Source organism: Sinorhizobium mexicanum, from assembly GCF_013488225.1.
GTDB classification, from domain to species: Bacteria; Pseudomonadota; Alphaproteobacteria; order Rhizobiales; family Rhizobiaceae; genus Sinorhizobium; species Sinorhizobium mexicanum.
Map to the genome: position 1 here is coordinate 1,220,724 of NZ_CP041238.1, position 111,794 is coordinate 1,332,517.

Here is a 111,794-nt window from a genome sequence, read left to right on the forward strand (position 1 = left end):
GCGTCCTGCCTCACGATGCTTGGGATTAAACGCTGGAAGTCATCGGACCTCAGGGCAATTGTCGCCCTGTTCTCAAGTCCGATACGATGTCCGCGGGCTCGCCCAAGCGGGATTTGTAGACCTGGTAGTTCTCCATTACCCGCTGGACATAGTTGCGCGTCTCCTCAAAGGGGATGCGTTCGATCCAGTCCACGACGTCATCGATCGGCTTGCCGCGTGGGTCGCCATAACGCTCGAGCCATTCCGGCACGCGGCCCGGGCCGGCATTGTAAGCGATGAATGTCAGTATGTAGGAACCGCCGAAGCTGCTGATCTGCTCGCCGAGATAGTGCGCCCCGAGAGTCGCATTGTAGCCTGCATCGGTCGTCAGCCGGTCCTTGGAATAGGCAAGGCCGAAGCGGCTTGCGACGCCTTTGGCAGTACCTGGCAGAAGTTGCAGCAGGCCGCGGGCATTGGCGGCGGAAACGGCGGCCGGGTTGAAGGCACTCTCTTGCCGGGCAATCGCATAGGCCAGCGCCATGCCGGCGCCCGTGATATCGGCGCTGGACGGGATGACGCCGATCGGAAAGGCAAGCGCGGCGACATCGATGCCTCGGGCGAAAGCGATTTTGCCAATTTGCAGCGAAAGCTGATGATCGCCCGTCTTTTCCGCGCGTGCCGTAAGCATCGCGAGCTCGCCGGGGCTGATCAATTCTTCCGCCAGCGACCGATAAAGGCTGTCCGCGCGCCAACCGTGGCCCGCGGCGTCCAGCCGGGCGATGGCCCTGATGGCTTCGCGGTGTTCGAATCGTGTTCGATCCTCCTGCGTCGGCGAGGGGTAGCTTACGTCAAGCGTCGGGCGGCCGAGCCTGGCTGCGGCAAGCTGCCCATAGAACGTGCCCGGGTAGCGCGCCGCATTGCCAAAATATTCGCTCGAATCGCCGGGGCCACCTGCCGCGGCGGCGCGTCCCAGCCAGTACCAGGCGCGTGAGGCGGAGATCGGCCGGCTCGACGCCGAAAGGATCTTCCGGAAATGTCCTGCCGCAGTTGCCGGATCTTCCAGGCCTCGCAGCGCGTACCAGCCGGCATGGAACTCCGCGTCGACAATGTCGGTCGCTTCGGTCGCCGCGTGGTTGGCGGCGATGCGGTAGGCACCACGGAAATCCCCTGCGTCGAGCAGCCCGCGGCTGACGATGCGCTGCTCCGTCCACCATTCGCCCGGGTTCACCAGGGCTTCGCGGTCCTTGGGCATTTTAGCGAGAAGCTTGGCGGCCTCCTGGTATTTCTCCTGCTTGCGCAGATGCTCGATGCGGACAAACAGAAAGGCGGGGCTTTCGCGCCATGACGAATCGACTGTCTCGATCAGCGACGCGGCGTTGCCCGTGCCACGGATAACGGCAGCCCAAGCCCGATAAAGCGACTGCGCCTTGCCGAGATCGCTGAAGCGTCCTGCCTGCTCGACGCGGCTGCGGTAGAGAAGCATCTCCATACGGCGCTCATGGTCGGCGGTCGTCAGGAGACTGGAAAATTCAGCGAGGATCTTCGTTTCGGTGTCCTTATCGAGCGCGTCTTTCAACCAGATGCCGCGCAGATGGCGCGCCGCCGCTGCCTTTTGTCCTTCAGCCGCGAGCGCCCTGGCGAGGATGATGGCGCCCTCCGCCGTTTCGGGCTCGGTCGCGCCGAAGGCCGCGATCACATCGAACGCGGGCGGATTTTCGCGATAGAGCGCCCTTTCCGAGTGCGCCCGCAGCGATTTCAAGCCTGGCCAGCCTCGAAGCTCCCGCTGTGCCTCGGCGATTTCGTAGGATGGAATGCCCTTCTGCCCAGAAACGGCGATGGCCCAGGTGAGAATGTGGCGCTCCAGCGTTCCGGAGGACATCCCGTCACGAACGGCAATTGCTTTGGCGGGTTGGCGATCAGAAAGCGCGTCGAGGCCCGTTTTCAAGGCTGCGTCAATCGGCGTGACGGCCGCGGGCATTGCGCTGGTGAGGTCCTTGGTCGCGACACGTCCCGCTTTGCCGGCTGAGCCCGGCTTGTTCGTCGGTACCGGTGCCCGCGCCTCGCTCGCCGCAACCGAGGCAGACAGCATCACGGCGCCGACCATGGCGGCGACGGGCAGAAGGAGTGGTCTGCGCATCAAGAGCCCCGTGTGTCCCCGTTCATTGTCCGCCGGATCGCCTGCCGAAAAGTTAGCGGCATTTGTCGATGGCCGCAAATCATGGGTACGGTATTTTCACGAGGGCCTGTTCCAGCATCGCTTCGAGCTGGCCGAACCGCCTCTCGCGCTATCGCTTGGGTAAAAACCGACGTGAAATGCGTCTTCACGACGCTTGCCGCAACCACGTCACATGATTATGGTGCGGCAGTTTTTTAACCGTCGATTGCGGCCAAAGCGTGGGAGTTTCCTGCTCCTTGCGGCCGTCAGGAGTTGTGCATGTTCAAGGGTTCCATTCCCGCACTCGTAACACCGTTCACCGCCACCGGCTCGGTGGACGCGGATAGTTTCGTCGCGCATGTGGAATGGCAGATAAAAGAGGGCAGCCACGGGCTGGTGCCGGTGGGCACCACCGGGGAATCGCCGACCTTGTCCCACGACGAACACAAGAAGGTCGTCGAACTCTGCGTCGAAGCGGCAGGCGGACGCGTGCCCGTCATTGCCGGTGCCGGCTCAAACAATACGACCGAAGCGATCGAGCTTGCACAGCATGCCGAGAAGGCGGGCGCTGACGCTCTTCTGGTCGTGACGCCCTATTACAACAAGCCCACGCAGAAGGGTCTCTTCGCTCACTATGGAGCAATCGCCGAAAGCGTGAAGCTCCCGATCGTAATCTACAATATTCCCGGTCGTTCGGTTGTCGACATGAGCGTCGAGACGATGGCTGCGCTGGCAAGGGCCTATCCGACGATCATCGGCGTCAAGGATGCGACCGGCAGGATCGAGCGTGTCTCCGAGCAGCGTATGGCCTGCGGCAAGGAGTTCGTACAACTCTCCGGCGAGGACGCGACGGCGCTTGGTTTCAACGCGCATGGTGGTGTCGGCTGCATTTCCGTTACCGCGAATGTAGCGCCGCGCCTCTGTGCGGAATTCCAGGCGGCGACACTTGCCGGTGAATACGCCAAGGCGCTCGAGTACCAGGACAAGCTGATGCCGCTCCACAAGGCTATATTTATGGAGCCCGGCGTCTGCGGCGCAAAATACGCACTGCATCGCCTGGGGCGGATGAGCCGTGCCGTTCGTTCGCCGCTCTTGGCGACGCTTGAGCCGGGTACCGAAGCGGCGATCGATGCCGCGCTTCGGCATGCGGGATTGATGAACTGATGGCCCCCAAAGGCAGCCAGCGCACGGTCAAGAAAGTCGTGGCGGAGAACCGCAAGGCCCGCTTCAACTACGAGATCGTCGATACTTACGAAGCCGGTCTTGTCCTGACCGGCACGGAGGTCAAGTCGCTGCGCGAAGGAAAGGCCAACATCTCCGAATCCTACGCGACCGACGAAGGCGGTGAGATCTGGCTGATCAACTCCTATCTGCCGGAGTATTTGCAGGCCAACCGCTTCAACCACGAAACGCGCCGGCGTCGCAAGTTGCTGCTGTCGAAGCGGGAAGTGAACCGACTGCAGGGCGCAGTCAACCGCGACGGCATGTCGTTGATCCCATTGCGGATTTATTTCAACGACCGCGGGCGGGCGAAGCTGGAACTTGCGCTCGGCAAGGGCAAGAAACTGCACGACAAGCGCGAGACCTCCAAGGAACGCGATTGGAACCGGCAGAAGAACCGGCTACTCAAGGAGCGCGGCTGATCTGGCCGGTGAGGGGGCGCTCGCGCTGCCCCGCATGAAGTCCTGATCTTAAAGTTCGACGTCGTCCGCCACTGGCTCGACCGCACGCGGTGTGCGTTCAGAGGGTTCCCGGCCGATTTCGCTTCTGAGCGTAACGAGGTCTATGAAGTGATCCGCCTGGCGACGCAGATCGTCGGCGATCATCGGCGGCTGGGTCGACATGGTCGAGACCACCGAGACCTTGCGGCCCTTGCGTTGTAGCGCTTCGACGAGCGTGGTGAAGTCGCCGTCGCCCGAGAAGATGACGAGGTGGTCGACTGTCTCGGATTGCTCCATGGCGTCGATCGCCAGCTCGATATCCATGTTGCCCTTGATCTTGCGTCGTCCGAGCGAGTCGGTGAATTCCTTGGCCGGCTTGGTGATGACCTTATAGCCATTGTAGTCCAGCCAGTCGATCAACGGACGGATCGACGAATACTCCTGATCTTCGATAAGCGCGGTGTAATAGTAGGCCCTGAGCAGATATCCGCGCTTTTGGAATGCTTTCAGCAGCTTGCGATAGTCGATGTCGAAACCGAGACTTTTCGATGCGGCGTAGAGATTGGCGCCGTCTATGAAAAGTGCGATTTTCTCGCGGGGATCGAACATCGTAATTTCCTTTTCCATGCCCGGCGCATTTTCGACCTCCCGCAGGGAGGGTGCGCAGAAAATAGGTGGATTACATTAATAATTGCTGATATTGCAAATAATGTAGGTTATACCACGCATTAATCCAAGCAGCGCACGGCGCATATAGCTAGTTTTAGCAGTTGCTGCAGTTCGTCCACACTTCAATTTCCGATTGCTGCTGCACTTTCGACCATTGCATTGTGCAAGGCAATCACCATGTGTGGCCCATACTTGCGGCACATAAGACGCTATATTCTACCATGTGTCAGTGGTTGATGTGAGCACCGAATGCAGGAAAAACTTGAACTTATGCTGTTTTGATTGTATCCGGGCGGCTAATTCCAGAAATCGGAGCCGATGAGGCTGTCAAGTGACGGCTGTTCCGGTTTCGTGTCGTTTAATCCGTGCAGCGGCAACACCGCCGCGCCTTGATTTGCAAAGGACAGGCTATGGCCCGCGTCACCGTCGAAGACTGCATTGACAAAGTCGACAACCGTTTCGAACTCGTTTTGCTCGCCAGCCACCGCGCACGCCTGATTTCGCAGGGTGCTTCCATCACCGTTGACCGTGACAACGACAAGAACCCCGTCGTCGCGTTGCGCGAGATCGCCGACGAGACCCTTTCGCCCGGCGATCTGAAGGAAGACCTCATCCACTCGCTGCAGAAGCATGTCGAGGTGGACGAGCCCGAGCCCGATCCGGCTTCGCTGACCCAGCCGGAAGCAGCTGCCGCCTTCGCGGACGCGGCGGAAGAGGAAGATCAGCCGGAAGCGCTGACCTTCGACCGCATGTCCGAAGAGGAGCTGCTTGCGGGCATCGAAGGCCTTGTGCCCCCGGAAAAGAGCGACGACTACTAAGATCCGTTCCGGGACGTTTGTTCCAACGTGTTTTCAAAGCAGTGCGCCACTCCTATGATTGGCGCACTTTTTTATTTGCCTTTTCCCACGGAGCCGCCAGCGGATGATGCGCCAATACGAGCTCGTTGAGCGCGTGCAGAAATACAAGCCCGACGTCAACGAAGCCCTGCTGAACAAGGCTTACGTCTATGCCATGCAGAAACACGGCCAGCAGAAACGGGCAAGCGGCGATCCCTACATCTCCCACCCCCTCGAAGTGGCCGCCATCCTCACGGAAATGCACCTGGACGAGTCCACGATCGCGGTTGCGCTGCTGCACGATACGATCGAGGACACGACCGCGACGCGGCAGGAGATCGACGATCTCTTCGGCGAGGACATCGGTGCGCTGGTCGAGGGGCTGACGAAGATCAAGAAGCTCGATCTCGTCACCAAGAAGGCCAAGCAGGCGGAAAACCTTCGCAAGCTCTTGCTTGCCATCTCGGACGACGTCCGCGTTCTGCTCGTCAAGCTTGCCGACCGCCTGCACAACATGCGCACGCTTGACCATATGTCGCCGGAGAAGCGCGCACGCATCTCCGAAGAGACGATGGACATCTACGCGCCGCTGGCCGGACGCATGGGCATGCAGGACATGCGCGAGGAGCTCGAGAACCTCGCTTTCCGCCATATCAATCCGGAGGCCTACGAAACCGTCACCAGGCGGCTGCAGGAACTGTCCGAGCGCAACGAGGGCCTTATCAAGAAGATCGAGGAGGAGCTGAGCGAACTGCTGCAGGCCGAGGGCCTGAAGGAGGCGCTCGTCAAGGGACGCCAGAAGAAGCCCTATTCGGTCTTTCGCAAGATGCAGTCGAAATCGCTTTCCTTCGAGCAACTGTCGGATGTCTGGGGCTTCCGCATCATCGTAAATGATATCCCTTCGTGCTACCGGGCGCTCGGCATCGTGCACACACGCTGGCGCGTCGTTCCGGGTCGCTTCAAGGACTATATTTCGACGCCGAAGCAGAACGACTACCAATCGCTGCACACGACGATCATCGGCCCGTCGCGCCAGCGCATCGAGCTGCAGATCCGCACGAAACGCATGCATGATATCGCCGAATACGGCATCGCGGCGCACGCGCTCTACAAGGATCGCGACGCCGTGGCGACGGATGCGCCGCGATCACCGACGTCGAACGCCTATTCCTGGCTTCGCCGCACGATCGAATCGTTGGCTGAAGGCGACAATCCCGAGGAGTTCCTGGAGCACACGAAACTCGAACTGTTCCAGGATCAGGTCTTCTGTTTCACCCCCAAGGGGCAGCTGATCGCACTGCCGCGCGGCGCTACGCCGATCGACTTCGCCTACGCCGTGCATACGAATATCGGTGATACCTGCGTCGGCGCCAAGATCAACGGCCGCATCATGCCCCTGGTCACACGCCTCAACAACGGTGACGAAGTCGAGATCATCCGCTCCGGTATTCAGGTGCCGCCGCCCGCCTGGGAGGAAATCGTGGTCACCGGCAAGGCGCGCGCTGCGATTCGTCGCGCGACGCGAGCGGCCGTCCGCAAGCAATATGCTGGTCTCGGCTACCGCATCCTGGAGCGAACCTTCGAACGCGCAAGCAAGAATTTTTCGCGCGAGGCGCTGAAGCCGGCCTTGCACAGGCTCGGGCAGAAAGAAGTCGAGGACGCGATCGCCGCGGTCGGACGGGGCGAGCTGTCCTCGCTCGACGTCCTGCGTGCGGTTTTCCCTGATCATCAGGACGAGCGCGTCACGGTCAAGCCCAGTGCAGATGACGGCTGGTTCAATATGCGCAGCGCCGCCGGAATGGTCTTCAAGCTTCCCGGCCGCTCGAAAGAGGCGGTCGCAGAGCAACAGGCCGAAGGGCCGGAAGCATTGCCGATCCGTGGCCTTTCCGGCAATGCCGAGGTGCATTTCAGCCCGGCCGGCGCCGTTCCTGGCGACCGCATCGTCGGCATCATGGACAGCGACAAGGGGATTACCATCTATCCGATCCAGTCGCCGATCCTGCAAAAGTTCGATGACGAACCGGAGCGCTGGATCGATGTGCGCTGGGATCTCGACGAGGCGAACAACAGCCGGTTCATAGCCAGGATCGCGGTCAGTGCGCTGAACGAACCCGGCACTCTGGCGGAGATCGCCCAAGCGATCGCGACGACCGACGTCAACATCCGTTCGCTCTCCATGGGACGTGTTGCGGCGGATTTCAGTGAATTGCAATTCGACCTGGAAGTCTGGGATCTGCGTCAGTTGAACCATCTGATCACCCAGCTCAAGGAGTTGCCGAGCATTTCCATGGTCAAGCGGCTGTTCGAATAGCCACGTGTAGGAGACGTCCACCAGCCGTCGCCATTTTTCAACTGCGATGCTTGGCGGTTCGTGTCATTGAGTCGCGCCCTGATCAGGCCGACTCGATGCCGCATTCGGAGCGATATGTTTTCTGTGCATCTGCCCACGGAATGGGCAGGGAGGGGGCGAAAGATCGCTTGTCATGCGTCGCCTGCATGGCTGCCGCCTCATCCTGGCGCTGGTGGGACGATGGTCGCCAAACTATCTTCTGCTCGGGAGGTAAACGAAGAGGTTTGCCATGTTCAAGCAGTTGAAGAAAATCACCCGTGCCCTGCACATCCCGACCGTTCAAGAGCGTGAGGCCGCCTATCTGAACGGTTCCGTCGATCGTATCGATCTGGAATACCGCCAGCGTCAGATCGATCGTGGCCTGTTCCGCAACAGCTTCTGATTTGGTGTCGAGCCTTTAGGGTGGCTCCGCGACGAGTTATGCGTCAAGCGAATAGCTCTGTTGCCGATCTCTGCGGTGCCGTCGGTGACTTGCCTGTGGCGGACATGACGCCTATCTTGCGGCCCACAACGGGGCGGAGGCGCTTTAGTCGCACCCGCGGGCCGCTTCGAGACGCGATCATGACGGCATAATGTTATTCAGGCGCAGAAAACCGGTTACGATTTCCGAAAGGCTTCGCGCGTTGTTGTGGCCGCGCAAGGGCCCCTCGCGCGGGCTGCGCTACGTTGCCCTGCGCATTCTGCGTCTGTCGTCGTCTCCGCACTCGATCGCGGTCGGGGTTGCGGCCGGCGCTGCATCGTCGTTTACGCCGTTCTTCGGCCTTCACATCGTCCTTGCCGTCGCCCTTGCGTCGATTTTCTCCGGCAATCTGGTTGCAGCCGCCATCACCACGGCCCTCGCCAATCCGGTCACAATTCCTGTCATCCTGACGGCATCTTACGAGATCGGCATGGCGCTGACCGGGCCGCAAGATGGCACCGCTGTCAGCGGCACTGAGATCGGCGATATGGTCGAACGCCTGGAACTCACGGAACTCTGGGGGCCGGTATTCAAGCCGATGCTCGTCGGGTCACTTCCACTCGCCATCGTCGGAGCGCTTGTCTTCTACCCGCTCGCGTACCAGGCAGCCCGCCTTTTCCAACGGCGCCGCCGGCGCGCGCGTTCCCAACAGGTCGAACAATCATCATGATCATCGGCATCGGCAGCGACCTCATCGATATTCGCCGGATAGAAAACTCGCTCGAGCGCTTCGGCGAGCGCTTCGTCAATCGGTGCTTCACGGACATCGAGATCGCAAAATCGGACGGCCGCAAGAACCGCGCAGCGTCCTATGCCAAGCGCTTCGCCGCCAAGGAGGCCTGTTCGAAAGCATTGGGCACCGGCTTGGCTCAAGGGGTTTTCTGGAAAGACATGGGCGTCGTCAACATGCCCGGCGGAAAGCCGACGATGCAACTGACCGGCGGCGCGGCCGAGCGGCTCCAGAAAATCTTACCCGCCGGCCATCGTGCCGCCATCCACCTGACGATCACGGACGACTTCCCGCTCGCACAAGCCTTCGTGATTATCGAGGCACTGCCCGTTGCCCCGGTGGAGGGAACGGTTTAGAGCATTCTGCTGAAAAGACGGAGCGGCGGTCGCTTGAAGCGCGCGGTTGCGGCAACATATAGGATCGAATTGCGTGGCGACGCGCAGCACGGAGCCTGAAGCACAAATATCGGGCATCCGACGCAGGATGAAGGAAGACAGCAGCGTGGCAGAAAAGACAGAAACGAAGCAGAGCGGTCTCTGGGAGAATGTCAAGGTCATCATCCAGGCGCTGCTTTTGGCGGTCGTCATCCGAACAGTCTTCTTCCAGCCCTTTACGATCCCCTCGGGTTCGATGATTCCCACCCTGCTTGTCGGTGATTACATTTTCGTGAACAAGTTCGCCTACGGCTATTCGAAGTACTCGCTGCCCTTCTCGCCTGATCTTTTCAGCGGGCGAATTTTCGCAAGCGAGCCGAAACGCGGCGATATCGTGGTCTTCCGCTTTCCGCCGAATCCCGACATCGACTACATCAAGCGTCTCGTCGGCCTTCCAGGTGACCGGATCCAGGTGAGAAACAGCATTCTCTACGTCAACGACAAGCCTGTGGATCGTGTTCCGGCCGGCGCATTCCGCGCCGACGACCAGTACGATACCGGTGGCGATGTGCCGGTCTATCGCGAGACGATGGACAACGGCGTGTCCTATGACACGCTCGACCAGTTTCCGGATTCGCGCGGCGACAACACGCGTGAGTTCATCGTCCCCGAAGGCCACTATTTCATGATGGGCGACAACCGCGACAATTCCGCCGACAGCCGCTTCGACGTCGGCTTCGTACCGGCGGAGAACCTGGTGGGCCGGGCCAGCCTGATCTTCTTCTCTCTCGGCAACGACACGTCGTTCCGCGAGGTCTGGAAGTGGCCGGCAAATCTGCGTTACGATCGACTGTTCAAGGTCGTCGAATGATGAAGGCCAGATCGCTGAGCGCGGAGGATCGGGCAAGACTCGAGGCCGTGATCGGTTATCAGTTCTCCGAGAAGGAACGCCTGGACCGGGCGCTGACGCATTCCAGTGCCCGCAACGCCAAGGGCAGCAACTATCAGCGTCTCGAATTCCTGGGGGACCGGGTCCTCGGTCTGTGCGTCGCCGAACTGCTGTTCCAGACCTTTCGCGACGCCAATGAGGGTGAACTCTCCGTCCGACTGAACCAACTCGTCAGCGCCGAAAGCTGCGCGAAAGTCGCCGACGATCTGTCGCTGCACGAGTTCATTCGCACCGGTTCGGACGTGAAGAAGATCACCGGCAAGCACATGATGAATGTGCGCGCCGATGTGGTAGAGTCGCTGATCGCGGCAATCTACCTCGATGGCGGTCTGGAGGCGGCGCGCCGCTTCGTGCTGCTCCACTGGACGGCGCGGGCGGCCAGTGCAGACGGAGCCCGTCGCGACGCGAAGACTGAATTGCAAGAATGGGCGCACGCCAAATTCGGTGTTGCGCCGAAATACAGGACGGATGATCGCTCCGGCCCCGATCACGACCCGCGCTTCACGGTGACGGTCGAGGTTGCGGGTCTGCAACCGGAGACGGGAACCGATCGCTCCAAGCGCGGCGCCGAACAGGTTGCAGCGACACGATTGCTGGAGCGTGAAGGGGTTTGGCAGCAGAAATCTGCCGGAATTTGACGGAAGCTATGACAAATATGGAACATGATACGGCCGCCGCCGGCGCGCCGACCCGCTCGGGTTTCGTGGCGCTGATCGGCGCCACCAATGCCGGTAAATCGACGCTCGTCAATCGCCTCGTCGGTGCGAAGGTATCAATCGTCAGTCACAAGGTGCAGACGACGCGCGCCATCGTGCGCGGCATCGCGATCCATGACAACGCGCAGATTGTCTTTATGGATACGCCCGGTATCTTCAAGCCGCGGCGCCGGCTCGACCGCGCCATGGTGACGACCGCCTGGGGCGGTGCCAAGGATGCCGATCTGATCATGCTGCTGATCGACAGCGAGCGCGGGCTGAAGGGGGACGCCGAGGCGATCCTCGAAGGCCTGAAGGAAGTCCATCAGCCGAAGATCCTGGTGCTCAACAAGATCGATCAGGTTCGCCCGGAGGATTTGCTGAAGCTTGCCGCTGCGGCGAACGAGATGGTCAAGTTCGAGCGCACCTTCATGATCTCTGCGCTTTCCGGCTCCGGTTGCGACGACGTCATGGATTATCTTGCGAAGGCGCTGCCGGAGGGACCCTGGTACTACCCGGAGGATCAAATCTCGGATCTGCCGATGCGCCAGCTTGCTGCCGAGATCACCCGCGAGAAACTGTTCCTCCGCCTGCATCAGGAGCTCCCCTATGCCTCCCACGTCGAAACGGAGAAATGGGAGGAGCGCAAGGACGGGTCCGTGCGCATCGAGCAGGTGATCTATGTCGAGCGCGAGAGCCAGAAGAAGATCGCGCTCGGCAAGGGCGGGGAGGCGATCAAGGCGATCTCGACCGCCGCGCGCAAGGAGATCTCGGAGATCCTCGAGCAACCCGTGCACCTTTTTCTGTTCGTAAAAGTGCGCGAGAACTGGGGCGACGATCCGGAGCGCTTCCGCGAAATGGGGCTCGAATTCCCACGGTGACTGCCGATTACAGCGCCGCGCGTCTGATCTGACGCGCAAAGGACGCTGTAGCGCTTTGAGTTGCTGCGCCTATTCGCGGTTGGCTTGGTGGTTTGTTGCCGCCATCCGTTTACCGAGGAGCGGGGCGATCGTCTCGGCCCGGTTGGTCCAGACGTAGCCCGCGAAATTCTTGGGCACGAGCGTCAAGTCGTCGGCACTGTCGATGCCAGAGGTAAAATCTCCGCCGTAGCGTCCGAGAAGGATGACTTCGCTTCCGACACCTCTCATGCGCTCGGCAAAACGATCGGGCCAGCCCCAAAGGAACGGCGCGTAGTTGGCAGGCACGACGACAAGTGTGTCGCGGCATGCGTCCGGTACGATGCCGGTCCAGCCGTAGGCGGCATAGCGGCCGAGGCAGGCAAGCGTGGACTGCCTGTCATAGCCGCGCAACCCAGGAACCAGCCGTAGGGTTTCCTGCGTCGGCGCACTGCCGCCATAGACGCCGAATACGGATTTCCGCCATTCGGGATGCGCGCGCAAAAGGACCGCCAGCGTCGCGCCTTCCGCCCGCCGGTCGCTCTTGAAATTGATGAGGAAACGACCGTGGGGAAGGGCGGTGAAGACTTCCGTCAGCGTCGGCATCTGACCTTGCGCGTGGCCGCGGAAGGGAAAGGTCTTGCCGCCGTCGGCCGTGTAGCCGTAGCCGATGTCGAGCGTCTTCAGCTTCGACATCGGCGTTTGTTCGGTCACGCCTGTCCCATCCGTGCGGCAGTCGAGCGTCCAGTCGTGAAACACAGCAAATTCACGGTCCGGCGTTAGGTGAACATCGAGTTCCACGACCTCGGCGCCGCTGTCCATCGCCGCCTGCATGGAGGCGATCGTGTTTTCGAGATAGGCGTGGCGTGGCGGCTCGATCCGCTGGGCCGTGCACGTATCGTTTTCAATTCCGTCCGGTTCGAACACCTGATGAACGCCGCGATGTGCAAGGATTTTTACCGTGCCAGAAGGCGGCGTTGCCAGCATGGATGTATTTAGGAACCAGAGGGCGGCAGCAATGGCAAACACCGCAACGATGAGCTTTTTCATCGTGACTTCTCCTCTGGCGCCCGCTTCACCCGGCAATGTGGCCTGAGGATGATGCGAACGCAGGCGCATGGATTGCGAACGATCTGTCACCTCCGCGCGCATTGACCGGAAATCAACCCTGTGGAACCTAAGCCATCGGTGCCGGTTTAGGCAACGCCCCTACAGCGCCGCGCGTCTTGTGAGACGCGCAAAGGACGCTGTAGCACTTTGAATTGCTGCATGTTTTCATCCTTAAATCGGCTACGATTTAAGAAAACATGCAGCAGGAGGACTCTCATGCCACAGCTCGTCGATGGAAAATGGGTCAAGGGTGACGTCGCCGCGAGCGAGATGAAGGACGGTGCCTTCCATCGTGAACCGACTCGGTTCCACAGTTGGCTCACGCCCGACGGCCGGTCCGGTCCCGATGGGCAACCGGCATTGGCGGCTGAAAAAGGGCGCTACCGGCTCTTTGTCTCCTACGTGTGCCCCTGGGCTTCACGCACGATCGCCATGCGCAACCTCAAGGGCCTTGAAACCATTGTCGGTTTGACGATCGCCGAACCCGTCCTGGGTGAAGATGGTTGGACCTATGATCAGCCTGTCAATGCGGGCGAGCGTGTCGGGGAGATAAGATATCATCATCAGCTCTACACGGCGAGCGATCCGCACTACACCGGGAAGGTCTCGGTGCCGGTGCTGTGGGACATGAAAGAAGGCCGCATCGTCAACAACGAATCGGCCGATATTGTTCGCATCCTCAATTCGGCATTCGACGATCTGACCGGTAATCGCCTGGATTTCTATCCCGCCGCCCTGCGTACGGAGATCGATCGTTGGAACGAGCCGATCTATGCCCGTGTCAACAATGGCGTCTACCGCGCCGGTTTCGCCAAGACGCAGGCAGCCTATGACGAGGCGGTCTTCGGCCTGTTCGACATGCTCGATGAACTCGAGCGGCATCTCGCTCAGAATCGATATCTTGCCGGCGCGTATCTCACGGAGGCGGATATCCGCCTTTTCGTCACCTTGATCCGCTTCGACGCCGCCTATCACGGCGTCTTCAAGTGCAATATCCGCCGGATCGAGGACTATCCGGCGCTTTCGAACTATCTGCGCGAAATCTATCAGTGGCAGGGTATCCGCGAGTCTGTGCGCATAGACCAGATCAAGCGAGGCTACTACGGCATCCGCCATGTCAATCCGAGTGGAATCGTTCCGGCCGGACCTTTGCTCGATTTCGACCGGCCGCATGATCGCAATCGCCTTCGCGGTCTCGGCGTGTTCGGAAGTTAGAGCGGATGGGATGCCGAGGGCAGTCTGCACCCCACGCTCTCCCCGATAAGATAATCCGCTTTTCTGCGAATTTACTAAGGAAGCAGATCTTTGAGGGGCCACAAAGAACCCCATTGATAAACCGTGGAACGCCGCTAAGTTAATGGAAGTTCTGATGGATAGGAGCCCGGTGGGCTAGCCTGACGAAATTCCCGGTGCGCGGCGACCCTGCGGTGCCTGCCTGCCGGAACCCGTGGGCTGTAGCCAAGTCCGTTCTCGCTTTTCAGGATGCGCCCGGCGCCGTTTCTTGAAGCACGTGCCTGCGCGCATATCCTCCGAAAGCCGATCGAACCGCCCGAGCGTCTCCTGTGCGGAAGGACGATGTGTCCGTGTAGGTCTGATGCTGAGGTAGGATATGAATTCGGCATTGTTGAACATGCTCCGCCGTCTTGTCCAAAAGGGCAAACTGACGGTGGTTTTCTCATCGGGCGAAGAGGTGGTTCTCGGGGATGGTACGGGGAAGCCCGCGACGATACGCATCACCGATGCTGAGGCTGAAAAAGCCATCGCGCGGGACCCCGGCCTCAAGTTCGGTGAAATGTATATGGACGGTCGCGTCCTCGTCGAGGAAGGCGATATTTTCGACGTGCTGTCCATTGCCAAGAGCAATGACCTCGAAAACGCCGCGAACTTCCGAAATTCGATCGTGGCGTTGCTGCATGTGCTGCGTCAGCAACTCAAGAGCCGGCTCCCCGTTAACCGCAATCGCCACAATGTCGCGCACCACTACGATCTCGACGGGAAGCTCTTCAATCTCTTCCTCGATGAGGATTGGCAATATTCCTGCGCCTATTTCCATCCGCCCGGAATTTCGCTCGATGAGGCCCAGCGCGCCAAGAAGCGGCACATCGCGGCGAAGCTCTTGCTCGAGCCCGGCCAGAAGGTGCTCGAAGTCGGTTCCGGCTGGGGCGGCATGGCGATGTATCTCGCCGAATCGTCCGGCGTCGAAGTTACCGGCATCACGCTGAGCGAGGAGCAACTGAAGGTTTCGCGTGAGCGCGCGACGCGACGCGGACTGGCCGACCGCGTGCGCTTCGAGCTGCAGGACTACCGTACGATGGAGGGGCGCCAGTTCGACCGCATCGTTTCCGTCGGTATGTTCGAGCATGTAGGCATCGGCAACTACGGTAACTTTTTCCGCAAGATGAAAGAGCTGCTGAAACCCGAAGGGGTAATGCTGCTTCACTCCATCGGCCAGATCTACAAGCCCTGGGCCACCAATCCCTGGATCGAGAAATACATCTTCCCTGGCGGCTACATCCCGGCTCTCTCTGAAGTGCTGCCGTCCGTCGAGAGCACCCGCTTGCTCGTCAAGGACATCGAAGTCCTGCCGATGCACTACGCCTGGACACTAAGGGCCTGGCGTGAGCGCTTCGTGGCGCGACGGGAGGAGGCGATCCGGCTCTACGACGAACGCTTCTTCCGGATGTGGGAGTTCTATCTCGCGGCCTCGGAAACCGCCTTTCTCTACGACAAGCACTTCGTCTTCCAGCTGCAACTTTCGCCATCGCTGGCATCGGTGCCGGTCTCGCGGGACTATATCGCTCAAAAGGAACGCGAACTGCTCGAATTCGAGAGAACCCGCCGGCGATTGGAACTGGTCGCCGTCTAAAGCCGGCAGGGGCGGCGCCCCCGCCGCCCCTTCTCCTCCAGGCTGGGAGAAGGGGGAGCAGCGCGTCTCCGGTGAACGAAGCGGCAGGCCTTCTCTGCCATCTTCTGTGGAGTTCGGCTAAGAGAGCTTCGGGCTTCACTTGGCCTTGATGGTCTGCGCCAGTATGGTCCGCTTGGAAACAGGAACGGAACGCAGAATGACCGCAAAGCCCATCGCCGCCATCATCGCAAGCGAGATCAAGGCAACCCCCGCCCAAGTTGCCGCTGCCGTCGACCTGCTCGACGCGGGAGCGACGGTGCCTTTCATCGCCCGCTATCGCAAGGAGGTCACCGGCGGCCTCGACGACACGCAGTTGCGCGTGCTCTCGGAGCGGCTCACCTATCTGCGTGAACTCGAGGCGCGCCGGAATTCCATCATCGAGTCTATCCGCGGGCAGGACAAGCTCACCGACGAGCTGGCGCGCAAGATTGCCGGTGCGGTCACCAAGGCAGAGCTCGAAGACATCTATCTGCCCTACAAACCGAAGCGGCGAACCAAAGCCGAGATTGCCCGGGAGCGGGGGCTTGGACCACTGGCGGAGGCGATCCTGGCCGATCGGTCGGTTGCGCCGTCTGACCGCGCCGGAGCGTTTTTGACGGCCGATGTAACGGACATCAAGGCGGCGCTCGACGGCGCACGCGACATTATCGCCGAAGGCATGACTGAAAATGCCGACCTTCTGGGGCGTCTGCGCAATTACATGAAGGATGCGGCCTTCCTGCGCGCCCGGGTGGTCGACGGCAAGCAGGAAGCGGGTGCGAAATTCTCTGACTATTTCGATCATTCCGAACGCTGGGCGACGGCACCCGGCCATCGGGCGCTTGCGATGCTGCGCGGCTGGAACGAGGAGATCCTCTCGGTCGATATCGTCGTCGACCAGGACGACACGTCGCCGATGAAACCGGTCGAGCGCATGATTGCCGCTGCCTACAATGTCGGCGCGCAACTGCCTGGCGACAAGTGGCTCGCGGACGTGATCGGCTGGACCTGGCGCGTCAAGCTTTCCATGTCGCTCTCGCTTGACTTGATGCGTGAGTTGCGCGAGCGGGCGGAAGAGGAAGCAATCCGAGTCTTCGCGCGCAATCTCAAGGACCTGCTGCTCGCCGCGCCCGCCGGGTCGCGCGCGACGATGGGGCTTGATCCGGGCATCCGCACCGGGGTCAAGGTCGCGGTTGTCGACGGCACCGGCAAGTTGCTCGACACGACGACGGTCTATCCTTTTCCGCCGAAGAACGACATTCGCGGCACCCAGGCGGAACTCGCGTCGCTTATCCGCAAGCACAAGGTCGAACTGATTGCCATCGGCAACGGCACCGGCAGCCGCGAGACCGAGAAGCTTGTGGCCGACATGCTCGCGCAGCTCCCGGCCCCGACACCCACAAAGGTCATCGTCTCCGAGGCAGGGGCATCGGTCTATTCCGCGTCCGAGACGGCGGCGGCCGAATTTCCTACGCTCGACGTCTCGCTTCGCGGTGCCGTCTCGATTGCCCGGCGATTGCAGGATCCGCTCGCCGAGCTCGTCAAGATCGAGCCGAAATCGATTGGCGTTGGGCAATACCAGCATGATGTCGATCAGTCGAAGCTCAGCCGCTCGCTGGACGCGGTCGTCGAAGATGCGGTGAACGCCGTCGGCGTCGATCTCAACACCGCCTCGGCATCGTTGCTGGCGCGCGTCTCGGGACTCGGCAAATCCTCTGCAGAAGCGATCGTCGCGCATCGTGACACGACAGGACCCTTTTCCAGCCGTCAGCAACTTTTGAAGGTATCACGTCTCGGTGCGCGGACCTTCGAGCAATGCGCCGGCTTTCTGCGGATACCAAACGGAGCGGAGCCCCTCGACGCGTCCTCGGTGCACCCGGAGGCCTACGGGATCGCGAAAAAGATTGTCGCCGCTTGCGGTCGCGACGTCCGGTCGCTGATGGGCGACAGTGCTGCTTTGAAGAAACTCGATCCACGTGCCTTTGTCGACGAGCGTTTCGGCCTGCCGACGGTCAAGGATATTCTTGCCGAGCTGGAAAAGCCGGGCCGCGATCCGCGCCCGAGCTTCAAGACGGCGACCTTTACCGAGGGCGTCGATGACATCAAGGATCTGAAAGTCGGGATGCAACTCGAGGGTACCGTGACGAATGTCGCTGCCTTCGGAGCATTCGTCGACATCGGCGTGCATCAGGATGGCCTCGTCCATGTGTCGCAACTGGCCGATCGCTTCGTCAAGGACCCGCATGAGGTCGTGAAGGCGGGCGATGTCGTGCAGGTGCGTGTCACCGAAGTCGATGTTGCGCGTAAGCGTATCGGTCTTACGATGCGCAAGGACGGCGGCGCGGAAAGGGGCCGTGAGGCGAGGGGACCGGCATCGAATAGTGGCGGCACCCGCAACGCAGCCGAGCGTCAGCCGCGATCGGAGGCGGCCGCTCAAGGCGCGCTTGGCGCCGCATTGATGGCGGCGATGAAACAAAAGTGATCGGCAAGGTGGAACGGCCGGTGCCAACCATCGTTTCTCCACCATCGACTGTTGGCATGGCGGCTTTTCAGGTGAACGATCTATATATTAGTTAACTGAGATCTAGCCTGCTTTCCGCCATACTCCTCTCGTGGCGACACCGGTCTCGGGTCGCGAGCAGGTGTCGACCATAGAATGCCGGCCACGGCGGAACAGGTCAGCGGAAATCCTCTTCCGCCGGGAGCTCCCGGCGAAAGGAGGTGCCTGATGGCAGGCAATGTGATCCGCGGCCTCACGAGAGCCATCATATTGGCTGCAGCAGTGACGGCACATCCTCATCCGGCGGACTCGCAGGCAATCGCGAATTGCGCCGAGCGGTCCCAGGTGATCGAATTCCTTGCGCAGAAATATGACGAGAAGCCTGCGGCGATCGGGTTGATCAACCCGCAGGCTGTCATGGAGGTCTTTGCGGCCGACAACGGCAGCTGGACCCTGATCGTCACGGACGTTTCGGGCCGAAGCTGCGTCATTCTCGCCGGAAAGAGCTGGGATCCGATGCCGCAGGTAGGTCCGAAGGCGTAAACCCGGAAAGCTGGCCCCGACAGGCCTGCGCAGCGGCGTTACGCGACGGCATGTTGTACGCCGTCACATGAAAAGCGTTACAGCGCCGCCCGTCTGATCAGACGCGCGGCGCTGTAACGCTTTGAATTCGTAGAGGTTTTTAATCCTTAAATCGGCTACGCTTAAGGAAACATGCAGTAGCTTCTATTTCCGGAAGTTACCCTAGCGCATCGGCCCGAAAATCGGAATCGATTTTCGGAAAGCACGATGCGTAGATTCAAAGACTTACAGCGTCCTTTGTGCGTCCTGAAGGACGCACGGCGCTGTAGCGATCAATCCGGCCTGCCAATGCTGGCATAGCCGAAACCGTGCCGTGCCACTTCGTCCTTGCGGTAGATGTTGCGCAGGTCGACGAGCAGCGGCGTCTTCATCACGGTCTTGAGCCGTGCAAAATCGAGCGCGCGGAATTCATTCCACTCTGTAACGATGACCAGTGCGTCGGCATCCGCTGCCGCATCGTAGGGATCGGTTGCATAATCCATGCCGTCGATGACCTTGCGGGCATTCTCGACCCCCTCGGGATCGTAGCCGACGACCTTGGCGCCGGCATCCTGCAGGGTCTGCACGATCGCGATCGCCGGGCTGTCGCGCATGTCGTCCGTATTCGGCTTGAAAGTGAGGCCGAGGACGGCGACCTTGCGCCCGCGCAAATCACCACCTGCGGCAGCGATCACCTTGCGGCCCATCGCACGCTTGCGGTTGTCGTTGATCGCCACGGTCGTCTCGACCAGACGAACCGGACTGTCGTGATCCTGCGCGGTCTTGACGAGTGCCAGCGTATCCTTCGGGAAGCAGGAGCCGCCATAACCCGGCCCGGCATGCAGGAACTTCGAGCCGATGCGGCCGTCGAGGCCAATGCCGCGCGCGACATCCTGGACATCGGCGCCGACCTTTTCGCAGAGATCGGCCATTTCGTTGATGAAGGTGATCTTCATCGCCAGGAAGGCGTTGCCGGCATACTTGATCAGTTCGGAGGTGCGGCGCGTCGTAAAGACGAGCGGCGCCTGGTTGAGGTAGAGCGGGCGATAGACCTCGGTCATCACGTCGCGTGCCCGCTGGTCATTGCCGTTGAGGCCGAGGACAATGCGATCCGGCCGCTTGAAATCCTCGATCGCTGCACCCTCGCGCAGAAACTCCGGATTGGAGACCACGGCGACATCGGCTTCGGGATTGGTTTCGCGGATGATGCGCTCGACCTCGTCACCCGTTCCGACAGGAACCGTCGACTTCGTCACGACAACCGTAAAGCCGGTGAGGTTGGTCGCGATCTCTCGAGCGGCGGCATAGACATAGGAAAGATCGGCATGCCCGTCGCCGCGCCGCGACGGCGTGCCGACGGCGATGAAGATCACATCGCTTTCTGCGACGGAGGACTTGAGGTCGGTCGTAAAGCTCAGGCGTCCCGACGCGACATTGCTGGCGACAAGATGGTCGAGGCCCGGTTCGAAGATCGGGATCTGCCCCTGCTTGAGCGCCTCGATCTTGCCCTCATCCTTGTCAAGGCAGATCACGTCGTGGCCAAAATCCGCAAAACAGACGCCCGAAACAAGGCCGACATAGCCGGCGCCGATCATCGTGATTTTCATCGGTTCTTCCTTTGTTTGGTGGTTTTTTCTTGGGGATGTCGGTTAGATAAGTGCGTGTATCAAAGGCGAAATAGACCTATTTGCGACCATTTTAAGCCCGATCTGAGGTTTTGCGGCAACCTTGTGGGCAATACGGGTCACGCGATCTGGCCGGTCTTACGATAATATTGCTCGTACCATTCCGCAAAGCGCGCGACACCCTCCTCGACCGAAATCGAGGGCTTGAAATCGGTCAGCGCTTCGAGCAGATCCGGCGAAGCGTAGGTGCGCGGAACGTCCCCCTGTTGCATCGGAAGCATGTTGCGGATGGCGGGCCGCCCGACTGCCTTTTCGATCGTTTCGACGAAGGTCATCAATTCGACAGGCTGGCCGCCGCCGATATTGACGACGCGAAACGGCGCCTGATGGGAGAGCGTGTCCTTCGCCTTTGCCGCTGGGACGCGATTTTCTTCCGCCGGCGCAACATGCGAAAGCCTGAGGATGCCTTCGACGAGATCATCGATATAGGTGAAGTCCCGGCTCATCCGGCCTTCGCCATAGACGTCGATCGGCCGATCATTGTGAATCGCATCCACGAACTTGAACAGTGCCATGTCGGGACGTCCCCACGGACCGTAGACCGTGAAGAAGCGGAACGCTGTCGTCGGCACCTTGTAGAGGTGGGCGTAGCTATGCGCCATCAACTCCATCGATTTCTTCGTTGCCGCGTAGAGCGTCAGCGGCTCGTCCGCGCGGTCCATCTCGGAGAAAGGGATTTTCTCGTTGGCGCCATAGATCGAGGACGTCGAGGCGAGCATCAGATGTTTGGGGCCAAGCGCGCGCGCAAGTTCCAGTACGTTCCAGGTGCCGACGAGGTTCGAGTCGACATAGGCCTTGGGATTTTCGAGGCTGTAGCGAACGCCCGCCTGCGCTGCGAGATGAATGATCACCTCGGGCTCGGCAAGCTCAGCAGCCTGGTTGAGCGCGGCCCTATCCTCGAGCATCGCCGTCACCGCCTTGAAGCCATTGGAGCGCTTCAGGATCGCGTGGCGACGCTCCTTGAGGGTTACGTCGTAATAGGGCGTCATGCCATCGAAGCCGACCACGAAATGACCCTCGTCGATCAGCCGTTTGGCGACGTGAAAGCCGATGAAGCCTGCTGTGCCGGTAATGAGGTAGCGCACGACGGTATCCCCAAATTGCATAGTCGGACAGTTCATACGAAGAAAGCGGAGCGATGGAAAGTCGAATCCGTCACTTGGGCGGGCTTTCGAGTCTCTGATGCAAGGCCGTCAGGACAGACATGGCGTGATCCGCATACTGGCTGATCCAGCGATCGTGAATGGCTTGAATTGGTAGCGCATTCAAATGGTTCCACCGCTCTCGCCCCTCGCGGTGGGCAAGAATCAGGTTTGCATCCTCCAGGACCCTCAGGTGTTGCATCACGGTGCAGCGGTCGATCTGCGAGAATTGTTCGCAGAGCATGCCGGTCGTCTGGGGCGCGGCCTTCAGGGCGTCCAGCATCTGCCGCCGCAAGCCATTGGCCAGCGCCTTGAAAACGGCGTCGTCGTTCGAATCGATTGACATGTTATATTTTTATAACATATTATCGTGTGACACAATGGCAAGGAGGAAGACATGACCTTGGAATTTCGTGTGAATGGCCGGATCGCCCGTCCTGTCGATCAGGTGTTCGACGCTGTCGTCAATCCGGATCAGCTCAGCCGTTACTTCGTGACGCTTGGCGGTGTCAGCGCACCGCTGGTCGCCGGTACGACCGTGACCTGGTGGGGCGAGGTGCCGGTGCAGGTGGAAACCGTCGAGCCGAATGAGAGAATCGTATTCGGCTGGGACGCCAAGGTGGCCGAGGGCGAAGCTCCCTATCGGACAAAGGTGGAGATGCGTTTCAAGTCTCTCGATGACGGCGCAACGATGGTCACCATTGCTGAAACCGGTTGGCGTGAAAACGAGCAGGGGCAGAAAAGCTCCTACATGAACTGCGAAGGTTGGTCGCAGATGCTCGCCTGCATGAAGGCCTGGCTCGAATATGGCATCAACTTGCGCGAGGGTTACTACGTCAGCGAACTCTCGGGCAAGCCGGCGCTTGAGCCGCAAGCGTAGGAGTTCGTGCGATGTCGACAGAGATCAAGGGCGGGCTCAATATCGCCATGAAGGTTCCAAGCCATCAATACGAGGCCGTGATTGCCTTCTACCGCGACGTTGTCGGGCTTCCGCCTTTCGACGAGAAGACGCCTGCCAAAGGATTCGTCCTTGGACCAAACCGCCTCTGGATAGATGAGACGCCAAACTACAGCCAGGCGGAAATCTGGCTGGAGCTTTTCACCGATGACCATAAGAAGGCGCTCGACCATCTTGCGGCGAACGGAGCCGTGCGCTGCGATGCGATCGAGGATCTCGGCGAAGGCTTTCGCGGCGGCTGGATCATGAACCCAGCGAATATCGTGCACATGGTACGCGAGCCCGACGCCTGGTAGACGTCTGCAGGCAACAGTTTCAAAGTGCTACAGCGTCCTCTGCACGTCTTAAGACGCGTGACGCTGCAATGCGCGGGCATCACATCGAAAGCGGCTGCCCTGCATTGGTGATGGCCGACATTGGCGCTCCGAGCGGCCCGTCCATAGGCGGTTCGGACTGTAGTACGACGACGCGCGTATCCGTCGGCACGCGGCTGTAAAGATCGATGATGTCCGGATTGAAAAGCCGGATGCAGCCGCTCGAAACGGCCTTGCCTATTGACCAAGCCTCGGTGGTGCCGTGGATCCGAAACAGCGTGTCGCGGTTGCCCTGGAAAAGATAGAGCGCGCGCGGACCGAGCGGGTTGCGAATTCCTGGCTCCATGCCGCCGGCGAGCGGCCCATAGCGTTCCGGCTCACGTGCGACCATGTCCGACGTCGGCGTCCAACGCGGCCACTCGGCCTTGCGTCCAACACGCGCCTCGCCCTGAAATTCCAGCCCCGCCTTGCCGACGCCGATCCCATAGCGCAATGCCATGCCACCGTCCTGCACGAGATAGAGGAAGCGATTGTGGGTGTCGACAACGATCGTGCCCGGCGGTTCCGAGGTGGGATAGGCCACCTGCTGGCGCAGAAAGCGAGGCTCGACCTTGCTGATGTCGATAGCAGCAAGCGGGAACCTTTCTTCCGGTTGTGGGCCATACATTGCGAGGTAATAGGAATCCGGTCCTTTCGGCTTGGCATTTTGGCCGCTTGTCGCGCAACCAGCGAGAACGGACGAAACGAGGAGAAAGGCGAAGAGCCGCGCCGCGCTACCGGCGCTGTTCCGGGACACACACATAGTCGATCCTGCTGACTGCAAATTCTTGGACTCGGGAGGCGTTCCAACGACCCGCCCGGCTTGAGCGTCAAAAGTGTCCGAGAAGAGGCAAGAGAAGGGCGGAAGTGTGGCCCCCAACCGGTGTCGCGAAAAAGTGACAGTGGCGGAGAGATCCGTTCTCGTCGGCTCGTCCCAGGCCAAGCATCTGTGCTTGATCCGCTTTCAGAGCCGGGTGTATGCCTGTTTCATGCAATGGAGCGATCAAGCCATCATACTCGGCATCCGGCGGCATGGCGAAAGCTCTGTCATCGCGGAAGTCATGACCGGCACGCATGGACGGCATCTCGGGCTCGTGCGCTCCGGGCGGTCGCGCACAATGCAGCCGGTGCTGCAACCCGGCAACTCCGTCGAGGTGACCTGGCGGGCGAGGCTCGACGAGCATCTCGGCGAGTTTCGCGTGGAGCCACTTCAACTGCGCGCCGCAAGGCTGATGGAAGCGGCGACCTCGGTCTATGGCATCCAGGCCCTCGGCGCGCTGTTGCGGCTACTCCCGGAGCGTGATCCACATCCGCATCTCTATGAGGCACTTGCCGTCATCGTCGACCATCTCCAGGACCCGGCGGACGCCGGGGAACTGTTCGTGCGCTTCGAACTCGCTGTCTTGAACGACCTCGGTTTCGGCCTGGATCTGTCGGAATGTGCCGCGACCGGCGCGCGCCAGGAACTCGTCTATGTCTCCCCCAAATCCGGCCGCGCCGTCAGCCGGGAGGCGGGCGCGCGCTACGCCGAACGCATGCTTGCCCTTCCGGGTTTCCTGTCTCCGGGTGGGCGCCAGGCGGCCGACCACGACAGCCTCGCCGCCGCGTTCCGCCTGACCGCCTATTTTCTCAACCGCCATGTCTATGAGCCGCGCGGCCTCGACGCCTCTTCCGTGCGTGACGCGTTTGTCCACGCGGCGCTGAAGGCATTGAAATCTTCTCCACCGTCTGCCGCCTGATCGACGCCTATTGACAACCTGCGACGACAAAGCTGGACGCCGCGTGTGCGACGCGGCGTCCGTTGTAGGTCAGCCGATGCGGCCGCCACCGCGCTTGGTGATGGCCACCACGGCCGGACGCACCGGCATGTCGTCCTTGAAGTCGGGCCAGCGTGTCGCCGGCGTTTCGTAGGTGGCAAGACCGGCGTCACCCGGGTGCTGCACGGCGAGGAAAAATGTGTCGGATGTCGGATTGAAGCAAGGTCCGCACATTTCTGCGCCGACGGGAACCCGGAAGAACAGCTTGGAGGTTCCGCGTGCTCCGCCTTCGGTGTCGATCGCCCAGACGCCATCGGTGCGGCCGGTTTCCTTTTCGTTGTTGCCGTCCGTCGAAACCCAGAGCCTGCCGTCCGCGTCGATCGTGCAGTTGTCCGGCATGCCGAACCAGCCGTTCTTGGTCGTCGCCGTCGAGAACGACGCACCGACTTCGGCAACGCTCGGATCGCCGCATTTCAAAAGCACGTCCCAACGGCTGGTGAGCGAAGCGAAGTCGCCATCCGTTTCGGTGATTTCGATGATGTGACCGAAGGCGTTCTTGGCGCGGGGATTGGCGCTGTTGATCTCCTCTGCCGTGCGCTTGGTGTTGTTGGTCAGCATCACGTAGACCTTGCCGGTCTTCGGGTTCGGCTGCACGTCCTCCGGGCGGTCCATCTTGGTAGCGCCGAGCGCATCCGACGCAAGCCGCGTGTCGATCAGCACGTCGGCCTGCGACGCGAAACCGTTCTCGGCGGTCAACGGTCCCTCGCCATGAACGAGCGGCATCCAGGTGACGGTGCCGTCTTCGTCGAATTTCGCCACATAGAGCGTGCCTTCGTCGAAGAGGTCCATGTTGGCAGCCCGGTCGTTCGGGTTGTAGGTACCCTTGGTCACGAATTTGTAGACGTAATCGTAGCGCTCGTCGTCGCCGGTATAGAGCACGACGCGCCCGTCCTTGTTGACGATGGATTCGCAGCCTTCGTGCTTGAACCGGCCAAGCGCCGTGCGCTTCTTCGGGACGGAGGTCGGGTCGAGGGCATCCACTTCGACGATCCAGCCGAAGCGATTGGCCTCGGTCGGCTCCTTCGACACATCGAAGCGATCGTAGAATTTCGACCACTCGTACTGTCCGCCCGGTGCTCCAAGACGCTTCAGCTGCTTAAATTCCGGATGGTCATCGGCGAGTTCGCCGCCGAAATAGCCGTTGAAGTTTTCTTCGGCCATCATGTAGGTGCCCCAGGCGGTGACGCCGCCGGCGCAATTATTGACCGTGCCATAGACTTTTTTGCCGGTCGGGTCGGAAGGGGTCTTCACGCGGTCATGACCCGCGACAGGTCCGGAAAGCTGCATTTCGGTGTTGAGCGTGATACGGCGGTTGTATTTGCCGTCGAGCACCGGCTGCCACTTGCCGTCCACCTTGCGGATCTCGATGATCGTGCCGCCATGGGCGGCCATTTCGATGTCGACGAGGTCTTTGGTGTATTCGCCAAGGCTGACCTTTTCCTCTTCGACTTCCTTGCCGTCCTTGGTCACCTTCTCCTTCACGATCGAAGCGAAGGCCGGGAACATCAGTTCCGCGTTGGTGTATTCATGGTTGACGACCAGCAGACCATGATCCGAGCTGTCCTCCAGCGGAATGAAGCCGATATAGTCGTTGTTGTAGCCGAAGAGTTTCTCCTGGGCCGCAGCGGTCTGGCTTTTCGGGTCGAAGTCCGGGCTGTCGGCAAAAACCTTGTCGCCCCAGCGCAGAAGGATATCGGCATCATAGCCGTCGGCGACGTGGTGGTTTTGGTCGACGCCCGCCTCGACTTCGGTGAAGTCGAAACGCGACGCGTCCTCGGCGCGCGCTTCATCGGCCGTCAAAAGCGCGAGCGGGCTGACCGTCGTCGAAATGGCGGCGACGGCCAAAGAGCCGCCGATGAAGGAGCGGCGCGAGAAGCGGCGATTGATGATGTCGCCCATGGTCGGATTGGTGGAACAGTTCTGGCCGATGTCCTCCAGTTCCTCCCTCCGTTCCGTCAGCGTCTTGAATTCGGTTTCTTCCGTTGAGGCGAGATACTTGTCCATTGCCTGGTTCTCCTCTTTGAACGATAGAAGCCGCCGCGCATTCTGCGACGTCCGCCTGCCGCTGTAGCAGCAAGTTCATGACAGTTCCGCGACAGTTCAGTGAAGAGATTGCTGCGCCCTCCCGTCAATGCATTTGGTGCTTGGGCGAAAACCTGTATGGTCGCGAGCAGCCCGCGAAGACTACAGCCAGGGGGAAAGATGCTGGAAGTCATTGCCTTTGTTGCTTTTGCCATGGCGCTTGCCGCTTTTCTCGGTGGCCGAAGGGCCGCGGAGCGGCTGGAGAACGAGATCAACTCGTTGAAGGTCGAGATCGCTCGATTGAACGAGCGGCGGACCGCGGCCGAACCTGCTCCCCCGCAGGCGGCCGACGAAGCGCAGGCTCCGGAAACGACCGCCATTGAAGACGAGGGGAAGGATGGGCCCTGGTCGCGGGCAGCGCGCGAGGGCGCGCGCATGGGCGGGGGCGGGGAGGTGCCGGACCGGGTCGAGACGGCGGGCCAAGCCGAGCAGGTTGCCGCCGCCGCTGCTGTCGCGGAAGCTCCGGCACCTGCAGCAGAAAGCCTTGAAAGTCGAATCGGCGGTCAATGGCCCGTTTGGGTCGGCGGCCTGGCACTGGCGCTCGGCGGCTACTTCCTGGTGCAATATTCGATCGATGCAGGGCTGCTGAGTCCGGCCGTTCGACTGGCGCTTGCGGCGGCTTTCGGTCTCGTGCTTGGGATCGCCGGCGAAGTGATCCGCCGTCATGCGGTGCCGACGATTGCTGACAGGTTCCGTCATGCGATGATCCCGGGAGTGCTGACGGCGGCCGGTACCGTCACGCTGTTCGGTGTCGTCTATGCTGCGCACGGCATTTACGGATTCATCGGCACCGCGACCGCTTTTGTGCTGCTGGCGCTGGTTTCGCTGGTGACGGTCGCTCTGTCGCTGCTGCATGGCCAGGCTCTTGCCGGGCTCGGGCTGCTCGCCTCGCTGCTCACACCCTTGTTTGTATCGAGCACAGAGCCTCGACCCTGGGTGCTGTTCGGCTTCCTCGCGATTGCCTGGCTTGCGACGCTCTGCGCCTCGCGCCTGCGCCGCTGGACGGTTGTCCCCACACTCGCCAATGTCGGGCTTGGCCTCTGGGGGCTCGCCTATGTTGTCGGCGTGACACCCTTCGAGGCGCCGCCGGTCGCTTTTGCACTCCTGGTGATGATCGCGGGCGTCGGATTGATCTGGCCAGGTACCGCTGAGCGAGCGGCCGAAGCAGAGGGCGCGCCGGAGGCGGGGCGTGCGGCCAGCCCATGGGAGAGACTGTTCGCGCCGCCCCATGTGGCAGTCACGGTTTCGGCCGCGATTGCAGCAACGGTTCTCGCGCTCGTCTTCATCAGCCCGGCCGTCACTGCCGCAAACTTGCCGGTCCAGGAGTTTGTCGTGGTAACCGCAGCGTTGGCCTTGGTCGGCGCGCTGAGGGCAACGGCAATCTATCCGGCTCTCTTCGCCGCCTTCGGCGCGATGGCCGGAACGTGGAGCCTGACTGCGCTCAGCAACGTTCTTGCCTATCTCGATCCGTCTCGCGCGCAGCCCGAGATCGTCGTTTCCGGCGGCACGGCGATGCTGACCGCGATGGTGCTGTCGGCTGTCTTCGTCCTGCTCGCTTCCTTCGTGCTCGCCAGGCGGCTCGCGACACAATCGCAGTTTGCCATCCTGTGGGCGGGCATCGGCGCCATCGTGCCAAACGCCCTTTTGACCATGTCCTTTCTCATGACGGGCAAATTCGCGTTCGATCTGCCACACGGGCTCGCAGCCGTCATCGGCGGTTTGTTTCTGCTTGGTCTCGTGGAGTGGTTATACCGCCGAAGCGCCGAAACGAGGGATTTGCATATCGCTGGCGGGCTGTTGGTGGCGGGCTCCTTCGGCCTCTTTGTCCTCGGCCTGCATGCCTGGACGGACGGGCTCGTCACGACTCTTGCGATCGCTCTGCTCGGCGCCGGGTACAGCTTGGCCACGCGCGCTCGCTCCTGGCCCGTTCTGCCCTGGATAACTGTCGGATCTGCCGTTGTGGTTCTGGCGCGGATCGCCTGGGAGCCGACGATCGTCGGTGCCGGCAATCTCTCAAAGACGCCGGTATTCAATGCCCTCCTGCCGGGCTATGGCATTCCGGCGTTGCTGCTGGTGACGTCCGCCTATCTGCTTCGCGCCTCGCCGGCGACGCGTGTGCGCAATCTGCTGCAGGCGCTGGCCAGCCTTTTCGTGCTGCTGACACTGGCCATCCTTGTTCGTCACGCAATGAACGGCGGCGTTCTGGACAGCTCTGTTCCGACGCTTGCGGAGCAGTCCATCTATACGCTGCTCGCAATCGGCGCATCCGGCATCTTCATGACCCTCGACACGAGGTCGCCGAGCCCGGTCTTCCGTTACGGAGGCATGGTGCTGGGCGGGCTTTCGATGCTGTCGGTCCTTTCCGCACACCTTGTCGGTCTCAATCCCTATTTCAGTGGCGAACTGCTCGGTAGGATTCCCTTCTTCGACCTGCTCTTCATCGGCTACCTGCTGCCCGGCATCGCTTACGCCGGCCTCTCCTGGTATGCGCGCGACAAGCGCCCCTGGCCTTATGCGGCTGCGCTTGCCGTCAGCAGTGCCGTCCTCGCCTTTGCCTGGGCGAGCCTCAGCGTTCGCCGTTTCTGGCAAGGGGAGAACATCGCGAACTGGACGGGCTTCGTCCAGGGGGAAACCTACACCTATTCGGTCGTCTGGCTTGTACTCGGCGTGCTGCTCCTGGTCGTTGGCTCACGCTTCAATGCGAAGAGCATTCGCATTGCATCGGCGGTGCTCGTCTTCATCGCCGTGCTCAAGGTCTTCCTTATCGATATGTCGAATTTGGAAGGCTTCCTGCGCGCCCTGTCCTTCATCGGCCTTGGTGGCGTACTGATCGGTATCGGACTCTTCTACCAGAAGATCCTCTCCAACGCGGGGAATGGCGGCCGGACGGGCGGCGCTGGAACCGCGACCGGGGCAGGCGAAAGGACAAGCCGCGCATGACACGCCTTCCGGAACTGGCCGTGGCCTTTGCACCTCATGGCGAGCTTGCGGCGAAGCTATTGCCGCATGCCTTTGCCGATGGCGACGGCTCGCATGATGCCTCTCACCTCATTCGCGTCTGGAAAAACGCCGCGCGCATACAGGCCGAGGAGGGCGGCGACATAGGCATTCTCGCAGCCGCCGTTCTTCTTCATGATTGCGTTTCGGTCGAGAAGGATTCGCCGCAGCGTGCCGAGGCTTCCCGCCTTGCCGCCGAGAAAGCCTGGCAAATCCTCGACGGACTCGGCTGGCGCACGGCGGACATTTCGCCCGTCGCCCATGCAATCCTGACCCACAGCTTTTCCGCCAACTTGGCGCCCGAAACGCTGGAGGCGAAAATCCTGCAAGATGCGGACCGGCTGGACGCAATCGGCATGGTCGGCGCGGCGCGCTGCTTCTATATCGCCGGACGCATGGGCAGCGGGCTCTATGATCCGCTCGACCCGCTGGCCGAGGCCCGGCCGCTCGACGACAAGGCCTTCGCGATCGATCACTTCGAGACAAAGCTCTTTCGTCTCGCCGACGGCTTCAAGACGGCGACAGGGCGGCGGCTGGCGACCGAGCGGCAAGCAAGGCTGCGTGGCGTGCTTGCCATGCTGCTCGATGAAATCTAAATCTTTCAACGGATTGGCGCCGCTCCGTGAATCAGCGTGCGAGCGGCCTGAATCAGTTTCTGAACTCGGGAAGGATCGACATGAAAGTGACCGGCCTTAACATCCACCCGTTGAAGAGCGGCCGCGCAATTCCGCAAAGCGAGGTGACCGTCAATGTCGATGGGCTTGCCGGCGACAGGCGTTTCATGGTGGTCGAACCGGATGGCCACTTCATCACCCAACGCGAGTTGCAGGCGCTGGCACAGGTCGAAGCGGCGCACATCGACGGTGGCGTGCACCTGAAAATGAAAGGCAATGAATTGTCGGTGCGCTTCGATTCGGATCGTCGGCTCGACGTCCGCGTCTGGTCGAGCGATGTCGATGCCGCGGTGGCCGACGATGCTGCCAATGACGTGCTTTCCGGCTGGTTTGGGCGGCCGGTGAAGCTCGTCCACATGGACGAACAGGCGGAGCGCTTCGTGGGCGGCGAATGGGCGGGCGCGGCAGCGCCGGTCGGATTTGCCGATGGCTTTCCGATCCTCATCACGACGACCGGGTCGCTTGCCGACCTGAACCGCTCGCTGATCGAGAAGGGGCAAGAGCCGGTCGGCATGGAGCGTTTCCGCACCAACATCCTGATCGATTGCGATGAATCCTGGGAGGAGGATTGGTGGGAAAGCCTGGAGATCGGGGGCATCACCTTTGATCTCGTCAAACCCTGCGCCCGCTGCATCATGACCACCCAGGACCAGCAGACGGGCGAGCGAATCGGCGGCAATCCGATCCAAGGTCTTGCGGAAAAGCGGATGTCCGCGGACCGGCGCGTGGCGGGTGTTCTCTTCGGTTGGAACGCGGTGCCGCGAGGCGAGGGCACCGTCAAGCTCGGCGACGAGGCCAGGGTCATTCGCCGGCGCGGCGAGCGCTGGCCGATGAAGATGCGCAACACCAATTGAACTGTGTCATGCCCCCCAAATGGCGGCTTTGCCGACATGCGCCATCAATTCCTGTGATCACATCGTCAAATTAATTGGCTTTCCTCAATTTGAGCGTCGCCATAGCATGCGCCCTCATCAATTTGGGCTGCCATAGCCATGGCCCCTCATCGATCGGAGCCCCACGATGTCCGCTGTTTCTGCCACCGCACCCCGCGTTTCCGAGCGCAGCAGCCTGCCGTGGCTGATCATCGTCGCCGGTTCCGTGATCGCGATGCTCACCTTCGGTCCGCGCTCTGCCATGGGTTTCTTTCAGTTGCCGATGGTTGCCGACATGGGGTGGGATCGAACGACGTTCGGCCTTGCTATGGCGCTTCAGAACCTCTGCTGGGGTCTTGGCCAGCCGTTCTTCGGCGCGATAGCCGATAAATTCGGCACCTGGCGCGTGCTGGCGCTGTCCGGTCTTCTCTATGCGGCGGGTCTCGTCATCATGGCCTTTGCCAATGCTCCGATCTGGCTGCATGTCGGCGGCGGCGTAATTGTCGGTCTCGGTGTCGCGTCAGGCTCCTTCGGCATCGTGCTTTCCGCTTTCGCACGCAATGTCGCGCCGGAGCAGCGCTCTCTCGCTTTCGGCATCGGCACGGCCGCCGGCTCCGCCGGCATGTTCCTGTTCGCGCCGCTCAGCCAAGGGCTTATTTCCGCCTACGGATGGTCCGACAGCCTTGTCTATCTCGGCGTACTGATGCTGCTTGTCCCCCTCGTCGCAATCCCCCTGCGCGGCAATGCCTCCTCGGGCCGCCAGTCGGAAACGCTGTACAAGCAGACGGTCGGCGAGGCTCTGAGGGAAGCAATGGGGCACAGAAGCTATCTGTTGCTGGTTTCGGGTTTCTTCGTCTGCGGCTATCAGGTCGCCTTCATCACTGCCCATTTCCCCGCCTATATTGGCGACATCGGCATAGATGCCCGTTACGCGGTGATTGCGCTTGCGCTGATTGGCTTCTTCAACATCATCGGGTCGTTCTCGGCCGGCATTATCGGGCAGCGTTATTCGAAGCCCTATTTCCTGGCGCTGATCTATCTTGCCCGCTCGGTTGCTGTCGCAGCCTTCCTGCTGCTGCCGCAGTCGCCGACCTCGGTCATCATCTTCGCCGTCGTCATGGGCCTCTTGTGGCTGTCGACCGTGCCTCCGACCAATGGCTTGGTGGCAATCATGTTCGGAACGAGGCATCTCGGCCTGCTCGGCGGCATCGTCTTCCTTTCCCACCAGATTGGTTCCTTCCTCGGCGTGTGGATGGGCGGCTATCTCTACGACCACTTCGGTTCCTATGATCCGGTCTGGTGGCTGGGCGTCGCGCTCGGCGTCTTTGCGGCCATCGTCCACTGGCCGATCGAGGAGAGGGGCGTCGCAAGACCGGCGATGGCCTGACCGGCGACAATACCGATGCGTCCGAATGGGCGCATCCTTCTTGAAATCTGTCACAAAACTTTCTAAATCAGTCGCCGCGGCTTCGCCGCTTTTGTTTTGACCTATTTATGCTCAAGATGAGCATAAATAGAAACCGCCAGGGACGGCGGGAGAGGAGAGCCCGATGACCAGACTTGACCTTCGCGCGGATGCGGCGCCAGCCCCGGCATTCGTCAGCGCGGCCGCGCGCTTCGGCGTCATGGAAAAGCCGGACCTCGCCTACACGCCGGCGATCGCCCGCGAAACTGCGCATCTCTACGAAAAGGTCAAGGATTTCATCCCGGCCATCGAGTGGGCCGCCTACGCGCCCTATGTTCACGCGATCAATCGGCTGAAGAAGGAGCGCAACGCCGTCATTCTCGCGCACAATTACCAGACGCCCGATATTTTCCATTGCGTCGCGGATATCGTCGGGGATTCGCTGCAGCTCGCTCGCGACGCCACCAAGGTCGACGCCGAAATCATCGTCCAGTGCGGCGTACACTTCATGGCGGAGACCTCGAAGCTCCTCAATCCAGAAAAGACGGTGCTGATCCCCGATGCCAAGGCGGGCTGCTCGCTGTCCGAATCGATCACCGGCGCGGATGTGCGCCTGCTCAAGGAACGTTATCCCGGCGTGCCGGTCGTCACCTACGTCAACACCTCGGCCGACGTGAAGGCGGAGACCGACATCTGCTGCACTTCGTCCAACGTGCTGGCGGTCATTGAGAGCCTGGAATCGGACACCGTCCTCTGCATTCCCGACGAATATCTCGCGATGAACGTCGCGCGGCAGACGAACAAGAAGATCCTCACCTGGAAGGGCCATTGCGAGGTCCATGAGCGCTTCACCGCCGCGGAACTCCTCGCCTACAAGGAGGCCAATCCGGGCATCGAGATCATCGGCCATCCGGAATGCCACCCCGATGTCATCGCCGTCTGCGATTTTGCCGGCTCTACGTCGGGCATGATCAACTACGTCAAGGACAATCGGCCGCAAAAGGTGCTGCTTGTCACCGAATGCTCCATGGCTTCCAATATCCAGGCGGAAGTTCAGGGCGTCGATTTCGTCAAACCGTGCAATCTCTGTCCGCACATGAAGCGCATAACGCTGCCGAAGATCCTCGACAGCTTGCTTAACATGACGGAGGAGGTTCTTGTCGATCCGGCGATCGCCGGCCGCGCCCGCCTTGCGGTCGAGCGCATGGTGAACCTCAAGCAATAGTCGATGTCCGGGCCTATGGCCCGGCACCATGCATGCGGCTGGAGGAGTACCGAGCCATGCTGAAAGACCATTTTCGCCCGCAATCCTTCAACGGCATCGATGACATCGTCATCGTCGGCGGCGGCCTTGCCGGGCTCTTCTGCGCGCTGAAGCTGGCGCCGCGTCCCGTGACCATCCTTGCCGCTGCCCCGATCGGGCACGGCGCCTCGTCTGCCTGGGCGCAAGGCGGAATCGCGGCTGCGATGAGCCCCGGCGACACGTTCGAAAAGCACGTTGCCGATACGGTCACCGCCGGCGCTGGCATCGTCGACGAGAAAATGACACGGATGATGGTCGCCGAGGGACCGGCGCGCATTCACGACCTGCTCGATTACGGCGTGCCCTTCGACCGCGATCTTGAAGGCAAACTGCTGCTTTCGCGCGAGGCGGCGCATTCCGAACGGCGCATCGTTCGCGTCAGGGGCGATATGGCCGGCAAGGCGATCATGGAAGCGTTGATCGCAGCCGTGCGCAGGACTCCGTCTATTCGCGTCATCGAAGGCTACGTGGTCGAGGAACTGGTGCGCGAAGGGCGCTTCATCTCCGGCGTCATCGCAAGGCCGGATGCCGGTCAATCGAAGGTCCGCGTTTCGTTCCCGGCGCGCGCCGTCGTTCTCTGCTCCGGCGGCATCGGACATCTCTACGCCGTCACCACCAATCCTTGGGAGGCTTGCGGCCAGGGTGTCGGCATGGCTGCACGGGCAGGCGCCATCATCGCCGATCCGGAGTTCGTCCAATTCCACCCGACCGCGATCAATATCGGCAAGGACCCGGCGCCTTTGGCGACGGAGGCGCTGCGCGGTGACGGTGCCGTGCTTGTCAATTCCGCAGGTCACCGTTTCATGCTCGATATTCATCCCGACGGCGAGCTCGCGCCGCGGGACATCGTCTCGCGCGGTGTCTTCGCCGAAGTGCAGGCCGGGCGTGGCGCCTTCCTCGATTGCACCAAGGCCGTCGGCAAACATTTCCCGGAGATGTTCCCGACCGTTTATGCCTCCTGCCTTGCGGCTGGCATCGATCCGGTGACGCAACCGATCCCGGTCGTCCCGGCCGTTCACTATCACATGGGCGGCGTGCTGACCGACGGGCAGGGCCGCACCTCGATCGATGGTCTCTGGGCAGCCGGCGAGGTGACCTCGACCGGTGTTCACGGCGCCAATCGCCTTGCTTCGAACTCGCTGCTGGAGGCCGTTGTCTTCGCCGCGCGTATCGCGGAAAGCATCAAGGGTACCTTGCCGGCGCCGAAGCTCAGCGAGTGGGGCGACAATGCTGGCGAGAACGATGATCCGGTGACGGTCGAGGACAGCCCGCCGTTCAAGATCCTGCGCAGCCTGATGAGCGAGTGCGTCGGCGTTATTCGCACGCGCGAGAGCCTGACGCGGGCGATGCGCGAGATTGCGGCGCTGGAGCGCGCCAACAACCGCCTGCGCTTCGCGAACATCATAACCACCGCCAAGCTTATTGCCGTCGCAGCTCTTCAGCGAACGGAAAGCCGCGGCGGTCATTTCCGCGCCGACTGCCCGTCCGAGCGTCCCGAATGGCGGCGGCGCACGTACCTGACGCTGGCGCAGGCCGAACGCCTCGCCGCGGAAGTGGCCGAAACCGAGCCGGCGTGATGCCGGCCCGGTATCTGCGATCGTTAGATGACATCCCTGCAGGAGCCAAGCCCATGACTGCCGCGCTACGCCCGGAACTGCCCGCCCTCATGGTCGAAGACCAGGTGAGGACCGCCCTCCTGGAGGATCTTGGCCGTGCCGGCGATATCACGACGCTGTCGACGATTGGTCCGGATATGACGGCATCGGCGACCCTGCGCGTTCGCGATGCGGGCGTCATCGCCGGGCTTGAATTGGCGCGGGTGGCGTTTCGGCTGGTCGATCCGTCGATCCGCTTCGAACCCCTCGCAGCGGACGGTGATCGCGTCGCACCCGGTACCGACATTGCCCGGATTTCGGGCCGCGCAAGGGGTCTGCTGTCCGCGGAGCGTGTCGCTCTCAATTTCCTCATGCATCTCTCCGGGATCGCCACCTATACGGCGAAATTCGCCGATGAGATCGCGCATACGACCGCCAAGGTCTGCTGCACGCGCAAGACCATCCCCGGCCTGCGCGCCCTGGAGAAATACGCTGTTCGTCTCGGCGGGGGCTCAAACCATCGCTATGGCCTCGACGACGCGGTACTGATCAAGGACAATCACATTGCGGTTTCCGGCGGTGTCGCCGGCGCCATTCGTGCCGCAAGCACCTATTGCGGCCATCTCGTCAAGGTAGAGGTCGAGGTCGACGGGCTAGCGCAGATGCGCGAGGCGCTGACTGCTGCACCGGACGTCATCCTGCTCGACAATATGGGACCGGAGTTGCTGCGCGAGGCCGTTACGGTCAATGCCGAGCATTGGCGCCTGAGCCCGGCTGACTATGCCGCCGATCCGCGCCGCACGCGGCTCGAAGCGTCGGGCAACGTCAAGCTCGACACGATCCGGGCGCTCGCCGAGACAGGCGTCGATTACGTCTCCACGTCGAAGATCACCATGGCGGCACCCACGCTCGATATCGGCCTCGACGTGACGATCTAGGTTCGCCGCGAGCAGCGTTCTCGAAATCACCGCACACAACTCTTCCGCGCTCGCGTGGAACGACATCACCATTTGCGCGTTGGTTCTTCTTTCCCGCGAGAGAGGAAGGATTTGGCGATGATCAGAATATTAGCTGTAGTTGCGCTGGCTATAGGCGCGGCAGCCACTGCGCCTGCGATCGCGTCTGCGCAAGAGTCATCGCAGACCGCCGTCGCAAATTTCATCGGCAAGGACGGCAAGGAGACGGGGCGGGCCACGTTGACCGCGGCCGGCAAGGGAGTCCTGATTGAAATGGAGGTCACCGACCTGCCAAAGAACACCTGGGTTGCCTTCCATGTTCACGAAGTCGGAAGCTGCGATCCGGCGGGCGGCTATGAGTCGGCGGGCAAGCATTTTGCGGGTGAAGATGCGAATGCCGAACACGGGTTCCTGGCGCAAAAGGGTCCGCATGCGGGCGATATGCCGAACCAATATGTCGGGGCCGACGGGACGCTCCGCGCGCAGGTGTTCAACAGCTTCGTCTCTCTCGACGACAAGGGCACCGCCATTCGTGGCCGAGCCTTGATGATCCATGCGCGTTCCGATGACAACCGCAGCCAGCCGGCGGGTGACGCCGGTGACCGACTGGCCTGTGCCATCATCAAGTGACTATCGTCCGCCGACTTTCAAGCCGGGGGCAGGCCGCTCATCGAGAATCTGGCGGCGGAAGCGGAAGAGCGCGGCTGGTCTGCCGCCGGTGGAGGCAAGCGTTCCACCGGTCGGCTCTACGAGCTCTGCCCCCTCGACCAGGCGCCGGAAGTTCTGCTTGTGCAAGTGACGGCCGGAGATCGCTTCGACGGTTGCCTGCAGATCGGTCAGCGTGAACTCCGGCGGCATCAGTTCGAAGACCACGGGCCGGTATTTGATCTTGCCGCGCAATCTGGCGACGGCCGTCGCGACGATGCGACGGTGGTCGTGGCGCATCGCCAGGCCGATGGCAGGATTGTCGAGATCGCGGCAATGCCCATCGATCACTGCCTCGCGGACAAGGCCGGCCTCGTAAAGCAACTCATAGCGTTCGAGCACGCGCTCCTCGTCCCAGGGAAAATCGTCAAGTCCGAAGGCGAGCCTAATGCGGGAGCGACGTTGCGCGGCGGAAGTCGATCGTTCGTCATATGGCGGACTGTTTTCCCAGCGGGTGAGCGCCGGCAGGATGGCCTGATCGAGAAGGGCGGGACGCCCCCGCCGCCAATCCTCCCAAGGCAGATAACCGTACCAGTCACGCCAATGGGCGCCGGCCTCGGCCAAGCGCTCATTGTTCTCCGCATCTGTGCGCGTCAGCGCCAGGTAACCGACGGAGACCATGTGCTTGCCTTCCTCGCCGGGCAGCCGGTGGCGGCCACGGTCGCCGAAGGTGTAGAGCTGTTCGATATATCCAAGCCTGAGAGCGATGCGTTTTTCGACGCGGTCACGCAGCCCCGTCTCGAAGGTGCGGTGACGCGCCGGATCAAACGGGCCGAAGGGCAGGCTGTCGCGCGCGTCGCCATCCGCTTCGCTGACGGCGAGGATATGCGGGCTGCGGTTCACGACAGCGACGATTGCCGCATTGAGGCCGATCTCGACCGTGATTGCAGGCATGTCAGTCGGCATGCCACGCGCTCTCCGCTCGGGTGGTGAGCATAAAGGGCGCATTGCCGTCGGCGTCGGCGCCGCGGCCGATGGACCGCACGGCATCAACGAGCCTACCCTTTCGCGACAGCGTCTCGTCGCCGATCTCCACCAGTCGTGGGTTTGGCGTAGCGTATGGCGAGACGCGGCGCAGGCGTGCGACGAGCGCGGCGTCGTCCTGGTCGGGCTCCACCGCCAGCGCCGCAATCAACGCCGCTGCCGGCGAACGGGAAACGCCCATCCAGCAATGGATGAGGAGCGGGCGGGTACGGTCCCAGTTGCAGGCAAAATCAATAATTTGCCGGACATGTTCCTCTTGCGGCGCGATCAGGTCGCCCGTTCCCGCGAAGTTGATGTCGTTGACACCGATCGTCAGGTGTTTCGCTCGGTCGATAACAGCGGGGCGATGAAAATCCTGCCCCTTGGCAAGCAGGCTCACCATTTCGCGGCAACCGTGGCGAACGGCCAATTCCGCGATGCGCGCAAGCGGCGAGACGACAATGCCGGTCATTCAGGCTTCCGCCTTTGCCATGGTCCGCTCCCCTTCGAGCGTATTGAACCGTTCGGCGAACAGCCGCTGCGCCTCGACCGCCGGCAGCGGATCGATCAGCAGGCTCTCCCGCGTAATGCCGCGCGGTTGGCCGAAGAACTTGCGAGCCTCTTCCGCCGAAAAACCGGCAAGCTCGGTCGCCTCGAAATAGGCAGCGATGCGATCAGCCTTCTTGATCCGCTCCTTGAGTTCCTTGGGCGTATGAGGTGGCAAGCCGAAGCGCAGGTGCACGGCGCCTTCGAGCCGCTTTTCCACAGTCTTGTAACCACCGCCGACGACGGCCTTGAACGGCGAGATCATGTCGCCGATGACATATTCGGGGGCGTCGTGAAGGAGCGCCATCAGGCATTCGTCCGCATTGCAGCGGTTGGTCCGACGGAAGATATCCTCGACGATCAGGCTATGCTGGGCGACGGAAAAAGCGTGATCCCCCGAAGTCTGGCCGTTCCAGCGCGCCACGCGGGCAAGGCCGTGGGCGATGTCGGAAAGCTCGACGTCGAGCGGCGAGGGGTCGAGCAGATCGAGCCTCCGGCCGGAAAGCATACGCTGCCAGGCTCGCGCATTGATCATGCGCTTGCCTCATCGGCCTCGGTCGGGAACGAAAGGCCGGTCCAGCCGGGCAAGGTCAATGTCACGGGCACGTCGCCTGCAAGAATGGCATCTCCATTCGTAATCGCTTCGCCGGCCTTGTCGATGCGAACGATGGCAAGGCCGGCCTTGTGCCGTACGGTGCCGAGGGAGCCGATCGATCGGCCGTCGACGGTAATGCTGGCACCGGTCGGCGGCAGCGGTGCTTCACCGGCCACGATCACGACACGGCGGCGTGCCGCGGCGCGATGCTGCATGCGGGAAACGACCTCCTGACCGACATAGCAGCCCTTCCGGAAGGAGAGGCCACCATTGAGGTCCATCAGGACATCGTGCGGAAAGGCATCCTGCAGGGCGAAATCGACGCCCGAAACGGCAATGCCACTCGCGATTCTCAGCGCCTCGAGATCCCCAGCGGTCGCGTCCGCGCCTTCCATTTCGCGATAGAGACGGAAAACGGAAAGACCGGCCTTTTCAAATCGATGGTCGCGATAACTCCCGGCCGGCGGTTCTTCTTCTCCGAAGACGACCGTAACCGGCGCCGGTGACCGCAGCGACAGATCGACGGCAGAGCGCAATTTGTACATGGTCAGCCGTTTCAGCAGTGGCTCGGCCTGGTCGCTCGTTGTCTCCAGTCTCAGCGCCTCGCCGTCGCGGGAGATGAGAAAATCGAACAGGATCTTGCCCTGAGGCGTCAGCAGGGCACCGGGTCGTACTCCATCGGAGCCGAGCGCACCAATGTCCGTGGTAATCAGGCTCTGCAGAAGATCCTCGGCGTCCTTGCCGGAAACGCTGACGATCGCGCGATCATCGAGGCAAACCTTTGGCATCGTTCGAATCCCGTTCTCTTTGTCGAAGAGGTAGGATGTTCGCCGGCCATCGGCAAGCGTGCCGCCGAAGCGGAGCGAGGAAAAGTGCTTCGGTCCGGCTCGGGTCCACTCAATCGCCGGCGATGAAAAATTTCCACCGGCCGTCGGGTGTGATGCCGACGCGGTAGAAGTTATAGCTGCCGAACTCTTCCATTTCCGCGAAGTCGCCGGCAGTGACGAGCCGGAATAGATCCACCTTTTCGGGCGCAGTCAGCGAAGACAATGGCTTCTCGGCAAAGTAGGGCCAGACATAGGCCTCCTCCGGCGTGCCTTTGTCCGCGAGGACAAAGCCGGTCGATAGAACGTCCAGAAGAATCGCCAGGATTTCGACGCCGTCCTGGTCGCCGGAAAGGCCCTTGAGCGTTGTGACGGGGTCCTCGTCGCTGCTGACCCCTGTCACCTGTGTTTGGGTCGGTCCCTTGCCGAGCAGCGGTCGCAATCTTTCGATATCGCCCGAGGCGGCGGCTTCGACGATCAGTTCACGCATGCGCGCAACGGGAGCCGGAATCTTGGAGACATCCGTGAGCACGTCGACCGGCTCGACGACTTGCGGGGCCCCGATTTCGTCATCCTTGGCCGCGGCATTGTCGATCAACGGGTCAGGCATCGGAATTTCCAGAGGCGCCTGCTGCTCTGGCTCGACCTGTTCAGGCTGGTCGGCGGGCGCCGCATTCTGATCGCTGGCAATCGGGCCAGGAACGCCTTGAAGTTCGCTGAGCGCGAATGTGGGAGCAGCCATTATCGGCGTGCATGCGGCTACGCCGGCCAACAGCAGCGTAACAAGGCGAACCGAGGAAACCCGGTTTGCAAGGTTCCGTCTCATTGAGGCAGTCCCGATATTATTGGCCCGATATTATTGGATTGTCCGTTGCGGCGAGAATTCTCCGGCCAGCATTCGCTCGCGAAGCGAATTCAGCATCGCTTCGGCGCCCTCTTCGCCATGGAGACGGATGGTTTCCCGCATGGCCAGCGCGATCGCGGCATCGGCGATGATCTCCGGCTCGATCCCGTCCGCCATGCCATCCGCCCAGGCTTCGTTCTGATGTTCGAGGGCCGCCTGCATTTTCTCGTGGACGATCATGTCGTCGATGTCGGTCAGGCTTGGTTCCATCATTCGTTCCATGCGACTTCCAATACGTGCACTTGGCTCAATCTAACGACGTTCCGCTGAACCGCAACTGAACGGGGCGGATAGGCGGGTCACTTCTTACCACTCTCTTAACAAACTTAGCAGCCTTTTCCCGAAACGACACGGGGTCCCGAAAAAAGAGGTTAATTTCTTGCTAATTTCCAAAGCGGGCGACGATTTCTGACGCAAGTGTTGCACCTTCGGCACGGTACCGCTGCTCGGCGAGCGTGGCTGGCTCGGTACAAGTCGTATAGACGGACGCGAAGGTTCGGTACCCACGGTTGAAGGCGGCGGTCAGACGCTCGCGCCGCTTTGGTTCGTCGCCCGCCTCCTTGTCGATCAATTCCTGTGTCGAACGCCGCCACGTGTCTTCCTCGGCCTTGAGGCAGAGATTGCGCAGATAGTGGACCGATCCGAGAATTTCGGCGAGGCGAACCAGTCGCTGGTCATAGGGCGTCGCGTTTTCCCCGGTCACCGGAGGCGTCGCCTTGTCCGGTTGGGGCGTTTCTTCCTGCTGAGCGGCAGCGCCCACGGCGAAAACGAGAAGGGCGCCGGTCAAGGCAAGTCGAAGAATGGGCGGGGCGCTGGTCATGATCCCATCAAATCCGAATCGGCGTCGGTTTTATGGCAGACGTCGCTTGCAGGGAGCCTTGGCCGGAGTCCGGACAACTTTTCCACGCATTGGCGAACGCTCTCGGGAATCGGTAATTCGAAGATTTCCTCAGGTGTAAACCAGCCAACGCCTGCGGCGTCATCATTCGCGATCGCGACGGAGTCGTCATCCGCGTGGACCGTGAAAACCGAAAGCAGGAAATGCCGGCCCTCCGATTCCTTTCCCGGCAGATCGTAGGTTTCGAAGAGCACCGGGTCGTGGCCGCTGATACCGGTTTCCTCGGCGAGTTCGCGCAGCGCAGTCTCTGCCGGCGTTTCGCCCGGCTCAGCCCGGCCGCCGGGAAAGGCGTACATGTCGGCCGAGGGCGGGTTGGCACGCCGGACGAGGAGATAGCGCCCATCCCGTTCGAGGATGGCGGAGGAGGCGAGTTCGGGCCGCTTTTGCATCGCAGAATCAAAATGGCGTTGGATCGTTGACCCATCCTACGTGAAGTGCCACATCGATGTCATGTGCGGACGTTTTGCGCTGACTGCGAAGCCGGAAGAACTGATGGAACTGTTTGGGCTGCTGGAGGCGGAAGACTTCCCGGCGCGCTACAACATCGCGCCAACGCAGCCGATCATCGTGGTCGTCGCCTCGGATCGGGCGAAGCCGGGCAGCAACCTGCCGGATCGCAAGGCCCTGCTTGTCCGCTGGGGCTTCATGCCCGGCTGGGTGAAGGATCCACGCAAGTTCCCGTTGCTCATCAACGCCCGCTCAGAATCGGCGATGGGAAAAGCCGCCTTCCGCGCGGCCATGCGGCATCGCCGCATTCTGGTGCCGGCTTCCGGCTTCTACGAGTGGCACCGCCCGGCGAAAGGCGGCGGCGAGGCCTCCCAGGCCTACTGGGTCCGCCCGAAGAGGGGCGGCATCGTCGCCTTTGCCGGCCTCATGGAGACGTGGTCTTCCGCAGATGGCTCGGAGGTCGATACGGCTGCGATCCTCACCACCGGTTCAAACAAGGTGATTCGGCGTATCCATGATCGCATGCCGGTCGTGATCCAGCCGGAAGATTTTGCCCGCTGGCTGGATTGCCGGACCCAGGAACCGCGCGAAGTCGCCGATCTCATGACGCCAGCCCCTGACGACTATTTCGAGGCGATCCCCGTATCAGACAAGGTCAACAAGGTCGCCAATACAGGGCCCGAGGTCCAGGACGAAGCCGTTCCCGTCAAGTCGCCGGAAACGGCAGGCCGGACCCGCGACCGGAACGAAGATGACGCGCAGATGTCGCTGTTCTAGCGAACCCCCCGCGCCGGCGGGATCTAGGCGGTGCGCTTGACGAGCTTGCCTGCCGGCTTGACCTTGACCTGTAGCGCGGCGGCGAGCACCGCCTTGAGGCCAAGCGGCCGATACAGCGTTACCAGATCGGCGACGGGCGGTTTCGTTTCGGTTGTCTTGGCGGCCTTCACTTTGCACTCTCTCCTTGATGCAGTCCCTTACCGGAAACACTCCGTTTTCCCGTTATGCGGGTAAACGAAGCTCCCCCTTGTTCCTCCGGAAACAGGCATCCGATGCAGGGGCCAATCTGCAATCACGAATCTCCTTCCCGTTGCGGCGATCCAGATAAGCCAAATGATGACAAAACCATGGCCGCCATCATTGGATGATGATGGTCGTTGCTTGCCTGTGGTTGACCTCTTGACCGGCGTGATGCGAAGCGCGATAAGTGTCGCCATGAAAACGGTTATCTGCATTATTTGCCGGAAGATTATTTGCTAGCGATCCGCTGGCCTGGCCGTTTTCGTCTCCCGAAATCCAAGATGACAAACGTGCGGGCCGCCCGGACGCTATATGTTCCGACGGTTGCATGCAGGCTTGGAGATTTGGGATGGGCGCAATGCCGACTTTGAAGCTGTACAACACACTGACGCGGGAGAAGGCCGATTTCCGGCCCATCGACCCGGAGAGCGTCCGTATGTATGTCTGCGGCCCCACGGTTTACGACTATGCCCATATCGGCAACGCGCGTCCGAACATCGTCTTCGATGTTCTTTTTCGGCTGCTGCGCCATGTCTACGGCCAGAAGCATGTGACCTATGTCCGCAACATCACCGATGTTGACGACAAGATCAACGCGCGGGCGCTGCGCGATTATCCGGGGCTGCCGCTGAACGAGGCGATCCGTCGCGTGACCGAGAAAACCGAGACGCAGTTTCTCGAGGATGTCGCGACGCTCGGCTGCCTTGACCCGGACGTCCAGCCGCGGGCGACCGAAAATATCGCTCAGATGGTCGAAATCATCGAGAAGCTGATCGCGAAGGGACATGCCTACCAAGCCGCCGGGGAAGTGCTGTTCGACACGAAATCGATGGCCGACTACGGCCAGCTTTCGAGGCGTAACCTTGACGAACAGCAGGCCGGAGCCCGCATCGCTGTCGATGCTCACAAGAAAAATCCTGGCGACTTTGTGCTCTGGAAACTTTCCGAGGCCGACGAGCCTGGCTGGGAGAGCCCCTGGGGACGCGGTCGCCCGGGCTGGCACATCGAATGCTCGGCGATGAGCGGACGTTATCTCGGCGAGGTGTTCGACATTCACGGAGGCGGGCTGGATCTGATCTTCCCGCATCATGAAAACGAAATCGCCCAGTCGCGTTGCGCCCATGGTACCGAGGTGATGGCGAACGTGTGGATGCACAATGGCTTCCTGCAGGTCGAGGGCCGCAAGATGTCGAAGTCCGAGGGCAATTTCGTCACGATCTACGAACTGCTCCATACCGAGAAGTTCGGTGGCCGCAAATGGCCGGGCGAGGTGTTGCGGCTCGCGATGCTGATGACGCACTATCGCGAGCCGATCGACTTCTCCATCAAGCGCCTGGAGGAGGCCGAACACCTGCTGTCCAAATGGCCCGTCCCCGCAGAGGCAGTCGGCGAACCGGATCCTGCGATCGTCGCGGCGCTTGCGGACGACCTCAACACCGTCGCCGCGGTCCAGGCATTGCATGCGCTTGCTCAGAAGGCGTCAGTCGATTCGCGTCAGGCGGGCGTTTTCGCCGCAAGTGCAGCTCTGCTTGGCGTTGTGCCAAAGGAAATCGAGCTCGACGAGGCGGTCGTGCATGAGATCGACGAGCGCATCCGTGCCCGTCTCGAACTGATCAAGGCGAAGAACTTCGCTGAAGCGGACAGTATTCGCGACGATCTTCAGGCACGGGGCATTCAACTCAAGGACGGCAAGGACCCGGAAACCGGTGAACGGGTGACGACCTGGGAGGTCAAGCGGTCGCAGGCGTGACGTGGCCGGCAGTAGGCCACCATCCCGGCGAAACGAAGAGGAGCGTGACATGACGGACGACATCCATACTGGCGGATGCCAATGTGGCGCGATCCGCTTTCGCGTCGAGGGAGAACTCGGCGACGCCTCGGTTTGCCATTGCCGCATGTGCCAGAAGGCGAGCGGAAACTTCTATCTGCCGCTCGTCTCCGTGCGCGGAGCGACGGTCACCTGGACGCGCGGCGAGCGCAGGCGCTTCCAGTCGTCGAACGCCGTCAGGCGCGGCTTCTGCGGTGATTGCGGCACGCCGCTGACCTATGAAGCGCCGGACGGCATGGCACTGGCGATCGCTGCCTTCGACAGGCCGCAAGGCATCGCGCCGACGATCCAGTGGGGGATCGAGGCGAAGCTCCCCTATGTCGACCGGGTGCACGAACTCCCGGGCGAAGACACCATGTCGGATGTGGCGGCGGGCTCCTTCCTCGCCGACCTCATTTCCTATCAGCACCCCGATCACGATACTGAAACCTGGCCACCGGAGGCAAAGCGATGACCGATGCTGTACGAACAGGAGGATGCCAATGCGGAGCCGTGCGCTTCCGCATCTATGGAAAGCTCGGGCGCCCGTCCATCTGCCACTGCCGCATGTGCCAAAAACAGTTCGGGTCGTTCTTTTCGGCGCTGGTCACGGCCCCGAAGGATGGGGTGGAGTGGACCCGTGACGAACCGAGCTACTTCCAGTCCTCCGTCAATATCGATCGCGGTTTCTGCCCGAAATGCGGAACGCCGCTGACCTATCGGCATCCGGGCGGCCTCGAAATCGCAATCGGCAGCTTCGATGACCGCTCCGACCTCGCGCCGAAAATCCAGGTCAATTACGCCGCGCGCCTGCCTTGGGTCGAAACGATTTTCGAGCAGCCGGTGCATGACGATGCGGACTATTATGCCCGGCAGGAACAGATCATCTCCTTCCAGCACCCTGACCACGAAACGGATCAGTGGCCGGTGGCGGGGGACTGGAAGTGATGATCCGGCGAATCTTTACCGGCGGCTGCCAGTGCGGTGCGGTGCGCTACCGCGCCGAGGGCACGCTCGACGATCCGCATCTTTGCCATTGCCGCATGTGCCAGAAAGCGGCAGGGAACTATTTCCTGCCCCTTGCCAACATCAAGCGGGACGATTTTCTGATCACCCGCGGAGAGCCGTCCTGGTTCCAGTCGTCGCATGTCGTCAGGCGCGGCTTCTGCCGCGATTGCGGCACGCCGCTTTTCTACGACATGCCGGGCGAGGATTTCCTGAACATCGTCCTCGGCTCACTCGACGATCCGGACGACGTGCAGCCGATCTATCAGTCCGGAATCGAGTCGCGCATGCTGTGGTTTTCCCATCTGCCGCGCCTTCCGGAAAAGGAAACTGACAACCGCACCGAAGAATCCGCCGCGCGTCATTTGCTTGTGCTGGCATCGAACCGCCAGCATCCCGACTACGACACCGTGCATTGGCCACCCAAGGAAGACCTGTTGTGAGCGTTACATTGCGTACCCTTTATCCGGAAATCGAACCCTATGCTTCCGGCCGCCTCGATGTGGGCGACGGCCATGTGATCTATTGGGAACGCGTGGGCACGCCGGGGGCAAAGCCGGCGGTTTTCCTGCATGGCGGACCTGGCGGCACGATCTCGGCGAAGCACCGTCGGCTCTTCGACCCGGCACTTTACGATTTGACGCTGTTCGATCAGCGCGGCTGCGGCAAATCCACGCCGCATGCGGAGATCGAGGCGAATACCACGTGGCATCTCGTCGCCGATATCGAACGCTTGCGCGAATTGGCCGGCGTTGAAAAATGGCTGGTTTTCGGCGGCTCCTGGGGCTCGACGCTGGCGCTTGCCTATGCCGAGACCCATCCGCAACGTGTTTCCGAACTTGTCGTCCGGGGCATCTATACGCTGACTAGGGCCGAACTCGACTGGTACTATCAGTTCGGCGTCTCGGAAATGTTTCCCGACAAATGGGAACGCTTCATCGCTCCGATCCCGCCGGAAGAACGCCATGAGATGATGCTGGCCTATCATCGGCGGCTCACGAGCGAGGACCGCGCGACACGGCTTGCCGCCGCAAAGGCCTGGAGCATCTGGGAAGGTGAGACGATTACTCTCATGCCGGAACCGGCGACGAGCACACCCTTCGAGGAGGAGGACTATGCGCACGCCTTTGCCCGGATCGAGAACCATTTCTTCGTCAATGCCGGTTGGCTGGAGGAGGGACAGTTGCTGCGCGACGCGCACAAGCTCCACGGCATTCCGGGCTTGATCGTGCATGGCCGGTACGACATGCCGTGCCCGGCCAAATATGCCTGGCAGCTGCACAAGGCCTGGCCGCAGGCGGAATTCCATCTGATCGAGGGCGCGGGACATGCCTATTCGGAGCCGGGAATTCTCGACCGCCTGATCCGAGCGACGGACAAATTTGCAGGCAAGACGGAATAACACGGAAAGTGTCTGCGGCTTTTCGCAGGCATTTGACACAAGAGCACGTTGGAATTTGAGCCATGACCAGGGAACGCATCTATCTTTTCGACACCACGCTTCGGGACGGGCAGCAGACGCCCGGCATCGATTTTTCCGTCGAGGACAAGATTGCGATTGCGGCCATGCTCGACGAATTCGGCATGGACTACGTCGAAGGCGGCTATCCGGGTGCCAACCCGACGGACACGGAATTCTTCAAGCGGACGCGCACGCAGAAGGCTTCATTCGTGGCGTTCGGGATGACCAAGCGCGCCGGCGTGTCCGCCTCCAACGACCCGGGGCTGCGCGCGTTGCTCGATGCCAAAAGCGATGCGATCTGTCTCGTTGCCAAGAGCTGGGACTATCATGTCGAGGTGGCGCTCGGCTGCTCGAACGAGGAGAACCTCGACAATATCCGCGCCTCGGTCGAGGCCGTCGTGGCCTCCGGGCGCGAGGCCATGGTCGATTGCGAGCACTTCTTTGACGGCTACAAGGCGAACCCGGCCTATGCACTTGCCTGCGCCAGGACGGCGCTTGAGGCGGGAGCACGTTGGGTTGTGCTGTGCGACACCAATGGCGGCACGCAGCCGTCGGAGGTGCGCGAAATCGTTGGCGCCGTGATTGCCGGCGGCGTGCCCGGCGCCAATCTCGGTATCCATGCCCATAACGACACCGGCCAGGCGGTGGCGAATTCGCTTGCCGCCGTGGAGGCAGGTGCCCGCCAGATCCAGGGAACGCTGAACGGCATCGGCGAACGCTGCGGCAATGCCAATCTGGTGACACTGATCGCGACGCTGGCGCTGAAGAAAACCTATTCGAGCCGCTTCGAAACCGGGGTCGATTCGGAAAAACTGCAGGAATTGACGACGCTCGCCCATGCGTTCGACGAGCTTTTGAACCGCTCGCCGGATCCGCAGGCCCCCTATGTCGGCGCGTCCGCCTTTGCAACCAAGGCGGGGATCCACGCGTCAGCCCTGTTGAAGGACCCCAGAACCTACGAGCATGTCGCGCCGGAAAGCGTCGGCAATCTGCGCAAGGTCATGGTCTCGGACCAGGGCGGCAAGGCCAATTTCATCAACGCGCTCAAGCGGCGCGGCATCAGCGTTGCCAAGGATGATCCGAGGCTCGACAAGCTGATCGCCATCGTCAAGGAGCGCGAGGCTACAGGCTATGCCTATGAGGGCGCGGATGCGAGTTTTGCGCTGCTCGCAAGCCGCATCCTCGGCACCGTTCCCGATTTCTTCCACGTCGAGAGCTTCCGTGTGATGGTCGAACGGCGTTTCGACGCGAACGGCAACTTGAAGACCGTCTCGGAAGCGGTGGTCAAGGTGATCGTCGACGGCGAAGTCATGATGTCCGTTGCCGAAGGCCACGGTCCGGTCAATGCGCTGGACCTCGCGTTGCGCAAGGACCTCGGCAAGTACCAGTCGGAGATTGCCGATCTCGAGCTTGCCGACTACAAGGTGCGCATCCTCAACGGTGGCACTGAGGCGATCACGCGCGTCCTGATCGAATCGACCGACCGCACCGGCGCGCGCTGGTGGACGGTTGGTGTTTCCGACAACATCATCGACGCGTCGTTCCAGGCCCTGATGGACAGTATCGTATACAAGCTGCTCAAGAATCGCGATCAAATCGGATTGATCGCGGCCGAATGACGTTCGAGGCGTGCTGACCTTTCACCGTTCGATCAGAGAGTTTCACTCTTCGTTCACGGAAATGAATTGGTGCATTACCGTTGGTTGGGATAGGACCCGACGAGGAGGCATTGGTCCGCTGACAATGCCGTCGAAAAGGACCGGAGCGGCCGCTGTGCCAAGCTGACCGTGCCCGAGGTATCAGGAACCAAACCATGGCCGAGCGCAACGCGAAGATCCCCGCCGAGAACACCGATTCCGCCAAGGGTTTCGCCTTTGCGCTTGCCGCCTACCTGCTCTGGGGATTCCTGCCCTTCTTCATGAAGGCGGTGGCACATATCCCGGCACCGGAAGTCGTCGCCCATCGTATCGTCTGGTCAGTGCCGCTTGCGGGGCTCGTGCTGCTGTGGCTCGGTCGCACACATGAGGTGAAGCTGGCGCTCAAGTCCCCGAGCATGCTGAGAATGGCGGCACTTACCGCCGTGCTCGTCACGATCAACTGGGGCATCTATGTTTGGGCGATCGGTGCCGGCCGCGCCATCGAGACGGCGCTCGGCTATTATATCAATCCGCTGTTTTCGATTTTTCTCGGGGCCGTTCTCTTGAAGGAGAGGCCAAACGCGGCACAAATGGTGGCGATCGCGCTGGCCGCCGTCGCCGTCGCCGTACTCGCGTTCGATGCCGGCGGCCTGCCATGGGTCTCGATCGGACTTTGCATTTCCTGGGGCTTCTATGCCTTCTTCCGCAAAACGCTGCCGATCGGACCGAATCAGGGTTTCTTCCTCGAGGTGCTGCTGCTCAGCATTCCGGCTGTCGGCTACATCATTTGGCTGGAAGCCACAGGACAGGGCCACTTTGGCGATACCGGGGTTGCCGATGTCCTGTGGCTGCTTTCCTGCGGCATCGTCACGGCCGTACCACTGATGATCTATGCCAATGGCGCGAAGCTCTTGCGGCTCTCCACCATTGGCATCATGCAGTATATCGCCCCGACAATGATCTTCGTCATCGCCGTGTTCGTGTTTCACGAACCTTTCGGGACAGCGAAACTTATCGCTTTCGCGCTGATCTGGGCCGCGCTTTTTGTCTATTCGGGCGCGATGCTTGCCGAAAGCAGGGCTCGTCGCGCGACACAGCCGGCTCCGGCTGAGTAGAAGAGCGCCGCGCGCCCAACGCGCTACAACGACGTGCATAAAAGCAACGATCTAATGCGTGTCGCATGAGGTCGTTTAAACGCGACGCCGTTTAGAGTTTGGAAATGATCTCTGTCTCGCCCTCGCGGCCCTTGGCGGCGGTCGAGGCGAGAATTTCAGGGACGATGTCCTCTGCCCTGTCGATCACCAATGGCTGCACGAGATGGGCCGTATGCACGAATCCCTGCTCGCGCATATGCTCCAACAATTCCAGCATCGGGTTCCAGAATCCGTTGATGTTGCCGAAGACCATCGGCTTCCGGTGGCGGCCGAGCTGTGCCCAGGTCATGATTTCGACGATTTCCTCAAGCGTGCCGATGCCGCCCGGGAGCGCGACGAATGCATCGCTGCGCTCGAACATCTTGTGCTTGCGCTCATGCATGTCGGCGGTGACAACGAGCTCGTTGAGCTGTCCCAGTGAGTGGCGGGTTGCTTCCTTGTCCATGAGGAATTCCGGAATGATGCCGGTAACCTCGCCGCCCGCCGAAAGCACGCCGCTTGCCACCGCACCCATGATGCCGCGCGTGCCGCCGCCATAGACGAGGCGCAGGCCATGATCGGCGATCGATTTTCCGAGCATGCGACCGGCCTGCATGTGGGCCGCATCTCGTCCTGGCTGAGAGCCACAATAGACACAGATCGATCGAATCGTGGTGTTTTGCTTGGTCATGGGGCCAAAAGACATTGCAGCGCAGCATCGGTCAAGAAAAATGAGGGAAAAAGCAGTGGTAAGCCACCTCGCATGAGGCGCGGGAGCTTGTATGAAACTATAGGAAACGTTAGCAATTTTAGTAATACGTTGAAGAATTCGGACGGGTAGGCCGCTGTTGCGCTATAATGGCAAAAAAGCTCGGCGTCGCGGGCCGATGAAAAGGGGACATGCGCGGAGTGTTGTATTGCTCCGCCCCGTGTGGAGAGTAGCATGATGAAGAACAAAGCCGGTTGGGTGGCGCTGAGCGTCTTGGCAGCCGCGACCGCCTTGATGATTTTCGTGGTCCAGCCAAATCTGCGTGACGACGACAAGGAACAGGCCGCACAACCGACCGCGAGTGGTGGCCAGCCGCCCGAGACGAAGTCGGCGGCCAAGGTCGAAACCGCCCCCACCTCGCCGGAACAGGCGGCCAAACCGGAACAGGCGCCCGCGACAGATGTCGCGAGCAAGGCCGCCCCTGGCGCGTCCGATCCTGCGACCTGGACGGTTCCGGGCTTCGACATTCTTCGCGTCGAGCCCGATGGATCGACCGTCGTCGCGGGACGTGCGCAGCCCGGTACCAAACTCGAAATCCTTAGCGGCAATACCGTTATCGGCACCGCTGACGTCGGCGCTGCCGGCGATTTCGCCGCCGTCTTTGACAAGCCGCTTGTCGCCGGCGACCACCAGTTGACCCTGCGCAGCGTCGGTGCAGGCGGTGCAACCAAGATTTCCGAAGAAGTGGCGACAATCTCCGTGCCGAAGGACTCGACCGGGCAGTTGCTGGCGATGGTGTCCAAGCCCGGCGAAGCGAGCCGCCTGATTACCACGCCTCAGGTCGATGAAAAGCCGGCGGACGTTGCGGTTCAGCCGAAAGCGCAAGGCAGTGAGCCCGCCGGCGCGCTCGAGACGCCGGCCAAACCCGCAGGCGTTCCGGGTCTTCAGGTTACCGCCGTCGAGATCGAGGGCGGGACGATGTACGTTGCCGGCAACGCCAAGCCCGGCGCGTTGGTGCGCATCTACGCCGACGATAAGTTCGTCGGCGAGATGAAGGCCGACGACAAGGGCAAATTCGTCGTCGATGGTTCGATCGATCTGGTGGTCGGCAGCCACATCATCCGGGCCGACATGCTGAACGGGGACGGCGGCAAGGTGGCGATGCGCGCATCGGTGCCCTTCGACCGGCCGGCAGGCAATCAGGTGGCAGCCGTTGCTGGCTCGCAGTCGGAGGCGGCGAGCAACGGACTTGACCGCTTGCGGGGCGAGGCGAGCAAGGCGATTGCCTTGCTCAAGGGACTTTTCGCCGATGGAAAACTGCCCTCTGCCGAGCAGCTTGCTGCAGCTCGTTCGGCTACGGAGATCGCGTTGCAGTCGCTCGCCGACTTCAAACCGGCGGACAATGCAGACCAGGCGCTGGCGACCGCCGCAGCTGCAGCATCAAAAGCCGCGGCCGATGCTCTCGCGGTGCTCAAGTCGTCACAGCAGGACTCGGCAAGCGTCGCCGCAGCGCTGGCAAAAGTCGAGGCGACGGTCGGTTCTGCGCTGACCCGGCCGAGTGCTGTCGCCGAGGCGGTTGTTGAGCCTGGACCCGCGATGGCCGCGGACGCCCCTAAGCCGGCGCCGGTGGTCGAAGGCACTGGCAGGGCTGCTGCAGCGCCCGCTTCCGAAGACGCAGTGGCAGCGGCGCCGGTCGGGACACCCGGGCAGCCCGCGACGATCGAGCAGGCACCGCTCAAGGAGAGCAAGACGTCGGTCATCATCCGCCGCGGCGACACGCTCTGGCAGATTTCGCGCCGGGTCTACGGGGCAGGGGTGCGCTACACGACGATTTATCTGGCCAACCGGCAGCAGATCGAAAATCCCGACCTGATCCGTCCAGGCCAGGTTTTCGGGGTGCCGGACGAGGCGATGTCCGACGACGAATCACGGGAAATGCATCGCAAGCACGTGAAGCACGAGGAATAGTCCGTCTTTTGCCAGCAATTCCATTGCGGCAGGGAGCATGCGGACCTATCTGTCAGAAAACGCGGCGTCTCCAAAAGGCGCCGCTTTTCATTGACGATCTACAGCTCCGTGCGTCGTATCGGACGCACAAAGGATGCTGTAGCACTTTGAATTGCTGCACGTTCTATTCTTAAATCGGCTCCGATTTAAAGATACATGCAGCATAACTGGAAGCGGACTGAGACGTGGCACCCCAGAACCAGAAAAAGACGGTTTCCGCCAACACGAGCAATCCGTTGGAGACCATCGCGAACCTCTGGCCCTATATGTGGCCGGCAGATCGCGCGGATCTGAAAATGCGGGTGGTATGGGCGACAGTGATCCTCGTGATCGCGAAGGTCGTCCTTGTTCTCGTTCCCTATTTCTTCAAGTGGGCCACCGACGCCCTCAACAGCGGGCCGGACGCGCTGGCCTCGCTGCCGCAATTCCTGACCGGCGCGGTCATGCTGGTGCTCGCTTACAACCTGGCACGTCTGCTGCAGGCGGGCCTGAATCAGCTGCGTGACGCACTCTTTGCGAGCGTAGGCCAGCATGCCGTTCGGCAGCTTGCCTACAGGACGTTCGTCCACATGCATCAGCTCTCGCTCCGCTTTCACCTCGAGCGGCGCACGGGCGGGCTCTCGCGCATCATCGAGCGCGGAACCAAGGGCATCGAGACCATCGTCCGGTTTACAATCCTCAACAGTGTGCCGACGCTGATCGAGTTCCTGTTGACGGCGGTGATCTTCTGGTGGGGCTACGGCTTCAGCTACCTCTTCGTGACCGCCGTGACGGTTTGGCTTTACATCTGGTTCACGGTGCGCGCCAGCGACTGGCGCATTGCCATCCGCCGCTCGATGAATGACAGCGACACCGATGCGAACACCAAGGCGATCGACTCGCTCCTTAACTTCGAGACGGTCAAATATTTCGGCAACGAAGAGATGGAGGCGAAGCGCTTCGACAAGTCGATGGAGCGCTATGAGCGCGCCGCGACCCAGGTCTGGACTTCGCTCGGTTGGCTGAACTTCGGCCAGGCGCTGATCTTCGGCGCCGGCACCGCAGTGATGATGACGATCTCGGCGCTTGCCGTACAGCGCGGCGACCAGACGATCGGTGATTTCGTCTTCGTCAACGCCATGCTGATCCAGCTTGCCATCCCGCTGAATTTCATCGGCTTTGTCTACCGCGAAATCCGCCAGGGCCTGACCGATATCGAGCACATGTTCGATCTGCTCGATGTTCAGGCGGAGGTGGTCGATCGGCCGGACGCAAAGGAGCTGACAATCGACAAGGGCGCGATCTCCTTCAGGGACGTGCAATTCGCCTACGATGCCGCCCGGCCGATCCTTAAAGGGATTTCCTTTGACGTCCCCGCCGGCAAGACGGTGGCGGTCGTTGGGCCGTCCGGAGCGGGCAAGTCGACATTGTCGCGGCTGCTTTACCGCTTCTACGATGTCCAGGGAGGATCGATCACCGTTGACGGACAGGATGTTCGCGACGTGACGCAGAAAAGCCTGCGCGCCGTCATCGGCATGGTCCCGCAGGATACCGTGCTCTTCAATGATACGATCGCCTACAACATCCGCTACGGTCGTATCGAGGCATCCGACTCCGAGGTCGAGGCAGCTGCCGAGGCGGCACAGATCGCCGGTTTCATCCGCGGCCTTCCGGAAGGCTTTCGGGCCATGGTCGGCGAACGCGGGCTGAAACTCTCCGGTGGCGAGAAGCAGCGTGTGGCGATCGCGCGCACGATCCTGAAGGCGCCGCCGATCCTGATTCTCGATGAGGCGACATCCGCGCTCGACACCAGGACGGAACAGGAAATTCAGGCGGCGCTGGATGTCGTTTCCCGCAACCGCACGACGCTCGTCATCGCCCACCGCCTGTCGACGGTTATCCACGCGGACGAGATCATCGTCCTCAAGGACGGCGTAATCGCCGAGCGCGGTACGCATGGGGAGCTGATCGATCGCGATGGCCTTTACGCTTCCATGTGGAGCCGCCAGCGCGAGGCAACACAGGCGGAAGAGCAGTTGAAGCGGGTGCGCGAGAGCGACGATCTGGGCATCATCGACCGCGGTCAGCCAGCTGCCTGACCATGACCGGCGAATGCTTGGCGCTCGGCACCGATTGTTGCCGCTTCGACGTTGCCGGGGTCTGGATTTCGCGCTACTGCATGTTTCCTTAAACCGGGGCCGATTTAAGGATAAAACGTGCAGCAATTCAAAGTGCTACAGCGACCTTTGCGCGCCTGAAAAGGCGCACGGCGCTGTAGTCACCTTCCACGTCAAATCTGGAGTAGAGTTCATGAGCTTGGTTAACACGGTGCGAAACACGCTCGTTCCGGTGCACAAGGAAGGCTACCGCTTCATCGCGATTTTCTTCGTTGTGTCGCTGGTGCTTGGCTTACTGTGGGAACCGCTGATGTGGGTCGGCTTCCTGTTGACCGCCTGGTGCGCCTATTTCTTCCGCGACCCCGAGCGCATGACGCCGATCGACGACGATCTCGTGATCAGCCCGGCCGACGGCCGCGTCTCCTCGATTGCGGTGGTGACCCCGCCGGATGAATTGGGCCTGGGTTCGACGCCCATGCTGCGCATCTCGGTTTTCATGAACGTCTTCAATTGCCATGTGAATCGCGCGCCGATGATCGGGAGCGTGCGCCGCATCGCCTATCGGGCCGGCAGATTCGTGAATGCCGAGCTCGACAAGGCCAGCCACGAGAACGAGCGCAACGGCCTCGTCATCGAGACGAAGCACGGCGAAATCGGCGTGGTCCAGATTGCCGGCCTGGTCGCGCGACGCATTCTGTGCTGGACCGCACAAAACGCGTCGCTCGAAGCGGGCGAACGCTTCGGGCTCATACGGTTCGGCTCCCGGCTTGATGTGTTTCTGCCGGAAGGTGCCGAGCCGCGCGTCAGCGTGGGCCAGACGGCCGTCGCCGGCGAAACGGTGCTCGCTGAATTCGGCTCCGCGAAGGGGCCGGTGATCAGCCGCCGCGCATAAGGAGCTGTCATGGAAGAGCCCCAACAGGAAAAGCCGACGGAAGCCGTGCAACCGTCCGCGGAGGTGGACGGATCGAACGACAAGGCGCGAGGACCTCGCCTGCGCGAAATTCCGCTACGTTTGATGATCCCCAACATGATCACCGTGCTGGCGATCTGCGCCGGTCTGTCCGGCATCCGGCTCGCCTTCGAGAACCGCGTCGAACTTGCCGTCGCCATGGTCCTTTTCGCAGCGTTCCTCGACGGTATCGACGGACGGGTCGCGCGCCTGCTCAAGGCGACGTCGAGCTTCGGCGGCCAGATGGATTCACTCGCGGACATCATCAATTTCGGCGTCGCTCCAGCACTGGTTCTTTATGTCTTCGTGCTTGACCAGGCGCGGTCGATCGGCTGGATCGCCGCATTGATCTATGCGATTGCCACCGGATTGCGGCTGGCGCGCTTCAACGTCATGGCCGAGCGCCAGGTCAAGGCATCCTGGCAGTCGGAATATTTCGTCGGCGTTCCGGCACCTGCCGGCGCCATGCTGGTGCTGCTGCCGGTCTATCTCGGTCTGCTCGGCCTGGCGCCGGAGCGGTGGTTCGCGCTCATCGCTTCGGCCTATACGGTGCTGATTGCCTTCCTGCTGGTCAGCCGCCTGCCGGTCTGGTCCGGCAAGTCGGAAAACCGCGTGCGCCGCGATCTCGTCCTGCCGGCCATTCTCGTCGTCGTCTTCTATGTCGCGACGCTGATGACCTACACGTGGGAAACGATGGTGGTGACGGCGCTCGCCTATCTGATCAGCCTGCCGTTCGGCGCCCGTTCCTGGCAGCGCAAATATGGCGACTGGCCGGCACACCCGGCGCAGGGAGGCGATGGGCTGCCCGGCGACAACGATTAACGGGCAGGTCTCATGACGAAATAGGAAAGCCACCTTGGGTTACCGCGGTGGCTTTCTTTTTTTGAGGTCGGTTGCCGAATTATTCGGGCATCCGATAGTCGACGATCTTGTTTTCGCGAACGACGAACAGCTTGCCGGTCTCCGTCTGTTCCGGACCGACGAGCGGCATCAGTGCGGCCGCGACCTCGGATGGATGCGGCACGGTCGCCGGATCTTCGCCGGGCATCGCCTGGGCCCGCATTGCTGTGCGGGTCGGCCCCGGATCGACGCTGAGGATGCGGAGCGGCAGCCGCTGGGTTTCGTGCGCCCAGGTCCGAGCCAGTGCCTCGACAGCCGCCTTGGACGCGGAGTAGGGGCCCCAGAAGGGTTTGCACTTGTGCGCAGCGCCCGATGAGAGGATAAGCGCGCGGCCCGCGTCGGACTTGACGAGCAGCGGCTCGACGGACCGGATCAGCCGCCAGGTCGCGGTGACGTTGATGGTCATCACCTTCTCGAAAACCTTCGCCTCGACATGGCCGATCGGCGAAATCGTGCCGAGCACGCCGGCATTGGCAACGAGGATATCGAGCTTGCCCCAACGCTCGTGGATCGCTCCTCCGAGCTTGTCGATCGCTGCCATATCCGCGAGATCGAAGGGGACGAGCGTGGCAGATCCGCCGAGCGCCTTGATGGCATCGTCCAGTTCTTCGAGGCCGCCGACCGTGCGCGCGCAGGCGATGACGTGCGCGCCAGCCTTGGCAAGTTCGAGGGCAGTGAAATAGCCGATGCCGCGCGATGCGCCGGTTACGACGGCGACCCGGTCTTTCAGATTGGGCGTCATTTGATTGTCTTTTATCCGTTGCTGGCGAGAACCGAGAGTTTGCGGACGTTGCTTGCGCCTTCCTGGTCGAGCAAGCGCGTCGGGTAGTCACCGGTGAAATAATGATCGGTGAATTGCGGAGCTTGCGGGTCGCGCGACGTGCCCCCGACAGCCTGGTAGAGCCCGTCGATCGACAGGAACTCGAGCGAGTCGGCACCGATGAAGCGGCACATGGACTCGAGATCTGGATGCTGGTTTGCGAGCAGCTTGTCGCGGTCCGGCGTATCGATCCCGTAGAAATCCGGATGGAAGATCATCGGGCTTGCCACGCGGATGTGCACTTCGCGTGCACCGGCATCGCGGATCATTTGCACGATCTTGACCGACGTCGTCCCGCGCACGATCGAATCGTCCACGAGTACCACCCGCTTGTCCTTGATCATGGCACGGTTGGCCGAATGCTTCAGCTTGACGCCGAACGCGCGGATCTGCTGCGTCGGCTCGATGAAGGTCCGTCCGACATAGTGGTTGCGGATGATGCCGTATTCGAAGGGAATGCCGCTCTGCTGTGCATAGCCGAGCGCGGCCGGAGTGCCTCCGTCGGGCACAGGAACGACCACATCCGCCTCGACGGGCGATTCCTTGGCGAGATTGACGCCCATGTTCTTGCGGGCCACATAGACGCTGCGGCCGCCGACGACCGAATCCGGGCGAGCGAAGTAGACATATTCGAAGAGGCAGAGCCGTTCCGGCTGCGGTGCTTCCGGCTTGCGCGCGTCGATCGAGATCGAGCCGTCCGGCTGGATCTCGCAAATGACCACTTCGCCGTTCTCGACATCGCGGATGTACTTGGCGCCGATGATGTCGAGTGCACAGGTTTCCGAACAGAAGATCGGCTTGCCGTCGAGCTCGCCCATGACGAGGGGGCGGATACCGATCGGGTCGCGTGCGGCGATCAGCTTGGTGCGCGTCATCGCCAGCATCGAATAGCCGCCTTCCATCTGGCGGATGGCGTCGATGAAGCGGTCGGAGGAGGAGGTCTGCTTGGAGCGGGCGATGAGGTGAAGGACGACTTCGGTGTCCGAGGTCGACTGACATATCGCGCCGTCGGCAATCAACTGGCGGCGCAGCGTCAGTCCGTTGGTGAAGTTGCCGTTATGGGCGATGGCGATGCCGCCGACTTCGAGCTCGGCAAAGAGTGGCTGGACGTTGCGCAGCGCTACTTCGCCGGTCGTCGAGTAGCGCGTATGCCCGATCGAGATAAAGCCTGGCAGCTTGGCGAGCGTTGCGGGGTCGGTATAGTGGTCTCCGACGAGACCCATGCGCTTTTCGGTGTAGAACTGCTTGCCGTCGAAGGTGACGATACCGGCCGCTTCCTGGCCGCGATGCTGGAGCGCGTGCAATCCAAGTGCCGTCAGGGTGGCTGCATCCGGGTGTCCCAGAATGCCGAAGACTCCGCATTCCTCGTGCAGAGTGTCGCCATCAAGTTCGTCGTGGATTTCACTGGATCTGAGATCGGTCATCACAAGTTCGCCTTTTGCTCCATGCCGGTGCGCATATCGTGATCAGGCTGCCCGTCTTCAAGCGATCTTAGCCGAAAACAGCAGCAAGCGTTATTCCAAATGGACAAAGCCCGCGCAGCGGGCCTTGTCGCAAACTGATGTTCCTGTCTCAGCCGTTTGTCGGCGCGTCCTGCACGGGGGCCTGTTCGTTGCCAGCCGGAGGAGTTTCAGGTTCGCCTTCGCCGGTGTTGTCCTTACCGCGTAGGCGGTCGAGGATGGTGGCGTCCGCCTCTTCCGGCAAGAGTGCAATCAGCTTGTTGCCGAGATTGTCGAGCAGCGGCTTCGATTTCGCCTGGGTAACCCAGATCGGCTGCTGTTGCGGGGCCACCAGCCAGTTGAAGAACAGCATGGCGACGACGACAAGCAGGATGCCGCGGGCGGCGCCGAACAGGAAGCCAAGGGTCCGGTCGAGCGCACCGATGCGGCTGTCGATGATGAAATCGGCGATCCGCATCGTGATGATGGAAATGACGATCAACGCCACCAGGAAGACCACGGCGGCCGAGCCGATCATCGCGACCGTGTCGCTGCTGGTATATTGCGAGGCGTAGGGCACCAGGTAGCGATAGAGGAAATATGCGGCCACCGCCGCGCCGACCCAGCTCGCGACCGACAGAACCTCGCGCGAGAACCCGCGGACCATGGCGAGGATGGCCGAAAACAGCGCGACGCCGAGAACGATAGCATCGAGAATTGTAATGGGCATGTTGTCCTTACTCCGACCCCGTCTTGATCCGGGCCACACCAAGCTTATCCGCCGTCGGTCCTGTCTGCACGCATTCAGAACGTCTTTCCACGACCAATTGTCAAGGCGCACTTCTGCGGATGCTCTTGCCGATCCCGGCCGAGGTCATTCGTCTTCGCCTTCCGTCTGCCGCAGGGCGCTTCGCGATCCGGCGATACGCGCCACGAGATCCGGCAGGCTTTCCATTTCGCTCCATCGGCCGTTGCCGTTCTTCGGCAGCTCGGTCGACGCAGACGGTAATACGGCCTGGGAGAAACCGAGCTTCTCGGCTTCCTTGAGACGTTGGGCGGTATGCGCAACCGGCCGGATAGCCCCCGACAAGCTGACTTCGCCGAAATAGACGCAATCGGCCGGAAGGGCAAGCCCGGCAAGCGATGAAACCAGCGCGGAAGCGACCGCAAGGTCGGCGGCGGGCTCGGATATGCGATAACCACCGGCAATATTGAGATAAACGTCGTGCTGGCCGAGGCGAACGCCGCAATGGGCTTCAAGCACGGCGAGGATCATCGAAAGCCGCGCGGAATCCCAGCCGACGACTGCACGGCGGGGCGTTCCGAGCGAGGTCGGAGCGACCAGCGCCTGCACTTCCACGAGCACCGGCCGGGTTCCCTCCATACCGGCGAAGACGGCTGCCCCCGGTGACTTCTCGTTGCGTTCCCCGAGAAACAGTTCTGATGGATTGGCGACTTCGCGCAGGCCCCTGTCCGACATCTCGAATACGCCGATCTCGTCGGTCGGACCGAAGCGGTTCTTGACGGTCCTGAGGATGCGGTAGTGGTGCCCGCGATCGCCCTCGAAATAGAGGACGGCATCGACCATGTGCTCGACGACGCGCGGGCCAGCGATCTGGCCTTCCTTCGTCACATGGCCGACGAGCACGACCGCCGTGCCGGTCTGCTTGGCGAAGCGAATCATCGCCTGGACCCCGGTTCGTACCTGGGTCACGGTCCCGGGAGCAGAATCGACGATGTCGCTCCACAGCGTCTGGATCGAATCGATGATGACGAGGTCGGGGCGCTTGCCGTCGGCAAGCGTCGCCAGGATGTCTTCGACATTGGTTTCGGCGGCAAGAAGCACGTCGCTGTCGGCGGCCCCGAGCCGCTGGGCGCGCAAACGCACCTGGGCGACGGCTTCCTCGCCCGAGACATAAATGACGCGATGCTTGCGGCGGGAAAGCGCCGCCGCTGCCTGCATCAGCACGGTTGACTTGCCGATGCCGGGATCGCCACCGACGAGCAAGGCCGAGCCGCGCACGAAGCCGCCGCCGGTGACGCGGTCGAGTTCGGATATCCCCGTCTGGATACGCGGGGCGTCCTCGATCTCGCCGGAAAGCGTGGTGAGTGCGACCGGCCGGCCCTTCTTCGGCGCGCGGGATGGACCGCCGCCGATGCCCGCAGTCGGATCCTCCTCGATGATCGTGTTCCATTCGCCGCAGCCATCGCACTTGCCCGCCCAGCGGGAATGGACGGTGCCGCAATTTTGGCAGATGAACTGGGTGCGGGCTTTCGCCATCGGGACTAGCTTTCGGGTATGCGGGAGGCTGCGCGAATACGGCCGCGAATACGAGAATCACCGCCACTGTTCACATAATGCCGCGAAATGCGGCCCGAAAGGGTGTTTTTCGGCGACTGTCCCCGGAAGCAGCGAGGTCTATTGGACGTTTCCGTAAATCGTAGCGGACTTAAGGACAAAAACATGCAGCAGTTCAAAGTGCTATGGCGTCCTTTGCGCGTCTGATAAAACGCGCGGCGCTGTAGCGTTCAAGCGCCTCCGATATAGCTGCGATGGTAGCGATGCCCGAGGCTCGTCAGCAACTCGTAACCGATCGTTCCGCCGGCGCGTGCGACGTCGTCTACCGCGACATTGCGGCCGAAGAGCTCGATATAATCGCCGGCGCGGACGGCCTTTTCCGGCAGGTCGGTGACGTCGAACAGGCTGAGGTCCATGGTGACCCGGCCGACATGCGGCACCTTCCGGCCATGCAGGAAACCATAGGCGCCCGAGGGCATCGCCTGTCGGAGCGTCACGCCGCCGCCGGAAACCGAACGGTGATATCCGTCGGCGTAGCCGATCGCGACCGTTGCGATGCGGGTGTCGCGGCTGAAGCGTGCCGATGCGCCGTAGCTCGCCGTGGCACCGGAGGGGACCGTGCGGACCTGGATGATGCGTGCTTCAGCGGTCACCACCGGCTTCATCGGATTGACTGCGCCGTCCACCGCCTCGCCCCCGTAAACCGCGATTCCGGGGCGTGTGAGGTCGAAATGGTAGTCCTTGCCGAGGAAGACGCCGCCGGAATTCGCAAGGCTCGCCGGGACGCCCTCGAAGGCGGCGGCCGCCGCGCGGAAGCGCTCGAGCTGATAGACGTTCATCGGGTGCTTCGGATCGTCGCCGCAGGCAAGATGACTCATGATCAGCACGGGCGAGAAGCTTGCCGGACGCGCGGGGTCGTTGGCGAGCGCGACGGCTTCCTCGACCGACAGTCCGAGCCGGTTCATGCCGGTGTCGACGTGAAGCACGCAAGGATGGTCGCCGCGCTCGGAAAGCGCCGCCATGAAAACGGCGAGTTGCTCCTCCGAGTTGATGATCGGCACGAGATCGTTATCGAAGAAAAGTTCCTCGTTGCCCGGCCACATGCCGGCCAGAATGTAGATGCGTCCATCCGGAACCAACGGGCGGAGTTCCGCCCCTTCTTCCGCGTTGGCGACGAAGAAGTCGCGTGCACCGGCTGCGTAAAGGGCAGGTGCGGCCTCCGCGATGCCGAGCCCATAGGCATCCGCCTTGAGAACGGCGGCCGCGCTTGCCGTGCCGGAACGTTCGTTCATCGCGCGCCAATTGTCGGCCAGCGCCGCGAGGTCGATGATGAGCCTGTTGGAGGCGGAGAGGAATTCTGGTTCGTGCATACCGGAAGCTCTGAGTGGACGACATTGCAGCAATACATCCTGACGGCGGAGGCCGCAAACAATCCGCTTTCGCCGGCAGTCCGTGCGCGGTGCGCAACGAGCACTTTTGTGCAAGACGCGCAACGGGGATGTCGCTAATCTTTGCGTGATGCAGACGATTTCGCAGGAACAGGCCATCGAGGCCATGCCTCTCAAGGGGACTGAGCAGACACGCTTCTGGCGTGATGCGCGGTTCAAGGGCATGGAATGCCTAAGCGCCACCTTCATCACCCACGAGTTCGCGCCCCATGCCCATGACACGTTCAGCATCGGCGCAATCGAGGCGGGTTCGCAGATCAGCACGATCAAGGGCGAACGATCGCAGACCGGCCCCGGCGATCTCTATCTCATCAATCCCGACGAGATTCACGACGGGCATCCGGGGCTCGACGGTTACCGCTACCGGATGATCTATCCGTCCGTTGACCTGCTCGTCGATGTCCTCGAGGACGTCACCGGTCGCGCCTTCAGAGGAACACCCTGCTTCTCACGACTGCTGCTTCGTGATCCCGAACTTGCCGTTGCCTTTCATCGAGCCCACGGGGCTCTCGAGGGAAAGGCGGGCGCCCTGGAGGCGGATGAGGGAATGTTCAGCTTCCTCGCCAAGCTGTTCCAGCGCCACGGCACCGCGATCATCCTTCCCGTGGAAACGCGTGCGCCTTCGGCCGTACATCGCGCGAGGGACTATCTGATCGCCAATTATTCCCGCGACCTTGGGCTCGACGAGCTTGCTGAAGTGGCGGGGCTCAGCCGTGCGCACCTGATCCGCGCATTCCGTAGGGAATTCCATATCACGCCGCACGCCTTCCTGACCGACAAGCGGGTGCGCGAGGCAAAGGCGTTGCTGCGGCAGGGTTGGTCTGCGATCGACACCGCCTACCATTGCGGCTTCGCCGACCAGGCGCACTTCAGCCGGCATTTCAAGGCAAGAACCGGTGTCACCCCCGGCGCCTTCCGGGCCGGCTGATCAATTTCGTTCAAGACGCGCCACCTTCTCCGCATCTATTGCATTGGTGCGATTGAAATGCGGGAGCGACGGGCGTGAACAAGAACGATGTTATTCGAGAATTTTCCGGGGGGCTCAGGACGATGGCGCCGCTCATTATCGCCGTTATGCCGATCGGCCTCGTCTTCGGTGCCGTTGCGGCAAGCAAGGGCCTGTCCAGCCTCGAGGTGACGCTGATGAGTGCCCTCGTCTTTGCCGGCGGCTCGCAGTTCGTCGCCATGGACATCTGGAGCCATCCCGCGTCCTGGGGAGCAGTCGGTTTCTCTGCGCTGCTCGTCAACATCCGGCACGTGCTGATGAGCGCCTCGATCGGCACCAAGATGCCCGCCTTCTCCGGTCCGGCGAAATACGCCGCGATGCTGCTGCTTGCCGATGAAATCTGGGCAATGGCCGAGACTCGCGCGGCACAGGCGCGTCTGTCCGCCGCCTGGTATGCCGGTCTTGCGGTGCCTTTTTACTTCGTCTGGGTTTTGACAAGCCTTGCGGGCTCGGTCGCCGGTGCTTTCCTCGGCGACCCGAAGGCAATCGGTCTCGACTTTGCCTTTCCCGCGGTCTTTGTCGTTCTGCTGATGGGATTTTGGAAAGGACGCCAGACCGGCGCCGTGCTTGCGGCAAGTGCCGCGGCGGCGGTGCTGACCCACCAATTGCTGCCCGGCGTCTGGTATATCGCCGCGGGTGCTGCCGCCGGCGTCATCGCGACGCTTGTCATCGATCAGCGCCGGGAGGCCTGTGCATGACAGTCGATCCGAATGTTTTTCTCGCGATCCTGGCAATGGCCGCGGCGACGGTGCTGACACGCATCAGTGGCTTGCTGCTCATCCGCTTCGTGACGATCGGACCGCAACAGAAGCGGGCGCTCGAGGCCATACCGCCCGCGGTGCTGATGGCCGTCATCGCCCCGACGGCACTCGTCACTGGACCGGCGGAAACGCTTGCGGTGCTCGCAACCGCGCTCGCAGCGACGAGGCTGCCGCTTCTGGCGGCGGTGGCAACCGGTGTTATTGTCGTGGCTATCGCGAGAGCACTGATCGGGGCGTGAGCCCAGTTGTCAGTGTTCGTATTGGGTGAACGAGGGGTCTGCAAGGTCGGTGAAGCGGGTATATTCCGACTGGAATGCCAGCTTTACCGTACCTGTTGGTCCGTGACGCTGCTTGGCGATGATCACGTCAGCCGTGCCCTTCACCTGTTCCATCTTCATCTTCCACTCTTCGTATTTCGGGTCGAACTCGTCACGCGGCTCGAGGTTTTTCACATAGTATTCCTCGCGGAACACGAAAAGTACCACGTCGGCGTCCTGCTCAATTGAACCCGATTCACGAAGGTCGGAGAGTTGCGGTCGCTTGTCTTCACGGCTTTCCACCTGGCGCGAGAGCTGTGAGAGCGCGATGATCGGCACGTTCAACTCCTTGCCGAGTGCCTTCAGCCCGGTGGTGATCTGCGTGATTTCCTGCACGCGGTTGTCGCTCGATTTGCCCGAACCGGTCATGAGCTGGATATAGTCCACCACCAGGCAGTCGAGCCCCCGCTGTCGCTTCAGGCGCCGTGCTCGGGCGGAAAGCTGGGCGATGGAGATGCCACCCGTCTGGTCGATGTAGAGGGGTACTTTCTGCATCATCTGCGAGCAGGCGACGAGCTTTTCGAAGTCCGCTTCGGAAATGTCGCCGCGCCGGATCTTCGAGGAGGAGACTTCCGTCTGCTCGGAGATGATACGGGTAGCGAGCTGTTCGGACGACATTTCGAGGGAGTAGAAGCCGACGACGCCGCCGTTCTTCGCCTTCATCGACCCGTCGGGCTGCACCTCGCCTTCGTAAGCGGCGGCAATGTTATAGGCGATGTTGGTGGCAAGCGACGTCTTGCCCATGCCGGGACGCCCAGCCAGAACGATCAAGTCCGAACGCTGCAGACCGCCCATGCGGGCATCGAGCGAGTGAATGCCGGTGGAGATGCCGGAGAGACTGCCGTCTCGCTCGAACGCCGCCCCGGCCATGTCGATCGCCAGCGCCACGGCGTCGTTGAACGACTGGAAGCCGCCGTCGTAGCGTCCGGTTTCGGCAAGTTCGAAAAGGCGCCGTTCCGCATCCTCGATCTGGCCCTGCGGCGGCATGTCAAGCGGCGCGTCGTAGGCGATGTTGACCATGTCCTCGCCGATGGTGATCAGCGAGCGGCGCAACGCCAGGTCATAGATGGCGCGGCCGTAATCCTCCGCGTTGATGATCGAGACCGCCTCGGCGGCAAGGCGTGCGAGGTATTGGGCGACGGTCAGGTCGCCGACTTTTTCGTCCGCCTTGAGGAAGGTCTTGATCGTGACCGGGTTGGCGGTCTTGCCCATTCGGATGATCTCGCCGGCGACCTCGAAGATGCGGCGATGCAATGGCTCGAACAGATGTACCGGCTTCAGGAAGTCGGACACCCGGTAAAACGCGTCGTTGTTGACCAGGATTGCGCCAAGCAGCGCCTGCTCGGCTTCCAGATTGTTCGGCGCTTCGCGATAGTGCTGGTCCGCCTGTTCCTTGGCCAAGGGGGCGAGCTTGCGCGCTGCGTCGTTCATGGTCTTTCCGTTTCCGCCTGTGATCCCGTGAGTTACCGGGTTTGCTGTCTGTCACGCGGCAAGTCTAGTGTAGGCATGCAACACTGCCGCGGCATCCGAATGCGCCGATCGCCTTTGCCCGTTGTTCGACTGATCCACAGGGGCGGGAGCGAAGCGTCAAAAAGCGCCCCCATCCCTGCCAATTTTGTTTGACGTCGCGAGCGAAGGCGAAGGTACCTGATTCGCACCCCTTCGTCGCTCGCCACCATCAATTGCCGGCTTGAAAACCGCCCGCAGTTAGATTAAGTAGGGGTAAAATAATTAGCATACTAGTAATATGGAGCTGGTACCAATGTCCGATCCAGACGCAAGCCGCGAATTGTTTGACGCGCTGGCGATGGTCAATCGCAAGTTGCGGGCGGTTTTTGACGCACGGGTGAAGGAGCGGGGACTGACGCTGCCGCGTGCGCGCGCACTGTTCATGCTCGCGAAGAAGGACGGGATCAACCAGCGCGAATTGGCAGAGGAACTCGAGATCGAGACGCCGACGATCGTGCGTCTGCTGGACGGCATGGAAAAACAAGGCTTCATCGAGCGCCGGGTGGAGCCTTCCGACCGTCGCGCCAAGCAGATCCACATGACGGACTTCGGTCGCTCCGTGGCCCGCGATATCCAGAACCTCGCGAGTGAAATTCGAGAAGACGTCCTCGAAGGTCTTAAGCCGCAGGAGATCGCCGTTGCGCTGAAGGTCGTCTCGACGATCGCAAGAAACGTGCAGTCGATCGCAAAGGAATGATGATCGATGAAGGCGCTCGCCAATCCCGCTGTCGATGAGAATCATGGCGCCGCACCGGAGACGAGAGGCACACCGGCCGAGGCACGGCCTCAGCCGGCTGCGTCTCCGGCCGCGCCTCCGTCGATCGGGTTGGGCAAATCGGCTGTCTATATTACTTGCTCCGTACTCCTGTTCCTGACGCAGGGGCTCGGCATGAACCTGGCGCTCGCCAATCTCACGCAGTTGCAAGGTTCGCTATCGGCAACATCGGTAGAGGCCGCGTGGCTTTCCGCCGCCTACATGGCGCCTAATGTCAGCCTTTCGGCCGCCCTCGTGAAGATCCGCGCCCAATACGGGCTGCGCCGCTTTGCGGAGATCGGCATCGTCGGTTTCGTCTTGGTCTCGCTGCTGAACGTCTTCGTTTCCGACCTGCATTCGGCGATTGTCGTCCGCTTCATCAGCGGCATTGCCGCCGCGCCGTTGTCGACGCTCGGCTTCCTCTACATGCTGGAAGCCTTTCCTCCGGCTCGCAAGCTCACCGTCGGGCTCGCGCTGGCGCTCACATGCACGACACTCGCCGCGCCGATTACCCGGCTGATCTCGCCGGAACTCATCGAATACGGCCAGTGGCATGCTCTCTATACCCTGGAGATGGCGCTGGCCCTGATTGCGCTGCCGATCATCTATCTTTTGCCGCTGACACCGGTTCCTCATGCCAAGGTCATCCAGCGCACCGATATCGTGAGCTATCTGCTGCTGGCCGCCGGATTCGGTTGCATCGCTGTCGTCCTCACAATGGGAAGGCTTTACTGGTGGCTCGAAGCTCCCTGGCTCGGGGTCTTGTTGGCGGCTTCGATCGTGGTCCTGACCGCTTTTGTGCTGATAGAGCTCAACAGGGAGTTGCCGTTGATAGACGTGCGCTGGCTCGTGTCGCGCGAGATCGTGCATTTTGCCATCGTGCTGCTGATCTTCCGTCTCGTGGCGTCCGAGCAGTCGGCGATCGCCACCAACTTCTACCAGTTGCTCGGCCTGCAGTACGACCAGCTCGCAACGCTCTACTGGATCATTCTGGCTGCGTCCGTCGCCGGCGGGCTGCTGTGTGCGGCTCTGATGCAGCCAGGCCACGCGGACGCCGTCCACGTCCTTGCTTTGACGCTGCTTGCAGCGGGTGCCTACATGGACGGTCATGCGACGAGTCTGACGCGCCCGGAGCAGATGTATCTCAGCCAGGCGCTGGTAGCGGCTGGCACGTCGCTTTTCCTGCCGCCAGCAATGGCTCGGGGTTTCATGTCGGCGCTGGCCAAGGGACCGAGCTACATCGTGAGCTTTATCGTCGTCTTTCTCTTTACCCAGAGCATTGGCGGCCTGATCGGGTCGGCGGCCTTCGGGACTTTCGTCACAGTCCGTGAGAAGTTTCACGCCAGCATCCTCGCCGATGAGATGGTTGCCACCAATCCTTTCGTCGCCCAGCGCCTCGCCCAGTTGTCCGGCGCTTATGCCAAGGCAATCGGCGACAAGGCATTGCTCAACGGGGAGGGTGTGGCCCTGCTCGGGCAGACGGTCACCCGCGAAGCCAATATTCTTGCCTACAACGACGCGTTCCTGCTGACGGCGATCCTCGCGCTTTGCGCACTCGCCGTACTCATCATCCATATCGCCTTCAAATGGCTCACCGCGCGCAGCTCCGCTGCGGCGGCGACCGCATCCTGATCCACGAAGTAGACCACCATGCTGAAACATCTTCGTTCTGCCACCACGCTTATCGTCCTTCTTGCCGGGCTCGCCGGCCTCTCGCTCGTTCTCTACGCCTGGCGCTTGCCGCCCTTCGACAGCTCGGTCGAAACCACCGAAAATGCCTATGTCCGCGGCTATGTGACGATTGTCAGTCCCCAACTTTCCGGCTACGTGGCGGAAGTGCCCGTCAAGGATTACGAGGAGGTGAAGGCCGGCCAGCTCCTCGTCAGGATCGATGATCGGATCTACGCGCAGAAGCTCGCCCAGGCAAAGGCGACGCTTGCGGCGCAGCAGGCGGCGCTCGCGAATTCGTTCCAGGAGGAGCTCTCGGCAAAGGCGGGGATCGAGGCCAGCGAAGCGCAACTCGACAGCGCTCAGGCGGTGCTGGTCACTGCGAAAGCATCGTGGGACCGCATTCGGCCGCTGGCCGACAAGGGCGTGGCCACGCGCAGCGACGCAGACCAGTCGCGCGCCGCCTTCGAGCAGGCGGTGGCCGCCGTCAATCAGGCCAGGGCGAATCTCGAAGTATCGAGGCAGTCGCTTGCGGCGACGCTCGGCGCACGCGCCGGTCTGGAGGCCTCGGTTTCCGGCGCGGAAGCCGCGGTTGAACTGGCCCAGATCGATCTCGACAACACGCGGATCGCGGCGCCACGCGATGGCAGGCTCGGCGAGATCGGCGCCCGCGTCGGTCAGTATGTCGCTGCCGGGACGAATCTGCTCGCAATCGTTCCGGGCGACGTCTGGGTCGTCGCCAATTTCAAGGAAACGCAGCTCGACGGCATGAAGATCGGCCAGGCTGTGACCATCTCCGTGGACGCCCTGAACCGGCAGGTGCTGCAAGGCCACATCGAGCGCTTCTCTCCGGCGGCAGGTTCGGAATTCAGCATCATCCGGCCCGACAACGCGACCGGCAATTTCACCAAGGTCTCCCAGCGCCTTGGCGTTCGGATTGCTGTCGATCCGGGCCAACCGCTGGCGGACTTGCTTGCGCCGGGACTTTCGGTGGTTGTGAAAGTCGACAAGTCGGTTGAGCCGCGAGCGGCATTGGCATCCGCGAGCTGACCGGCGCATCCGACAAAAGTTAGTCGTGAGCTACTGCAGGCAGTCGCCATAAATGAGAGAGGCCCGGATCGCCGGATCCGGGCCTCTCAATTCAGGTCTGCTGCGAAGCTTATTCTTCTTCAGATTCGAATTCAGCCTCCGGGTTGAAGAAGTCTTCCGGCTTCAGGGCGTCTTCGTCGACGCCGTAGATGGCGTCAGCAGATGTCAGGCTTTCGCCCTTGGCCTGACGCTCGGCTTCTTCGGTCGAACGGGCGACGTTGACGTCAACGGCGATCTCGACTTCCGCATGCAGGTGCAGCGTTACCTTGTGCAGGCCGATTGCCTTGATCGGGTGGTTGAGGTCGACCTGGTTGCGGTTGATGGTGAAGCCTTCGGCAGCAATCGCCTCAACGATGTCGCGGGCAGCAACCGAGCCGTAGAGCTGGCCGGTTTCACCAGCGGAGCGGACGATGATGAAGGACTTGCCGTCCAGCTTGTCTGCGACCGCCTGGGCTTCGGACTTGCGCTCGAGGTTGCGAGCTTCGAGCGTTGCGCGCTCGGCGTCGAAACGTGCCTTGTTGGCGGCGTTGGCGCGCAGCGCCTTGCCGAGCGGCAGAAGGTAGTTGCGCGCGAAGCCGTCGCGAACCTTTACGGTTTCGCCCATCTGGCCGAGCTTGGCGATGCGTTCGAGGAGAATGACTTCCATTTCGATTTCCTTTCAGTTGGTCGTTTTTTCGTTAGTCAGTTTTTTTCCGCCGGCGTGACCGCGATGGTGCGTCGCGTGTCGGTCAGGCCGGACAGGAGGAAGAACACAGCCGGGATCGTGAAGACGAGCACCGACAGATAGGCGATCCACAGAACGGGAAGCCGCCAGGACTTGCCGCGCGTGCGGAAGTGGAACGAGGCAAAGCCCGAGAGCAGGAAGCCCGCGCCGAACGTGCCGCAAATGAGGGCGCCGATAGCCGCAGGTGCCCCGCCGAGAAAGGCGAGGACCAGGCCGGCGAGAAACACGAAAATGGCATTGCGAGGCATCCTCAATGACGAGGGAATGTCTTCGCGCGGACGCAGCGACCTTGCCGATGTCTGGACGATCCGGGTTGCGAGGTAGTAGGCGGCAAACAGCATCAGCACCCAGATCGCGCCCTGCACCAGCGGCAGGGCGAGCGTGAACATCGACTTGATCTGCGCGATTGCCGCGGCATCCGGATTGTAGAGCGGCTCCTGCGCCTTCACGGCCTCGATCACCATGTCGATCATGCGGTCCGAGACGCCGGAATCGTAACCGACGATATAGCCGACGATGATCATGCCGACGGTAACGAGCCCGGCGAGGTGGCCGAGGATGTCGGACAACGGATACCAGGCGAGCGCGCCATCGGGGCCGCCGAGTTCGGAGGCCGGGCGCGCAAGGTTTGCGAGGTGGCTGAGCCAACCGGCCGGAACAAGCGTCACGAGCAGGATCAGCAGCGCGAAATAGGCGGAAACGAGCGTGGCGGCCGTCGCGCCGGCAACGACGATCGCGACGATCGCGGCTGCATTGCCCCAACCGAGGCCGGCAATCAGGATAGGCAGCGCGGAAGCGGCGTAAAGGACGATCGCAAAGGACGACTGCGTGTTCGCGCCCATCGACAGAAGGGCGGCGGTAATGCCGGCGAGGGCGCCGGTGATCAGCGATGTCCTGTTCCAGATATTCACGTTCGCTGTCCTGCTTCAACGCAGTTAGGGGTCGACTGGGCCCCAACATGGGATTTTGGCGCATGCGCCGGTTCCGATCCGCGCCCACCGCGGAAGGGAGAGAGGCAAGGCACTTACCGTAGGGAAAAGCCTTGCCTCGGAGTCAATTGCCGTCGAGTCATTTGACTGACGGACAGCGAGCCAGCCTTACGATACGACGTAGGGCAGCAGGCCGAGGAAGCGTGCACGCTTGATCGCCTGGGCGAGTTCGCGCTGCTTCTTCTGGGAAACGGCCGTGATGCGGGACGGAACGATCTTGCCGCGCTCGGAAATGTAGCGCTGCAGGAGGCGGATGTCCTTGTAGTCGATCCGCGGAGCGTTCGCACCCGAGAAGGGGCAGGTCTTGCGGCGACGGTGGAACGGACGGCGTACCGGAGCGGAAGAAACTTCAGCCATTGTTTTTATCTCCTAAGCTTCGGGTTACGCGCGGTCTTCACGCGGACGGCGCGGACGGTCTTCACGGTCGCCACGATCCGGACGCGGGCCACGGTCGAAACCGCCTTCACGCGGGCCACGGCCTTCGCCGCGCGGACGATCGTCGCGATCACGCTTCTGCATCATCGCGGACGGGCCTTCCTCGTGCTTTTCGACGGCGATCGTCATGTAGCGCAGGACGTCTTCGTTAATGCGCATCTGGCGCTCGACTTCGTGGACGGCCGGTGCCGGAGCATCGATGTCCATCAGGACGTAATGAGCCTTGCGGTTCTTCTTGATACGGTAGGTGAGGGACTTCAGGCCCCAGTTTTCGACGCGACCGACCTTGCCGCCGTTCGCTTCGATGACGCCCTTGTACTGCTCGACGAGGGCATCGACCTGCTGCGGCGTGATATCCTGCCGGGCAAGGAATACGTGTTCATAAAGAGCCATTGTGGCTTGCCTTTCTTGCGTTAATCAGCCCGGACCTCGGCGGCTAAGCCTCAACGACTGTTCTTAAGGGCCGCGAGGCGGCCGGCAAGAAAGTGTTGTATCGAGACGGTCGAGAGCGGAGACACGGGAGGCCGGAATGCCTTGCATTCCTGGCGGCTTCCAACGCGGAAACCGGCCCTCCGTTCAGCCACCAGCCAGAAGACCGGGTGTTTCGAACAGCGCGCTTATACGGATTTTCCGCCGAAATGCAAGCCGCGATCCGAACTTCGGCGTCCGGGCGCTGTCAGGTACTCCGCCGGAACAATCGCCGGGCATTGCTGTTGGATACCGGCAACTCAAACAGCGGGAGCCGACGATGGCCCATGTTGATCCAAGAATGCAAGCGTGCGTCGACAATTGCCTGGACTGTTACGCTGCTTGCCTGTCGACCGCGATGAACCATTGCCTCCAGGCGGGCGGCGAGCATACCGAGCCGACGCATTTCAGGCTGATGGCGGCCTGTGCCGAGATCTGCCGGACCGCGGCGCATTTCATGTTGATCGGCAGCCCCCATCACCGGCATCTGTGCAGCGAGTGTGCGGAGATCTGCACCGAATGCGCCAAGGATTGCGAGCGCATCGGCGACATGGCCGAATGCGCCGAAGCCTGCTGGCGCTGCGCCGAGAGCTGCCGTCAGATGGCGGCTTGAAGCCTTGCACGCGATGGGAGCCGCTCAGATCGGCGCCGGGTAGAGCCGATGGAGGCGCCGGAGGCCAGTCATCACATCTTGCGAAAGCGTGATGGTGCCGCCGATGTCGGTCTTCAATTGTTCCATCGACGTCGCGCCGATGATGACCGAAGCCATGAAGGGGCGTGTCAGGCAAAAGGCGATCGCCATCTGTGCCGGGTCAAGGCCATGCTCGCGAGCGAGCTTCACATACGCGGCGACGGCCGGCTCCTGGTGCGGCGTGAAGCGGCCGCCGAGATCACCGTTGATCGACAGGCGGGATCCTGCGGGCTTTGCCCCCTCGAGATATTTGCCGGTCAGGAGACCAGCCGCGAGCGGCGAATAGGCAAGCAGGCCGACATCCTCGTGATGCGACAGTTCCGCCAGATCGAGGTCGTAGGCGCGATAGAGCAGGTTGTATTCGTTCTGGATCGTAGCAACGCGCGGCAGGCCATATCTGTTGGAGCGATCGAGCATCTTCATGGCGCCCCAGGCGGTGTCGTTCGAAAGCCCGATAGCGCGAATCTTGCCGGCCTTCACGAGTTCGCCAAGCTTGTCGAGTATCGCTTTCAGGTCGGCGGCGACGTGCTCTCGGTCTTGCCGCGACGGGTCGTAGGTCCAGGCGTTGCGGAAGTGATAATGGCCGCGATTCGGCCAGTGAAGCTGGTAAAGGTCCACATAGTCCGTCTTCAGCCGCTTGAGGCTGGCGTTAAGGGCCTCTTCAATTCCTTCGGGTGTCATTGGTCCGCCGCCGCGGATATAAGGACGCCCAGGGCCGGCCACCTTGGTCGCCAGTACCACATCGTCGCGCCGGCCGCGCGCCGCCAGCCAGGTCCCGATGATGCGTTCGGTGTTGCCATAGGTTTCCTCCGAAAGCGGCGTCGTCGGATAGAGTTCGGCCGTATCGATGAAATTGACGCCGCGGTCGAACGCGTAATTAAGCTGTCCATGGGCTTCGGTCTGCGTATTCTGTGAGCCCCAGGTCATGGTGCCAAGGCAGATCTCTGAAACCTTGATGCCTGTGCGGCCCAGCGTGTTGTAGCGCATGAAGTAATGTTCCTCGTGGGAGGGCGGTTTCGCGCCGGCGGGAGGGAAGGGCGCGCCGCCAAATGAATTGAGTGGCACCGCGGTTGATGGCTTGTCAGCCGGCGCGGCAGCAATGCGCGGCAAACTTACGCCTTGATTGACGAAGATCAAGGGCAAAAGCCCGCCGGGAATCACGAAGGTCAGCCTCTGCGCTTGACTCGCTGTTCAGGAATGTGAATGGAGAGGAAAAACTGGCACGGATGAGCAATATGAGGCGTGAGTGCCGGCATCCGTTCTAATGTGTGAGAAACGACCGCGAGAATTGGGCTTCGCTGCAATCGTTTCGTGATCCAGGGAAGGGCATCCCATGAGCATTGCATTCACGTTCCCCGGGCAGGGCAGTCAGGCTGTCGGCATGGGCAAGGATCTGGCGGACGCCTTTCCGGAGGCTGCAGCCGTATTTGCCGAAGTCGATGAAGCGCTCGGCGAAAAGCTGTCGGACGTCATGTGGAACGGGCCGGAGGAAACGCTGACGCTGACGGCAAACGCGCAACCGGCGCTGATGGCCGTCTCCATGGCTGTGATCCGCGTGCTTGAGGCGAGGGGGCTCAATCTCAAGAACAAGGTTTCTTTTGTTGCCGGCCATTCGCTCGGCGAATATTCCGCACTTTGCGCTGCCGGAGCGTTTTCGCTCGCCGATACGGCGCGGCTCCTGCGCATTCGCGGCAATGCGATGCAGGCGGCCGTTCCCGTCGGCAAAGGGGCGATGGCAGCCATCATCGGCCTGGAACATGCCGATGTGGAAACGGTTTGCCACGAAGCATCGTCGCTCGGCTCCTGCCAGATCGCCAACGACAACGGCGGCGGGCAGCTGGTGATCTCGGGCGAGAAACAGGCTGTGGAGAAGGCGGCCGCGCTCGCCTCCGAAAAGGGCGCCAAACGCGCGCTGATGCTGCCGGTCTCCGCACCTTTCCACTCCTCGCTGATGGCGCCCGCCGCCGACGCCATGCGCGATGCACTCGCCACGGTCGAGAAACGCGATCCTTCCATTCCGCTCGTGGCGAATGTCCTGGCAGCTCCGGTGAACGATGCCGGCGAGATCGTCCGGTTGCTCGTCGAGCAAGTGACCGGCCAGGTACGTTGGCGCGAGACGGTCGAATGGTTCGCGGCCAACAATGTCACGACGCTTTATGAAGTCGGCTCGGGCAAGGTGCTGACGGGACTTGCCCGACGGATCGACAAGACTGTCAACGGCATCGCCGTCAATACACCCGCCGATATCGACACGGCGCTCGCCGCCCTTCTGGCCTGAGCGCTCCAGTTATAAGGAACAAGCCCATGTTTGATCTTTCGGGCCGCAAGGCTCTCGTCACCGGCGCATCCGGCGGCATCGGCGAGGAAATCGCCCGCATCCTGCACGCACAGGGCGCTGTTGTCGGCCTGCACGGCACCCGTGTCGAAAAGCTCGAAGCACTTGCCAACACGCTTGGCGAGCGCGTCCAGATCTTCCCCGCCAACCTTTCCGATCGCGCCGAGGTCAAGGCGCTTGGCGAGAAGGCGGAGGCTGAACTCGGCGGGGTCGATATCCTCGTCAACAATGCCGGCATCACCAAGGACGGCCTTTTCGTCCGCATGAGCGATGAAGACTGGGACAACGTCATCGAGGTCAACCTCACGGCCGTCTTCCGCCTGACCCGCGAGCTCACGCATCCGATGATGCGCCGCCGCTTCGGCCGCATCGTCAACATCACCTCCGTCGTCGGCGTCACCGGAAACCCTGGCCAGGCCAATTATTGTGCCTCGAAGGCCGGCATGATCGGCTTCTCCAAGTCGCTTGCGCAGGAAATCGCCACCCGCAATGTTACCGTCAACTGCGTCGCTCCGGGCTTCATCGAAAGTGCGATGACCGGTAAGCTCAATGACAAGCAGAAGGAAAGCATCATGGGTGCTATCCCGATGCGGCGCATGGGCTCGGGTGCAGAGGTCGCATCCGCCGTTGCATATCTTGCTTCGAACGAAGCGGGCTACGTCACCGGCCAGACCATTCACGTCAATGGCGGCATGGCGATGATCTGATCCGACACCGGCGAAGAACGGCGCGTGTGACCCGTCGCTGACGCTTGGCTCGCCGCCTTCACCGGTCGGTGCCAAATGCCTGAAATTCAATGTTGACCAAGCGAATGTCGGGCATTTTCGCCCTTTGCGGCAGACTTAAACCGTGTTAATCGGGCCATGACTGTGCGCAGTCGACCGGTCCGGCTAGGTGTCCGGCAGCCCTTGCTGCCTTGGGTTTTCCGCGGGTTCGGTTGGATGGATTGCCCGGCGGACCATCTTGGTCTATCAGGCTTGATTGAAAATGACGGCGCCAAGAATGGCGCCGCAGAGAAACGAAGGTCGAGGAACTCCGACATGAGCGATATCGCAGAACGCGTGAAGAAAATTGTTATTGATCATCTTGGCGTCGACGCCGAAAAGGTCAGCGAAGGCGCAAGCTTCATCGATGACCTCGGCGCGGACTCGCTCGACACCGTCGAACTGGTCATGGCATTCGAAGAAGAATTCGGTGTCGAGATCCCGGACGACGCGGCAGATTCGATCCTGACCGTCGGCGATGCCGTGAAGTTCATCGAGAAGGCTCAGGCCTGATCCTTACGGTCCAGGCCGTTGACGGGCCGCTTGTTGCGGCCCGTACCAGCCCAGGGGAAGTGGCTGACCTGCGTCGACCGCGGGTCTCGATCAGCAAAGCGTTCCCGTCTTTCCCTCTGATCGTCACATGCGAAATTTACAATGGATGCACGGATCGGGGTCGTCACGCGTGGTCCGGTCCGGCTCTGGAACTGAACAGTCAGGGTGGGTCACGGTTTATGAGACGTGTCGTTATCACCGGTACCGGCATGGTATCTCCTTTGGGTTGCGGAACCGAAGTCAGCTGGTCGCGTCTTATCGCGGGCCAGAACGCTGCGCGCAAGGTCACCGAATTCGAGGTTGAGGATCTTCCTGCCAAGATCGCCTGCCGTATTCCTTTCGGCGACGGCTCGGACGGCACCTTCAATGCTGACGACTGGATGGAGCCGAAGGAGCAGCGCAAGGTCGATCCCTTCATCGTTTACGCGATGGCCGCTGCCGACATGGCCCTGGCCGATGCCGGCTGGAAGCCGGAAAGCGATGAGGACCAGATTGCGACCGGGGTGCTGATCGGCTCCGGCATCGGTGGTCTCGAGGGCATCGTCGATGCGGGCTATACGCTGCGCGACAAGGGGCCGCGTCGTATTTCTCCGTTCTTCATTCCCGGCCGCCTGATCAATCTCGCGTCGGGCCAGGTCTCCATTCGCCACAAACTGCGTGGCCCAAACCATTCGGTCGTGACGGCCTGCTCGACGGGCGCGCACGCGATCGGCGACGCGAGCCGGCTGATCGCGCTCGGCGATGCCGATGTGATGGTGGCGGGTGGCACGGAATCGCCGATCTGCCGCATCTCGCTCGCAGGTTTCGCCGCCTGCAAGGCGCTTTCGACCCAGCACAACGACAACCCGGAAAAGGCGTCGCGCCCCTATGACGCCGATCGCGACGGTTTCGTCATGGGTGAAGGTGCAGGCGTCGTCATCCTCGAAGAGCTCGAGCATGCGAAGGCACGCGGCGCCAAGATCTATGCCGAAATCGTCGGCTACGGTCTTTCCGGCGACGCCTTCCACATCACCGCTCCGTCGGAGGACGGCGACGGCGCTTACCGTTGCATGCAGATGGCACTGAAGCGCGCCGGTCTGATGGCCGACGACGTCGACTATATCAATGCCCACGGCACCTCGACGATGGCCGATACGATCGAGCTCGGCGCGGTCGAGCGGCTGGTCGGCAACAGCGCGTCCAAGATATCCATGTCCTCGACCAAGTCGGCAATCGGGCACCTGCTCGGCGCAGCGGGCGCGATCGAGGCGATCTTCTCGGCGCTGGCGATTCGCGACAACATCGCTCCGCCCACTCTCAACCTCGATAATCCATCCGTCGAGACGAAGATCGACCTGGTGCCGCATGTCGCGCGCAAGCGGGAGATCAACGTCGCGCTGTCGAACTCCTTCGGCTTCGGTGGCACGAATGCCTCGCTGGTGCTGCGCCGCTATAACGGCAACTAAGACCGGCCACACGACGCGATCGATCACGGCGATTCTCGGCTGATTCTACCGAGGATCGTCACCGTGTCGGAAAACCGCTTCCGACCTCCGGTGCGGTTCAAACACCGGCTTGTGATCCTGCTTTTTGCCGCATTGCTCGCTACAAGCTGTAATCGGAGGATTCGCCGCCGCCGGGCGGCGACGCCGAGACTATGTTCGCGCAAGGCATTTCTGACAATTTGTAGAATATCCATTGCTCTGACACATTCAGCTTGCCGTCGGTCTTAGCCGAAATTCGCATCGGCGGCAGCTCGATTGAAGTTGCGAATTTCGGATTCGGGATAATCGTGAGCGACTCAAGCGACAACAGCGCGGCACAGTTCGGCCGCAATGAAACCGGGAGCAACGGGCCGATCATCCCGAAATCGGCAAGCGAGGCCCTGCGCCCCGAAAAGGTTCCGCAACCGCCCAAGCGTTCGCGCAAGGCGCGCAGCCAGGTCGTGATCTTTCTCAATTTCGTGATGACAGTCATCGTCTTCGTGGCGCTCGCAGCCGCCGGCGCGGTCTACTATGCGATGCACGAATACGAAAAGCCCGGCCCCCTGGAAGCCAACAAGAATTTCATTGTTCGCAATGGCGCGGGCATCAGCGAAATTGCGAGCGGCCTTGAGCGCAACAACATCATCACCGACGGCCGCGTGTTCCGTTTCGTGTCTGAAGCCTATCTCGACAACGAAACGCTGAAGGCGGGTGAATACGAGATCAAGGCCGGATCGTCGATGCAGGAAATCATGCAACTGCTGAAGTCCGGCAAGTCGATCCTGTACGCCGTTTCGCTTCCGGAGGGACTGACGGTCAAGCAGATGTTCAACAAGCTCGCCAACGATCCGGTGCTGGTCGGCGACTTGCCACAGGATGTGCCGTCGGAGGGCACGCTCAAGCCGGACACCTACAAATTCACCCGCGGCACCAAGCGTGCCGAGATCGTTCAGCAGATGATCGCAGCACAGAAGGCTTTGGTCGATCAGATCTGGGAAATGCGCGACCCCGACCTTCCGGTCTCGACCGTCGAGGAGTTCGTGACGCTCGCCTCGATCGTCGAAAAGGAAACCGGCCGCGCGGACGAGCGGCCGCGCGTGGCATCGGTCTTTATCAATCGCCTCGAAAAGGGCATGCGGCTGCAATCCGACCCGACCATCATCTATGGCATCTTCGGTGGAGAGGGGAAGCCGGCGGACCGGGCAATTCTGAAGTCGGACCTTGATAAGGAAACGCCTTACAACACCTATCTTATCAAGGGCTTGCCGCCGACCCCGATCGCCAATCCAGGCCGCGCGGCACTTGAAGCCGTCGCCAATCCTTCGCGCACGCCGGAGCTTTATTTCGTGGCGGACGGAACGGGCGGCCATGTCTTTGCCGCGACGCTGGACGAACACAACGCAAACGTCAGGCGGTGGAGAAAGCTTGAAGCCGAAAAGGCGGCGGAGGCTGCCAAGGCCGCAGAGGCGGCCAAAACCGCCGAGCCGACGGTGACACCGGCCGAGGTGCAGTAACAGGCCTTATTGTGGACGGGCAGGGTGCGGCGCGGATATCCCTTGCGGGATGCCGCGCCGTCGCCCTATTGCTTTTGCGACTGCAATGCCGTGCGTCCTTCAGACGCATAAGGGTCGCCGTCGCACTTTGAAACGCTGCATCGTTTCATCCTCAAATCGGCGCCGATTCCGGGAAACATGCAGCAGCGGACGGAGGTAATGATGCCGCTCCAATCGATGACTGGCTTTGCGAGGAGAGAAGGCAGCAGCGGACGCCATCGCTGGGCCTGGGAACTGCGGTCGGTTAACGGCAAGGGGCTCGATATTCGCCTTCGCTTGCCACAGGGTCTTGAACGCTTCGAGCCCGACTGCCGGCGCCTTGCCTCGGAATATTTCGCCCGCGGCAATCTACAGATCGGCCTCAACGTCAGCGGTGGCGAGGCCGCCGTCGAGGCCGTCGTCAACCAGGGTGCATTGTCCGCCGTATTGAGGCTTCGAGAGCAGCTTGGCGATCTCGTCGATCCCGCGCCGCTGAAGTTCGATACGCTGCTCTCGATCCGCGGCATCGTCGACTTTCGGGAGCCGGAAGAAAGCGAAAGCGAGCGCGCCGCACGCGACGCCGATATCCTCTCCGGCTTGGGGCTCGCCCTTGGGGACCTGCGGTCCATGCGCGAAGAGGAGGGGGCGGCGCTCGGCCAGATCCTGCTTGCGCATGTGGATCGCATCGAGCGACTGACGGTCGGCGTGGAGAGGGACCCGTCCCGGAGCCCTTCCGCGATCGCCGAACGGCTGGCGCAGCAAGTGGCGCTTTTGATGGAGGGTGTGTCCTCCCTCGACCGCGAAAGACTGCATGCGGAGGTTGCGTTGCTTGCCACGAAGGCGGACCTCAGAGAGGAAATCGACCGCCTCGGTTCGCATGTCGCCGCTGCTCGCGATCTTCTCGCAAAGGGCGGCCCTGTCGGCCGCAAGCTGGATTTCCTTGCACAGGAATTTAACCGCGAATCGAATACGATCTGTTCGAAATCGAATGCCGCCGCGGTTTCGGCCGCCGGAATCGAGTTGAAGGTCGTGATCGATCAGTTTCGCGAGCAGGTTCAGAATCTGGAGTAAGACATGAAACCGGCGACCGCTTCGCCCATCAAGATCCCCCGCCGTGGGTTGATGCTCGTGATTTCGTCGCCGTCGGGCGCGGGGAAGTCGACGATCGCCCGCAACCTTCTCGAGGCCGATCCGGAACTCAGCATCTCGGTGAGCGTGACGACGCGCTCGCGGCGGCCGAGCGAAATCGAGGGACGGCATTATTTTTTCAAGTCGATCCGCGAATTCGAGGCGCTGCGAGCGACGGACTCGCTCCTCGAATGGGCGGAGGTGCACGGTAACTTCTATGGAACCCCGCGTGATGCCGTCGAGACGGCGATGGCCGAAGGTCGCGACATGCTCTTCGACATCGATTGGCAGGGCGCCCAGCAATTGCAGGAAAAAATGGGCGGTGATGTCGTCTCGATCTTCATTCTGCCGCCATCCATGGCCGAGTTGCAGTCACGGCTGCATCGGCGCGCCGAGGACAGCGAGGAAGTGATTGCGACTAGGCTCGCCAATTCACGCGCGGAGATCGAACATTGGCGTGAATACGACTATATCGTCGTCAACGACGATCTCGATCGGGCGTTCTCTGCGGTCCGTGCAATCGTGGACGCCGAACGCCTGCGCCGTGACCGCCGTCCCGGCCTGTTCGAGTTCGTCAACGGCCTGCTGACGGAAAACCCCTTTTAATCGAGCGGGGCGGGGCGCGTCTCACTGAACCGGACAGCTAACCGCTGAGGCAATTCGCCAATCGGCAGAATTCCTCGACCGTCAGCGTTTCCGCGCGTCTTTGGGGATCGATGTCCGCCCTTGCCAGCAGCGCCTCACCACCCAGGCTTTTCAGGCTCTGGCGCAGCATTTTGCGGCGCTGGCCGAAGGCGGCCTGCGTCACTTTCTCAAGCGTGGAGACAGAGCACGGGATCGGATCGGCAATCGGCTCCAGATGGACGACCGACGAGGTGACCTTGGGCGGGGGGGTGAAGGCTTGCGGCGAGACGTCGAAAGCCATGCGCGCCTTCGTTCGCCAGCCGCACAGAACGCCGAGCCGGCCATAGTGATCGTCGTCGGCACCCGCCACGATCCGCAGACCGACCTCGCGCTGGAACATCAACGTCATCGACTGCCAGAACGGCGGCCATTGCTCCGGCAGCAGCCAGTTGACGAGAAGCTGCGTGCCGACGTTGTAGGGCAGATTGGCGATGATGCGCACCGGACCGTCGGCGAGCGTTTTGAAAGGCACCTTCAGTGCGTCGGCCTCGATCACATCGAGCCGTCCAGGGTAATGGGCGGCGATTTCGGCGAGCGCCGGCAGGCAGCGGGCGTCGCGTTCGACCGCGACGACCTTCTTGGCGCCCAGTGCCAGGATCGCCCTGGTTAGGCCACCCGGGCCCGGGCCGACTTCGATGACGGTCGCGTCGTCGAGCGGACCGGCCGTGCGGGCGATCTTCTGGGTGAGATTGAGGTCCAGCAGGAAATTCTGACCGAGCGCCTTCTTCGCATCGAGACCGTGACGCTGGATGACATCTCTGAGCGGCGGCAGACCGTCGAGCGCCGCCATCAGCGATGCGTCCCTTCCGTGTTGGCGGCGAGCTCGGCGGCAAGGTGAAGCGCCGCCAGCAGGCTGTCTTCGCGCGCGATGCCTTGTCCGGCGATGCCGAAAGCGGTGCCGTGGTCCGGCGACGTTCTGATGAAGGGCAGCCCGAGCGTGACATTCACGCTGTCGTCGAAGCCGAGCGCCTTTGCCGGTATTAGTGCCTGATCATGATACATGCAGATCGCGGCGTCGTAGGTCTCCCTTGCACGATCGTGGAACATGGTATCGGCCGGGAGCGGGCCAACGACATCCAAGCCCTCGGCGCGGAGCCGGTTAATGACGGGGCGGATGAGTGCATCGTCCTCGAGGCCGAGCGCACCGCCTTCGCCCGCATGCGGGTTGAGACCGGCAACAGCAAGGCGCGGCCGCGACAGACCGAAACGGTTCTTGAGATCGGCAGCGGTTGTCGCGCAGGTCTGGTGGATGAGTTCCTGCGTCAGCGCGCCGGGAACGTCCTTGAGCGGAATATGGATCGTCACGGGAACGGCGCGCAGCTTCGGTCCGGCCAGCATCATCACCGGCAGGGCGGGGGTCCCGGTTGCTTTCTCCGCGAGATGCGCGAGGTATTCGGTGTGACCAGGAAAGCGGAAGCCGGCCTCGTAGAGCACAGCCTTCGCAATCGGGTTGGTGGCTACCGCCGTTGCTTCGCCGGCCATGGCGAGCCGCACGGCGGTATCGATCGCGGCGATGACGGCGGAGGCGTTGGCCACATCAGGCCGGCCCGCGACGACCGGAGCCGCGCAGCGCACCGGTAATACCGGCAAGGCGTCCAGGAAAGCCGGGCAGGCACCGAGGCAATCGGTTTCCGTTATCCGCACCGCCTGGCCGAGCGCCTTTGCGCGGGCCGAAAGCACCGCAGGGTCGCCAATAAGGACGAAAGGCGGCGTCGGCCGCGTCTCGCGCCTCGCCCACACGGCCAGGCTGATGTCCGGGCCAATACCGGCCGGGTCGCCCATTGTCAGGGCGATCGGCCTGCCGCTCGTCTTGTTCATGGCCGCCCGTTACTTGTTGATGATCTGCGCCTTTTCGCGCAACTCTTCGAGGTACTTCTCGCTGTTCGGGTCTTCGCCGCCGGCTTTCTTCTTGCCGAGGTCCTCCGCACGGAAGACGATTTCGGCGGCTGTGTCGTCGTTGACCTGACGCTTCTTGCAGATTGCAAGGTATTCGACACCTTTTTCGGTGACGCGCGTGCCGGTCGTCATGCCGTCGCCAGCCTTTTCGACGAGCGGCTTCCAATCTTCCGGCAATTGCTGCGCAAGCACGCGGCCAAGGCTGCGAATCGAGACATCGCGATAATTGGCGGCAAAGACCTTGGATGTCTCGCAGCCCGGGAACTGCGATCGCGAAGCGTTTGCTTCTGCCTGCCGTTTTGCCGTAATCGCCCCGCGCTTGGATGCCGGGATGACGAAAATGACCTGCTGGAGGAAATATTCCGTCGTTACGGGCTTGTTGCCGCCACCTTCCATCATGCGCTTCACAAGGTCGCCGCCGGTGAGGCGATTGGCGTTGCCGTAGCGGAAGTTGACGACGCGAGGCCAACTCATCTGGACAGCGATAAACTGCTTGAAATGATCGACGCCGACGCCGGCCTGGTCGAGGATCTTGCCGAGTTGCTCAGGCGACATCTTGTTGCCAGCGGCAAATCGCGCGAACGCGCCGTCAACATCCTGGGTGCTGACCGACTGTTGGACGCGTGCGATCTCGCTGCGCTTCAGGACTTCGTCGATAAGTTGCCGCTTCGCCTCCTCTGCGCCGCCGCCTTGGCGTTGGAGGCGCAGGAAGGCCACGCGCTTCGCGATGTCGCCCGAAGTGATAACGACATTGTTGACGATTACCTTGACACCGCTCGCGGCCTGCGCCGTCGCGCATACAGCGACATTCAGCGTGCCGGCAAGCACCAGCGCCGACATCACCCTCAAGATCGATTTCCCGCCCATCATATTTCCTTGTCCGTCCCGCGCCCCAACCGCCCGTGGTCCGCGTCGGACCGCCAGCCAGCGCCTTCCCTGTGCCAGTTGGAGGAAATGCATAATACATGCGGCCAAACGATGACAAGACCACATGATCAATCCTTGCGAGCTATGCGTCTTCGGGGGCGCGCAGCCGACGGGACAAAGTTAGAAGCTTCCGGCTAGCGCACCCCGCTCTCAAGCGGACACTGAAAGCGGAAAGGATGCTCTAGAATCAAAGCGCTGGAGCATCCTTTGCGCGTTCATTTGAAGACACGGCGTCCTGAGCCCGGACCTCAATAGTAGTCCAGTTCTTTGAACGTGGTATCGCCAACGTTGATGTCGCCAAGCGTCCGGAAGCTGATGCGCGCGCCGATTGACCAGTCGTTTGCGACCGAACTGTCGGTATCGCGCTCCTGCGTGTAGACAATCGAGAACAACGTATCCTGATCGTCATAGGTGATGCCGAAGCCGTTGCGGGAAATGACATCATTGTTGATGTCATAGGTCAACGCTCCGAACACCGACCAATAATCTTGGAAGCGGTAGGCAGCGGCCGTCTGGATTTCGTCCTGGTCGGAGGGCGATCCGTAGGTCGGCTGTGCTTCGATCCGCGTATAGGTCAGGGCCGCCTGCCATGTCAGGCCAAGATAGCCGACGGTGGCGTCGGCGCGGCGCAGAGCAAAGTCGCTCTCGTCGAGCCGCCCGGAGAGACTTGCCATCAGACCGTAGGGCGCGTCGACGCCGACCATCGCCACATAATCCGAACTCTTGGTTTCCAGTCCCGAATCCGCTCCGACCTTGACGAGATCGTCGGTTGCGAAGGAGTTGAGCCCGCCGAGGTGGAACGACTGGCCGGCGATCGCGCGCAAGCCGTAACCATTGTCGAAACTTCCGGTATAGCGAATGCCAAGGTTGGCGCGCGTTCCGCCCTCGATACGATCGAAGCCAGAGAACTTATCGCGATCGAAAAGGTTGGTTGCATCGAAGACGAAGCTCTGCGCGTCTTCGTTCGGGAGTCCGCCGGCATGCTGTTCGTCCGGCCGGACATAGATCTGGCCGATCGGCTCCAGCACGTGGCTGCTGTTCTCGCCGGCAAAGAGGATCGGGTAGCGTGCTTCGAGACCCGCGGTCAGCATGCGCCGCGTTGCGGCGTCGCTATTCGTGTAGTCGCCGGTGTAGCCGGGGCCCGGGTCGTCCATGTTGAGGCCCAAGGCGTCGCCGCGTGCCGCCAGCAATGGCGTCAACACGAGACCCCCGGGCGCAATGAATGTCCGCTTCCATTCGAGGTCCGCAGTCAGACGGTGCGCGGTGCCTTCAAGGCCGCGGAAACGCTCGACGCCCAGGACGTTGATGCTGTCCAGCCGGTTGCGCTTGACGTTCGTGAAGTTCACGTCTGCGCTGAGCTCGCCGCCCAGCACGGACTCCGGCGCGAAGTAGGAGTAGTCGAGGACCTGAGCGGCAGGCTGCTGATTTTCCTCGATGCTGTCGGGGTCGGCGTCCTGGATGTCGAAATAGAAGGCGCGCAGGTCGAAGTAGTTGCGCTTGCCGAGGCCGGTCAGATAGGCCTGATTGGTATAGGTCGTGCCGTCGAAGCTCTCCAGATCATAGGTCTTGGCAAAGTTGGCGTCCGATTGGACGAGCACGTTCCAGCCGAAGGTCCAGCGCGGATTGATCCGGAAATCGCCCTTCGACGCCACCATACCGCGATTGGTTTCCTCGGCATCGACGGTGCCGGGCGTGAACTGGTCCCTGTCGAGCTGGCTGATGCCGGCTACGTTCAGCGTGTGCAAACCGTTATGGAACGATTGACGGAACTCGCCCTCGAGCAAGAACCCTTGCCGCGTCAGACCTGTCGCGGTGACCGTTGCGTCCATATAGGGCGAGATCGCCCAGTAGTAAGGGACGCCCACGCCGGCGCCAAGTTTCTGCGTATAGCGGAACTTCGGAAACAGAAACCCGCTCTTGCGCTTGACCGTGTGGTCCGGGATCTCCATTGCCGGAATATAGGCGATCGGCTTGCCGAAGAGCTCGAAATAGGCGTGTTCCAGCCGAATCGTGTGCGTCCTGCCGTTCTGGATTACACGCTCCGCCTTGATGTGCCACAGGGAACGGTGCTCCGGCTTGATGTTGCAGGGCGTGCAGGCGGTGTAGACAGCCTTGTTGAGAATGAACTCTTCGCCGTTGCGCCGCTCACCGCTTTCCGCCGCCAGTCGCGTCAGATCGGTCGTCTCGATCCGCAGGGCCTGGACGAAACCGTTGCCGAAGTCGTCGGTGACGTCCATCTTGTCAGCATAGACAATATTGCCGTCCGGCTCGACCAGCTGGATCTCGCCGGTCGCGATGATCCGCCCCGACTTTTGGTCGTACGTGACTTGACGGGCGACCATCCTGTAGCCGCCGTATGCGATCTGAACGTTACCGCGCGCAGTGACAGTTTCCGCGTCGCGATTGTAGATGAGCTCATTGGCCGACAGCAGCAGCTTTGCGTCAGCCGGAATGTTCGGCTGCAGCGAATCGATTCGCGCCGATGTGTCCTGCGCCAGGACAGGCGCAGTCATTCCCATGGCAAGTGTATGCAACGCCACGCCTGCGAGCAGGGCAGCATTGGTCAGCTTCATGCGTTTGCGGTTGCCTGCCGCCACTAGCCATCCTCCTGATGCAGTAGAATCGTTGAGCCCAGCGCCATCGCTACAACAACTGGCAACCAGGCTGCAACGAACGGAGGCACAATACCGCTGCTCCCGAATGCTTTTACAAGCACGGTGACGACATAAAGCACGAAGCCTGAGACGATTCCACCGAGAATTACGGAGCGCGATTGGTTGAACCGGCTAAATTTCAAAGAGACGCATGCGGCGATCAGAGTCATCGCTACGAGCAGCAACGGCAGAGAGAGCAGGGAGTGGAATTGCGTTTCCATGCCGGCCGTGGAAAAGCCGAAGGATCGGGCGACCTCGATTTTCCGCGGAAGGTCAAAAAACTGAATGGAATCAGCCTTTGCCAGACGCTCCTGAACGAATTCCGCCTTGAGATTGGTGGGGATCTGTGCCGTTTCCTGACGACGAGGCAGCTTGCCGCCGCCGGTTTCCGTAACGTCGTTAAGAAGCCAGTAACCATCTTCGAGTTTGGCGGACTTCGCGTCCTGCCTCTTGATGATGGTACCCTGTGGATCAAAGTGGATGACGGTGACGTTGATCAGCTCCGTTCCGCCGTTCTGCACGGAGCGCGCACCGATGATCGTATCGGTGCCGTCGTAGATCTGGCGGAGCCAGGGAATCGAATTCGCCTGGGCCGAACGGGACGAGCCCCACTCGGCTTCGAGCGCCTCGGCCTTCTTCGTTCCCCAGGCTGCAAGCGGGTTGAGCACAGCGACGGCGAGCAGTCCGAAAAGAAATGCGCCGAGCACGAAGGGGCGAAGGAACTGCCAGACGGAAATGCCGGCCGCCCGCGTGACGACCAATTCATAGCGGCGGTTCAGCGAGATCAATGCGGCCATCGCCGAAAAGAGCGCGATGAAGGGGACCGTTTGCTGCATGATCGTCGGAATACGAAACGTCGTCATCAGCAGCGCGCCGCTCACTGTGTAGTGCGGCAGCGCCGACATGCGGCTGGCGAGTTCGCTGAAATCGATGATGAAGATCAGCGCGAAAATACCGACGAGGAACCAGAAGGTCGTGATCGTGTAGCGCTTGAAAAAATAACGTCCGAGCGTGTTGAGGATCATGAAGCCTGTTCCCCATCAGCGCCCGCCGGCCGCATGAAGCGGAGGCGGATCATGAGTTCGGACAGTTTTTCCCGCCATGTCATCGGTATGTCGAGCCTGCGATTGCTGACCAGTTGATGGATCGCAAATGCGCCGGCTGCGAGCGGAATGAAATACATGAGCGGAATGAACCAGACGGAATCCTCGGCACTGTTTGCCGCATAAAACGTCATCCACCGGATCACAAGCGCCGCTCCGAGCGCGCTGATCATCGGGTGCACGCGCGCCTCGCGGTGAGAGCGCGCATCGCTGCTGACGACGAGCGCAATAAGGGCGAACAGCAGCGGATAGGTCCATTCCGTGAAGCGCTTGTGGAGTTCCGCCGTGAAGGCCAGCGGCGCCCGCTTGTAGGCCGGATCGTTCGGGTCCGGGCTCAGCAGGTAGAAAAGGTCGCGATCCTTGGCGCGGATGTTGGCCTCCCCCACGGCTTTGGTCATGTCGGTCAGGTCGAAGGCATAGGAGTCGAACTTGATGACGGAGACGCCGCCATCCGGCAGCTTGCGGTGGACCTCGCCATCCTTCATCACCAGAGCCGAGCTTTGCTCGTCGACAGCGCCCTCGCGAGCGTAATAGACGAGCTCGAAATTCGGATTGCGCGAATCGGCAACGAAGATGCCCTGCAGGACGCCGCCGCTGCGGCGAGCGCCCACCTGGACATAAAGCCCATCGGTGATCTTGCGGAAGGCGTTCTCCTGGACAACAGCGGAGAGCAGGTCGGCATGGGCTGTCGCGATCATTCGGCGCACCGCGACACGTGAATAGGGCTCGACGAAGTTGTCGATGGCAAAGGACAGCACGCTCAATCCGACGGCAAGATAGATGACCGGCCGGATAATCGCCATGCGGGAGCTGCCGGCTGCGTTCAGCACCGTCAGCTCCGAATCGGTATTCATTGCGCTGAGCGTCTGCGTCACGCCGATCACGAGCGCGAACGGAAGTATGATCGGAACGACCGACGGCAGAATCAGCGTCGCAAGTTTCAGGAAGGCGAAGATCGACTGACCGCTGTCGGTGACCAGGTTCACGTTCGTGAGCGCCTGAGTCGTCCAGACGATGCCCATCAGCGGCAGTAGCGTTGCGAGGAACATGGTCGCGGCGCGTCGGAAGATGTAGCGTTCAATCAGCTTCATGTCCGTATCCGGTCCAAATCCTGCTCAAGTCTGCCATCCCGCGGTCCCGAGCTTGCTCGATGGCTCACTCATGACCGATCGGGTCTCCGTCAATTGTGCCCCAGGAATCCGATTCTCGAACAACAGGGATAATATAAGGCCAACAACTGCGGTTAACTGCATGTAAACACGTGTGGGCATCTTGCCAAGCGGCTGAAAAGCGAGAAGGGTGCGCGCCACAGCTTTGACGGTGGCCGGCGTCGCGAATGTTTGCCACTGTAACCGTCCGGTAACAGAGCGGGCGGATCCAATCAGAAATGCCCGGAGTGTTAAATGCCGATGAAATTCGAATTCGCTTTCAGTAAGTCCCACCGCCCCGCTGGCGGCGTCGCCGTCCTGCTTCAGGTCGCCGGTGCCAAGGAAGCGGCCGGTGCGGCGGTCGCCGATCCGGAAGGCGTTTTGCCGAAAGCGGCCAAGGTCGGCAAATTCACGGGCAAGGCCCTCAAGACCCTCGACATTGTCGCTCCTCACGGATCGTCGGCCGATCGGATTCTCCTTCTCGGGCTCGGCGACGCGTCCGCGCTGACGAGTCATGACTGGCTGAAGGCCGGCGGCGCGGCTGCCGCGAAGCTGCGTTCCGCTGAAAAGGTCACGGTCTTTCTCGATGCTCCGGGTGTCGATGTCACAGGCAAGGCGGCGGCTGACTTCGCGCTCGGCATGGAGATGAACGCCTATTCCTTCGACAGCTACAAGACCAAAAAATCCGACGACGAGCCAAAGTCTCAGCAAAAACCGGTGAAGGTCACGATCGTCACTGGCACGGTGATCGCCGCCAAGAAGGCGTTTTCCGTCGCTCAGGCGGTTGGAGAAGGTGTCTTTCTAGCGCGCGATCTCGTCAACGAGCCGGCGAACGTGCTCGGGCCGGTGGAATTCGCCGCCAAGGCGAAGGAACTGGAAAAGCTTGGCGTAGAAGTGGAAATCCTCACTGAGCGAGAGATGAAGAAACTAGGAATGGGAGCATTGCTCGGCGTTGCCCAGGGCTCCTCGCGGCCGCCGCGCCTTGTCGTCATGCAGTGGAAAGGCGGAAAGGCGAAAGAAAAGCCTCTCGCCTTTGTCGGCAAGGGTGTCGTCTTCGACACGGGCGGCATCTCGATCAAGCCCGCATCCGGCATGGAGGAAATGAAGGGTGACATGGGCGGCGCCGCTGCGGTCACCGGCCTTATGCATGTGCTCGCCGCGCGGCAGGCAAACGTCAACGCGGTCGGCATCATCGGGCTCGTCGAAAACATGCCGGACGGCAGCGCCCAGAGGCCGGGTGACATCGTCACTTCTATGTCCGGCCAGACGATCGAGGTTATCAATACGGATGCCGAGGGCAGGCTCGTCCTGTGTGATGCGCTCTGGTACTGCAATGATCGCTTCAAGCCGCAGGCGATGATCGATCTCGCGACGCTCACCGGCGCCATCATGGTGGCGCTGAGCAGCCACTATGCCGGTCTGTTTTCGAACGATGATCGTCTGGCCGAACGGTTGCTCGCGGCCGGCATCGCGACGCAGGAACGCCTCTGGCGGATGCCGCTCGGCAAAGAATTCGACAAGATGATCGACAGCAAGTTCGCCGACATGAAGAACACCGGCGGTCGCCACGGCGGCTCGGTGACGGCTGCCCAGTTCCTGAAGCGCTTCGTCAAGGATACGCCTTGGGCGCATCTCGACATCGCCGGAACGGCGATGGGCTCGCCGACCGACGAGATCAACCAATCCTGGGGATCCGGTTTCGGTGTGCGCCTTCTCGACGAGTTGGTCCGCACGAGCTACGAAGCCTGATTGCGTCACAGCCGATGTCCGGGAGCGATCGGCATGACCGAGATCCTTTTCTACCACCTGACGGAATCGAAACTCGAGGATGCGCTGCCGCCGCTGCTCGACAAGAGTGTCGAGCGCGGCTGGCGGGTCGTCGTACAAACCGTCGATGCGGAGCGTCGTGACGTGCTGGACACGCACCTTTGGGTCTATCGCGACGACAGCTTTCTGCCGCATGGTACCGATGCCGGCGATTTTGCGGCAGACCAGCCGATCCTGATCGTTGCAAATGAAAGCAACGACAACGCCGCGACGGTCCGGTTCCTTGTGGATGGCGCGGAGCCGCCGCCCGTCTCGGATTACGAGCGCGTGGTCTTCATGTTCGACGGCTATGACCAGCAGCAGCTCGAGGCGGCACGCGCCCAATGGAAACGGCTGAAAGGGGAGGGGAACAACCTCACATACTGGCAGCAGAACAGGGACGGGCGCTGGGAAAAGAAGGCGTAGGCCTATTTGGCACTGGCGATGCAGAAAGCCCGGCGTACGCCGGGCTTTCTGTTGGAGAAACAAGGTCAGTCGTAGAAGACGTCGACGAACTTGCGGCGGCCGAGCATGAAGGCGTCGGCGACATGACGCAGAGGTGCTAGATCGACATCGGATTTGCCGGCCTTGATGAGTTCGGCAAAGCGCCGGTAAAGCATAGGATATTCCTGTTCCGGTTCCTCGTGCACGAGCTTGCCGTCGACGGCCAGTTTGGCGCCACCTTCGGAGAGAACCATCTCGCCGGCATCGGTCTCCGCGACGATGTCCCAGCTCTGCTTGCCGGTCTGGCGCCAGTCGAATTCGGCCGAAACGCTGAGCTTGCCCGCATCGCTGAAAGCGATCGTCGCAGCGATCGGCGCGTCGCGGTTTTCCGGAAACTCGAGCGTCGCCGACGTGATGAAGATCGGGCGGGGCAGGATGTGGGTGACGATCGAGAGCGCATTGATGCCGGGGTCGAACACGCCAAGCCCGCCGGCTGCCCAGATCCATTCCTGATGCGGGTGCCAGTGGCGGACATCTTCCTTCCAGATGACCTTGACGTTGCGGATCGCGGTCGAGGCCAGAAAGGCCTTGGCTGCTTCGACCGCCGGCGCGTAGCGCGAATGCCAGCTTGCAAAGAGCGAAACGCCCTTCGCCGCCGCGAGCGCTTCGAGATCGGCAACCTCGCTCAAGGTCGCGCCCGGGGGCTTCTCGAGGAAGACGTGCTTGCCGGCCTGGAGCGCTAGGTGTGCCGCCTCATAGCGGTATTGCGGCGGCATGCAGAGCGACACGGCGTCGATAGCCGGCACGGCCTCCAGCATGGCCTCGATCGACTTGAAATTGTCTATGCCGTCGACCGTTCCGTGGCGGCTTGCCGCGGCGATCAGCCGGTAGTCGGCGTTCTTTGAAATGGCCGGCAGGTGCTGGTCGCGCACGATCTTGCCGACGCCAACAATCGCGATTTGAATGGGGGTCATGGTGCTTCGCTCGAATTAGTATGATTTATTCTTGATCCTTGTACCAGATTGGAAGCAGCGGGCAAGCACGGTCGCGCGTGCATCACGCTGTCATCCTGAGCGCACAAGATGTCGGCGTCCCTTGTCGTCGGCGAGGAAAAATTGGTTGTTTCGCTGGCAGACGGTATCTGTACCGTAAAGCGGGTTGTTGAGGATTTGCAATGACACAAACCATTCGCCATGCGACGCGCGCGGAACTCGACACGATTATCGACTGGGCTGCGCGAGAGGGATGGAACCCCGGTCTGGAGGACGCCAACGCGTTCTGGGCGGCCGACCCTGACGGCTATTGGGTCTCGACCGAGGAAGACACGCTTGCTGCGGCGATCTCTCTCGCGCGCTATGGCACCGATTACGCGTTTCTTGGCTTTTACGTCGCTCATCCTGCGTATCGCGGCAGGGGCATCGGCCTGGCTCTGTGGAAGCGGGCGATCGCGGAGGCGGGCGAGCGGATCATTGGGCTTGACGGTGTGGTGGCGCAGCAGGAGAACTATCGAAAATCGGGCTTTGTCCGGTCTCACGCGAATATTCGCTATGGTGGCGTTGTCGATGTGAAGGAGCCGCCGGGCACGAACCTGATCGATGCAGCACCGGTCCATGCGCCTGCCTTGATCGAGTATGACCGCGGCTTCAACCCCGCGAGCCGCGGCGCTTTTCTGCGCGAGTGGACAAAGCAGTTGAAGACGCGCCGAAGCGTCTTGCTGCTGCGCGATGGGACGATCACCGGTTACGGAACGCTGCGGGCCTGCCGGGAAGGGTTCAAGATCGGCCCGCTCTTCGCCGACACGGAGACTAGTGCTGATCTCATTTTTCGCAAGCTTGCTGCCGGTGCCAAAGCCGGTCAGATCTATCTCGACATCCCCGAGCCGAATGCGTCCGCGAAAGCACTTTGCGAACGCTACAACATGAAGCCGGTTTTTGAGACCGCCCGTATGTACCGCGGTCCGGCACCAGAGCTTCCGCTGGGGCGGATCTACGGCATCACGACATTCGAGCTTGGGTGACTACGGCGTCACCGTACCTGAAGCGCAAAGGTGAGTAGCACCTTGAATTGCTGCATGGTACCTCAAGTGAATTCCGCATTGAGGCATCCAGCGCATCAACTGATCATCGCCTCTTCGTATTCGGTCGACAACTCGAGCCACTGCTCCTCCGCCTCGGCGAGCTTCGCAGCGGCCTCCGAGCGCTCCTTGGCCTTCTGCGCAGCCTTTGCCGGCGCTTTTTCATAAAGGCCAGGGTCTGCAAGCTCGGCATCAAGTGCTTGAATCAGTTTCTCCAGTTTCCCGGTCAACGATTCGATCTCGTTGATCTTTTTCCTGAGCGGCGCCAGCGACGCGCGCTTGTCAGCATTGGCCTTGCGCTGATCCGCTTTCGACAGAGCCTCGTCCGATCCATTGATCTTCAGCTTGTCGTCCCGGGGCTTGGGGCCGCCGACGATCAGGCTGCGGTAGTCTTCGAGATCGCCGTCGTAACCGGCCACGGTTCCATCACGCACGAGCCACAGCCGGTCGGCAGTGGCCTCCATCAGATGCCGGTCGTGCGAGATGAGGATGACCGCACCGGAATAGTCGTTGAGCGCCGTGATCAGTGCGTTGCGGCTGTCGATGTCGAGATGGTTGGTCGGCTCGTCGAGGATCAGCAGGTTCGGCGCGTCGAAGGCGGCAAGCCCCATCAGAAGCCGCGCCTTTTCGCCGCCGGAAAGATCTTTCGCCGCCGTGTCCATTTTTTCTGTCGCAAGCCCCATTTGTGCGACGCGCGAGCGAACCTTTGCTTCCGGCGCATCTGCCATGCGGCGGCGGACATGCTCCACCGCGCTTTGCGTCGGCACCAGATCGTCAAGCTGGTGCTGGGCAAAGAAGCCGATCTTCAGCCCTGGAGCGACCCGGACATCACCGGCCTCCGCCTTGAGCCGGCCGGAGATGAACTTCGCGAAGGTCGACTTGCCGTTGCCGTTCGAGCCGAGCAAGGCGATGCGATCGTCCGCGTCGATGCGGAGATTGAGGCGCTTGAGGATTGGGCTGCCCGGTTCGTAGCCGACCGCACCGCCCTGGATGGCGATAATCGGAGAAGCCACCTGTTTCTCAGGATCGGGAAAGGAAAAGCCCTGGACGTGTTCCTCGATCACGGCCGCCACGGTGCCCATGCGCTCCAGCGCCTTGACGCGGCTCTGCGCCTGGCGGGCCTTCGACGCCTTTGCCTTGAAGCGGTCGATGAAACTCTGCAGATGCTTGCGCGCTGCATCGTTCTTGGCCTTCGCCTTCATCTGCAATTCGTCGGCTTCCGCCTTCTGCCGCTCGAACTGGTCATAGGAGCCGCGATAGAAGGTGAGCTTTTTCTGGTCGAGATGAACGATTGCGTTGACGGCGGTATTCAGGAGATCACGATCGTGGCTGATGATGATGACCGTATGCGGGTAGCGGCGGATATAGTCCTCAAGCCACAACGTGCCTTCGAGGTCGAGGTAGTTGGTCGGTTCGTCGAGAAGAAGCAGGTCGGGTTCGGAGAAGAGAACGGCCGCCAGCGCCACGCGCATGCGCCAGCCGCCGGAAAAGGACGAGGCCGGACGCCGCTGCGCCTCATGGTCGAAGCCGAGACCAGAAAGAATGCTCGCGGCGCGTGCTTCCGCGGAGTGGGCACCGATGTCGGCAAGCCGCGTCTGGATGTCGGCGATCCGGTGCGGATCGGTCGCGGTCTCCGCCTCGGCGATGAGCGCCGTGCGTTCCTTGTCGGCCTTGAGCACGATCTCGATCAGCGGCTCCTCGGTCCCGGGCGCTTCCTGCGCAACCTGGCCGATGCGCGCATTTTTCGGCAACGACACACTTCCGGCTTCCGCCGAAAGCTCGCCGGTTATCACCCGGAAGAGCGTCGACTTACCCGCCCCGTTGCGTCCGACGAGCCCTGCCTTCGTGCCCGCCGGTAGCGTCACGGAAGCACTTTCGATGAGAAGACGGCCCGCAATGCGGGCGGAGAGACCGGCGATCTGGATCATGCCGCGCCTTTTGCCCGGACTTTTCCGGGAAGGCAAGGGGTGCAACGGTGTCACCCGGGCGATCGCACGGTGGGAGGCCGGTTGCGCTTTTCAAGGGGCGATTGTTATCGAATCATGGACAACGTGTTCTGATAATCAATACTTCCAAACATCATCATGAGGGCCCACATGTAATCGTGGAAGGGCGCTCCCAAGCTCCTCCGACTTACCGGATCAGATCGAATGCTATCGGCAAGGCCACCGCATTCGAAGGAAACGTTCCGGCCAATCTTTACGAAATCGTCGTTAAAGCAACGACCGCTCAGGAGAGATGATTATGAAAAATGCAATCCATACTGCGCTTGCTGCAGCCCTGGTTGCCACTGCCGTTCTCGGCGGCGCATCGGCCGCTTTTGCCGGTGGCAGCTACTACGAAGGCGTCAGCGACAAGCCGCTTTTCACAGACCGTGCACCCAAGGCGCGTGAGGCTTCGGGCGATGCTGTCCGTGGCGGCCGTAACGGCTCTCTCGACCGCACGTCCACCGGCTCGGTATCGAGCTACGGCTCGACGCCTGCCTACGTTTCGGGCGGCGACGGTGAATACTATCAGGGCATTAGCCGCTAAACCAGACCTCCTCCCAAGCGCGGGCACGGCGTGAGAACGCCGCGCCCGCATCCATTTCAGCCCTTCTCGTTGCCGCCGCTGTGACTGGCGCCGCCTCCACGGCAAGCGCCGGCGGCAGCTACTACGAAGGTGTAAGCCAGAAGCCCCTTTTCACGGGTCGCGCGGCGGCCTCGGCCGGTGCCGGCGTTTCAGCGAGCACCGCCGACAATGGTGATTTTTATGCCGGTGTCGACAACAAGTCCGTCGATGCGGCATCGACCGGTGCGATTGCCAGCGGCCGCGCAGCGGTGAACGTCTCCAGCGACGACGACCAGAGCGCCCGTTAATCCACGCCAATAGGCGCATTGAGAGACCCGGCCCCGCCGAGCGCGGAGCCGGGTCTCTTCATTTGTGGCGGTCGTTTCCGGGAACCTGCCGCGAGACCCATCGCCTCAGGCGGCATCCGGTACATAGGCCTTGCCGCTCGTCCTTTCGATGTCTGACGAATAGACCCGAATGCCGCCATGCGCCCGCGCCGTGGTCAATGCAAGTTCGGCCCGGCCCAGCAGCTCAGCCGCGCTTGTTGCTGCCGCGGCCAGCGCAATCCCGGCGGAAAGGGAGAGTGTTTCGCTTGTGAAAGCACGGCCGGGCGGTGTGATTGCCAGCTCTGCGACACTTTGATGGACGCGCCGCGCAATGGCCTCGGCGTTTTCCGCAGTGACGTCGTTGCAGACGAAAGCGAACTCCTGTGGCCCGACCCGCGCAACGAAGTCATTCTTCTTGATCGTCTTGCGGAAGATTGTGGCGAGATCGCTCAGTACCTTCTGCGCCAGCGCGCCGCCATGTTGTTCGCCAAGGTCTCGCAATCCTTCAACCGTTGCCACGACAAGCGCCACGGATTGACCGGATGGCTGATCGAACACGGCCGCAAGCCTTTTCGAAAGGGCCGCCTGGTTCGGCAGGCCGGTCAACCGATCCCGGGTCAGGGCCATGCGGCTTTCGTCGAGATCGCCTTCCAACTCGCCTAAACGCTGAGAATGCATCTCTATCGCTGCGCGAAGCGTGGTTTCTTCATTCATCAGCAGCCCTGCCGCGTCGCGCAACTGTGCCGCTTCATCGGCGAATTCAGACATGGTCGTGACCGGATCGGAGGCGAGTCGAGCCGCGAACCGCTTCAGCTGACCGTTGAAGGCATGCTTTCGCGCCAACGTGTCGCCGAGCATCGTCGCTAGCTCGCCGAGTGCCTGCTTCGCCTCCGCGCGTGCGCGGTCCGCCGCCACCGCGCTATGGCCGATGATCTTGTGCTTGATGCCAAGCTCGTCCAGCGCTTCCTGTGTCGGCTCCGGGCCAAGGGCGGCGAGATCGCGCGACAATTGCGGCATCTGACCGGAAAGCGCTTCATAAATCAGCTCATAATTGCGGGGGAGGGCAGCGACGCCTAACCGCATCATCGAATGCGCCAGTTTTTGGATGATCGCGGCATTTCGTGCCTGCGATCGGCCGCGCGGCGTTGGAGGATGCTGGGTCATGGCGGTGCCTTTGATACCGGTGTCGAACTCGCCTCGCACTATGTCCGGCGCGAATTTAAGAGATCCTGAAAATAGCCGAGTAACGGAGGTAAAATGCACGATATGGTTGCTGAATCATGATCGGTTGCGGCGAGGCCGTCGGTGCTGCTGTTTGCCGCACCGATTGTCACAGAAGTTGTCGCTTTTGCCGTCGCCTAATACTTGACTGCTAAAGTCAGCAATTATATGCCGCCTCGCTGAAATAGGAGGCGGTCTTGAGCGCAGGTGATTTGTCGAAATTCCCCTTTTTCGCTGCGAACCTGGCTGCGCGGGAAGACCGGCCGGCGTTGCTGCTGCCTGGAAGGCGGACCGTGGGCTATCGCGAACTGGCCGAGCGCGTCGATCGCCAAGCATCGCATTGGCGCGGTGAGCGCGGGCTGGTGATGCTGGAGGCTGATCTCTCGGAACACGCCATCATCGCCTACCTCGCGGCACTCAAAGCCGGACATGCGATTGCCATCCAGGGCCCCGGTGCTCCGGATCGAGAATTTCTGGAGCCTGAGTTTTGCTATCGCCGCTGTGACGGCCGATGGCGGACGGAACGCCTGGCGGGAAGCAAGTCGCAGCTTCATCCGGATCTTGCGGTCCTGCTCTCGACTTCCGGCAGCACCGGGCACGGCAAATGCGTGAGGCTTTCTGCCGCCAACATTCAATCAAATGCGCGTTCGATCGCCGATTATCTCGGCCTCGCCGCATCGGATCGAAGCTGCCTTATCCTGCCGTTCCACTATTCCTACGGCCTTTCCGTGCTGAACGCCCACTTGTCAGTCGGCGCAAGCCTATACGTTCCGGGCCTCTCCATCCTGGACGACGGTTTCCTCGATGGACTTGTCGAAAGCGGCAGCACCAATCTTTCAGGCGTCCCCTATTCTTACGAACTTCTGGAAAAAGTGGGCTTCCGGGAGCGGGAATTTCCTGACCTGCGCTTCATGACCGTCGCCGGAGGACGCTTGGCGCCCGAGCGGGTCCGTCTCTACAACGAACACCTCACCGCGCGTGGCGCTTCGTTGTTCGTGATGTACGGCCAGACGGAAGCGACTGCCCGCATGGCCTATGTTCCCCCCGACCGCCTGAGGGGCCGGGAAGACCGGATCGGCATCGCCATACCCGGCGGGAGCCTGAGCATCGAGAATGACGAACGCCAACTGGTCACCGGCACGGATATGCCCGGCGAACTCGTCTATCGGGGGCCGAACGTGATGATGGGCTATGCTTCTACGCGTGGCGATCTCGCGCGCGGAAGCGAGCTTTCCGAATTGTGCACCGGCGATCTGGCGACGAGGGACGCCGAAGGCTTCTTCCGCATCGTTGGTCGGACGAAGCGCATATCGAAGATCGCCGGCCTGCGGATCGCCCACGATAGTCTGGAAGTAATGCTCGAGCGTCGGGGCGTTACGGCCGCCGTCGTCGGGGACGATAGCTGCATACATGCCTTCTATGTCGGCCCGTACGATCGCGACGATATCCGCGGCATGCTGGCTGCCGCGAGTGGGTTGACGCTTTTGCAGGTGAAGGCTTCGCGCGTCGATGCGCTGCCGCGGCTTGCCTCCGGCAAGATCGATTACGAGGCTCTCCGCAAGGCGACGAAAAATATCGGCTCCGTCGCGCACGAGGACGGTATCGAGGCGCTTTTCAACCAGGTCTTCTGCCCGAAAAGGGTGCGGTCCGACGACAGCTTCCTGTCGCTTGGCGGTGACTCGCTGCGTTTCGTCCAGCTTTCGATCGGCCTGGAGAAGCTTCTTGGCGATGTACCCGAGGCCTGGGAAGGGATGTCGGTCGCCGAACTCGCGGCGATGGGACGGCGCGAAACCAAAAGCAGGCGGATCGGCACGGACCTGCTCATCCGGGCATTGGCGATCCTGCTCGTCGTCCTCCATCACGAGACCCTGTGGCCCATCCCCGGCGGATCTGCGGCGATGGTCATCCTAGCGGGCTTCGGCCTCGCGCGGTTCCAGCGTGGCGTGTTGCTGTCTGGCGCTGTCTTGCGGCTGTTGCGGCCGCTTACGCAGATTCTCGTTCCGTACTATCTGATCATCGCAGCCTACGCCCTTGCCTGGGGAAAGGTGCCCTGGGCGTCGGTGTTCCTCGTTGGCAATTTCGGTTTTGCCGATCCCGAACGCCACAGCATGGTTCCTTACCTCTACTGGTTCATCGAGGCGTATTGCCAGATGCTCCTCGTGTTCGTGGCGTTGTTCGCGGTGCCGTCGGTGCGGCGCGCGGCTGCCTCGAGACCCTTGGCGCTTGGAATGTCGTTGCTCGCGGCAGCTCTTCTTGCCCGCCTGGCATTGCCGCTGGTCGTCGAGATGGGCAACCGTCAGATTTTCACGCTGCCGTGGATTTTCTATCTGGCGGTCATCGGCTGGTGCGCTGCGCTTGCCACAACTCCGCTTGAGCGCGGCATGCTGATGCTGGCCGGAACGGCCATCTTCCTGTTCTTCGGGCTCTATGAAGGCGTGTGGATCGGGACGAAGATCAAGTATCTGTTGCAGATCGCGGTCCTGGCCGCCCTGCTGTTCCTTCCGCAAGTCAGGATGCCGCAATGGGGAGTGAGGCTTGTCCTGCCCATCTCGGCTGCCGGCTTTCATATCTATATTCTGCATCGTTTCGCGCCGGAATTCCTGCTGCAGCCGGTGCAGCCGTTGGTGTCGCCGACCGTCTATTCGCTGTGCTCCATAGCCGGCGGAATAGCGCTGGGAATGGTGGTCTGGTCCGGCCAACGCCGCCTCATCAAGCTGTGGGCGCAGCTCACGGACGGCGGCAGTCTGGGCGATTGGCAGAACCGGCTCGCCGGGCAGCTTCCCTCAGTCCGCCCATTTCTCGCCATCGGTCCGCAGGAAGAAAACCAGGTCCAGCGTCAATGATGGGCGCCCAAGCGCCGTCAGGGTCGCGTGCGCTTGGCCACGGTGATGCGTCTGGTGGTTGAAGACGTGGGAGAGCGTGGGGCCGAGCCTCTGCGTGATTTCGCCCGGCACGCTCAGCCGTGAATAGGTGACGGTTGCCGCCAGACGGGTTTCGTCGAGGCTATCCATCCAGGCGATGATGCGCTCGTCTTCCGCCTCGCGCGCCGCCGTCAAGCTGGCGAGGTCGTCGTGGAGGATCGCATCGAGCGTCGAGGGAGCTTCGCCCTCCTTGGTGAACCGCTTCATCCAGATCCGATCTGCCGCCAGCAGATGGTTGAGCGTCCCATGGAGCGAGCCGAAGAACGCCCCCTTGTTCTGGCGAAACTCCGCATCCGAAAGCTCAGTTGCCGCGGCGTAGAGCCGCCGGTTGGCCCAACGGTTGTAGTCGGCGAACATGGGATAGTGGTCGAGCATTGCTATTCCCCTGTATGGTGGTTCGAGCCTAGCGCAAATCGACATTCCAGTGTCGAATGTCACTGATGAAATTTGCTGATTTTGTCTGCGGCTGCGACCCACCAGCCGCCCGCGTGGCCCGGATCGCAGCGTTTGGTTCGAACACCGCGTCGACCTTCACGACGTGTTTGGGCGTTCCGTGACAGCACCATGAAACTCGCGCCGGCCGGGTCGAAACATCGTCGCGCCCCCTTGTTTTGCACGGAATTGGCGGCTAATGAACCGCCACTTCTCAAGAAACAAGGGAATTGAGCCAATGGCGATTGAACGTACTTTTTCGATGATCAAGCCGGACGCAACGAAGCGCAACCTGACCGGCGCCATCACCAAGATGCTGGAAGACGCCGGGCTGCGCGTCGTCGCGTCGAAGCGCGTCTGGATGAGCCGCCGCGAAGCTGAAGGCTTCTACGCCGTACACAAGGAACGCCCGTTCTTCGGCGAACTGGTCGAGTTCATGTCCTCCGGCCCGACCATTGTTCAGGTCCTCGAAGGCGAGAACGCCATTGCCAAGAATCGCGAAGTCATGGGCGCCACCAATCCGGCAAACGCTGCCGAAGGCACCATCCGTAAGGTCCATGCCCTGTCGATCGGCGAAAACTCGGTCCACGGTTCGGATGCTCCGGAAACGGCCGCTGAGGAAATCGCCTACTGGTTCTCCGGCACCGAGATCGTCGGCTGATTCACTTTCTTCGTTTCGGCCGGCAAAGGCTTGAAATGACTCTTCGAAACCGGGGCTGACCGCCCCGGTTTTTTAATGCATGTCGCACAAAGGGCACGGCGGTCCCGGGGCGAAGACATGCCTGCCGCCTTTACGTTGGGCAGGCCGCCGTCTCGAAGCGCTCCGGCGCCCGGCCGCCCACGAAGACTTCCGGGTTCTTGTCATAGGCCGGACCCTCGACGAGGGGCTTTGCCGGAAGGACATCCTGATCGACGTCGGAAGTCACCGTCGTCTCCAGTTTCTGCAGCATCGCGCCGTCCGGGCCCTTGACCTCGATCGTCACCGTGTAGGGCCTCTCCTTCTTCACACAGCTTATCTCCGGACTCTCCAGCACCACCTTGTCGAGCTTGGGAAAGAGTTTTCGTTCGAGCGTCAATGCCTCACCGCCGGCCGGGTTTTCGAAACGGGCCACGACGACGCTGCCGTCCGGCACCGGCTCTGACTTATTTAGCGTGATCATGTAGGCGGCATAGGCGAGCCGATAGTTGAAGACGAACATCTTGCCGGTCAACTTCAGGGGGTCCGGACCGGTTTCGCGCTGGCAGCCGGCAAGCACCGCCGCGGCAAGGAGAGCGGATATGATGATGCGGTTCATGGCTGAACTCCCTGCCTGTTGCGGCGATAATGGCGTCTTGCTTTCGTGCGGTTGCCGCAGACCGCCATGTCGCACCAGGTGCGGCTCCTGTTGCGGCTACGGTCGAGAAACAGCCAGCAGCAGTTAGGGCATATTTTCAGGCGGTCCGGCTCGGGGTTGGCAATAAGGCTGAGTGCCGAATGCGCGGTCGCCACATCGAGCGCCGTGCCTTGGCTGTTGCCCGCCCGCTGACGCAAGACGGCGGCAATCGTCTCGAGCAGGTCTGCCAGCAGATCGGGCCGGTCCTCGGCCTCGACTTGCGCCCGAAAATGTCGGTCCGTCGCCTCGCGCAATCCAATCAGTGATTTCCGGTTCTCGGGCCGCGCCGGAACAAGCATGCCGAAACGCTCTCTTTCGGCGCTGTAGAGACTTGCTGCCTCGGCAAAGGAGTCCATCGCCGCGGGATCCGCGAAGCGATCGACCCGACGGTCGGGATCGAAGCGCAGAACCACGGAATTGGCGACATCCAGCGCCAGCGCGCCGCCCGAGAATCTGTGTGCGGTCCAAGTGAAACTCATGCCGAAATCCTAACTGGTCAAATGGATATTACCAGTTATATTGCTTCTGTCACCACGCGGATGTGCCATGGCCTATTTTCTTCAGCAGATCGCCAACGCCGTGCCCGTAGCAGCCCTCTACGCGGCGCTGGCCTTCGGTTACGCGATTGCCTTTGCGGTGACGCGCAGGGCAGACCTCACCTATGGCGCGCTCTTTGCCTTCGCCGGTCAGATGTTCGTGCTCTTCGCGGATTTCGGCTGGAACCGGCTGTGGCTGGTCCTGCCGGCGGCGCTTGGCGTCGGGGCGGCGGCGGCACTGACATTCGGACTTGGCGCCGGTCTCGTCGCAGGGCGCTATGTCATGCGGCCGCTAGCGTTTTCCTCGGCCAATGCCGTCGTGGTCGCGTCGCTAGGCAGTCTGCTCGTGCTCATGGAAACGGCACGGCTCGCGTCGGACACGCGGAGCCTGTGGCTGCCGCCCTTTCTGAACCAGGTCATCGTGTTCTGGCCGAACCCCGACTTTCCGGTGGCACTGACCGCCGTCCAGATCATTAACACCGCGCTGATGGTGGCACTGGTTGCGGCCGGCCATTGGTTTCTCGCCCACTCCTATGTCGGGCGCTACTGGCGCGCCGTGTCGGAAGATCGCGAGGCGGCCGCGCTTTGCGGCATCGATCCAGGAACTGTGTATATCTTGGCCTACGGCGCGGCGTCGCTGATCGCGGCCTTCTGCGGAATTCTCGCTGCGTCCTATTATGGCAATATGGATTTCGGCACCGGCTTGACCTTCGGCGTCAAGGTGCTGTTCATTGCCGCGATCGGGGGGCAGACAGCGCCGCTGTTCGCCGCTCTCGGCGCGGCGGGCGTCGGCCTGCTCGAGACACTATGGAGCGCTTACGGCCCGATCCTTTGGCGGGATTTCGCGATCTTCGGCTTTCTGGTGATCGTGCTCGTGGTGACGCGCCGGGAAAAGGCCATTCCCTGATCAGTTCTTTTGCGACCAGCGATCCCGGGCCGTGTCGTCCGCATCCTTGGCGCTGACCCAGCCGCCGGCGCTGCCATCGGCATGATGCTCCTTCTTCCAGAAGGGAGCCGAGGTCTTGAGGAAATCCATGATGAAACCGGCGCCGTCGAAGGCGGCTTGCCGGTGTGAGGACGCAGTCACCACGAGTACAATGTTTTCGCCTGGCATGATCTTGCCGAAGCGATGAATTGCCACCGCCGCCTGCAGGCCGAAGCGTTTGACCGCCTCACGGCAGATGCGCTCGATCTCGGCCTCCGCCATACCGGGATAATGCTCCAGTTCGAGCGCACTGAGTGCGCCCGCCTCGTCGCGGCAAAGCCCCGAGAATGTCACCACTGCGCCGATGTCTGAACGACCGCGAGAAAGCGCGAAGATTTCGGCGGCGACGTCGAAGTCGCCGCGCTGGACGCGCACCGTGACGGCGCCGTTCATCGCCTCAGCCGCCCGTCATCGGCGGAAAGAGGGCAATCTCGCGCGCGCCGGCGATTGGCTCGTCGTGATCGACATGCTCCTGGTTGATCGCCGCGCGAATGACGTTCTGGTGTTCGAGCGCCGTCTCGTATTGCTCGCCGAGTGTTTTCAGATGCGCAAGCAGATCGGCGACCGTCACGACATTCGCGGGAAGCTCCAGCGTTTCCTCACCCTTGCCGATACGCTCGCGAACCCAGGAGAAATAGACGAGGTTGATCTTGCTCATTCATTGACCACGTGTTTCAAACCGGCGCGGAAATAATCATAGCCGGTATAGAGCGTGATTGCAGCCGCGATCCACAGAAGCACGATACCGGCTTCGGTGGTGTAGGGAACGATCTTGTCACCGGCCGGCCCGGCCAGCAGGAAGGCGATCGCCACCATCTGGATGGTCGTTTTCCACTTGGCGATACGCGTCACCGGCACACTGACCTTGAGCGCAGCAAGATATTCGCGCAGGCCGGACACGAGAATCTCGCGGCAGAGAATGATGATCGCGGCCCAGATCGACCAGCCGGCAATCGTGCCGTCGGCGGCGACGAGGAGCAGGATCGAAGCAACAAGCAGTTTGTCGGCGATCGGATCGAGCATCCGGCCGATATTCGACGTCTGCTTCCAGATACGGGCCAGGTAGCCGTCGAAAAAGTCTGTGATCGAAGCCGTAATGAACAGGACGAGCGCGGTCCAGCGTGCGAAATCCGAGCTGTGGAGGCGGCCCTCGATGAAGAAGCAGAAAACGATCAGCGGCACGATCAGGATACGGAAATAGGTCAGCAGATTCGGGACGCTATAGGCGATGGGCGTTGGCATGGACTCGGTTTCTCTGGACACGACAATCCCTCATTTCCCGCGATCTGGGGCTATCGGCGCGATCGATTCTAACAGTCGGAGCGGGATGCGGGCGGAAGGCGCCGGGACGCCTTTCCTCATCCCCTCCGGGTTTCAGGTGTACAGAATGACTTTGCGACCGTAAGGTCAACAGGTCATTATGTACCTGCTGTCATATTTGGCGGATTTCATCTGAACGCAGGCTGAACTGCCCCGCCCTGCCTGTCGCCCTGGGCCGAACCTGCCAGCCAACTCGGGCGCGCGGCGCTGCCGGACAACTATTTTAGGCCGTCCTCGTGAAAATGCTCGTAGACAAGACGGGCAACCGCTTCCGAGATGCCGCTGACCGCCATCAAGTCGTTGATGCCCGCTCGGGAAACCGCCTTTGCCGTGCCGAAATGCGTGAGCAGGGCGCGCTTGCGCGTCGGCCCGATGCCGGCGATTTCGTCGAGCGGGTTTTTGACCATTTCCTTCTTTCGCCGGGCACGGTGCGAGCCGATGGCGAAGCGATGCGCTTCGTCGCGCAGTCTCTGGATGAAATAGAGCACCGGATCGCGCGGCGGCAGGGTGAAGCTCTCGCGGCTCGCGGCGAAAAAGCGCTCGCGGCCGGCATCGCGATCGACGCCCTTGGCCACGCCGATTGCCGTTACGCAGTCCTCGACGTCGAGTTCCTTCAGTATTGCGCGGACGGCAGTCATCTGCCCTTGGCCGCCGTCAATCAGGATGACGTCCGGCCAGGTGGGGAATGCGCCGTCGTCGCCCGGTTCAGCGCGGCGGTCGGGTTTGCCTTCCTCCTTCAGGAGGCGCGAGAAGCGTCGCGTCATGACCTCGCGCATCATCCCGAAGTCGTCGCCCGGCGTGATATCGGTCGATTTGATGTTGAACTTGCGGTACTGGCCTTTGACGAAACCCTCGGGGCCGGCGACGACCATGCCTCCGACGGCATTTGTTCCCATGATATGCGAGTTGTCGTAGATCTCGATGCGGCGCGGCACCTGTTCCAGTTGGAAGGTCTTGGCGAAACCTTCGAGCAGCCGCGATTGCGACGCGGTCTCGGCAAGCTTGCGGCCATGGGCCTCGCGCGCATTTGCAAGCGCGTGATCGACGAGATCCTTCTTCTCGCCGCGCTGCGGCACCAGGATTGATACCTTGTAGCCGGATTTCTCGCTGAGCGCTTGGCCAAGCAGTTCCTGTTCCTCAACTGCCTCGCAAAGCAGGATCTGCCGCGGACAGGGCTTGTCGTCGTAGAACTGGGCGAGAAAGGCGCTGAGCACCTCCGACGAAGGAAGCGACGGATCGGCCTTCGGGAAATAGGCGCGGTTACCCCAGTTCTGTCCGGTCCGGAAGAAGAAGACCTGGATGCAGGAAATCCCGCCTTCGTGGTGGATCGCGAAGACGTCCGCCTCCTCGACGCCTGCCGGATTGATGCCCTGATAGCTCTGCACGTGGCTCAGCGCCGCCAGGCGATCACGGTAGAGCGCGGCGCGCTCGAAATCGAGATTCTCCGAGGCTTCGCTCATGGCGGCAGCGATCGTCGCTTTGACCGCCTGACTCTTGCCGGAGAGAAAGTCCTTCGCCTCGCGAACGAGCTCCGCATAGTCGGCATCACTGATTTCGCCGGTACAAGGCGCCGAACAGCGCTTGATCTGATAGAGCAGGCAGGGGCGGGTGCGCGTCTCGAAGACGCTGTCCGTGCAGGTCCTGAGAAGAAAGGCGCGCTGCAGCGAGTTGATCGTCCTTCCGACGGCCCCCGCCGAGGCGAAGGGGCCGAAGTAATCGCCCTTGCGGCTGCGGGCACCGCGATGCTTGAAGAGCGCCGGCGCCCTGCTGTCGCCGGTGACGACGATGTAGGGGAAGGATTTGTCGTCGCGCAAAAGCACGTTGAAGCGCGGGCGCAACCGCTTGATGAGGTTGGCTTCGAGCAGCAGCGCCTCGATCTCGGTCCGCGTCGTGACGAACTCCATGTTCGCCGTCTCGCGAATCATCCGCGAAATGCGGTTGGAATGGCCGCGGCCCTGTGCGTAGTTGTTCACCCGTTTCTTGAGGCTGCGGGCCTTGCCGACATAGAGCACGTCGTCGGCATCGTTGAACATGCGGTAGACGCCCGGGCCGTTCGGCAAAAGCTTGACGAAGGCCTGAATGAGTTCCGCGCCCTTGAGGCCCTGCGTTTCCGCACGGTTTTCCGCCCAATCGATCGCCGGTGCCGGTCGCTCGCTTTCCGTCACGCCGAGCAGATCGTCGTCGTCATCGGTCTCGCTGCCGTCGTAAAGGATGCCGCCGTCCGTGGGCGTCTGCCCGTTCATTCCACTATCTCCCGAATATCCGGCGTCTCCCAGGCAAGATGCTGGCCGCCGTCAAGCGCGATCATCTGTCCGGTAACCGACGGCGTGTCGAAAAGGAAGCGGATCGCGCGTCCGAACTCGTCGAGCGCCGGACCGCGCTTGAGGATCAGTGCGTCGACCTGCGCCTGGAAGTCGCTCTGATTCTGCCGTTCGTTCGGCAGCGTCGGTCCCGGTCCGATGCCGTTGACGCGGATATGCGGGGCAAGCGCCTGCGCCATCGTCTGGGTTGCCGTCCACAGTGCGGACTTGGACAGCATATAGGAATAAAATCGCGGATTTGGAGACCAGACGCGCTGGTCTATGACGTTGACGATTAGGCCGGAAACGTCGTCCGGACGCTGCCGGGCAAAGTCGCGCGCAAGCAGGGAAGGGGCCTTGACGTGCAGCGCGAAGTGACGTTCCCAAACATCCTCGTCGAACGCGTCCAGGCTGTCCTTCTTGAAGATCGAGGCGTTGTTGACGAGCAGGTCGAGCGGGCCGAGCAAGGCCGTCGCCTCGGCGATGACCCGGGATGCGGCAGCGGAATCGGTGAGGTCGGCTCTCAGGGCGACGGCCTTGGCGCCGTTCGCGGTGAGGCTCTTTGCCAGCGCTTCTGCTTCGGCGAGCGAGGTATTCGCATGGATGGCGACGGCGAAGCCGTGGGCTGCCAGATTTTCAACTATTGCCTTGCCTATGCGCCGAGCGCCGCCGGTTACGAGCGCCGCCTTCAGTGTTCTCGTCAACTTTTTTCCCGTCCCTCGAATCCTGTTCTGATTGGACGAAGATATAGGCAAGAAACACCGGCCTGAAACTATCCTGAAGGATTCATTTCAGAAAAATTAATGCAAAATGCATAAATTGTATTATTTCGAAGTGCTATAGTTTAGATTTCGTTAATCTAGAGTTATGGTTAATAAATACCCTGTGTCACGAAGGCAACATCTAATTTCAGCCGTGTTCGTGCCGCCAAAATTTCACATTTTAGCTCTTGAGATTCCGCATTTTCTGATCAATTTCCGCTCAACCGGGCGGGTTAATCACAGAGTGTCCGGTGTTCCGCAAAGATACAATTCCATCGGAGCATCGGTTGAAAAGGAGAATAGTATGCGTACGCTGACCACCACCCTCATGGCTTCGGCCATGGCTTTCGTTGCCTTGCAGGCCGCCCACGCCGCAGACGTCGTCGAGGAAGTTCCGGCTGCTCCGGCTGCCGAATATACAGAGCCGGCGACCAAGGATTGGTCGGGCGCCTATGTCGGCGGCACGGCGAGCTGGCATCACGGCGAAGCCGATGCGACCGGCGGAAACACCTCCGCTGGTTTCGGCGGCGGTCTCTATGGTGGCTATAACGTTCAGAGCGGTCAGATGGTCTACGGCGGTGAAGCCGACGTCAACTATGCCGGCAACGACTCCCACTCCAGCGGTCGCAGCGTCACGCAAGGCGTCAACGGCTCGGTCCGCGGACGCGTCGGTGTCGATCTGAATCCGGTTCTGCTTTACGGCACCGCCGGTGTTGCTCTGGGTAATGCCAAGCTTAGAACTGCGGCCGGTGCCGACGACAAGACCCTTGTCGGCTGGACGGCCGGTGCCGGCGCCGAAACCTTCGTGACGGACAACGTCACGGCGCGCGTCGAATACCGCTACACGGATTACGCTTCCAAGGACTTCCGCGCCGGCGGCACCAGCGTCTCCACCGGCTATGACGAGCACAGCGTCCGCGTCGGTATGGGCGTCAAGTTCTGATCGGTTGACACCGCTTCAGCGAAAAGGCCGGGGGTGACCCGGCCTTTTTTTACGCCTTGAATTTGGGATAGTCCGGAAAGTGCTTTTCGAACTTCGCCGGCCAGTTCTTGAGCCTCGGCCGTCCCCGCTGCCACTCGCCGGCAAAACGCAATTCGATATAGCGCAACAGGGCCGCCAGCGCGAAATGTCCGGCATTGAGCTTGCCGCTGGTCTTGGGCAGGTTGGCGTTCAAGTGATCCAGCCCGCGCTCGACCTTTTCCCATTGGCGGTCGATCCAGGGTTGATGCACCTTTTCGGGCGGGTGAAAACGCTTCTCGTAGACGATTGCCAGCAGGCCGTCGCAAACGCCGTCGCAAAGCGCCTCGAAGATTTCCACTTCGGTGCGCTTGGCTGCGTTTTTCGGGTAAAGCTTGCCCTTCGTTTCACGGTCAAGGAAATGCATGATCGCGCGGCTGTCGTAGATCGCCTTGCCGTCCGCAGTAATCAAGGTCGGAATCTTGCCCAGCGGATTGTTGCCGATCAGTTCCGGCGGATTGGCGTTCGTGTCCGTCAACACGCTTTCTGCGGCGATCCCGATGTGGTGCGCGGCCATGCGGACCTTGTTCGAATAGGGGGAGGCAGGCGAATAGAGTATCTTCATTCGAAGTCTTTCCGTTTGTCATGGGGCAGGGGGCAGGGAAACTGCATCCCTTCTGCAGGCTTGACGATCCACTTCGGGGCACGCCCTGAATTTAAGTGTCCTGTCGAAGCAGATTCTGATTTCTTCAAGAAGTCTGGCTTCGCAGGTAACAGCGATCGTCTCTGGGGTCATGCCGGGATTTTTCGCGATGAAGGCAGCTTCGATCATCGATACCGGGAGATCGCGCGCTCCTTCCGGCGATGCCAGTTCCGGCGGGATCGTGAGCCGTTCGCGCGCGGCTCGCGCCACGGCGAAGTAGTCCGCTTGGCTTAGGCCTGAGCAGGTTCCATGCTTGCGCCACTGATGGCCGATCAGTCCCATAGAGGGAATGAGATCGAGATATTTCCCGCCAAGCGTCTCCGGGACGCGATCGGACTGCCGTGTCGGACAATATTCCGGATAGCCCTTTTCATTTTGTGGCCAGAGCCCGTGCACGATGAGGCCGCGGTGGCTGCCGGCCTCGCATTGATCGGACTTTCCCGAAGGATCGTTGCTGCCACACCAGGTGGGCGACCAGGACAGAGAGAGGACGTAAAAGTCGAAGCCTTTGCCGACGGGGACCGGAGCGGTCGCCGCGATCGTCGTCGCGCCGGTTCCGGAATTCGGGGTGGTCTTGTCAATACCTTCATCGCTGCAGGCGGCGATCGTCAGAACCCCGACGATCGCCGGCAGCAACCTTCTCACTGCGGTCAACGAAGCGAAGCGCAATGGGCGCCGTAGACGTACCAGGGATCGAGGCCGCCGACGCAGAACTCTATGCTCCTGCCGACACCGGCAAAGCCCCATGGGCGTTCGATCAGATACCAGAGCGGGCGTCGCTCGCCGTCGGTCATCACGGCAGTCGCGTAGCAATATTCGCGCTCGACGAGGTGGGTATAGTCACGCGGCTCGAACCGATTTTGGCCCATGTCGCGAATCTCCGCTATGGCGAGGTTCGCATGAAGATAGTTTGCGGCCTTGTAGTCGAAGCGCCGGGTAATGAAACCCAGAACGGAGGCGTTGCCGCAGGCGCCGATATCATAGACCGCATGGGGAGCGGGTTCCCCGATATAGTCGGCGGCGGCAGCAGCGGTGGTGAGGGAAAGCGAGAGCAGAAGCGATGCGGCAAGCGTACGAGTCATGGCCATCTCCCTGAATCCTTTCAGGAGATTGACGCCTTCGCCCTCGATCCGTCAAGGCCCCGGGTTGAAAGCCGCTTCACCTCGCAGCCAGAAGCAGCGGGCCGAAGCGAAGCGGTCCTGCGTCAGCTGTGCTTTCAGGAAGGGCAG

110 protein-coding genes (1 of these 110 only partly in view) are annotated in these 111,794 nt (G+C 61.7%); 60 read left to right on the forward strand and 50 right to left on the reverse strand.

Annotated features, from left to right (window positions below; all coding sequences use genetic code 11):
* Positions 1–49: 49 nt before the first annotated feature.
* Positions 50–2,116, reverse strand: coding sequence for a lytic transglycosylase domain-containing protein (locus FKV68_RS05710; RefSeq protein ID WP_180940550.1), 2,067 nt, complete (start codon positions 2,114–2,116; stop codon positions 50–52).
* A gap of 297 nt (positions 2,117–2,413) precedes the next feature.
* Between FKV68_RS05710 and dapA the strand changes: the two genes are divergently transcribed.
* Together dapA and smpB are read left to right on the forward strand one after the other, a co-directional pair.
* Positions 2,414–3,298, forward strand: coding sequence for a 4-hydroxy-tetrahydrodipicolinate synthase (gene dapA / locus FKV68_RS05715; protein ID WP_180940551.1), 885 nt, complete (start codon positions 2,414–2,416; stop codon positions 3,296–3,298).
* Complete coding sequence (gene smpB / locus FKV68_RS05720; RefSeq protein WP_180940552.1) at positions 3,298–3,777, forward strand: SsrA-binding protein SmpB; 480 nt, start codon at positions 3,298–3,300, stop codon at positions 3,775–3,777. Before dapA ends, smpB begins: the two co-directional genes overlap by 1 nt.
* Positions 3,778–3,825: 48 nt before the next feature.
* On the opposite strand, the gene FKV68_RS05725 is transcribed toward smpB, so the two are convergent.
* Positions 3,826–4,404, reverse strand: a complete 579-nt coding sequence (locus FKV68_RS05725) for a LabA-like NYN domain-containing protein (protein WP_180940553.1) — start codon at positions 4,402–4,404, stop codon at positions 3,826–3,828.
* A 470-nt stretch (positions 4,405–4,874) separates the two neighbouring features.
* Here FKV68_RS05725 and rpoZ point away from each other — a divergent pair, with 470 nt between their 5' ends.
* The 8 genes from rpoZ to era all read left to right on the forward strand — a co-directional run bounded on the left by rpoZ (position 4,875) and on the right by era (position 11,739).
* Positions 4,875–5,282: a DNA-directed RNA polymerase subunit omega gene (gene rpoZ, locus FKV68_RS05730; RefSeq protein WP_180940554.1), complete on the forward strand. Its 408-nt coding sequence runs from the start codon at positions 4,875–4,877 to the stop codon at positions 5,280–5,282.
* A 103-nt stretch (positions 5,283–5,385) separates the two neighbouring features.
* A complete protein-coding gene (locus tag FKV68_RS05735) occupies positions 5,386–7,611 on the forward strand; it encodes a RelA/SpoT family protein (RefSeq protein WP_180940555.1) in 2,226 nt (741 codons plus the stop codon).
* Between the two features lie 268 nt (positions 7,612–7,879).
* A complete protein-coding gene (locus FKV68_RS05740; protein ID WP_180940556.1) occupies positions 7,880–8,032 on the forward strand; it encodes a DUF3563 family protein in 153 nt (50 codons plus the stop codon).
* Between the two features lie 190 nt (positions 8,033–8,222).
* The gene (locus FKV68_RS05745; protein ID WP_180940557.1) at positions 8,223–8,780 is read left to right on the forward strand and encodes a DUF2062 domain-containing protein; all 558 of its coding nucleotides are present in this window, start codon (positions 8,223–8,225) and stop codon (positions 8,778–8,780) included.
* Positions 8,777–9,196 (forward strand): holo-ACP synthase, encoded by a 420-nt coding sequence (gene acpS / locus FKV68_RS05750; protein WP_180940558.1) that lies wholly within the window; start codon positions 8,777–8,779, stop codon positions 9,194–9,196. The genes FKV68_RS05745 and acpS overlap by 4 nt, the downstream gene beginning before the upstream one ends.
* A 145-nt stretch (positions 9,197–9,341) precedes the next feature.
* The gene (gene lepB / locus FKV68_RS05755; protein ID WP_180940559.1) at positions 9,342–10,085 is read left to right on the forward strand and encodes a signal peptidase I; all 744 of its coding nucleotides are present in this window, start codon (positions 9,342–9,344) and stop codon (positions 10,083–10,085) included.
* A complete protein-coding gene (gene rnc / locus FKV68_RS05760) occupies positions 10,085–10,801 on the forward strand; it encodes a ribonuclease III (RefSeq protein ID WP_180941418.1) in 717 nt (238 codons plus the stop codon). The genes lepB and rnc overlap by 1 nt, the downstream gene beginning before the upstream one ends.
* A gap of 8 nt (positions 10,802–10,809) precedes the next feature.
* On the forward strand, positions 10,810–11,739 hold the full coding sequence (gene era / locus FKV68_RS05765; protein WP_180940560.1) for a GTPase Era: 930 nt from the start codon (positions 10,810–10,812) through the stop codon (positions 11,737–11,739).
* 69 nt (positions 11,740–11,808) lie between these two features.
* Here the strand turns inward: era and FKV68_RS05770 are convergent, their stop codons facing one another.
* Positions 11,809–12,804: a glycerophosphodiester phosphodiesterase family protein gene (locus FKV68_RS05770; RefSeq protein ID WP_180940561.1), complete on the reverse strand. Its 996-nt coding sequence runs from the start codon at positions 12,802–12,804 to the stop codon at positions 11,809–11,811.
* 276 nt (positions 12,805–13,080) lie between these two features.
* Here FKV68_RS05770 and FKV68_RS05775 point away from each other — a divergent pair, with 276 nt between their 5' ends.
* The 4 genes from FKV68_RS05775 to FKV68_RS05790 all read left to right on the forward strand — a co-directional run bounded on the left by FKV68_RS05775 (position 13,081) and on the right by FKV68_RS05790 (position 18,791).
* Positions 13,081–14,079, forward strand: coding sequence for a glutathione S-transferase family protein (locus FKV68_RS05775; RefSeq protein WP_180940562.1), 999 nt, complete (start codon positions 13,081–13,083; stop codon positions 14,077–14,079).
* A 394-nt stretch (positions 14,080–14,473) separates the two neighbouring features.
* On the forward strand, positions 14,474–15,730 hold the full coding sequence (locus FKV68_RS05780; RefSeq protein WP_180940563.1) for a cyclopropane fatty acid synthase: 1,257 nt from the start codon (positions 14,474–14,476) through the stop codon (positions 15,728–15,730).
* 196 nt (positions 15,731–15,926) lie between these two features.
* Entirely contained in the window at positions 15,927–18,230 is a 2,304-nt protein-coding gene (locus FKV68_RS05785) for a Tex family protein (RefSeq protein ID WP_180940564.1), read from the forward strand.
* A gap of 246 nt (positions 18,231–18,476) precedes the next feature.
* Entirely contained in the window at positions 18,477–18,791 is a 315-nt protein-coding gene (locus tag FKV68_RS05790) for a hypothetical protein (RefSeq protein WP_180940565.1), read from the forward strand.
* A gap of 311 nt (positions 18,792–19,102) precedes the next feature.
* Here the strand turns inward: FKV68_RS05790 and rkpK are convergent, their stop codons facing one another.
* The 3 genes from rkpK to FKV68_RS05805 form a co-directional block, all read right to left on the reverse strand.
* The gene (rkpK, locus tag FKV68_RS05795; RefSeq protein ID WP_180940566.1) at positions 19,103–20,416 is read right to left on the reverse strand and encodes a UDP-glucose 6-dehydrogenase; all 1,314 of its coding nucleotides are present in this window, start codon (positions 20,414–20,416) and stop codon (positions 19,103–19,105) included.
* A gap of 137 nt (positions 20,417–20,553) precedes the next feature.
* Positions 20,554–21,579, reverse strand: coding sequence for an NAD-dependent epimerase (locus tag FKV68_RS05800; protein WP_180940567.1), 1,026 nt, complete (start codon positions 21,577–21,579; stop codon positions 20,554–20,556).
* A gap of 70 nt (positions 21,580–21,649) precedes the next feature.
* Complete coding sequence (locus FKV68_RS05805; RefSeq protein ID WP_180940568.1) at positions 21,650–21,982, reverse strand: ArsR/SmtB family transcription factor; 333 nt, start codon at positions 21,980–21,982, stop codon at positions 21,650–21,652.
* 51 nt (positions 21,983–22,033) lie between these two features.
* Between FKV68_RS05805 and FKV68_RS05810 the strand changes: the two genes are divergently transcribed.
* Positions 22,034–22,516, forward strand: coding sequence for an SRPBCC domain-containing protein (locus FKV68_RS05810; RefSeq protein ID WP_180940569.1), 483 nt, complete (start codon positions 22,034–22,036; stop codon positions 22,514–22,516).
* An 11-nt stretch (positions 22,517–22,527) separates the two neighbouring features.
* Complete coding sequence (locus FKV68_RS05815; protein ID WP_180940570.1) at positions 22,528–22,890, forward strand: VOC family protein; 363 nt, start codon at positions 22,528–22,530, stop codon at positions 22,888–22,890.
* Between the two features lie 79 nt (positions 22,891–22,969).
* Here FKV68_RS05815 and FKV68_RS05820 read toward each other — a convergent pair whose 3' ends face one another.
* Positions 22,970–23,710 carry a L,D-transpeptidase gene (locus FKV68_RS05820; RefSeq protein WP_180940571.1) on the reverse strand — a complete coding sequence of 247 codons (741 nt, stop codon included), beginning with the start codon at positions 23,708–23,710 and terminating at the stop codon, positions 22,970–22,972.
* Positions 23,711–23,936: 226 nt separating this feature from the next.
* Between FKV68_RS05820 and recO the strand changes: the two genes are divergently transcribed.
* Positions 23,937–24,686 carry a DNA repair protein RecO gene (recO, locus tag FKV68_RS05825; RefSeq protein WP_180941419.1) on the forward strand — a complete coding sequence of 250 codons (750 nt, stop codon included), beginning with the start codon at positions 23,937–23,939 and terminating at the stop codon, positions 24,684–24,686.
* 69 nt (positions 24,687–24,755) lie between these two features.
* On the opposite strand, the gene FKV68_RS05830 is transcribed toward recO, so the two are convergent.
* Entirely contained in the window at positions 24,756–26,768 is a 2,013-nt protein-coding gene (locus FKV68_RS05830; RefSeq protein ID WP_180940572.1) for a PhoX family protein, read from the reverse strand.
* Between the two features lie 198 nt (positions 26,769–26,966).
* Here FKV68_RS05830 and FKV68_RS05835 point away from each other — a divergent pair, with 198 nt between their 5' ends.
* The 8 genes from FKV68_RS05835 (at position 26,967) to FKV68_RS05870 (ending at position 37,278) form a co-directional block, all read left to right on the forward strand.
* Entirely contained in the window at positions 26,967–29,786 is a 2,820-nt protein-coding gene (locus FKV68_RS05835; RefSeq protein WP_180940573.1) for a DUF2339 domain-containing protein, read from the forward strand.
* The gene (locus FKV68_RS05840; RefSeq protein ID WP_180940574.1) at positions 29,783–30,439 is read left to right on the forward strand and encodes an HD domain-containing protein; all 657 of its coding nucleotides are present in this window, start codon (positions 29,783–29,785) and stop codon (positions 30,437–30,439) included. The genes FKV68_RS05835 and FKV68_RS05840 overlap by 4 nt, the downstream gene beginning before the upstream one ends.
* An 80-nt stretch (positions 30,440–30,519) precedes the next feature.
* A complete protein-coding gene (locus FKV68_RS05845; protein WP_180940575.1) occupies positions 30,520–31,371 on the forward strand; it encodes an MOSC domain-containing protein in 852 nt (283 codons plus the stop codon).
* A 166-nt stretch (positions 31,372–31,537) separates the two neighbouring features.
* On the forward strand, positions 31,538–32,776 hold the full coding sequence (locus FKV68_RS05850; RefSeq protein WP_180940576.1) for an MFS transporter: 1,239 nt from the start codon (positions 31,538–31,540) through the stop codon (positions 32,774–32,776).
* A gap of 163 nt (positions 32,777–32,939) precedes the next feature.
* The gene (gene nadA / locus FKV68_RS05855; protein WP_180940577.1) at positions 32,940–34,019 is read left to right on the forward strand and encodes a quinolinate synthase NadA; all 1,080 of its coding nucleotides are present in this window, start codon (positions 32,940–32,942) and stop codon (positions 34,017–34,019) included.
* A 56-nt stretch (positions 34,020–34,075) separates the two neighbouring features.
* Complete coding sequence (locus FKV68_RS05860) at positions 34,076–35,674, forward strand: L-aspartate oxidase (protein WP_180940578.1); 1,599 nt, start codon at positions 34,076–34,078, stop codon at positions 35,672–35,674.
* Between the two features lie 53 nt (positions 35,675–35,727).
* Entirely contained in the window at positions 35,728–36,630 is a 903-nt protein-coding gene (gene nadC / locus FKV68_RS05865) for a carboxylating nicotinate-nucleotide diphosphorylase (protein WP_180940579.1), read from the forward strand.
* Positions 36,631–36,747: 117 nt separating this feature from the next.
* Entirely contained in the window at positions 36,748–37,278 is a 531-nt protein-coding gene (locus tag FKV68_RS05870) for a superoxide dismutase family protein (RefSeq protein WP_180941420.1), read from the forward strand.
* Here FKV68_RS05870 and FKV68_RS05875 read toward each other — a convergent pair whose 3' ends face one another.
* The 8 genes from FKV68_RS05875 to FKV68_RS05910 all read right to left on the reverse strand — a co-directional run bounded on the left by FKV68_RS05875 (position 37,279) and on the right by FKV68_RS05910 (position 42,472).
* Positions 37,279–38,259 (reverse strand): NUDIX hydrolase, encoded by a 981-nt coding sequence (locus tag FKV68_RS05875; protein ID WP_180940580.1) that lies wholly within the window; start codon positions 38,257–38,259, stop codon positions 37,279–37,281.
* Positions 38,249–38,788, reverse strand: coding sequence for a tyrosine phosphatase family protein (locus tag FKV68_RS05880; RefSeq protein WP_180940581.1), 540 nt, complete (start codon positions 38,786–38,788; stop codon positions 38,249–38,251). Before FKV68_RS05880 ends, FKV68_RS05875 begins: the two co-directional genes overlap by 11 nt.
* On the reverse strand, positions 38,789–39,397 hold the full coding sequence (locus FKV68_RS05885; RefSeq protein WP_180940582.1) for a YfbR-like 5'-deoxynucleotidase: 609 nt from the start codon (positions 39,395–39,397) through the stop codon (positions 38,789–38,791).
* On the reverse strand, positions 39,394–40,245 hold the full coding sequence (ygfZ, locus tag FKV68_RS05890) for a CAF17-like 4Fe-4S cluster assembly/insertion protein YgfZ (RefSeq protein ID WP_180940583.1): 852 nt from the start codon (positions 40,243–40,245) through the stop codon (positions 39,394–39,396). The genes FKV68_RS05885 and ygfZ overlap by 4 nt, the downstream gene beginning before the upstream one ends.
* 109 nt (positions 40,246–40,354) lie before the next feature.
* Positions 40,355–41,107: a hypothetical protein gene (locus tag FKV68_RS05895; protein WP_180940584.1), complete on the reverse strand. Its 753-nt coding sequence runs from the start codon at positions 41,105–41,107 to the stop codon at positions 40,355–40,357.
* Between the two features lie 30 nt (positions 41,108–41,137).
* Positions 41,138–41,407 (reverse strand): hypothetical protein, encoded by a 270-nt coding sequence (locus FKV68_RS05900; RefSeq protein ID WP_085939040.1) that lies wholly within the window; start codon positions 41,405–41,407, stop codon positions 41,138–41,140.
* A gap of 160 nt (positions 41,408–41,567) precedes the next feature.
* Entirely contained in the window at positions 41,568–42,005 is a 438-nt protein-coding gene (locus tag FKV68_RS05905) for a TIGR02301 family protein (protein WP_180940585.1), read from the reverse strand.
* Positions 42,002–42,472: an NUDIX hydrolase gene (locus FKV68_RS05910; protein ID WP_180940586.1), complete on the reverse strand. Its 471-nt coding sequence runs from the start codon at positions 42,470–42,472 to the stop codon at positions 42,002–42,004. The genes FKV68_RS05905 and FKV68_RS05910 overlap by 4 nt, the downstream gene beginning before the upstream one ends.
* A gap of 61 nt (positions 42,473–42,533) precedes the next feature.
* On the opposite strand from FKV68_RS05910, the gene FKV68_RS05915 reads away from it, so the two are divergent.
* Positions 42,534–43,307, forward strand: a complete 774-nt coding sequence (locus FKV68_RS05915) for an SOS response-associated peptidase (protein WP_180940587.1) — start codon at positions 42,534–42,536, stop codon at positions 43,305–43,307.
* Between the two features lie 23 nt (positions 43,308–43,330).
* On the opposite strand, the gene FKV68_RS05920 is transcribed toward FKV68_RS05915, so the two are convergent.
* Positions 43,331–43,477, reverse strand: a complete 147-nt coding sequence (locus FKV68_RS05920) for a hypothetical protein (RefSeq protein WP_180940588.1) — start codon at positions 43,475–43,477, stop codon at positions 43,331–43,333.
* 419 nt (positions 43,478–43,896) lie between these two features.
* Between FKV68_RS05920 and cysS the strand changes: the two genes are divergently transcribed.
* The 7 genes from cysS (at position 43,897) to rarD (ending at position 50,573) form a co-directional block, all read left to right on the forward strand.
* On the forward strand, positions 43,897–45,297 hold the full coding sequence (cysS, locus tag FKV68_RS05925) for a cysteine--tRNA ligase (protein ID WP_180940589.1): 1,401 nt from the start codon (positions 43,897–43,899) through the stop codon (positions 45,295–45,297).
* 49 nt (positions 45,298–45,346) lie between these two features.
* The gene (locus FKV68_RS05930) at positions 45,347–45,829 is read left to right on the forward strand and encodes a GFA family protein (protein ID WP_180940590.1); all 483 of its coding nucleotides are present in this window, start codon (positions 45,347–45,349) and stop codon (positions 45,827–45,829) included.
* Positions 45,826–46,302 (forward strand): GFA family protein, encoded by a 477-nt coding sequence (locus FKV68_RS05935; RefSeq protein ID WP_180940591.1) that lies wholly within the window; start codon positions 45,826–45,828, stop codon positions 46,300–46,302. The genes FKV68_RS05930 and FKV68_RS05935 overlap by 4 nt, the downstream gene beginning before the upstream one ends.
* Positions 46,302–46,802, forward strand: a complete 501-nt coding sequence (locus FKV68_RS05940; RefSeq protein ID WP_180940592.1) for a GFA family protein — start codon at positions 46,302–46,304, stop codon at positions 46,800–46,802. Before FKV68_RS05935 ends, FKV68_RS05940 begins: the two co-directional genes overlap by 1 nt.
* The gene (gene pip / locus FKV68_RS05945) at positions 46,799–47,761 is read left to right on the forward strand and encodes a prolyl aminopeptidase (protein WP_180940593.1); all 963 of its coding nucleotides are present in this window, start codon (positions 46,799–46,801) and stop codon (positions 47,759–47,761) included. The genes FKV68_RS05940 and pip overlap by 4 nt, the downstream gene beginning before the upstream one ends.
* 62 nt (positions 47,762–47,823) lie before the next feature.
* Entirely contained in the window at positions 47,824–49,440 is a 1,617-nt protein-coding gene (cimA, locus tag FKV68_RS05950; RefSeq protein WP_180940594.1) for a citramalate synthase, read from the forward strand.
* 194 nt (positions 49,441–49,634) lie between these two features.
* The gene (rarD, locus tag FKV68_RS05955) at positions 49,635–50,573 is read left to right on the forward strand and encodes an EamA family transporter RarD (RefSeq protein ID WP_180940595.1); all 939 of its coding nucleotides are present in this window, start codon (positions 49,635–49,637) and stop codon (positions 50,571–50,573) included.
* A 91-nt stretch (positions 50,574–50,664) separates the two neighbouring features.
* On the opposite strand, the gene FKV68_RS05960 is transcribed toward rarD, so the two are convergent.
* Positions 50,665–51,282, reverse strand: coding sequence for an LOG family protein (locus FKV68_RS05960; RefSeq protein WP_180940596.1), 618 nt, complete (start codon positions 51,280–51,282; stop codon positions 50,665–50,667).
* Positions 51,283–51,534: 252 nt separating this feature from the next.
* Between FKV68_RS05960 and FKV68_RS05965 the strand changes: the two genes are divergently transcribed.
* The 4 genes from FKV68_RS05965 (at position 51,535) to pssA (ending at position 57,174) form a co-directional block, all read left to right on the forward strand.
* Positions 51,535–53,268 carry a LysM peptidoglycan-binding domain-containing protein gene (locus tag FKV68_RS05965; RefSeq protein ID WP_180940597.1) on the forward strand — a complete coding sequence of 578 codons (1,734 nt, stop codon included), beginning with the start codon at positions 51,535–51,537 and terminating at the stop codon, positions 53,266–53,268.
* A gap of 224 nt (positions 53,269–53,492) precedes the next feature.
* Complete coding sequence (locus tag FKV68_RS05970; RefSeq protein WP_180940598.1) at positions 53,493–55,385, forward strand: ABCB family ABC transporter ATP-binding protein/permease; 1,893 nt, start codon at positions 53,493–53,495, stop codon at positions 55,383–55,385.
* A gap of 211 nt (positions 55,386–55,596) precedes the next feature.
* On the forward strand, positions 55,597–56,295 hold the full coding sequence (locus tag FKV68_RS05975; protein WP_180940599.1) for a phosphatidylserine decarboxylase: 699 nt from the start codon (positions 55,597–55,599) through the stop codon (positions 56,293–56,295).
* Between the two features lie 9 nt (positions 56,296–56,304).
* Positions 56,305–57,174: a CDP-diacylglycerol--serine O-phosphatidyltransferase gene (pssA, locus tag FKV68_RS05980; protein WP_180940600.1), complete on the forward strand. Its 870-nt coding sequence runs from the start codon at positions 56,305–56,307 to the stop codon at positions 57,172–57,174.
* A gap of 79 nt (positions 57,175–57,253) precedes the next feature.
* On the opposite strand, the gene FKV68_RS05985 is transcribed toward pssA, so the two are convergent.
* The 5 genes from FKV68_RS05985 to alr form a co-directional block, all read right to left on the reverse strand.
* On the reverse strand, positions 57,254–57,994 hold the full coding sequence (locus FKV68_RS05985; protein ID WP_180940601.1) for an SDR family NAD(P)-dependent oxidoreductase: 741 nt from the start codon (positions 57,992–57,994) through the stop codon (positions 57,254–57,256).
* 11 nt (positions 57,995–58,005) lie between these two features.
* Positions 58,006–59,496 carry an amidophosphoribosyltransferase gene (gene purF / locus FKV68_RS05990; RefSeq protein ID WP_180940602.1) on the reverse strand — a complete coding sequence of 497 codons (1,491 nt, stop codon included), beginning with the start codon at positions 59,494–59,496 and terminating at the stop codon, positions 58,006–58,008.
* A 148-nt stretch (positions 59,497–59,644) separates the two neighbouring features.
* Positions 59,645–60,241, reverse strand: a complete 597-nt coding sequence (locus FKV68_RS05995) for a CvpA family protein (RefSeq protein WP_180940603.1) — start codon at positions 60,239–60,241, stop codon at positions 59,645–59,647.
* Between the two features lie 144 nt (positions 60,242–60,385).
* Positions 60,386–61,792 carry a DNA repair protein RadA gene (radA, locus tag FKV68_RS06000; RefSeq protein ID WP_180940604.1) on the reverse strand — a complete coding sequence of 469 codons (1,407 nt, stop codon included), beginning with the start codon at positions 61,790–61,792 and terminating at the stop codon, positions 60,386–60,388.
* 248 nt (positions 61,793–62,040) lie between these two features.
* Positions 62,041–63,180 (reverse strand): alanine racemase, encoded by a 1,140-nt coding sequence (gene alr, locus FKV68_RS06005; RefSeq protein ID WP_180940605.1) that lies wholly within the window; start codon positions 63,178–63,180, stop codon positions 62,041–62,043.
* Positions 63,181–63,328: 148 nt separating this feature from the next.
* Here alr and FKV68_RS06010 point away from each other — a divergent pair, with 148 nt between their 5' ends.
* The 3 genes from FKV68_RS06010 to FKV68_RS06020 all read left to right on the forward strand — a co-directional run bounded on the left by FKV68_RS06010 (position 63,329) and on the right by FKV68_RS06020 (position 65,264).
* Complete coding sequence (locus tag FKV68_RS06010; protein ID WP_180941421.1) at positions 63,329–64,186, forward strand: AraC family transcriptional regulator; 858 nt, start codon at positions 63,329–63,331, stop codon at positions 64,184–64,186.
* A gap of 122 nt (positions 64,187–64,308) precedes the next feature.
* Positions 64,309–64,962, forward strand: coding sequence for an AzlC family ABC transporter permease (locus FKV68_RS06015; protein ID WP_180941422.1), 654 nt, complete (start codon positions 64,309–64,311; stop codon positions 64,960–64,962).
* Positions 64,959–65,264, forward strand: a complete 306-nt coding sequence (locus tag FKV68_RS06020; protein ID WP_180940606.1) for an AzlD family protein — start codon at positions 64,959–64,961, stop codon at positions 65,262–65,264. The genes FKV68_RS06015 and FKV68_RS06020 overlap by 4 nt, the downstream gene beginning before the upstream one ends.
* Before the next feature lie 9 nt (positions 65,265–65,273).
* On the opposite strand, the gene FKV68_RS06025 is transcribed toward FKV68_RS06020, so the two are convergent.
* Positions 65,274–66,773: a replicative DNA helicase gene (locus FKV68_RS06025; RefSeq protein WP_180940607.1), complete on the reverse strand. Its 1,500-nt coding sequence runs from the start codon at positions 66,771–66,773 to the stop codon at positions 65,274–65,276.
* Between the two features lie 331 nt (positions 66,774–67,104).
* Here FKV68_RS06025 and FKV68_RS06030 point away from each other — a divergent pair, with 331 nt between their 5' ends.
* The 3 genes from FKV68_RS06030 to FKV68_RS06040 are packed head-to-tail and all read left to right on the forward strand — an operon-like array spanning position 67,105 to position 70,323.
* Positions 67,105–67,548 carry a MarR family winged helix-turn-helix transcriptional regulator gene (locus FKV68_RS06030; RefSeq protein WP_180940608.1) on the forward strand — a complete coding sequence of 148 codons (444 nt, stop codon included), beginning with the start codon at positions 67,105–67,107 and terminating at the stop codon, positions 67,546–67,548.
* A 6-nt stretch (positions 67,549–67,554) separates the two neighbouring features.
* Positions 67,555–69,237, forward strand: a complete 1,683-nt coding sequence (locus FKV68_RS06035) for an MFS transporter (RefSeq protein WP_180940609.1) — start codon at positions 67,555–67,557, stop codon at positions 69,235–69,237.
* A gap of 18 nt (positions 69,238–69,255) precedes the next feature.
* Positions 69,256–70,323, forward strand: a complete 1,068-nt coding sequence (locus FKV68_RS06040) for an HlyD family secretion protein (RefSeq protein WP_180940610.1) — start codon at positions 69,256–69,258, stop codon at positions 70,321–70,323.
* Between the two features lie 109 nt (positions 70,324–70,432).
* On the opposite strand, the gene rplI is transcribed toward FKV68_RS06040, so the two are convergent.
* From rplI to rpsF, 4 genes are all read right to left on the reverse strand, one after another.
* Positions 70,433–71,008: a 50S ribosomal protein L9 gene (gene rplI / locus FKV68_RS06045; protein ID WP_180940611.1), complete on the reverse strand. Its 576-nt coding sequence runs from the start codon at positions 71,006–71,008 to the stop codon at positions 70,433–70,435.
* Between the two features lie 35 nt (positions 71,009–71,043).
* Entirely contained in the window at positions 71,044–71,997 is a 954-nt protein-coding gene (locus FKV68_RS06050) for a YybS family protein (RefSeq protein WP_180940612.1), read from the reverse strand.
* Between the two features lie 186 nt (positions 71,998–72,183).
* Positions 72,184–72,432 (reverse strand): 30S ribosomal protein S18, encoded by a 249-nt coding sequence (gene rpsR / locus FKV68_RS06055; RefSeq protein ID WP_025426448.1) that lies wholly within the window; start codon positions 72,430–72,432, stop codon positions 72,184–72,186.
* Positions 72,433–72,456: 24 nt separating this feature from the next.
* On the reverse strand, positions 72,457–72,903 hold the full coding sequence (gene rpsF, locus FKV68_RS06060) for a 30S ribosomal protein S6 (RefSeq protein ID WP_034854248.1): 447 nt from the start codon (positions 72,901–72,903) through the stop codon (positions 72,457–72,459).
* A gap of 355 nt (positions 72,904–73,258) precedes the next feature.
* Between rpsF and FKV68_RS06065 the strand changes: the two genes are divergently transcribed.
* Entirely contained in the window at positions 73,259–73,591 is a 333-nt protein-coding gene (locus FKV68_RS06065; protein WP_180940613.1) for a four-helix bundle copper-binding protein, read from the forward strand.
* A 24-nt stretch (positions 73,592–73,615) separates the two neighbouring features.
* On the opposite strand, the gene FKV68_RS06070 is transcribed toward FKV68_RS06065, so the two are convergent.
* Positions 73,616–74,656, reverse strand: coding sequence for an aldo/keto reductase (locus FKV68_RS06070; RefSeq protein ID WP_180940614.1), 1,041 nt, complete (start codon positions 74,654–74,656; stop codon positions 73,616–73,618).
* Between the two features lie 346 nt (positions 74,657–75,002).
* Here FKV68_RS06070 and fabD point away from each other — a divergent pair, with 346 nt between their 5' ends.
* The 7 genes from fabD (at position 75,003) to gmk (ending at position 82,049) form a co-directional block, all read left to right on the forward strand.
* Positions 75,003–75,947, forward strand: a complete 945-nt coding sequence (fabD, locus tag FKV68_RS06075) for an ACP S-malonyltransferase (protein ID WP_180940615.1) — start codon at positions 75,003–75,005, stop codon at positions 75,945–75,947.
* Positions 75,948–75,973: 26 nt separating this feature from the next.
* The gene (gene fabG / locus FKV68_RS06080; protein WP_180940616.1) at positions 75,974–76,711 is read left to right on the forward strand and encodes a 3-oxoacyl-[acyl-carrier-protein] reductase; all 738 of its coding nucleotides are present in this window, start codon (positions 75,974–75,976) and stop codon (positions 76,709–76,711) included.
* A gap of 333 nt (positions 76,712–77,044) precedes the next feature.
* Positions 77,045–77,281, forward strand: coding sequence for an acyl carrier protein (locus FKV68_RS06085; RefSeq protein WP_003531676.1), 237 nt, complete (start codon positions 77,045–77,047; stop codon positions 77,279–77,281).
* Positions 77,282–77,499: 218 nt separating this feature from the next.
* The gene (fabF, locus tag FKV68_RS06090; protein WP_180940617.1) at positions 77,500–78,765 is read left to right on the forward strand and encodes a beta-ketoacyl-ACP synthase II; all 1,266 of its coding nucleotides are present in this window, start codon (positions 77,500–77,502) and stop codon (positions 78,763–78,765) included.
* Between the two features lie 326 nt (positions 78,766–79,091).
* Complete coding sequence (mltG, locus tag FKV68_RS06095; protein ID WP_180940618.1) at positions 79,092–80,297, forward strand: endolytic transglycosylase MltG; 1,206 nt, start codon at positions 79,092–79,094, stop codon at positions 80,295–80,297.
* Positions 80,298–80,498: 201 nt separating this feature from the next.
* Positions 80,499–81,386, forward strand: coding sequence for a YicC/YloC family endoribonuclease (locus FKV68_RS06100; RefSeq protein WP_180940619.1), 888 nt, complete (start codon positions 80,499–80,501; stop codon positions 81,384–81,386).
* Positions 81,387–81,389: 3 nt separating this feature from the next.
* Complete coding sequence (gene gmk, locus FKV68_RS06105) at positions 81,390–82,049, forward strand: guanylate kinase (RefSeq protein WP_180940620.1); 660 nt, start codon at positions 81,390–81,392, stop codon at positions 82,047–82,049.
* A 37-nt stretch (positions 82,050–82,086) separates the two neighbouring features.
* On the opposite strand, the gene rsmA is transcribed toward gmk, so the two are convergent.
* From rsmA to lptF, 6 genes are all read right to left on the reverse strand, one after another.
* On the reverse strand, positions 82,087–82,917 hold the full coding sequence (rsmA, locus tag FKV68_RS06110) for a 16S rRNA (adenine(1518)-N(6)/adenine(1519)-N(6))-dimethyltransferase RsmA (RefSeq protein WP_180940621.1): 831 nt from the start codon (positions 82,915–82,917) through the stop codon (positions 82,087–82,089).
* Entirely contained in the window at positions 82,917–83,945 is a 1,029-nt protein-coding gene (pdxA, locus tag FKV68_RS06115) for a 4-hydroxythreonine-4-phosphate dehydrogenase PdxA (protein ID WP_180940622.1), read from the reverse strand. Before pdxA ends, rsmA begins: the two co-directional genes overlap by 1 nt.
* A gap of 9 nt (positions 83,946–83,954) precedes the next feature.
* Positions 83,955–84,893 (reverse strand): peptidylprolyl isomerase, encoded by a 939-nt coding sequence (locus tag FKV68_RS06120; protein WP_180940623.1) that lies wholly within the window; start codon positions 84,891–84,893, stop codon positions 83,955–83,957.
* Between the two features lie 305 nt (positions 84,894–85,198).
* A complete protein-coding gene (locus tag FKV68_RS06125; protein WP_180940624.1) occupies positions 85,199–87,547 on the reverse strand; it encodes an LPS-assembly protein LptD in 2,349 nt (782 codons plus the stop codon).
* The gene (gene lptG, locus FKV68_RS06130) at positions 87,547–88,629 is read right to left on the reverse strand and encodes an LPS export ABC transporter permease LptG (protein WP_180940625.1); all 1,083 of its coding nucleotides are present in this window, start codon (positions 88,627–88,629) and stop codon (positions 87,547–87,549) included. The genes FKV68_RS06125 and lptG overlap by 1 nt, the downstream gene beginning before the upstream one ends.
* Positions 88,626–89,798 (reverse strand): LPS export ABC transporter permease LptF, encoded by a 1,173-nt coding sequence (lptF, locus tag FKV68_RS06135; protein WP_180940626.1) that lies wholly within the window; start codon positions 89,796–89,798, stop codon positions 88,626–88,628. Before lptF ends, lptG begins: the two co-directional genes overlap by 4 nt.
* 312 nt (positions 89,799–90,110) lie before the next feature.
* Between lptF and FKV68_RS06140 the strand changes: the two genes are divergently transcribed.
* Both FKV68_RS06140 and FKV68_RS06145 read left to right on the forward strand, forming a co-directional pair.
* A complete protein-coding gene (locus FKV68_RS06140; protein ID WP_180940627.1) occupies positions 90,111–91,604 on the forward strand; it encodes a leucyl aminopeptidase in 1,494 nt (497 codons plus the stop codon).
* A 33-nt stretch (positions 91,605–91,637) separates the two neighbouring features.
* The gene (locus tag FKV68_RS06145) at positions 91,638–92,087 is read left to right on the forward strand and encodes a DNA polymerase III subunit chi (protein WP_180940628.1); all 450 of its coding nucleotides are present in this window, start codon (positions 91,638–91,640) and stop codon (positions 92,085–92,087) included.
* Positions 92,088–92,152: 65 nt separating this feature from the next.
* Here FKV68_RS06145 and FKV68_RS06150 read toward each other — a convergent pair whose 3' ends face one another.
* The gene (locus FKV68_RS06150) at positions 92,153–93,079 is read right to left on the reverse strand and encodes a Gfo/Idh/MocA family protein (protein ID WP_180940629.1); all 927 of its coding nucleotides are present in this window, start codon (positions 93,077–93,079) and stop codon (positions 92,153–92,155) included.
* A gap of 200 nt (positions 93,080–93,279) precedes the next feature.
* Here FKV68_RS06150 and FKV68_RS06155 point away from each other — a divergent pair, with 200 nt between their 5' ends.
* A complete protein-coding gene (locus tag FKV68_RS06155; RefSeq protein ID WP_180940630.1) occupies positions 93,280–94,122 on the forward strand; it encodes a GNAT family N-acetyltransferase in 843 nt (280 codons plus the stop codon).
* A gap of 95 nt (positions 94,123–94,217) precedes the next feature.
* Here FKV68_RS06155 and FKV68_RS06160 read toward each other — a convergent pair whose 3' ends face one another.
* Entirely contained in the window at positions 94,218–96,107 is a 1,890-nt protein-coding gene (locus FKV68_RS06160) for an ABC-F family ATP-binding cassette domain-containing protein (RefSeq protein ID WP_180940631.1), read from the reverse strand.
* A 310-nt stretch (positions 96,108–96,417) separates the two neighbouring features.
* Here FKV68_RS06160 and FKV68_RS06165 point away from each other — a divergent pair, with 310 nt between their 5' ends.
* Positions 96,418–96,711, forward strand: a complete 294-nt coding sequence (locus FKV68_RS06165; protein ID WP_180940632.1) for a hypothetical protein — start codon at positions 96,418–96,420, stop codon at positions 96,709–96,711.
* An 80-nt stretch (positions 96,712–96,791) separates the two neighbouring features.
* Positions 96,792–97,037 (forward strand): hypothetical protein, encoded by a 246-nt coding sequence (locus tag FKV68_RS06170; RefSeq protein WP_180940633.1) that lies wholly within the window; start codon positions 96,792–96,794, stop codon positions 97,035–97,037.
* Between the two features lie 105 nt (positions 97,038–97,142).
* On the opposite strand, the gene FKV68_RS06175 is transcribed toward FKV68_RS06170, so the two are convergent.
* Positions 97,143–98,219: a GGDEF domain-containing protein gene (locus FKV68_RS06175; RefSeq protein WP_180940634.1), complete on the reverse strand. Its 1,077-nt coding sequence runs from the start codon at positions 98,217–98,219 to the stop codon at positions 97,143–97,145.
* Positions 98,220–98,473: 254 nt separating this feature from the next.
* Between FKV68_RS06175 and FKV68_RS06180 the strand changes: the two genes are divergently transcribed.
* Entirely contained in the window at positions 98,474–101,119 is a 2,646-nt protein-coding gene (locus tag FKV68_RS06180) for a non-ribosomal peptide synthetase (RefSeq protein ID WP_180940635.1), read from the forward strand.
* On the opposite strand, the gene FKV68_RS06185 is transcribed toward FKV68_RS06180, so the two are convergent.
* A complete protein-coding gene (locus tag FKV68_RS06185; RefSeq protein ID WP_180940636.1) occupies positions 101,060–101,572 on the reverse strand; it encodes a DinB family protein in 513 nt (170 codons plus the stop codon). The two genes, FKV68_RS06180 and FKV68_RS06185, sit on opposite strands and share 60 nt — an antisense overlap.
* Before the next feature lie 295 nt (positions 101,573–101,867).
* Here FKV68_RS06185 and ndk point away from each other — a divergent pair, with 295 nt between their 5' ends.
* Positions 101,868–102,290, forward strand: coding sequence for a nucleoside-diphosphate kinase (ndk, locus tag FKV68_RS06190; RefSeq protein WP_153441477.1), 423 nt, complete (start codon positions 101,868–101,870; stop codon positions 102,288–102,290).
* A 130-nt stretch (positions 102,291–102,420) separates the two neighbouring features.
* Here ndk and FKV68_RS06195 read toward each other — a convergent pair whose 3' ends face one another.
* Both FKV68_RS06195 and FKV68_RS06200 read right to left on the reverse strand, forming a co-directional pair.
* Positions 102,421–102,924 (reverse strand): lipoprotein, encoded by a 504-nt coding sequence (locus FKV68_RS06195; RefSeq protein WP_180940637.1) that lies wholly within the window; start codon positions 102,922–102,924, stop codon positions 102,421–102,423.
* Positions 102,921–103,481, reverse strand: a complete 561-nt coding sequence (locus tag FKV68_RS06200) for a CGNR zinc finger domain-containing protein (RefSeq protein WP_180940638.1) — start codon at positions 103,479–103,481, stop codon at positions 102,921–102,923. The genes FKV68_RS06195 and FKV68_RS06200 overlap by 4 nt, the downstream gene beginning before the upstream one ends.
* Positions 103,482–103,548: 67 nt before the next feature.
* On the opposite strand from FKV68_RS06200, the gene FKV68_RS06205 reads away from it, so the two are divergent.
* The gene (locus FKV68_RS06205) at positions 103,549–104,445 is read left to right on the forward strand and encodes a branched-chain amino acid ABC transporter permease (protein ID WP_180940639.1); all 897 of its coding nucleotides are present in this window, start codon (positions 103,549–103,551) and stop codon (positions 104,443–104,445) included.
* Here FKV68_RS06205 and FKV68_RS06210 read toward each other — a convergent pair whose 3' ends face one another.
* From FKV68_RS06210 to FKV68_RS06230, 5 genes are all read right to left on the reverse strand, one after another.
* The gene (locus tag FKV68_RS06210; protein ID WP_180940640.1) at positions 104,446–104,916 is read right to left on the reverse strand and encodes a molybdenum cofactor biosynthesis protein MoaE; all 471 of its coding nucleotides are present in this window, start codon (positions 104,914–104,916) and stop codon (positions 104,446–104,448) included.
* Positions 104,917–104,920: 4 nt separating this feature from the next.
* Entirely contained in the window at positions 104,921–105,181 is a 261-nt protein-coding gene (moaD, locus tag FKV68_RS06215) for a molybdopterin converting factor subunit 1 (protein WP_180940641.1), read from the reverse strand.
* Complete coding sequence (pgsA, locus tag FKV68_RS06220; RefSeq protein WP_180940642.1) at positions 105,178–105,765, reverse strand: CDP-diacylglycerol--glycerol-3-phosphate 3-phosphatidyltransferase; 588 nt, start codon at positions 105,763–105,765, stop codon at positions 105,178–105,180. Before pgsA ends, moaD begins: the two co-directional genes overlap by 4 nt.
* A gap of 296 nt (positions 105,766–106,061) precedes the next feature.
* Entirely contained in the window at positions 106,062–108,086 is a 2,025-nt protein-coding gene (gene uvrC / locus FKV68_RS06225; RefSeq protein WP_180940643.1) for an excinuclease ABC subunit UvrC, read from the reverse strand.
* Positions 108,083–108,847, reverse strand: a complete 765-nt coding sequence (locus FKV68_RS06230) for an SDR family oxidoreductase (protein WP_180940644.1) — start codon at positions 108,845–108,847, stop codon at positions 108,083–108,085. The genes uvrC and FKV68_RS06230 overlap by 4 nt, the downstream gene beginning before the upstream one ends.
* Before the next feature lie 361 nt (positions 108,848–109,208).
* Here FKV68_RS06230 and FKV68_RS06235 point away from each other — a divergent pair, with 361 nt between their 5' ends.
* Complete coding sequence (locus tag FKV68_RS06235; protein WP_180940645.1) at positions 109,209–109,847, forward strand: outer membrane protein; 639 nt, start codon at positions 109,209–109,211, stop codon at positions 109,845–109,847.
* A 49-nt stretch (positions 109,848–109,896) separates the two neighbouring features.
* On the opposite strand, the gene FKV68_RS06240 is transcribed toward FKV68_RS06235, so the two are convergent.
* The 4 genes in view from FKV68_RS06240 to FKV68_RS06255 are tightly spaced (at most 51 nt apart) and all read right to left on the reverse strand, a layout consistent with a single transcriptional unit that may run on beyond the window.
* Positions 109,897–110,487, reverse strand: coding sequence for a glutathione S-transferase (locus FKV68_RS06240; protein ID WP_180940646.1), 591 nt, complete (start codon positions 110,485–110,487; stop codon positions 109,897–109,899).
* A gap of 18 nt (positions 110,488–110,505) precedes the next feature.
* A complete protein-coding gene (locus FKV68_RS06245) occupies positions 110,506–111,219 on the reverse strand; it encodes a ribonuclease T2 family protein (RefSeq protein WP_245181250.1) in 714 nt (237 codons plus the stop codon).
* A complete protein-coding gene (locus FKV68_RS06250; protein ID WP_180940648.1) occupies positions 111,216–111,647 on the reverse strand; it encodes a hypothetical protein in 432 nt (143 codons plus the stop codon). Before FKV68_RS06250 ends, FKV68_RS06245 begins: the two co-directional genes overlap by 4 nt.
* Before the next feature lie 51 nt (positions 111,648–111,698).
* Positions 111,699–111,794, reverse strand: the final stretch of a protein-coding gene (locus FKV68_RS06255; protein ID WP_180940649.1) for a 23S rRNA (adenine(2030)-N(6))-methyltransferase RlmJ. The gene runs 774 nt beyond the window's last position; the window shows 96 of its 870 coding nt (coding positions 775–870); its start codon lies off the right edge, out of view — the gene reads right to left on this strand; the stop codon is at positions 111,699–111,701.

Excerpts from the sequence above, each read along its gene's own strand:
- acpS (WP_180940558.1), top strand. The coding sequence starts at position 8,777 with ATGATCATCGGCATCGGCAGCGACCTCATCGATATTCGCCGGATAGAA.
- FKV68_RS05910 (WP_180940586.1), bottom strand. The coding sequence starts at position 42,472 with ATGCAAAAGCGGCCCGAACTCGCCTCCTCCGCCATCCTCGAACGGGAT.
- FKV68_RS05885 (WP_180940582.1), bottom strand. The coding sequence starts at position 39,397 with ATGATCAATGCGCGAGCCTGGCAGCGTATGCTTTCCGGCCGGAGGCTC.
- pgsA (WP_180940642.1), bottom strand. The coding sequence starts at position 105,765 with ATGCCAACGCCCATCGCCTATAGCGTCCCGAATCTGCTGACCTATTTC.
- FKV68_RS05965 (WP_180940597.1), top strand. The coding sequence starts at position 51,535 with ATGATGAAGAACAAAGCCGGTTGGGTGGCGCTGAGCGTCTTGGCAGCC.
- alr (WP_180940605.1), bottom strand. The coding sequence starts at position 63,180 with ATGCACGAACCAGAATTCCTCTCCGCCTCCAACAGGCTCATCATCGAC.
- purF (WP_180940602.1), bottom strand. The coding sequence starts at position 59,496 with ATGACCGATCTCAGATCCAGTGAAATCCACGACGAACTTGATGGCGAC.
- FKV68_RS06025 (WP_180940607.1), bottom strand. The coding sequence starts at position 66,773 with ATGAACGACGCAGCGCGCAAGCTCGCCCCCTTGGCCAAGGAACAGGCG.
- FKV68_RS06165 (WP_180940632.1), top strand. The coding sequence starts at position 96,418 with ATGATTATGAAAAATGCAATCCATACTGCGCTTGCTGCAGCCCTGGTT.
- FKV68_RS05900 (WP_085939040.1), bottom strand. The coding sequence starts at position 41,407 with ATGGAACGAATGATGGAACCAAGCCTGACCGACATCGACGACATGATC.
- FKV68_RS05785 (WP_180940564.1), top strand. The coding sequence starts at position 15,927 with ATGACCGCAAAGCCCATCGCCGCCATCATCGCAAGCGAGATCAAGGCA.
- FKV68_RS05880 (WP_180940581.1), bottom strand. The coding sequence starts at position 38,788 with ATGACCGGCATTGTCGTCTCGCCGCTTGCGCGCATCGCGGAATTGGCC.
- FKV68_RS05770 (WP_180940561.1), bottom strand. The coding sequence starts at position 12,804 with ATGAAAAAGCTCATCGTTGCGGTGTTTGCCATTGCTGCCGCCCTCTGG.
- FKV68_RS05805 (WP_180940568.1), bottom strand. The coding sequence starts at position 21,982 with ATGTCAATCGATTCGAACGACGACGCCGTTTTCAAGGCGCTGGCCAAT.
- FKV68_RS06185 (WP_180940636.1), bottom strand. The coding sequence starts at position 101,572 with ATGCTCGACCACTATCCCATGTTCGCCGACTACAACCGTTGGGCCAAC.
- FKV68_RS05985 (WP_180940601.1), bottom strand. The coding sequence starts at position 57,994 with ATGACGCCCAATCTGAAAGACCGGGTCGCCGTCGTAACCGGCGCATCG.
- FKV68_RS05740 (WP_180940556.1), top strand. The coding sequence starts at position 7,880 with ATGTTCAAGCAGTTGAAGAAAATCACCCGTGCCCTGCACATCCCGACC.
- recO (WP_180941419.1), top strand. The coding sequence starts at position 23,937 with ATGCAATGGAGCGATCAAGCCATCATACTCGGCATCCGGCGGCATGGC.
- FKV68_RS06070 (WP_180940614.1), bottom strand. The coding sequence starts at position 74,656 with ATGCGCTACAACACGCTGGGCCGCACAGGCATCAAGGTTTCAGAGATC.
- gmk (WP_180940620.1), top strand. The coding sequence starts at position 81,390 with ATGAAACCGGCGACCGCTTCGCCCATCAAGATCCCCCGCCGTGGGTTG.
- FKV68_RS05975 (WP_180940599.1), top strand. The coding sequence starts at position 55,597 with ATGAGCTTGGTTAACACGGTGCGAAACACGCTCGTTCCGGTGCACAAG.
- FKV68_RS06160 (WP_180940631.1), bottom strand. The coding sequence starts at position 96,107 with ATGATCCAGATCGCCGGTCTCTCCGCCCGCATTGCGGGCCGTCTTCTC.
- FKV68_RS05870 (WP_180941420.1), top strand. The coding sequence starts at position 36,748 with ATGATCAGAATATTAGCTGTAGTTGCGCTGGCTATAGGCGCGGCAGCC.
- FKV68_RS05940 (WP_180940592.1), top strand. The coding sequence starts at position 46,302 with ATGATCCGGCGAATCTTTACCGGCGGCTGCCAGTGCGGTGCGGTGCGC.
- FKV68_RS05835 (WP_180940573.1), top strand. The coding sequence starts at position 26,967 with ATGCTGGAAGTCATTGCCTTTGTTGCTTTTGCCATGGCGCTTGCCGCT.
- FKV68_RS06195 (WP_180940637.1), bottom strand. The coding sequence starts at position 102,924 with ATGAACCGCATCATCATATCCGCTCTCCTTGCCGCGGCGGTGCTTGCC.
- FKV68_RS06205 (WP_180940639.1), top strand. The coding sequence starts at position 103,549 with ATGGCCTATTTTCTTCAGCAGATCGCCAACGCCGTGCCCGTAGCAGCC.
- FKV68_RS05775 (WP_180940562.1), top strand. The coding sequence starts at position 13,081 with ATGCCACAGCTCGTCGATGGAAAATGGGTCAAGGGTGACGTCGCCGCG.
- FKV68_RS06140 (WP_180940627.1), top strand. The coding sequence starts at position 90,111 with ATGCCGATGAAATTCGAATTCGCTTTCAGTAAGTCCCACCGCCCCGCT.
- FKV68_RS06035 (WP_180940609.1), top strand. The coding sequence starts at position 67,555 with ATGAAGGCGCTCGCCAATCCCGCTGTCGATGAGAATCATGGCGCCGCA.
- ygfZ (WP_180940583.1), bottom strand. The coding sequence starts at position 40,245 with ATGCCAAAGGTTTGCCTCGATGATCGCGCGATCGTCAGCGTTTCCGGC.
- uvrC (WP_180940643.1), bottom strand. The coding sequence starts at position 108,086 with ATGAACGGGCAGACGCCCACGGACGGCGGCATCCTTTACGACGGCAGC.
- FKV68_RS06235 (WP_180940645.1), top strand. The coding sequence starts at position 109,209 with ATGCGTACGCTGACCACCACCCTCATGGCTTCGGCCATGGCTTTCGTT.
- fabD (WP_180940615.1), top strand. The coding sequence starts at position 75,003 with ATGAGCATTGCATTCACGTTCCCCGGGCAGGGCAGTCAGGCTGTCGGC.
- FKV68_RS05710 (WP_180940550.1), bottom strand. The coding sequence starts at position 2,116 with ATGCGCAGACCACTCCTTCTGCCCGTCGCCGCCATGGTCGGCGCCGTG.
- FKV68_RS05745 (WP_180940557.1), top strand. The coding sequence starts at position 8,223 with ATGTTATTCAGGCGCAGAAAACCGGTTACGATTTCCGAAAGGCTTCGC.
- cysS (WP_180940589.1), top strand. The coding sequence starts at position 43,897 with ATGGGCGCAATGCCGACTTTGAAGCTGTACAACACACTGACGCGGGAG.
- FKV68_RS05905 (WP_180940585.1), bottom strand. The coding sequence starts at position 42,005 with ATGACCAGCGCCCCGCCCATTCTTCGACTTGCCTTGACCGGCGCCCTT.
- rplI (WP_180940611.1), bottom strand. The coding sequence starts at position 71,008 with ATGGAAGTCATTCTCCTCGAACGCATCGCCAAGCTCGGCCAGATGGGC.
- FKV68_RS06150 (WP_180940629.1), bottom strand. The coding sequence starts at position 93,079 with ATGACCCCCATTCAAATCGCGATTGTTGGCGTCGGCAAGATCGTGCGC.
- nadC (WP_180940579.1), top strand. The coding sequence starts at position 35,728 with ATGACTGCCGCGCTACGCCCGGAACTGCCCGCCCTCATGGTCGAAGAC.
- FKV68_RS06200 (WP_180940638.1), bottom strand. The coding sequence starts at position 103,481 with ATGAGTTTCACTTGGACCGCACACAGATTCTCGGGCGGCGCGCTGGCG.
- FKV68_RS06240 (WP_180940646.1), bottom strand. The coding sequence starts at position 110,487 with ATGAAGATACTCTATTCGCCTGCCTCCCCCTATTCGAACAAGGTCCGC.
- FKV68_RS05840 (WP_180940574.1), top strand. The coding sequence starts at position 29,783 with ATGACACGCCTTCCGGAACTGGCCGTGGCCTTTGCACCTCATGGCGAG.
- FKV68_RS05850 (WP_180940576.1), top strand. The coding sequence starts at position 31,538 with ATGTCCGCTGTTTCTGCCACCGCACCCCGCGTTTCCGAGCGCAGCAGC.
- FKV68_RS06120 (WP_180940623.1), bottom strand. The coding sequence starts at position 84,893 with ATGATGGGCGGGAAATCGATCTTGAGGGTGATGTCGGCGCTGGTGCTT.
- era (WP_180940560.1), top strand. The coding sequence starts at position 10,810 with ATGACAAATATGGAACATGATACGGCCGCCGCCGGCGCGCCGACCCGC.
- moaD (WP_180940641.1), bottom strand. The coding sequence starts at position 105,181 with ATGAGCAAGATCAACCTCGTCTATTTCTCCTGGGTTCGCGAGCGTATC.
- FKV68_RS06145 (WP_180940628.1), top strand. The coding sequence starts at position 91,638 with ATGACCGAGATCCTTTTCTACCACCTGACGGAATCGAAACTCGAGGAT.
- pdxA (WP_180940622.1), bottom strand. The coding sequence starts at position 83,945 with ATGAACAAGACGAGCGGCAGGCCGATCGCCCTGACAATGGGCGACCCG.
- FKV68_RS05790 (WP_180940565.1), top strand. The coding sequence starts at position 18,477 with ATGGCAGGCAATGTGATCCGCGGCCTCACGAGAGCCATCATATTGGCT.
- FKV68_RS06030 (WP_180940608.1), top strand. The coding sequence starts at position 67,105 with ATGTCCGATCCAGACGCAAGCCGCGAATTGTTTGACGCGCTGGCGATG.
- FKV68_RS05960 (WP_180940596.1), bottom strand. The coding sequence starts at position 51,282 with ATGACCAAGCAAAACACCACGATTCGATCGATCTGTGTCTATTGTGGC.
- FKV68_RS06085 (WP_003531676.1), top strand. The coding sequence starts at position 77,045 with ATGAGCGATATCGCAGAACGCGTGAAGAAAATTGTTATTGATCATCTT.
- rpsR (WP_025426448.1), bottom strand. The coding sequence starts at position 72,432 with ATGGCTGAAGTTTCTTCCGCTCCGGTACGCCGTCCGTTCCACCGTCGC.
- rsmA (WP_180940621.1), bottom strand. The coding sequence starts at position 82,917 with ATGGCGGCGCTCGACGGTCTGCCGCCGCTCAGAGATGTCATCCAGCGT.
- FKV68_RS06020 (WP_180940606.1), top strand. The coding sequence starts at position 64,959 with ATGACAGTCGATCCGAATGTTTTTCTCGCGATCCTGGCAATGGCCGCG.
- radA (WP_180940604.1), bottom strand. The coding sequence starts at position 61,792 with ATGGCGAAAGCCCGCACCCAGTTCATCTGCCAAAATTGCGGCACCGTC.
- FKV68_RS05915 (WP_180940587.1), top strand. The coding sequence starts at position 42,534 with ATGTGCGGACGTTTTGCGCTGACTGCGAAGCCGGAAGAACTGATGGAA.
- FKV68_RS05895 (WP_180940584.1), bottom strand. The coding sequence starts at position 41,107 with ATGAGACGGAACCTTGCAAACCGGGTTTCCTCGGTTCGCCTTGTTACG.
- ndk (WP_153441477.1), top strand. The coding sequence starts at position 101,868 with ATGGCGATTGAACGTACTTTTTCGATGATCAAGCCGGACGCAACGAAG.
- FKV68_RS06010 (WP_180941421.1), top strand. The coding sequence starts at position 63,329 with ATGCAGACGATTTCGCAGGAACAGGCCATCGAGGCCATGCCTCTCAAG.
- rkpK (WP_180940566.1), bottom strand. The coding sequence starts at position 20,416 with ATGAAAATCACGATGATCGGCGCCGGCTATGTCGGCCTTGTTTCGGGC.
- FKV68_RS06100 (WP_180940619.1), top strand. The coding sequence starts at position 80,499 with ATGCCGCTCCAATCGATGACTGGCTTTGCGAGGAGAGAAGGCAGCAGC.
- FKV68_RS06175 (WP_180940634.1), bottom strand. The coding sequence starts at position 98,219 with ATGACCCAGCATCCTCCAACGCCGCGCGGCCGATCGCAGGCACGAAAT.
- FKV68_RS05830 (WP_180940572.1), bottom strand. The coding sequence starts at position 26,768 with ATGGACAAGTATCTCGCCTCAACGGAAGAAACCGAATTCAAGACGCTG.
- FKV68_RS06250 (WP_180940648.1), bottom strand. The coding sequence starts at position 111,647 with ATGACTCGTACGCTTGCCGCATCGCTTCTGCTCTCGCTTTCCCTCACC.
- FKV68_RS06065 (WP_180940613.1), top strand. The coding sequence starts at position 73,259 with ATGGCCCATGTTGATCCAAGAATGCAAGCGTGCGTCGACAATTGCCTG.
- FKV68_RS05995 (WP_180940603.1), bottom strand. The coding sequence starts at position 60,241 with ATGCCCATTACAATTCTCGATGCTATCGTTCTCGGCGTCGCGCTGTTT.
- FKV68_RS06210 (WP_180940640.1), bottom strand. The coding sequence starts at position 104,916 with ATGAACGGCGCCGTCACGGTGCGCGTCCAGCGCGGCGACTTCGACGTC.
- FKV68_RS05725 (WP_180940553.1), bottom strand. The coding sequence starts at position 4,404 with ATGTTCGATCCCCGCGAGAAAATCGCACTTTTCATAGACGGCGCCAAT.
- rpsF (WP_034854248.1), bottom strand. The coding sequence starts at position 72,903 with ATGGCTCTTTATGAACACGTATTCCTTGCCCGGCAGGATATCACGCCG.
- FKV68_RS05930 (WP_180940590.1), top strand. The coding sequence starts at position 45,347 with ATGACGGACGACATCCATACTGGCGGATGCCAATGTGGCGCGATCCGC.
- fabG (WP_180940616.1), top strand. The coding sequence starts at position 75,974 with ATGTTTGATCTTTCGGGCCGCAAGGCTCTCGTCACCGGCGCATCCGGC.
- FKV68_RS05815 (WP_180940570.1), top strand. The coding sequence starts at position 22,528 with ATGTCGACAGAGATCAAGGGCGGGCTCAATATCGCCATGAAGGTTCCA.
- FKV68_RS05935 (WP_180940591.1), top strand. The coding sequence starts at position 45,826 with ATGACCGATGCTGTACGAACAGGAGGATGCCAATGCGGAGCCGTGCGC.
- FKV68_RS06015 (WP_180941422.1), top strand. The coding sequence starts at position 64,309 with ATGGCGCCGCTCATTATCGCCGTTATGCCGATCGGCCTCGTCTTCGGT.
- FKV68_RS05820 (WP_180940571.1), bottom strand. The coding sequence starts at position 23,710 with ATGTGTGTGTCCCGGAACAGCGCCGGTAGCGCGGCGCGGCTCTTCGCC.
- smpB (WP_180940552.1), top strand. The coding sequence starts at position 3,298 with ATGGCCCCCAAAGGCAGCCAGCGCACGGTCAAGAAAGTCGTGGCGGAG.
- FKV68_RS05875 (WP_180940580.1), bottom strand. The coding sequence starts at position 38,259 with ATGCCGACTGACATGCCTGCAATCACGGTCGAGATCGGCCTCAATGCG.
- FKV68_RS05735 (WP_180940555.1), top strand. The coding sequence starts at position 5,386 with ATGATGCGCCAATACGAGCTCGTTGAGCGCGTGCAGAAATACAAGCCC.
- FKV68_RS05780 (WP_180940563.1), top strand. The coding sequence starts at position 14,474 with ATGAATTCGGCATTGTTGAACATGCTCCGCCGTCTTGTCCAAAAGGGC.
- rarD (WP_180940595.1), top strand. The coding sequence starts at position 49,635 with ATGGCCGAGCGCAACGCGAAGATCCCCGCCGAGAACACCGATTCCGCC.
- rnc (WP_180941418.1), top strand. The coding sequence starts at position 10,085 with ATGAAGGCCAGATCGCTGAGCGCGGAGGATCGGGCAAGACTCGAGGCC.
- cimA (WP_180940594.1), top strand. The coding sequence starts at position 47,824 with ATGACCAGGGAACGCATCTATCTTTTCGACACCACGCTTCGGGACGGG.
- FKV68_RS05860 (WP_180940578.1), top strand. The coding sequence starts at position 34,076 with ATGCTGAAAGACCATTTTCGCCCGCAATCCTTCAACGGCATCGATGAC.
- lptF (WP_180940626.1), bottom strand. The coding sequence starts at position 89,798 with ATGAAGCTGATTGAACGCTACATCTTCCGACGCGCCGCGACCATGTTC.
- nadA (WP_180940577.1), top strand. The coding sequence starts at position 32,940 with ATGACCAGACTTGACCTTCGCGCGGATGCGGCGCCAGCCCCGGCATTC.
- pssA (WP_180940600.1), top strand. The coding sequence starts at position 56,305 with ATGGAAGAGCCCCAACAGGAAAAGCCGACGGAAGCCGTGCAACCGTCC.
- dapA (WP_180940551.1), top strand. The coding sequence starts at position 2,414 with ATGTTCAAGGGTTCCATTCCCGCACTCGTAACACCGTTCACCGCCACC.
- lptG (WP_180940625.1), bottom strand. The coding sequence starts at position 88,629 with ATGATCCTCAACACGCTCGGACGTTATTTTTTCAAGCGCTACACGATC.
- rpoZ (WP_180940554.1), top strand. The coding sequence starts at position 4,875 with ATGGCCCGCGTCACCGTCGAAGACTGCATTGACAAAGTCGACAACCGT.
- FKV68_RS05845 (WP_180940575.1), top strand. The coding sequence starts at position 30,520 with ATGAAAGTGACCGGCCTTAACATCCACCCGTTGAAGAGCGGCCGCGCA.
- FKV68_RS05810 (WP_180940569.1), top strand. The coding sequence starts at position 22,034 with ATGACCTTGGAATTTCGTGTGAATGGCCGGATCGCCCGTCCTGTCGAT.
- fabF (WP_180940617.1), top strand. The coding sequence starts at position 77,500 with ATGAGACGTGTCGTTATCACCGGTACCGGCATGGTATCTCCTTTGGGT.
- FKV68_RS06155 (WP_180940630.1), top strand. The coding sequence starts at position 93,280 with ATGACACAAACCATTCGCCATGCGACGCGCGCGGAACTCGACACGATT.
- FKV68_RS06040 (WP_180940610.1), top strand. The coding sequence starts at position 69,256 with ATGCTGAAACATCTTCGTTCTGCCACCACGCTTATCGTCCTTCTTGCC.